The organism is Paenibacillus lautus (genome assembly GCF_050482385.1).
In the GTDB taxonomy this organism is placed as follows: domain Bacteria; phylum Bacillota; class Bacilli; order Paenibacillales; family Paenibacillaceae; genus Paenibacillus_AQ; species Paenibacillus_AQ lautus_B.
The window spans coordinates 1-115,343 of record NZ_JBCNHV010000002.1; the positions used below are offsets into that span (position 1 = coordinate 1).

The window sequence follows — 115,343 nt, forward strand, 5'->3', positions numbered from 1 at the left end:
CGGTCGAGGGCTTATCCAAAACTATTTCAATGTGCTGCACATTCGTTTCGTATCTAGTTTTCAGGGAATCAATCTCTGTAACTGCATACAAGTTATGATGGAGAGATACCCAAGTGGCTATAAGGGGACCCTCTGCTAAGGGGTTAGACTGCGTAAGCGGTGCGAGGGTTCGAATCCCTCTCTCTCCGCCATTTGAATAACTTGAACGCAAATAGGTTTATATGGCGGTGTAGCTCAGCTGGCTAGAGCGTACGGTTCATACCCGTGAGGTCGGGGGTTCGATCCCCTCCGCCGCTACCATACATACCTGGAGGCTTAGCTCAGCTGGGAGAGCATCTGCCTTACAAGCAGAGGGTCGGGGGTTCGATCCCCTCAGCCTCCACCATGTACTTATTTTTATCACCTTACCATGCCGGTGTAGCTCAATTGGTAGAGCAACTGACTTGTAATCAGTAGGTTGGGGGTTCAAGTCCTCTCGCCGGCACCATCTTTAATAATGTGGAACTGTGGTGTAGAGGCCTAACATGCCTGCCTGTCACGCAGGAGATCGCGGGTTCGAATCCCGTCAGTTCCGCCATTATTTACAAGCTTCAGGGATAAGAATCCATAACCGGGTTCGTCGGAGCATATCTTCGTTAGCAGAGACTTCGCAGTCTCGAACGAAGAGAGAGTATCCCGTCAGTTCCGCCATTATTAATCTTAAGGAATAAAAGTGGTCGGTTTTCCACAGATTAAAGTGGGCAGGATTGCATTCCGCACTTTATTTTTATGTCATTTATGTAAGGCTCGGTAGCTCAGTCGGTAGAGCAGAGGACTGAAAATCCTCGTGTCGGCGGTTCGATTCCGTCCCGAGCCACCTTTATATCCTGGAGGATTAGCGAAGTGGCCAAACGCAGCAGACTGTAAATCTGTTCTCGTCCGAGTTCGGTGGTTCGAATCCATCATCCTCCACCAGTAAATAAGAGCCATTAGCTCAGTTGGTAGAGCACCTGACTTTTAATCAGGGTGTCGAAGGTTCGAGTCCTTCATGGCTCATCCGAAGAGTCGTCAACGTTGTTGACGGCTCTTTTTGTGTTATTTTAAGCTGTTTTTCTCCAATGTAAATGGACTTAGAGAGAAGGCATTGTCGTTTGTACAGGGTGTTATGCTAAAATAAGAAAAAACGATAAAGTGGTGGAGTCATCAATGGTGGAGATGGAGCACATCGTTCAGAAACTAGAGCAGACCTTGGGTACCTCACTCGGTTTAAAAACATTGAATGATCAGGAAGCAGCATGGTTAACAAAATCAATAGCGACCTCACCGCCATTCGGTGATCGGGTTGGTCATGAGGAAAGAGCCCAGAGGGCTAGTAACCGTGAAGAAAACAGAACCTCATACCATCCACGAAGGGTTCACGGCGCCTATGTGCACAAGGACCTCGGTGAGATTTGGATTCCAGTGAATCAACAGGATTCTAGCCGGGTAATCGTAGCGGATCAAAATGCCTTAACGGAGTCAGAGATTGGGCTTATAACTCTACTATTGTCGAGCCTTCAGGATACGACACCAGGGGTAATGTCCAAGAGTGCTGGTAAGGTTGAAGAAGAACGACGCGCCCAACAGTTGGGTGGTTGGTTAAAGGAACGTCTGCAAGCCGGTGAACTGCTTGCTGAATTACCAGAGGAAATGTGGATTCGGACAAGCTTGACGGAGGATATGGTTCCCTTTCTTCTTATTCATGAGAGCGAGCATGCACCCACTCCAAGTTATAAGGCGCTGCATCGATTATTACGCAGCTATTTTGGCGGGGACATCATTCTGGTACCACTGCTAGATAAAGAATGGATTATCCTGGCGAACCAGGAATTATTGGACGGTATAACAACGGATGATAAAGAGGATGCTTCGGTGGAAGGCGATCAAGATTTGCTCTCCTTATTCTGTATGGGGCTTTACGAGTTGATTTCAACGGAGTGGGTGGGGGATTTCCATATCTCTGCGATACCGGCAGTTAATGCTTTGCATGCTCTGCCACAGACCGTTAGCATGTTAAGAGAGACCATGACCATCGGCCGGACGTTCCAGGTAAAGGAACATATCCATCTGTCGACCGGGCTTCATTTGGAGCGCCTGGTTTATAGCATTCCCGAGTACCAGCGCAATCAATTTCTGCGAGAATACGCTGCAGGACATACCGATTTGTTCGAGGATAGTGAGACCTTGTCAACGTTGGAGTCTTTTTTCGAATTGGATTGTAACGTGAGCGAGACGGCCAAGCACCTATATATTCACCGTAACACGCTTCTGTACCGCCTGGATAAGATCAAACAGGAGACGGGGCTTGATGTTCGCAGCTTCAGTGATGCGGTTTTAGTGAAAATAACGCTTCTATTGTATAAAGTGACGAAAAGGAAATAGGTTTTTTGTGCAGATTGTGTATAGCAAGTCAGGTGCCTATGGGGTAATATAAGATTATAAATTAATTGTATTCGATTTCATAACATTCATATGAGGGGGCAAATGCACATGGCTGGTGTACGCTTAGAGCATATTTACAAAAAGTATGCAGGTGCGGATAAAGCAACTGTAATTGACGTTAATCTGGATATTAAAGATAAAGAATTCTTGGTATTGGTAGGTCCTTCCGGTTGCGGTAAGTCCACGACATTGCGTATGATCGCAGGTCTTGAGGAAATTTCTGAGGGTAAACTTTACATTGGCGACCGCGTTGTTAACGATGTAGCACCTAAAGATCGTGACATCGCGATGGTATTCCAATCCTACGCCTTGTATCCACATATGAACGTATATCAGAACATGGCATTCGGTTTGAAACTCCGCAAAGTGAAGAAAGACGAAATCGATAAACGTGTACGTGAAGCAGCTAAAATCTTGGACATTGAGCATTTGCTCGAGCGTAAACCAAAAGCTCTTTCCGGTGGTCAGCGTCAGCGTGTTGCCTTGGGCCGTGCGATTGTCCGTGATCCGCAAGTCTTTTTGATGGATGAGCCGCTTTCCAACTTGGATGCGAAACTCCGCGGTCAGATGCGTGCTGAAATTACAAAGCTGGTTAAGCGTCTTGAAACCACTTGTATCTATGTAACGCATGACCAAACAGAAGCTATGACGATGGGTGACCGTATCGTTGTTATGCAAGACGGCATTATTCAACAAGCGGATTCCCCAGAGCAACTGTACAACAATCCGAACAACCTGTTCGTTGCTGGTTTCATTGGTTCCCCAACCATGAACTTCATCAGCGGTAAATTGTCCGAGCAAAACGGTGGCGTATACTTCACTTCCCAGGGCTTGAACGTTCAAGTTCCAGGCGGCAAAGCACAATTGCTCAAAAACAAATCCATGATTGGCAAGGAAGTAATCATGGGTGTTCGTCCGGAAGATATTCATGAAGAGCCAGTCTTCCTGGAAGCTTCTCCGAACACAATCTTCACTGCAAAAGTTGACGTAACCGAGAACCTTGGTCACGAAATGCTCTTGTACCTGAGCGGCTTGGGCACTGATACGGTTATCGGTCGTGTAGACGGACGTTCGACTACTCGCGAAAGCGACAATGTGAAATTGGCACTCGACATGAACAAAGTTCATATCTTTGATAAAGAGTCTGAATTGAACGTATTGCTCGAAGACTAATCTTCAGCAATCGGGATCTCTTGAAAACCGCCCTCTCAAGGGGCGGTTTTTTTAGGAGAAAAAGACAAATAATCATGGTAGTATTTACGCCTAGAAAAAGATTTGGGACGTCCTTCGCAGTTGCTAGTAGAGGTTTTCGATGGGTAGCAATCTATTTAAAGCAGCCAACCCAGAGGCAGGAAATAAATGGAGTTCTATAATGATCCTAATAAAACATGACCTTAATATTATTCAAGTTCTAGTATGCAATAGTAGTGAAGGATCACCCCCATATAAGCCTAATGTCGCAATGGAGTAGCCGGATAGAATTGCATTCATTGGCTTTTTTCGATAAGATAAGCACAAAGCAAGGCATACATAAGTATGGGACATACGAGATGTTGAATCATATTTCATGTGAATTGCTAGATCGCTGATAAGGCTTATAAAGATTGTACTTTAGAAAATATCGAATATGGAATATATCATCCAATACGGGCCGTGTATATGACGGTTGCGTTGTGATGTCAATATACAATGGAAGAAGAGGGGTAAGACCATGGCCAAGAAAGTGAAGGTATCCGAGCTGGTCCAGCAGTTTCAGCTGGAGGTCATCGCAGGTGAGGAAGGCTTAAAACGTCAGATTACAACGGACGATCTGAATCGCCCGGGATTGGAAATGGCCGGTTATTTTGAATACCATCCACGGGAACGGGTCCAGCTTCTGGGGCGCACGGAGTTGGCTTTCTTCGGAATGCTGAAGCCGGAAGAGCGTAAAGAGCGGATGCGCAGCCTGTGTACGGAAGAAACACCTTGCATTGTGGTTACACGTTCCTTGGAAGTGCCGGAGGAACTGGTGGAACTCGGGAACGAAAGAGGTTTGCCTGTACTGCGCAGCAGTATGGCGACAACCATTCTGACAAGCCGATTCACAAGCTTCCTGGAGCGCAAACTTGCACCAACTACAACCATCCACGGGGTCTTGTGCGATGTTTATGGGGTGGGGATGCTGATCACAGGTTCAAGCGGTATCGGGAAAAGCGAGACGGCACTGGAGCTCGTCAAACGCGGACACCGATTGATTGCGGATGATGCGGTGGAGATACGTCAGACATCGGATTTTCAGCTTCACGGAACGGCGCCGGAGCTGATTCGCCATCTACTGGAGATTCGCGGAGTGGGTATTATTAATGTCATGACGTTATTCGGTGCAGGAGCCGTTCGGAACAATAAACGGATTACGCTTGTTGTTCGATTGGAAGCCTGGCAGCAGGATAAACAGTATGATCGTCTGGGATTAGATGAAGAAACAACACGAATTATTGATACAGACATCCCTCTAGTCACCATTCCGGTTCGTCCAGGACGTAACCTTGCGGTTATTATTGAGGTAGCAGCTATGAACTACAGATTGAAACAAATGGGACTGAATGCTGCGCTGCAGTTTACGAACAAACTGACAGCTACGATCGCTGAAGATATGGACGATTTGGACTAGGACTAGGGAGGTTATAAAAGATGCAAACATTGCTCATCGATCCGGTGGCGTTCTCCATCGGATCGCTGCGTGTTCATTGGTATGGCTTGATTTTGGGGTTGGGAGCTTTGGCGGGGCTGTTACTGGCCATTCGCGAGGGGAAGCGTTTTGGCATCCCGCAGGAATTTTTCATGGATTTGCTCTTGCTTGGTGTTCCTTCCGCAATCATTGGTGCGCGTATTTATTATGTAGCTTTTAAATGGGAAGATTATAAAGACAACTTCCTGGATGTGTTCAAAATATGGAACGGCGGGATTGCCATATTCGGTGCCCTTATTGGTGCCATTATCTGTGCGTTAATCTTTGTTCGTCGGAAAGGCTACTCATTCTGGCGGATTGCCGATATCTGTGCTCCGTCCCTGTTGGCCGGTCAGATCATTGGACGCTGGGGGAACTTCGTTAACCAGGAGGCCTATGGCGGTCCTGTAAGCGAATCCTTTTTACGCGGACAACTGCACCTGCCTGATTTCATCGTGAATCAAATGAATGTACAAGGTGTATTCCACCATCCTACCTTCTTATATGAATCGCTATGGAACTTGGTGGGTATTGTCATATTGCTTATTCTCCGCAGACAGAAATTCCTACGTGCAGGCGAACTCTTCATCGGATATTTCATCTGGTATTCCATCGGTCGATTCTTCATTGAAGCGGTTCGTACGGACAGCTTGGCGTTCCAAGGCTCAACCGGACTTGCCGACTTCATTAACAATACGCTGTGGGCACCGATGACTTGGATGGGCTTTGAACTGGGCCATCTGGATCCGGCTTACGGCAATATTCGGATTTCACAGCTGCTGTCGGTGTTCTTCGTCATTGCAGGCATCGTATTGATCATTGTACGCCGCGTAACAGGCCGCGCCAATGTGCGTTATTTGGACCCCATCGTGTCGACGAAGACCGGAGCAGGGCCAACGCCTGAGGCTGACCTTCAGACGGATAAAGCCGTGAAGTCATCTGCGCAGGCACCTGTTAAGCAGGATAAACCGGCAGCAGATCCAGTAGAGAAGGATGATACAAGCTCTCTAACCCACGCCCAGGAGACGGAAGTCAAACCGTCCCGAGTAGAAGATACTCCGGCAATAAAACCAGATACGGAGGACAAAAAGGAGTAGTTACAGCATGATAGAAACCGTACTGTTTGATTTGGACGGAACCATTATTGATACGAATGAATTGATTATCTCGTCGTTTCTGCATGTCTTCGAGGCTCAAGCACCGGGAACGTTAACCAGGGAGCAGATCATTCCACACATGGGAACCACGCTGGAACAGCAGCTGCAGGCTTTCTCGGGAGGCGTCGAGGATGTTAGTCCGTTTGTCAAAGCCTACCGTTCCTTTAACACGCTTCATCATGATGAGATGGTTAGACCATTCCCTCATGTAAATGAGGTCGTGGAGCGTCTTCATCGTCACGGGCTTTCGCTTGGGATTGTCACAACAAAGATCCGTCCTTCTACGATGATGACTTTGGAAAGGTACGATCTCGAGCGATTCATGTCGGCGATTGTTACGGTGAACGACGTCGAGCATCCGAAACCGCATCCTGAGCCCGTTCTGACGGCAATGGAGCGGCTAGGCGCCAATCCGGCTACGACATTGATGATTGGGGACAGTCCGGTCGACATTCAGTCCGCCAAGGCGGCGGGTGTGAAGGCCGCAGCTGTAGCTTGGTCCCTGAAGGGTGAGCAGAAGCTGATGGAGTATGGTCCGGATTATGTTTTAAAGAATATGAAAGACCTGTATGAAATCGTAAGACTTCAAGAGGAATAGGAGTTTTGGCAGCATGGCCAGAAAGGTTACCCGTTATCCTGTAGAAGGGCCCAACGCGCTATGGCAAATCTACCGAACCGTGAGCCCGTTCAAGGGCGTCAAGAACTTCATCTTTATCCAGGTGGCCCGTTATTGCCCTATCCTGCCCTTGAAGAACTGGATATACCGCCATATGCTCGGGATGAAGGTGGGAAGGCATACCGCGTTTGGATTGATGGTCATGGTGGATGTGTTTTTTCCGGAGAAAATATCTATCGGCGAGAATTCGGTGATCGGCTACAATACAACGATTCTTGCGCATGAGTATTTAATACAGGAATATCGTCTGGGTGAAGTGCGGATCGGGGAGAACGTGCTCATCGGCGCGAACACCACGATTTTGCCTGGCGTAACGATCGGAGATGGAGCGGTTGTTGCTGCAGGGTCTGTCGTACATAAAGATGTGGCACCGGGTGTTTTTGTAGGCGGCAATCCATTGCGAGAGCTGAAGAGGACATCGACGGAAAGTGAGTCAATTTGAGGTAATGTGACAAGTTAGGTTCTCAAGCTACCTGAATTATTGTAGAATGAGTAGAGGTTAACATGACACAAAGCGATTCCATAGTCCCCGGGGTATGAGAGCCTTGAGGGACTTTTTTTCCCGTCCATCCTTATCCAATGACTCTATGAAAATACTTGAAATCAAGGAGGCGACGCCTGACATGAGTGCAACGCTGAATAAAAAGGAAAGGCTCCCGCAGCTCGATATTTATCGTGCGCTGGCCATCCTGGGCGTGCTTCACGTTCATGCGACTTCATTTGCAACGGTTGATGCGATTGATTCGCGATTCTATTATATTATTAATTTTTTGAATATTTTCTTTAAATATGGTACACCCTCGTTTATATTCCTAAGCAGCTTTGTGCTGTTCTATAACTATGCAGACCGGCCTCTGACCAAGGATCTGATCAAAAACTTCTACAAACGGCGCCTCTTGTACATTTTGCTGCCATATGTGTTGTTCTCGATCATTTATTTCTTTGTGCGGATGTATCAGAACGGGTTGCTCAACAGCTCATTTGATCTATGGGCTCAGATGCCGCTTTTCTTTGAACGTTTAATTCGGGGGCAGAACTATACGCACTTATATTTTGTATTTATCAGTTTGCAGTTCTATATCCTGTTCCCGATCTTTCTTAAGCTATTTAAATCGTCACGGTTTCTGGTACGGTGGGCGGTTCCCATCGGGTTCCTGCTTCAATGGGGCTTTATCATATGGAATAAATACGAGCTGCACTATACGTTTAAAGGAAGCTTGGCCATTTCGTATTTAGCCTACTATATGCTGGGTGCTTATCTGGCGATGAATTACGACAAATTCAAGGGCTGGCTAACGTCATCCTGGAAAAAGCAGACTTCAGGTCAAAGAGTAGGTACGGTCGTGTTATGGGCAGGTTGGCTTGCGATGGCCCTGACACATGTGCAGATTTGGTACAATCAGAGATTGCACGGTGCTAAATACGACTCCCTGTTGTACGAGCTGCTATGGAACCTGCACACGGTTTTCTCCGCGATTGTACTGATGCAGCTGGCCAGTTGGCTGTATAACAGCGGTTGGAAACTCATCGTGAAGGTGCTGACGCGTATTGGCGAGTTGTCCTTCGCGATCTATCTGGTGCATCCGCTCTGGCTATTCCTGTACCGGGAGTACGATCTCAAGCTGAATCCGGTAACCGATGATTATCTCATCTGGATATACGGCGGCATGGTAACTGCGCTGATTGTCAGTGCGCTGGCGGTACAAACGGTGTTCCGGTGGATTCCAGGCTCCTGGATGCTGCTTGGCAGTGTTCCGCGATCATTGAAGCCATCATCCAAAACAACGAAAGCACCAACGCAGAGAAAAGACGCCGTTACAGGTGACAGCAAAAAATCGGTAGATCTATAATCATAGCAGGTATACTTTTTTCTTTTCCATCAGTATGAAGCAAAGCCGTCCGGCAATCGGGCGGTTTTTTTGTATTATGCCTGCCGCTGGACATAACAGAGGTCACCCCCTAGACAAGCAAGCCACTCCAGCTTGTTCTTGTGTTACAATAATACCCAGAAGTTAAGCGGATTCTTTGGCGGCTAGGGCGGATCACAACGGAGAACGATACATAACAGGACGCATTCATGATGCATTGACGATCAGGCAGGGTTCATGGTAATATAGCCAATATCCTTTAATTTATTAGCAAGGTACCACTTTACCATAGTAAAGCAATTTTCTGAATTTGAGGTGGAGCGTCATGTCTAAACCGAAAGGCTTCGAGAAACCGGCAGGTGTTCGTGATTATCTCCCTCATGCGGTCACCAAGCTGCGCCGGATTGAACGTGAAGTGCTTGCATGTATGGACCGCTGGGGATACCAGCAGATTATGACACCAACGATGGAATATTACGATACGGTAGGCGTGGCAAGCTCTACGTCGGACCAAAAACTGTTTAAATTATTGAATAAGCGTGGAACAACCATGGTGCTGCGGTCCGATCTGACCGCTCCTATAGCACGGGTCATGTCATCCCTCCTGAAGGATGAGCCGTTACCGGTGCGTTTGTCTTACCATGCAAATGTGTTTCGCGCAATCGAAGAAGAGGCGGGCCGGGAGGCTGAATTCTTCCAGACGGGTGTAGAGCTTGTAGGCGACGATACGCCGGAGGCCGATGCCGAAGTGATTGCGCTGGCTATTGAATCCCTGAAGGCGGCAGGTGTGGAGAAATTCAAAATCGCGATGGGGCATATGGGTTACCTTAATGGCCTGCTCCAGGAGGTGCTGCCTGAGCGGACGGAGGATCAAGAGAGCCTGAAGCAGGATCTGCTGAACCGCGACTATGTCGGATACCGAAATACCATTGCCAGTCTGCGACTTACGGAGACACAGCAGGACCAGCTGGAGGGAATCCTAAAGCTGCGCGGGGGCAAGGAGATTGCCGGGCAAGCACTTGAGATTAGCAGCAATGATCTCGCAAGAGCTTCTATTGAGCACCTATGCAGAGTATGGGAGGTGCTGGAGGCATACGACGTTTCCCGGCATGTTCTGTTTGATCTGACGATGCTCGGAGACTTCTCCTATTACACTGGCATGACGTTTGAAGGCTATGCTGCTGAACTTGGTTCACCCGTTGCAAGCGGCGGTCGTTATGACAAGCTGCTCCAGCAGTTTGGCCGTGCGGTTCCGGCAACCGGCTTTGCGCTTAAGACCAATCGCATATTGGATGGGGTGCAGGGAGAAGAGATTGCTGAGGAGCTGCCCGTTCTAATCCGTTACACGGCTTCCTATCGCAAAGAAGGTTTGGCGAAAGCATCAGAATTGCGGGCGCAAGGTCATACCGTCATCACCTCGATCATGCCGGACTCGGCGAATGTCCGCGATGAGGGGGTACCCGTTGTATCCAGCAGCAGCCTGATTAATAGAGGTTACCGAGAGATCATTACCCTTCGATAGAACGCTGATATATCACTCTATTTTATATAGGTTAAGGTCAGGAGGATTTGAACGTGGCGGAAACGTTGAAAGTAGCGATGCCCAAAGGGCGTATATATAAAAAAGCATCCGCGCTGTTTCGTTCAGCCGGACTTCCGATTCCCCTCGATGTGGATGAGACGCGCAAGCTGGTCATTCCCTTGCCGGAGGCAGGAATGGAATTTATTCTGGCGAAGCCGGTGGATGTGCCGACTTATGTGGAATACGGTGTCGCGGATATCGGAATCGTTGGCAAGGATGTGTTGATGGAAGAGAACAAAGATGTCTATGAGTTACTCGATCTCGGCATCGCAAGGTGCCGGATGTCGGTTATCGGCTTACCGGACTGGAAGCCGGGCATACGTCAGCGGGTTGCCACCAAGTATCCGAATGTGGCTTCGCAGTATTTCCGTGAACAAGGCCAGCAGGTTGAAGTTGTTAAGCTGAATGGTTCCATCGAGCTTGCACCGCTTATCGGCTTGGCGGACCGGATCGTGGATATGGTGGAAACGGGCCAAACGCTCAAGGAGAACGGACTTATAGAGATGACCAGCATCTTTGAAATTACAAGTCGCCTGATTGCCAATCGTGTCAGCTATCGGATGAAGAATGATGAAATTCAGGCATTGTGCGATCGGCTCCAAACGGTCATTATGTCTGAGGGAGCGAATATACAGCGCTAAGTAACGCAGGTACAAACAGGATGAGCAGGATGGATCGGACAAATAGATTGTCATTCGTAAGAAACGCTATGCGTGTATGGAAACCATATGAGATGCAAGCAGCGGGATTGGGGGAGATGAAGGTGAAGGTTGTATCAGCGCGTGATTTTCAGCTAAAACGGGAAAATGATTACGGCACACCAGAGCAGAATGAAGTCGTGAAGGCGATTGTGCGGGATATTCGGTCCGAAGGAGATGCTGCCTTGCTGCGGCATACCGAGCAATTGGACCGTGTCCGTCTGACCGCAGATCAGCTTCGCGTAACGGATGAAGAGCTTAAGGAGGCTTATCATCATGTGGAGTCTTCGTTCGTGAAGGCGATTCAGGCCGCGGCGAATAATATTCGCGCTTTTCATATGAAGCAGAAGCGTAATTCCTGGATGGATCTTCAAGCCGACGGCAGCATCTTGGGACAGATCATTCGTCCGTTGAAGCGCGTGGGTGTATATGTTCCCGGCGGGAAGGCAGCCTATCCTTCGTCCGTGCTGATGAACGTCATCCCGGCTCAGGTGGCAGGCGTGCCCGAGATTGTCATGGTCACCCCCCCGGCTACCGGCGGGAAGGATGGAATTAATCCCTATATCCTGGTCGCCGCAGCCGAGGCCGGCGTTACGGAGATCTACCGCGTAGGAGGAGCTCAGGCGATTGCGGCGTTGGCCTACGGTACGGAGAGCATCTCCCCCGTTGATAAAATCTGCGGTCCCGGCAATATTTACGTTGCGCTGGCCAAGCGGGAAGTGTACGGGGCGGTCAATATTGACAGCCTGGCCGGTCCGAGCGAGATTGCGGTATTGGCCGATGACAGCGCAGATGCTTCGTATATTGCGGCGGATTTGCTCTCCCAAGCAGAGCATGACGAGATGGCATCGGCCATTCTCGTGACGTCTTCACGCAAGCTGGGCGAGGCCGTTGCCACTGAAGTGGAGCGGCAACTTGAGCTGCTGCCGCGGCGCGACATCGCCCGCGCTTCCGTTGACACTTACGGCGCGGTGATTATAACGGAATCGCTTAGAGAAGGGATTGAAGTTATTAACCGTTTGGCGCCGGAGCATCTGGAAATTGTGACAGAGGAGCCGATGGCGATTGTGGGCCAGATCGAGAACGCGGGTGCGATCTTCCTGGGGCCATACAGCTCGGAGCCGGTGGGTGATTATTTTGCAGGACCGAATCATATCATTCCGACGAATGGGACGGCACGGTTCGCATCGCCGGTTGATCTGGACGATTTCATTAAGAAATCAAGTTTAATCTATTACAGTAAGGAAGCCCTGCTGCGCGATGGCGAGCAGATTATGGAGCTGGCTCGGCGCGAAGGGCTTGAAGGCCATGCCCGGGCGATCGAGATTCGGCTTGAACAGGAGCGTTAAGCATCAAAGAGGAACATGAATGATTCGTGCATACTAGATAAGTTTAGAGGAGGCAATCAACGTGAGCAGTTTGGATGCAGCAGCAAGATCAGCCGGCGTCAGCCGCAAAACCAATGAGACCGATATTGCCCTGGATTTCAATGTTGATGGAACCGGGATCTCGGAATTGGAAACCGATGTACCGTTTCTGAATCATATGCTTGATTTGTTTACGAAGCATGGCCAGTTTGATCTTCGCGTGAAGGCGAAGGGAGATATCGAGATCGATGATCACCACACGGTGGAGGATATCGGGATTTGCCTGGGGCAGACGTTCCGCGAGGCGCTGGGCGATAAAAAAGGGATTAAGCGGTACGCCAGCGTGTTTGTACCGATGGATGAGGCGCTTGCTCAAGTCATCGTGGATATCAGCAACCGTCCGCATTTTGAGTATCGGGCCGAATATCCTTCGCGGCAGGTAGGCTCTTTTGATACTGAGCTTGTCCATGAATTTCTGTGGAAGTTGGCGTTGGAGGCGCGGATCACGCTGCATGTCATCGTTCATTACGGACACAATACCCACCATATGATTGAAGCGGTATTTAAGGCGCTTGGCCGTGCATTGGATGAGGCGACTACCGTGGATCCGCGGGTGACCGGCGTGCCATCCACGAAGGGAGTGCTCTAATCGATGGCCATTGCAATCGTGGATTACGGTATGGGGAATCTGCACAGCGTCAGCAAAGCAGTGGAGCGGCTTGGATATAAGCCGCTCGTCACCGGGGAGCGAGAGGAGATTCTGGCGGCGGATGGCATCATTCTGCCTGGGGTCGGCGCGTTCGGCGATGCTATGGAGCAGCTGCGCGAAACCTCGCTGGACTCGGTCATGAAGGAAGCATCGAAATCGGGGAAGCCGTTGCTGGGGATTTGCCTCGGCATGCAGCTCCTGTTCAGCCGGAGCGAGGAGCATGGCAAGTTTGAAGGGTTGGATATTTTGCCCGGATCGGTTGTACGGTTTACGGGTGGTGACTACAAGGTGCCGCATATGGGCTGGAATTCATTGCAGTTCGAGAAGCGGGAGCATCCGCTGTTTGCGGGACTTGAGGAAGGTCATGTGTATTTTGTCCACTCGTATCATGTTCTTCCTGAGGTTCAGGCTGATTTGCTGGCGGTTACCGATTACGGTCAGCCAGTGACGGCCATCGTGGGCCGCGGTTCGGTGTACGGCATGCAGTTCCATCCTGAGAAGAGCGGGGAGCTTGGGATGAGCCTGCTTCGCAATTTCTTGGCTTTAACGTAATGTAAGGCGATCAAATAGACCAGAAGGAAAGTGGGAATGGGGATGTCCTCTTTTATCATATATCCGGCAATCGATATTCGCGGCGGCAAATGCGTCAGGCTCGTGCAAGGCGATTATAATCAAGAAACGGTATACAATGACAATCCGCTCGAGGTAGCCAAATCATGGGAAGAGCAGGGCGGCACCTTTATTCATCTCGTGGATTTGGACGGAGCGAAGGCTGGCCACCCGGTAAATGACGATATCATCGGGAAGATCGCAGCAAGCGTTCAGGTTCCAGTTCAGGTAGGCGGAGGTCTGCGCACGCTGGCGGATGTGGAGCGGCTGCTGTCGCTTGGCGTCAGCCGGGTTATCATCGGTACGGCGGCGATTGAAGACCGTGTCTTTACGGAAGAGGTGCTGGGCAAGTACGGGGATAAGGTGGCCATCGGGATCGACGCGCGCAACGGATACGTCGCAACTAGGGGCTGGCTGGAAACGTCGGAGGTTCAAGCCGAGGTGTTGGCTAAGGAATTGGCAGCCAAAGGAGCGGAAACCTTCATCTTTACCGATATTTCCCGTGACGGGATGATGCAGGGGCCTAACGTGGAAGGGATTGTCTCGCTTGCAAAAGCCAGCGGCCGCTCGGTCATCGCTTCGGGCGGCGTGACGAAGCTGGACGATTTGCTGGCGCTCAGCGCGCACAGCGGCGACGGTGTAGGCGGAGCGATCGTAGGCAAGGCGCTGTATACAGGCAATATTGATCTGAACGAGGCTATTACGAGAATCAAGTAAGGCTGGACTTAGGGGCCGTTCAAATAAACGGTTGATCGATAGAGTTCATAGGGAAGAGGGGAACGGCATGCTGGCAAAACGGATCATACCTTGCCTGGACGTGAAGGACGGCCGGGTGGTGAAAGGTGTAAATTTTGTGAATCTCCGCGATGCGGGCGATCCCGTGGAATTGGCGGCTCTCTATGACCGGGAAGGCGCAGACGAGTTAGTCTTTCTGGATATTTCGGCATCGGTCGAAGGCCGGGCGACGATGGAGGAAGTCGTGCGGAGAACGGCAGGGGAAATCGCCATTCCTTTTACCGTGGGAGGAGGCATTTCGTCCGTCGAGGACATGAAGCGGATTCTGCGGGCAGGCGCGGATAAGATCGGGATTAATACGGCAGCGGTCAAGCAGCCGGAGCTCATCTCAGCCGGGGCACGCAAATTCGGCTCCCAATGCATCGTTGTGGCCATCGATGCCAAGTACAACGAAGCGTGGGGGGAATGGGAAGTATACACGCATGGCGGACGTACGCCTTCCGGCATCAAAGCGCTGGATTGGGTGAAGCAGGCGGAAAACCTGGGTGCGGGTGAGATTTTGTTAACCAGCATGGATGCAGACGGAACGAAGGATGGGTTCGATCTATCGCTAACCTCTGCCGTATCTTCGACGGTGCAGATCCCGGTCATCGCGTCCGGCGGCGCCGGCAAAGAGGATCACTTCTATGACGTGTTTACCAAGGGCAAGGCGGATGCCGGTCTTGCGGCAACGATTTTCCATTATAAAGAGATCTCGATTCCTCATCTGAAGTTGCATCTTAGTCAAAAAGGAGTGGATATACGGTGAGCGAAGATATGTTGAAGGATTTATCCCTGGAGCAGGTCAGCGAGCATATCCGTTGGGATGCCTCGGGCCTGGTACCGGCAATTGTACAGGATGCACAGAGTAAGCAGGTGCTGATGATGGCTTATATGAATCGGGAGTCTCTTCGCTTGACGCTGGAAAGCGGCGAAACTTGGTTCTGGAGCCGTTCGCGCGAGGAGTTGTGGCATAAGGGGGCAACTTCTGGGAACGTCCAGACGGTCGTTTCCATGACGTACGATTGTGATGGAGACACCCTCTTGCTGCTGGTGGATCCGAAGGGACCTGCTTGTCATACCGGACAAACAACCTGCTTCTACAATGAGATTACGGTTCAGGGGCAGGAGAACGGGACTGCGAATAACCATGCAGCTGCAGAGGGCGGGCGGTTTGCGGTTCTGGCCGAGCTGGAAGAAGTCATTGCCCAGCGTGAAGTGGAGCGGCCTGAAGGGGCTTATACGACTTATCTCTTTGATAAAGGGGTAGACAAAATCCTGAAGAAGGTGGGCGAAGAAGCTTCGGAAACGATCATCGCCGCCAAAAATAAAGACAACGCCGAGCTTAAGCTTGAAATCAGCGATCTGATCTATCACCTACTGGTACTTCTTCAAGAGCGCAAGCTCCCGCTGGATGAGATCATGGATGAGCTGAGTCGCCGCCACGAACGGCCACGCCGCGATTAGGAGGCCTACCGATGCATATTGATTACCATACCCACCATGCCCGGTGCGGACATGCCGAGGGGCAGCTGGAGGAGTATGTACGGCGCGCCATTGAACTCGGGATGGATCAATTGGGCTTGTCGGATCATATGCCCTTGATTCACGTCAACCCGGAGACGTATTATCCCGAAATGGCTATGCTGATGGATGAACTGCCGCGTTACGTTGAAGAGTGCCTGCTTCTGAAGGAGCGTTACAAAGGACAGATTGACATTCGGATCGGTCTCGAAGGCGATTATATCGAGGGATACGAAGAACAGATCGAGCGGATTGTGAAGGACTATCCGTGGGATTATGTCATCGGCTCCGTACACTTTCTGGGTGAGTGGGATATTACGGATTACCGTCAGACCCAAGGCTGGGAGGGGAAGGATCCGCTTGAGGTTTATCAACAATATTATGATGCGGTGCAGAAAGCCGCCGCGACCGGCTTCTATGATATCATGGGCCATCTGGACGTGATCAAGCGGTTCGGTTATGGACCAGGCTCCGAACAGAAGTCGGAAGTGATCGCTCTGGAACAAGCCGCGCTTGCGGCTGTGGCCCAAAGCGGGAAAGCCATGGAGCTGAATGCCTCCGGTTTATCGAAGGCCTGTGAGGAAATGTTTCCGAGCCGCCGTATGCTGGAGGAAGCGGTTAAGCTTGGCATTCCGTTGACTTTAGGTTCGGATGCCCATCAGCCGATGAAGCTGGGCGAGCATCTGGACCAGGCCAGAACACTGCTATGGGAGCTTGGCGTTCGGGAGATTGCGACCTTCCGTAACCGGAAGCGGGAGATGGTGCTTTTGAATGTTGAGGGAAACGATGTATAATAAAGATAAGCACTAATTGCAAACAGGTTTATTGCAGACGGCTGTTTTCTACTCCTAGAGACCCTTCTTCGAAGAGGTTGACGGAGGCGGGAACGGCCTGATTTGACGATAACGCTTTCAACGAGATCGTTGCATCATCAGCCATTATCAACCACTCTCGTCAGGAGGTCCTCATGTATCGTTCATTACGATTGTTCGCCGGAACTTCCAATCCGGCGCTTGCTGCAAATATCAGTAAGCAGTTGGGAGTTGAACCGGGAAAGATCAAGATTTCCCGCTTTCAGAGTGGCGAAGTTTATGTGCACTTTGAAGAGAGCATCCGCAATTGCGATGTTTTTCTGCTGCAGTCCTTTTCTCACCCTATCAATGAAATGTTCGTAGAGCTGCTGGTGATGATTGATGCCGCGAAGCGTGCTTCCGCCAGAACGATCAATATCATTGTGCCTTATTACGGTTATGCCAGACAGGAACGAAAGGCAGCACCGCGTGAGCCGATTTCGGCCAAAATGGTAGCTGATGTGCTGACCACAGCCGGAGCCAACCGCGTGATTACGATTGATCTGCATGCCCCTGCGATTCAGGGCTTCTTCAATATACCGGTGGATCATCTGACTGCGCTCGATCTGATTACGGAATATCTGAAGACCAAGAAAATCGAGAACCCGGTCATCGTATCCCCCGATGCCGGGCGGGCGAAGACAGCCGAGAAGCTTGCGAGCCGCCTCGGATCGCCGTTTGCCATGATGATCAAGCAGCGTCCTGCCCATAACGAAGCCGTTATCACCCATGTCATTGGCGACGTGGCGGGGCGTACGCCGATTATTATCGAGGACTTGATTGATACGGGAACCACCATCGTGCAAGTGGTCGAAGGTCTGAAGGAACGGGGAGCGAATGATGCCATTGTTTGCGCAACCCATGGGCTCTTCTCCGGTGAAGCGCTAAGCCGTCTGGACCATGCTCATATCGAGGAAATCGTGGTCACAGACTCCATCGTGCTCCCAGATCATCACTGCAAGATGCGGCTTAAGGTGCTGTCTGTTGCGCCCATGTTGGCCCAGGCAACCCACATTATTACCGAGGGCGGCTCGATCGCCACTTTATTCAAAGACGCCGGTGTGTAAACTGGTGTCTTTTTTCTGCAAATGACGTTGAAACTTGTGTTATACTGTTGTGGATAGAGGAGCAAGTTAAAGGAGGTGCCTTGCTTTTCGTGAATGGTTATCCATATGGGTCCAGTGACCCCCACAATGTTATATCTATCGAGATGAATGCCAATTTCTTCTTCGATCGCGCGGTTCGTTCGCTTGATCGTTTCCAATATGACAGGGCTCTGAAATATTTTCGCAAAGCTGTTGAATATGAACCGGATAATCCGGTGAATCATTGCAATATGGCGGGTATATTATCAGAGACGGGAGATTATAAAGCTTCCAACGATGTGCTGGCTCACATTTTGGAGCAGGTTGACCCGTTGATGACGGAGTGCTACTTCTACATGGCGAACAATTACGCCAATATGGAACAGTTCGAGCAGGCGGAGGAAGCGCTTGTTACTTATTTGGAGGAAGACCCCAGCGGTCAGTTTCTGGATGAGGCCGAGGAAATGATGGAGCTGCTTCATTATGAGCTGAATCGCCCTGCCAAGCTGAACCGGATCAAGAGTCGTGAAGGCGTGATCGAGCATGAGCATGCCCGGGCACTCCTTGAGGAAGGGAAATTCGCACAAGCGGTCAAGCTGTTGGAGGAAATCGTCAAGGATTATCCGGATTTTCTGGCTGCGCGCAACAATCTGGCTCTGGCCTATTATTATATGGGGCGCTTTGATACTGCGAAGCGCACCATTGGCGAGGTGTTGGATCAGGAGCCAGGCAATCTGCACGGTTTATGCAATCTGGCTATCTTCTTTCAGCATGAAGGAAACCAGGAGCAGCGTGACCGATTGATGGACATGCTAACGGTGACGGTTCCTTTTCATCAGGAGCATGTGTTTAAGCTGGCAACAACGATGGGAATACTGGGGCAGCACGAAATTGCCTACGGTCATTTTCGCCGGTTGTTGAAGGAAGATGAGTTTAGCGGAGATCCTAGTCTGTATCATTATACGGCCGTTGCGGCATGCAACAGCGGTTATTATGACAGGGCCGAGAAATATTGGCGGCAAGCATTGAAGCTGGACGGAGATTCGGTGATTCCGAATTTCTATCTGGCGCAGCTGCAGAAGCGTAAAGAGACCGGTACGGACCAGATGAAGGTGAGCTACCACTATCACCTTCCGTTCGAAGAGCAGTTCAAACGCTGGGAGCATGATGGCGACAAATTGACGGAGGAAGCGAAACAGAATCCGCTGATTCGTTCTTCGTTCTTCTGGGCGCTCCGGCATGGCGATCCCCATACCAAGCTGCAGGTGATCCGGACGCTGGAATTGATTGCCGATGAAGAGGTGCAGCATGCGCTGCAATCGTTCCTACAGGAGCCGGGAGAGGATGCGGAGCTGAAAGATGCCGCCCGCCTGGTACTCCAGCAGATGGAGGCCGCAAGCAATCGGCTGAAGGAACGCCGCGACGATCGCGATATATCCAGCAGCAAGACCCGTGAGGTGCTGCCGGATTGGCTGCCTTCCTGGAAGGCGGTGCTGGAGAAGGCAGAGCAGACCATGGACATGCGGGTAGACCCTTTTTGGAAAAAAGAGATGGAGAAACTCTGGTCCGAGTTCCTGAGCCAGCTGTACCCTGATATTCCGAACATTCGGAATGTGGAGGGCTGGGCAGCGGCATTGGAATATCTGACGGCCAAGAAGCGTGGACGAACCCTAACCTATGAACAGGTGGCTGTCCGTTACGGTATTTCGCCATCAACGGTGAGTCGTTACGCACGTCAAATGGATAGCGTATGTGAAACGAAAGCACAGCCGGATGATAATTTCCGGCCATTTACGGAAAACATTTAAGTAAGAACCCATATTCGGATACTTAGGAGACCTTGGTATGTGAAGATTCCATAAGTCCTGAATAGGATGTAGTACGTAACAGAAATCGACACCTTAAGGAGGCCGTATCTATGTACAAATCAATCGTAATCGGAACAGGACCTGCCGGATTGACGGCAGCCATCTACTTGGCACGCGCGAACTTGAAGCCGCTCGTTATCGAGGGAATGCAGCCGGGCGGTCAGCTTACGACAACGACGGAGGTTGAGAACTTCCCCGGATTTCCGCAAGGAATCATGGGTCCCGAGCTGATGGATAATATGCGTCAACAAGCGGAGCGCTTCGGTGCAGAGTTCAAGAGTGCTTGGGTCGAGTCCGTTGATTTCTCCGAGCGTCCGTTCAAGGTGAATGTCGAGGGCATGGGCGAGCTTCTGGCTGAGTCCGTTATTATATCGACGGGAGCTTCCGCGAAGTATCTCGGAATTCCGGGAGAGCAGGAGAACGTTGGCCGCGGCGTAAGTACATGCGCCACATGCGACGGGTTCTTCTTCCGCGGGAAAAAGATCATTGTCATCGGCGGCGGCGACTCCGCGATGGAGGAAGCCAGCTTCTTGACGCGTTTTGCTTCCAGCGTAACGGTAGTGAACCGTCGTACCGAGCTGAGAGCATCCAAGATCATGCAGGATCGTGCACGTGAGAATGAGAAGATCCAGTGGGCTCTGGACCGTACGCCGGTTGAGGTGGTTACCAGCGAAACCGGTGTTAAAGGGCTGAAGGTCCGCAACAACGAGACCGGAGAAGACGAACTGATTGAAGCGGAAGGCGTATTCGTGGCTATCGGCCATACACCGAACACGGGCTTCCTTGGCAATCAGATTACAACCGATCCGACCGGTTACATCCTGGTTAAACCGGGTACGACCGAGACGAACATTCCGGGCGTATTCGCTTGCGGTGATGTCCAGGATACCCGTTACCGCCAAGCCATTACGGCTGCAGGCACAGGCTGCATGGCCGCTATGGACTGCGAGAAATATCTCGAGGGCCATATGGTGCATGACTGGAGCGAAACGCTGAATAAATAATCCCTGATTTTTTGAGGGATGATATATGAAATAGAAAAAGCCTCTGAGCTACACAACTGACGGTTTTGGCGAGATTAACATCTCGTAAAAATCTGCGCTTGTGTAGCCCGGGGCTTTTTTGCTGAAGTTACAGACTTAATGCCTTGTTGGCATTGTTCACAGCTCCGGGTCTTTGATATCATGCAAGGCAAAGGCATTACAATTACAAATCTTGCGTCAATCGCACCATGTCGAGCAGTCGCATGCCGTTCTCATAGATTTCCTCATCATAATGGCGGACGAAAAAGTCCCGATCAATGCCTGTCATCCGAAATCCGCATTTCTGATACAGGGCTAGCTGCGCCACGCCGGTGCTTCCTGTGCCCACTTCAATCGTTGCATATCCGAGTTCCCGTGCCTGCCCGACGGCATGAATCACAAGCTGTTTGCCATAGCCTTGGCCATGCAGATTCTCGCTTACCGCAACGTTAACCAGCTCGATCGTATCGGGCCTTGTAGGCAGCAGGACGTAAACCCCGATCTGATGCGAGTCCTCTTCAGCCACATAGCAATGACCGCGCTTTACATAGTCCTCTACCAGCCTTAACGATGGATCCGCAATCAGCAGCAGGTCCATAGGGGGTTTTTCGTGAGTATTCAGCTTTCTAATGTCCACGAGCGTTTCTCCTTATTAACATCTATAGTGATTTTAAAACAGATTTATTGTAACATGCCTGGGCACGGAATTCCTGGAATTGGATGATTTCAACTGACGGTTGAATTCTTCCGGGATTCAAAAACCAGGTTATTGTATGCCTTACGTAACGCCCCTACAATGAGGTTATATAGGAGCGTGATCCATATGAGAGACATGTTAGCCAAAAATATTAATCGTTACCGCAAAGAACGGGGGCTCACCCAGGAGGGATTGGCTCACAAGCTGGGCGTTACGTTCCAGGCGGTATCCAAATGGGAAACGGGACAAACCATGCCCGATATTGCGCTGCTTCCGGAGCTGTCACAGCTGCTGGACGTCAGCATCGATAAGTTGTTTGGTTATGCTTCGACGGGCAAACCGATCAGCATATATGAAGAGGAGTACAAAACACCGAAGTACTATTGGGGGACGGAGCCGAACGCGGCCTGTTACCAGGTCCTTGAAATGATCCCGCCCACAAGAAGGGTAAAGCTGCTGGATATCGGGTGCGGGGAAGGGAAGGATGCCGTGTTTTTTGCCCGTAACGGCTATGAGGTCACAGCATTCGACATATCGGATGCGGGGATCGAGAAAACGAAGCGACTGGCGGATAACATCGGGGTACACGTGAACGTATTCAAGGCGGATATTTCGGATTACCGTCTGGACTCGGAGTTTGATGTATTGTATTCCAGCGGCGTACTGCATTATATCAGACCCGAGTATCGTGGGGAAATCTTTGCTAATTATAAAAAATTTACGTCGGCAGAGGGATTTCATTGCCTTAATGTGTTCGTACAAAAGCCGTTCATTGCGCCTCCTCCCGAGGATGAGCCGTACGCTTACGACTGGAAATCCGGGGAGCTTATGATGCACTATCACGATTGGTTGATTCAAAGCTGCCCGGAGGTGATTTTTGATTGCAACTCGTCGGGTATACCGCACCGGCATGCGATGAGTAAGTTGATTGCACAGAAGGCGTAATGAAAGGCAAGTTAGGCAGTTTTCTTAAGATATCAGAAAGTATAAACTTCGAAGCTTGTGACTTCCTGATATCGCAAGAAAAACTTCTTCTAACTGCGGTCTGTCATCTGTGAAGGTACGTCGATAGACGTTTTTCTTACTTTTTCGTACAAATATGAGGATGGTTAACATAGTTGCCCCTTCCCAGACATACATAAGGGTGTAGGATTAATATTGGCATGGGAGGTCTTTCATGAACAACCCTAACCATTTTGGTTATCCAGCGCCGCCTGCGGGTTATGCACCGGGTTACTATGCTTATCCGCCGCCCCAACCGATACCGCCGTATTACGCGCCTCGTACCTCGGCAATTCCGCAGCCAGCCCATTACGCAACGTTGGTTGAACCGGTATTTCTTGAACATCTGCTCCGGCATAAAGGAGCTAAGGTGGTCATTATGACCACTGCGGGTAAAGTGGAGGGGATCTTATCCGGGGTGGTGGTAGACCATCTCCAACTGACGATTGGGGATAATAAGGCACTGCACATTCGTCTGGCCGAGGTGGTGTACTTCGAGGGAGTTCCGTTGTGATAAACGGGTGAGCAAAAATTGTTTAAACGAAAAATTACCGACTGGAAGGGAAGGATTAGGCCGGCAAATCGCCAATTCATATAGTACAGATCCGAAGGCGTTCCGATGGGGACGTCTTTATTCTATTGAACTGAGGCCGACCGATTGAACGGGTCGGTGTGGAGGAACAATGAAAAAAGTACGCATTCCATTCGACATAAAGACGCTGCCCGTAAGCTTGCAGCCCTATATCCAGACAGCTACCGTCTATGACAGCAGCTCCTCGGAACAGGCCAAAACCCTGTACATCGAGGGAGCGGGCCAACCTATGTTTTTGAAGATTGCGAACCGCGATGAATTAAAGAGAGAAGGGTTGATGTCGGATTATTTACACGGAAAGGGCTTGGCTCCCAAGATGCTGGCTTATGAGCAGCATGGCGAGAATGATTACCTCTTGACCGTCGCCCTGCAAGGGGATGATGGAGTGTCCGGAGGCCATCTGGAAGATCCAAAGAGACTGGCCGCCGTGTTCGGGGAGAGTTTGCGTTATCTCCATTCTATATCTGCTGCCGATTGTCCCTTTCCGAATCGAACGGCTGAGATTGTGCTCGAGTATCAGGAGAGTTTTATGAACAAAATGGAGGATATCCAAGGATTTCCGGGCGGAAGAGAACAGGCTCTATTAAGCCTGGAGAAGCTGCAAGGAACGGAGGACCATGATGTGCTGCTTCACGGCGATTATTGTCTGCCAAATCTGATTATGAGGAATTTCCAGCTTGAAGGTTTTATCGATCTGGGTTATGGCGGGATCGGGGACCTCCATTACGACCTCTACTGGGGAATTTGGACCCTGCGATATAATCTGGGGAGCGATGACTACAAGGATATTTTCCTCGACCATTACGGCCGGAGCGATGTCGATCCGGAGAGATTGGCGTTATGGACTGCACTGACAGATCGTATTTAGGTGGAAAGGGAGATGCACATGAATTCATATCATATTCGAGTCGCTGGCCGGGAGGATGAATCCTTTTTGAGGGAAATGCTGTATGAGTCCCTGTATGTGCCTGAGGGAGAGGAGCCTTTTAGCCGGGACATACTCGAAGAGCCGTTCATGAAAAAATATGTGGAGAACTGGGGGAGGGAAGGCGATTTAGGCTATATTGCCGTGAATGCCGCAGGGAAGCCGGCAGGCTCGATTACGATCCGTTATTTTGATGAAGGGAACAAAGGGTTCGGTTACGTGAGCGATGACATTCCGGAACTGGGCATGGCGCTGCTGCCGGAATCCCGCGGGCAAGGGCTTGGAACGGCCCTGATGAAGGAATTATTCAGAGGAATGAAAGAGCAGGGTATCCAAAAGGTATCGTTAAGCGTCGCTCCGGAGAATACGGCCGCTATGAAATTATATGAGCGGTTCGGATTTCAGGAGGTGGGCATGAGCGGAACCTCTATCACGATGCTTGCGGACATAATCTGAAGAATGAGAATTGGGGATCTAATAAGGGATGATGGGGGGATCACGATGCTGGTGTACGAGGCTGGACCGATTACGGTTCGCGAGCTGGAGGAGAAGGATGAATTATCTTTAGCTTCTTGGTTGTCGAATCCGGATGTGCTGCAGTATTACGAGGGACGGGATAATCCTCATGACGTGGAGCGGGTGCGGGAGCATTTCTATGTGGATGATGATGAGACCCGCTGTATTATCGAATATGAGGGGAAACCGATCGGGTATATCCAGTTTTATCTTCTGAATGAGGAAACGTTAGGCGAGTATGGGTATAACGGGAGTGATGCAGACTGCAGAACGTTTGCCACGGATCAATTCATCGGGGAGCCGAACTATTGGAATCGAGGCATCGGTACGAAGCTCATAACTTCCATGGTGGATTATCTCGTGTTTCAAAGGCAGGCCGACCGGATCGTGATGGACCCGCAGGCTTGGAATGAACGGGCGATTGCTTGTTACGAGAAGTGCGGCTTTCGGAAGGTCAGGCTGCTGGAGAAGCATGAACATCATGAAGGAGAACTGCGGGACTGCTGGATTATTGAGTATCGGGCGGAGCGAAATTAAATACATTTGGACGTAGAGGGATGGGCCAGCGTGGCTCATCTTTTTTTGTTTGGCGCAAACGCACAAAAAGTAAAATTCGTTCCAAAATGCACATTTCTCTTTCTTATAAGCGGCAAGCGACTTTTTTACAATGGAGGTATCCAGATTCTACGTTTAATAGCATCGGTCTCAAGTAGAGATACAAGTGAAATGTGGTGCTAAGCAAAAATGCCCAGGAGGAGAGACGTATGAAACGAACAAACAGATCTGCCCATCTTAGCATGGCGGCGAAGGAGCAAATTGCCGGATATTTATTTGTTGCTCCTTTAATGCTTGGGCTGTTTATTTTGACATTAATCCCTGTCATTGGGTCTTTGCTGCTAAGTTTTACGAATTGGAACTTCGTAGCCGGGATGGGCGCGATCAAATTCACAGGACTGAGTAATTTCGCCACCCTATTCAAGGACAGTGCGTTTATGCAAAGTTTGGTTAACAATCTGGTCTTCATTATTACCGTTCCTGTTACCATGATTTTGGCCTTGGTACTTTCGGTACTGATTGACCGGCAGGTCTATCTTAAGGGTGCTTTTAAGGTCATTTACTTTCTTCCCTATATTTCAAGCATTGTTGCCGTCGCCATGGTGTGGCAGGTTCTGTTCCACCCATCTCTCGGACCCGTGAACAACACGCTGATCTCCCTTGGGATAGATAATCCGCCGAAATGGCTTGCGGATATCGATTTTGCGCTGCCGTCCCTGATGATGATTCAGGTGTGGATCCTATTAGGGTACAACATCATCATCTATATTGCCGGATTACAGTCCATCCCAAGAGACCTGTATGAAGCTGCCGAGATTGATGGAGCCAATGCATGGGTGAAATTCCGCAGCATTACGCTGCCGTGCATATCGCCGACCACCTTTTTCTTATTAGTGACGGGGATCATCGGTACCTTCAAGATTTTTGATCTAATCCAAGTGCTAACACAGGGCGGACCGGCTAATTCGACAACCGTCATCGTATATGAGTTGTACGATACAGCCTTCAACCAGTTGAAGACAGGTTATGCCTCCAGTATGGCTCTGGTCCTGTTCCTGATCTGTCTGCTGATCACGGGTGCACAGATGTTGGCTCAGAAGAAATGGGTTAACTATTAGAGGTTGTTCAAAAAGTCGTCCTTTGATCACGAAGCAGCACATGAAGCTTAATCGACATCGAATCTTGAATTCAGCCGGGCATGAGAGGAGAGGTACCCCATGAAATTAAATATATCCAAATTGATTTGGACGATCGTTATGGCCTTCATCGGTATTCTGTTTATTCTTCCGTTTGTATGGATGTTGTCAACCTCCTTTAAACCGGAGATGGATGTGTTCAAATTTCCGATTGAATGGATTCCGAAAAATTGGAATGCCGTAGAGAACTACCAGACGGTATGGAGCGGACAGTTCGTACGTTATTATTGGAACTCCATTTATATCACGATCGCTACGACCGTCATTAATGTGTTTGTATGCGCGCTTGCAGCCTATGGTTTCTCCAAGCTGCGTTTTCGCGGCAGAGATGCCATGTTTGTGCTTGTTCTGGCTTTGTATATGGTCCCGCCGCAGGCTTCGCTGGTACCGCAGTTCTTATTGTTCAATTGGATGAATCTGATTGATACCCATGCGGGTCTGATCCTGCTGAACAGTTTCAGTATTATTGGAGCATTCATGTTGAAACAATTTTTCATGGGCGTGAACAATGAATACATCGAGTCCGGCAAAATGGACGGGGCGGGTCACTTCCGAACCTTCTGGCAGATTGCCCTTCCGCTTATCCGTCCGGGTGTCGCTACTTACGCTATTCTCCGGTTCATCTGGACATGGAACGACTATCAGTATCCGTTAATTTTCCTGAAGTCCAAAGATCTGTTTACGATCCAGCTCGGCATTCGTCTCTTTGGGGACCAATACGGGGATGTATATTCCCTTATGATGGCTGGCGCCGTATCGGCTATATTGCCTCTGCTTATCATTTTTGCGATTGGTCAGAAGCAGGTCATCGAGGGCATTTCGCTTGGCGGAGTCAAGGGCTGATAAAAAGTCAAAATAGTTTGGCTTCCGTAAAAATAGGGAACTACGCTGAAAGATTGATCATGATAGGATGATTTTGTAAGCACTTACTTCTATGAATAACGGGAAGCAGTTACTTTCGAGGAGGGTCAATATGAAAATCAAGAGATTATCGGCGATGGTGTTAAGCTTATCCTTTGCGCTTGTTGTTTCGGCTTGTGGGGGCGGAGGCAGCACGACGTCCGATTCGGCCGCCCAAGGCAGTGGGGACGCAGGCAAGGAAGCAGCACCTGATCAAATTGTGTTGAAATTAAGCACATGGCAGACGGATGCAAAAGCGCAATGGAGCAAGATTATTCCCGAGTTCGAGAAGAAGCATCCAAACATCAAGGTGGAGCTGGATCTTCTGAACGAGAAGGGCGATTCGCTTGCTTCCATGCAAAAACTGGACCTGATGGCCGCTTCGAATGACCAGTTGGACATCGTCGAGCTTCCTTATACGAATTATTCGCAGCGGGCAGATATCGGACTCTTTGAACCACTCGAGAGCTACATCGAACAAGATGGCTACCAATACGATGATGAATACTTGGTGGATACCCGAGTCAACGGTAACATTTACGCACTGCCATCCTCCATGCAGCGCTGGTTCGTTATTATGAACAAAGCGATGTTGGAGGAGGCGGGTCTGCCGATCCCTACGGACTGGACGTGGAAAGAGTTTGAGGATTACGCGAAGAAGCTGACCAAGGGGGAAGGTGTCGAGAAACGATATGGTGCTTACCTGCACAATTGGCCGGATTACTTCCAGCTGCAATTGATGAGTAAGCCTTCTGATAATACGTTTCTTAAAGGCGACGGAACATCCAATGCCAAGGACCCACTGCTGAAAGCTAATCTGGAAATGATGAAGCGAATGATGTATGAGGATAAGAGTGCGAACCCGTACGAAGATATTATCTCGCAAAAGCTGGCTTACCGTAATCAATACTTCAACGGACTTGCTGCTATGCTCCCTATGGGGGATTGGATGGTAGCGGAGTCCGGAGGAACGGACGCCATTCCGGCTACCTTCGAAACCGTATTTGCACCTCTGCCTAAACTGGAAGGGGAAAGCAAACATTACTCCCCGGTACAACCGACATATATGGCAGTGGCAGCAAAATCCGAAAATAAAGAGGCCGCTTATCAATTCGTCAGATGGTATACGTCCGAAGGTCTCGAAATTGGGGGAAGAGTATTCTCCGGCTGGGCCAAGTCGGATACGGATAAGCTGATCGATACGATTGTAGGCTCCTCGAAAGATCCATCGAAGATCGATGTGGAGTCACTGAAATATACGATTAATAACACGGTGCCAGGATCAGCTCCCGTGCCTGTAAAATATGCCGAGGAAGCAAAGAATGTTGTGATTCCGGAAGCGGAGCTGTATATTCTGAATAAGCATGATCTGGACAAAACGATCGACAGCATCGATCAGAAGATTACCGAGGTTGTGAATAGTAATAAAAATTAGGCTGAGTTCGGAGAATGTGATATGCCTAATGCATGAACAGGATACGAGGATGGTTAAGGGGAAAACTCAGGTTTTCCCTATTCCAATTCATTAAGATTTGAGGACTGCATCTGTGATGATTCCCAAATTTTCATTGCGAAAAAAATTGATCTGGTCAGCACTGCTTTGTTTTCTGCTCCCCCTAGGCGGAATATACTGGGTTACCAATTATTTAACTAAGGATCTTCTGCTGGACAGGGCCATTGTGAGCTCTGAGGATGCACTAAAAGCGGTTCAATCCGATGTAAATAGCGTTCTGGATCAAACATTGGAGTTGTCCAACATGGTGCTGACGAACTCGGAGATCAGACAGCAAATTATGTCTAGGCAGAAGCAGGGCACGCAGGAATACAAGAATGAGATCCTTGTAAATTACAGCCGCTTGATCCGGCTGCTCGATGAGCTCTTTAGACAGCATGATGATTATTATGTCACCATCCTTGGAAAGAACGATTTTACATATACCAATTATTCTCACAACGACTTTAATCCGGCCATCTTATACAAGCAGCCGTGGTTCGCCGAGCTAAACCAAATTCCTTCGTTCTCAACTTATTGGGTGGGATTGCAGGACAATTATTTTAATGCTGCCGACAAGGATTCTTATCTGATTACGATCGGGCGACCGATAAGAACTTCCTCCAACAGCATCATCGGTTATGTCATCATCAGCGTGAATGAACGTAAGATCCGCAGCCATCTTCAGAGCGGCTCTAATTCAGACCAGGATATGATGCTGCTGGACGAGGAGGGTGTGGTCATCTCTCACTCCGATCCGTCCCTTATCGGAAGCAGAATGACCTGGTGGAATCAGGATGAGCCAGCACGAACGATTGAAATGGACAGCCGGGAATATGTATATGCCGAGCAGTCCATTCGTCCGAATACTTGGAATCTGGTCAGCTTAATTCCACTATCATCGGCCGTCTCCAAGTATAAACAGATTTTATTAATTAGTTTTGGGCTGCAGGTGCTTTTCTTTACCTTATTCTGTATTCTTCTGATGGTATTGATTTCGGCCTTTACGAAGCCGATGAGGGAACTGAGCAGCTTCATAACCCGCATTGGCCGGGGGCAGCTGGATATCCGCTCGGGCATACGCGGCAACAACGAGGTCACTCAGCTCGCACGGACGATTGATCATATGCTGGACAGGATCGAATCCAATATCGAGCAAATTACCGTGGAACAGGCCAAGAAGCGAAAGGCCGAGCTGGAGATGCTGCAGGCTCAGATCAACCCGCACTTTATGTTTAATCTTCTGAATTCCATCCGGCTTAACATACTGATCGAAGGGGATAAAGAGAACGCCGAATTGATTGCTTCCTTGTCTTCCCTGCTGCGCATGACGATTAACCGCGATAATGAATTTATTCCGCTTCATGAAGAGGTGCAGACGGTTCATCACTATATCCGGCTCATGAATTTCCGGCATGCCAACCAGGTGAGACTTGAGGTGAATTACGAGGCAGGCTGCGAGCAAGCGTTAGTTCCGCGTTTCATGATTCAACCGATCATTGAAAACGCTATTATTCATGGCTATGAGCAGTTTGCCGGGGTCATCTTCATTGAGGCGGTCCATATCACTGAAAAAGGGGCCAATGATCTCAGCATCACGGTCCGCGACAACGGGATCGGTATGAGCGAGGCTACGCTTCAAGAGCTGCGCGCCAATGTGGACTCGGTTCAGGGAGCAGCAGCACCTGGCAAAAAGGGATTTTCCGGCATTGGTGTCAAGAATGTGTTTCAGCGCCTTCGTTTGATCTACGGAACGAACGCCCAACTGGAGATTCACAGTGAGCAGGACATTGGAACAAACATCACGTTAAAGTTTCCATTCGAGGTGGAGAGAGGTGAGCATGGTGTTGACAGCGATTCTGGTGGACGATGATTATCCTGTTGTACGCTATTTGTCACAAAGCATTGCGTGGAGAGAGCTGGGTGTTGAATTGATCGGTTGTTACTCGAACGGCTTGGAGGCTTGGGAGGATGCGCAGCTTAAGCAGCCTGACATTATTATTACGGATATCGGGATGCCCAAGATGAATGGCCTGGAGATGCTTGAAAAATTCAATACAGTGAATCCCTTGTTTCGAGCCGTCATTTTATCCTGTCATAACGAGTTCCATTATGCGCAACAAGCTATGAAGCTGAAAGTGAGCGATTATATTCTAAAAGAAAGCTTGGACGTAGAACAGCTGCAGCAGCTGCTGCATAACATCGCCATTGATCTGAGCGAGGAGAAGCACAAAGCGGCAGAAGTGATGATGTATATGCAGAAAGAATCGCTCAACCGGTCCGCGCTCAAAGATCAATTGCTGAAAGATACCCTGTACCAGTTATCTTGGACGAAGGAAGCATGGATTAAGCATGCCCGGTTAAATGGTGTTGACCTTCAGGCCAGATATTACTTGCCTTTCGTTGTCTCTATCGACCGTATGCCCGAAGTTTCAAGGACCCGCAAAATGAACGATTATACGATTGCATTCGCGGTCGAAAATGTGCTGCAGGAAGTGCTCGATTCGATGCACCGCAGCGTTATTTTTCATTACAGCAACAAAGAACTGGTTGTTTTCATCTGTTGCGAGGACCCTGTTAAGGAACAGAAGATACTCTACTATTCCTTGCAGCGGGCGATAACGGCCATGAAACAATATTTGAAAATATCAGTTACATGCCTATTGGGACGGGAAGCCGCAGCACCTGAGGAGCTTCGGCTTATATTAATGCCCATGCTCAAGGAATGGAGCCATCGCTTCTATCTGGAGGAATCCAGCATCTGCCGGTACGAGAAGTCGTCCTTCACCAGCGGGGACATGTATGGAGAGTATGCCGTATTCTTCTCGCGGATCAATGACATGCTGGCCTTGAATCGACCTGAACATTTGGAGGAGATTGTAAAGGAATGGGCGACATGGGTAGAAACGAACCGGTTTCCCCCTGCGGATGTGAAAGAATGGGTGCTGCAGCTGCTCATGGATTTACAGATGAAAACGAAAGTGACATTACAGGTTCAGGACAGCATAACCGAAGAGAAGCTGTATGACGCGATCAACGATATTCATTCCATGGAGCATCTGCGGAGCTGGATCGTGGCATATCTGACCGAGCTCTCCCGCAGATTAAGCGTATTATCCATCCGCTCTAAGCGTTCCGAGATCATCCGGGCGCAGAAATACGTGATTCAGCACGTGACCGAGAAATTGACGCTTGAAGAGATGGCGGGTTATTTAAATTTGAACTCGAGCTATTTCAGCCGCTTGTTTAAACGCGAAACGAACCAGAATTTTATCGAATACGTCAATATGGTTAAACTCCAGAAAGCCAAGCAGCTCCTTCAGCAGTCTAATAAGACCGTCGAGGAGATATCGGACTATCTGGGTTATGCCAATAAGAGCTATTTTATCAAATTGTTCAAACGGGAAATTGGTATGACGCCCAGCGAGTTTACGTCTTGGAGTTAATTTTTAGCGATAGGAGGAGAGAGTGAGATCATGGGACAGACACAAGGAACGTTACAAGGCTTACCACTTCGCACCAAAGCCGATCTGCAGAAGGCCGTGCTGGATACGCTGGAGCCTTTGAAGCGGCGGTTCACGTCGGGATATGCCGGACTAACGCTTGGATCAACAGCAGCCATACATAATGACGCCATTGCACTTATGGAGGCTTTTGCCAGACCCTTATGGGGATTGATTCCCCATGCGAGCGGGGGCGGCGAGTCGGATTTATGGCCCCTGTACCTGAAGGGCATCGTGAATGGTACGGACCCGAAGCATGCCGAATATTGGGGAGAGTTTACGACCCAGGATCAGCGTATGGTCGAGCAGGCGGTATTCGGATTTGGACTGGCGCTGGCTCCACATAAGCTGTGGGAGCCATTGCAGGAGCAGGAAAAGCAGCGGCTGTACCGGTGGCTCAATCAGATCAACCTCGTGGATCATTCCAATCCGAACAATTGGTTGATGTTTACGGTGCTTGTCAATATGGGCCTCAAGAAGGTGGGCATGCCTTACAATCAAGCCATTATGGATGAGTATCTCGATATCATCGATACTTACTATTTAGGCGATGGATGGTATTCCGACGGCAAGACGGACCAGCGGGATTATTATATTCCGTTTGCGATGCACTTCTATACGCTGATTTACGCGAAGCTGATGGAGCAAGACGATCCTGAACGTGCTCGGATTTATAGGGAGCGGGCGAAGACGTTTGCAGAGCAATTCATTTATTGGTTCGCCGAGGATGGGAGCAGCCTTCCTTTTGGACGAAGCCAGACTTATCGCTTCGCCCAAGTCTCCTTTTGGTGTGCGCTGGTATACGCCGGCGTCGAGCCATTCTCCCTTGGTGTGATCAAAGGGATCATTATGAGGCATTTGCGGTGGTGGTTTGCCCAGCCCATCTTTACGACAGACGGCTTGTTAAGCATCGGATATGCCTACCCCAATTTGATCATGGGAGAAAGCTACAATGCGCCGGGATCACCATACTGGGCGTTTAAATCGTTTCTCATATTGGATTTGCCGGATGATCATCCGTTCTGGACCGCGGATGAGGAGCCCTTGCCAAACTTGAAACCAGTATCAGTCCAGCCTCATGCCAGAATGCTGGTATGCAAACCGGAGGATGATGGGCATATAACAGCTTTGGCTTCCGGTCAAATGGCTAATTTTGATATGGCACACAGTGCAGCCAAATATGCAAAATTCGCCTACTCTACGCGATTTGGTTTCAGCGTTCCCAAAGGGTATTACGGCCTCGGACAGGGGGCTTATGATTCGATGCTTGCTCTAAGCGAATGCGATGAGCATTATCGTGTACGCCGCTTTTGCGAGGAGTTCCGCATCGAAGAGCAGTATGTATACTCCAGATGGCTTCCTTGGCATGATGTCGAAGTGCGGACATGGCTGGTTCCTGCCGGACTGTGGCATGTACGGATTCATCATATCCATTCAAGCCGCTGCTTAACTGCAGCTGAGGGCGGATTTGCCGTGGGAAGGATGACTGATTTTTCCCTAAGCGAGATCGAGGCGGTCAAGGCGGAGCCTGAGCGGATGGCTGCGATGATGCCGGGTGGAATCAGTGGAATCGTAAATGTGCAGGGATACAGTGGCGCGGTCATGGTTTACCCGGAGGCCAATACGAACCTGCTCAAGCCGAGAACGATGATTCCCACGTTAACCGCCCAGCTGGAGCCGGGCGAACATGTTTTGATATCGGCCGTATACGGCGCTTCAAACCGTGAGGACAGTCGGAGACGTTACGACCTGCCTCCGATTGTAGAGCGCACACTCGAAGGAAACATCGTCGTTATGGATGCCGAGAACGGAAGCGTCCTATTACGTTTGGACATATAGCACAAACAAGCATATGAGCAAGGGGAGGATGAACATGTGGAAAGGCGCAATTGAGGATGCCATTCAGAAAATCAAGCAAAATATTAGGAAGCATCCGGGGAAGTTGCCGCATATTATCGAGGGCCAGCGATACGAGTGGGGCGATAATAACGACTGGATCGAAGGATTCTATGTCGGGATGATGTGGCTTGCCTACGAGTATGGACAAGATCCCTTCTATAAGGAGGCGGCTGAGTCTTACCTGACCAATTTTCAGGATCGGCTGGATCGGCATGTGGCATTGGATCATCATGATATCGGTTTTCTATATTCACTGTCTGCGGTAGCGCAGTGGCGTGTAACGGGGAGCGATGCGGCTCGTATGACGGCACTGCAGGCAGCGGATACCTTGCTGGCACGGTGGCGCCCACAAATGGGGATTATACAGGCATGGGGCCCAGCGGATGATCCTGAGAACGGGGGACGGATGATTATCGATTGTCTACTGAATCTCCCGCTACTGTTTTGGGCTCATGAGCAGACAGGTAAAACGAAGTATTATGATATTGCCATGAAGCATGCCTTACAGAGCCAGAAGTTTCTGGTGCGTGGGGACGGGTCCTCCTACCATACGTTCTATTTTGACGTTAACAATGGAAACGCATTTCGGGGCGGTACCCATCAAGGGTACCAAGATGGATCGACCTGGACACGTGGTCAGGCCTGGGGAATATACGGTTTTGCACTGGCTTACAGATATACGAAGCATGAGGCATTTTTGGATACGGCCAAGCGTCTTGCCCGATATTTCATCGAGCGTATGGCTGAGGATGCAGTTGTCTATTGGGATTTCGATGTGCCGATTGAGGAGGGCACACCGCGCGACAGCTCGGCGTCGGCTATCGCAGCGTGCGGATTGCTGGAGCTCCTGGAACTTATGGGAGACCGTGATCCGGACAGGATGGTGTTCGAGGATGCCTTGAACCGCAGCATGAGCGCATTGGTGGAGCATTATTCAACGATGGACCTGCCGGATGCGGAGGGGCTGTTGAAGCACGGCTCCTATCATGTGAGGGGGGACCGGGCGCCGGATGATTATATGATCTGGGGAGATTATTTTTATTTGGAAGCGCTGGTTCGGCTTGAACAAGGAATTAAAGGCTATTGGCACGAATCTTAAAGCTGAAATATGTAACGGGTATTACCTCTGTCGGCGATCTGCCTGCAGAGGTTTTTTGTGTACCTGACGAACGGGACGAGGCAGCGGAATCAAAGAGGTAAAAATCGTGTGGCATCCGTCAAATTTGTTCATTATATCTGTTTTTTTACTTTCCTATAATAAGGTTGATCTTAAATGTAAGTGCTTACAAAAGGATGGGGGGAGATTATGTTTGGGAAAAGGCCTATAGCCCGCACGTTAATACTCCTATTGTTTAGCCTTGTTGTGGCAACCACGATTATTGCCGTTGTCCTGAACATGGAGATGCGAGCTTCAGCGGATGAAGTCGTTCTCACAATTGATGATGAGCCCGTTACGGTTCAAGAGTTTCAATTTTTTTTACAGCAAAATAAAGCATGGACTACTAGCTACTTCAAGCAGAAATACAATGCCGATTATAGTGAAGACTTTTGGACTTCTGCTTATGAGGGAGAAACACCGCTTGATTATGCCAGGCAAAAAACGGTGCAGGATGTAACACGTATAAAAACCGAACAGAGTCTGATGAAACAGCACGGGATCATCCAGGATGTATCCTATGCGTCCTTCTTAAGGAATCTGGCAGCGGAAAATGAAACCAGGCAACAGAAAATTCGGGAGGGGCAGCCGATATATGGTCCTCAGCAGTATGGCGCCGAGCCATTTTACTCCTATACGCAGAGCATGAATTATCAAAGATTAATCGATACGTTGGTTAAGCAAACAGGGAATTCGCTTGGCGATAAGGAACTGAAGGCCCTTTATGAAGAGGTTAAATCCGAATATTTTCATCTGGGGTATGCGTTCGTATATGAAAAAGTAACGGCCTCAGGCACGGAGTCTTCCCGTACCCTGAATACCCTTCAGGAGCTTGTACTCTCTGAGAAGTTAAGTGTTGAGGAAGCTATCGCAAGGTTGAGCCCCTCAGGCGTTGAGGTGCAGAAAGACACGCTGGATATAGACACCAAATCCAAAGACGATGATGCAGCGCGGTATCTACACGATGTGCTGACGTCTACTCAGCCGGGTGAGTTTACCGCTATTCAACAAGATGCGGAAGGCTCTATGATGTTCAGGCTTCTCGATACCAGGGATAAAGGCTATGCGCCGTATGAGCAGGTTAAAGCTTCCCTGGTTCAACTATACATTCAGAAGCAGCTGGAACAGCAGGTAAGTCAGAAGTTACACAATGCTAATATTCGGATCAACGAGGAGGTGCTGAGGTCGATTTCGTTCTAATTCTGATAACCAAAAGATTGTGTCAGGAGGATGATGTAATGAGTCATGGGAAAAGAAACAGCAAGCGAAGGTTGCTCACCGTTTGTCTTAGTATGATATTGGCGGTTTCCCTGGGAGTTCCTGATCTGCCCGGGAATCGGGTAAGCGCAGCAGAATCCTTGAAGGCAGCGGCGTCTGTCCGGGCTGCATCGGGAACGGTCTATTATGTCAGCTCGGATGGGGATGATGCCAATAACGGAAAGTCGGAGAGCCAGTCCTGGAGAACGCTCGAGAAAGTAAATAGCATGAATTATGCACCTGGTGATCATATTTTATTTAAAGCCGGGGATGTATGGAATGGATCACTCAAGCTTCGGGGAATATCCGGTACGGAGGATGCACCGATCGTATTCAGCAGTTATGGCGATATTGAGGGGCAAGGCCGGCCGGTTATAAACGGAAACGGCACAACCACCACGGAGAGATCTGCGATTATAGAAAACTACAAAGGCGTTTCGGATAAGACGATGTCGGCCACCATCGATGTAGTGGATGGCAGCTATCTGGAGTTTTCGAATTTTGAACTGACCAACTACCATCCGGATATCATCTCGCAACGAGCGGGCATCAATATCCGCACAGCCTCTACTACGGTATCGGAATGGGAAGCAAATCCTCACATGGGGATTGTTGTCAAGAATAATTATATTCATGACGTGAACGGCAATCCAAAGGGCTGGAAAATCGGAAGTGGCGGAATCCTGATTCTCGGTAATATTACGGACGTCCTCGTTGAGGGCAATATCGTGAAGCGGGTGGATATTGAAGGGATACGCAACGCCGGACTTTATAAAGAGGGCGATATTAAAGCTAATTTTCCGAGAGTCTTTAAAGATATTATTTTCAGAAACAATTATGTAGAAGAAGTACAGGGCGATGGCTTTGTGATGAGTAACGTCGGCGAGAATGGCCGCATGGAATATAACACCGTCGTCAAACACTCAGCTACAGACGTAGGGAATGTCAACTATGCGGGACTCTGGGTCATCGGTGTCAAGGATATGGTCATGCAGTATAACGAGGTGTACGGCGGGGTGTACGGGTATAACGATGGCCAGGCCTTTGACGTGGATATGTTCTCGGAGGGAGCGCTGTATCAATACAACTACAGTCACAGCAATCGCGGGGGCTTTATTCTCTTTATGGATGGTTCAACGAATTCTGTGGCTCGGTACAATATCAGCGTGAATGACGGAGACGGCAGATACCTGCTGCATTATTTACCGACACAGGCACAATATGCACCTCTGATTCATAACAATACATTTTTTACAGACGAGAATATCTCCACCAAAATATTTAACACTTCGAGCAAGTATGCACGGCTCTATAACAACATCTTCTACTCCAAGGCAGATACTCCAATGGGTGCCACCTCCTTCTCCGGTGGGGAGATCAAGAACAATATCTTTTATCCGGGAACGGGGATTAAGGGTACTGTATTCCCTGGCGCAGTCGTAGAGGACAATATCTTTGAAAGCCCGAAACTCGCCAGACCCGGTGAAGAGCCGAAAGATATTATTCAGGCAGATGTGAACCTCTTCGATGCGGAGAAGCTGAATGGTTATAAACTGTTATCGGATTCGCCGGCCATTAATGCAGGACTGGATATGAGCGCATATACACCTTCGGAATGGGGCATGGCAGATAAGGACTTTTACGATAATCCCCTGACTGACGGTAAAGCGGATATCGGTGCGCATGAATATTCGGGTGATGCACCAGCTCATCAGGCACCTGAAGTGCTGCCAACGTCGATGAAACTGAGTCAGGACAAGCTGGACTTGTATGCCCAGCAGGCGGGTCAAACGTTAACAGCAGAGTTTACACCTCAGGACGCATGGTTCAAGGGGGTGAAGTGGTCCAGCAGCGATCCACGAATCGCGGCAGTTGATGCGAGGGGATTCATCACGCCGCTGAGCCCGGGTGATGCGATTGTAAGGGCAGAAAGCACGTTCGATGCTGCAATTTACGCGGAGGCGCAGGTTACGGTTCACCCCCCATCCATGTTGAAGTCGTATCAAGTTGGGGCAGATCAAGTGGAGATATCGGAGTCTCATCCATCCGTACAGCTCCGCATTGACGGCGTGACAGAGGAAGGTATTACCCTGAAACATGCGCCTTATTACAAAGTACAATACAGGACGGACCAGGATCGAGTCACCGTGGACCAGGAAACCGGAATTCTGACGGCAAATGGTGATGTCTCCGGTATGAACGCGATAGAAGTCACGGCTGATGTAGAAGAATACAGCGATATTCAGTATTCACAGAGCTTTGAAGCGGGCTGGGGAGACTTTGTGTCAGAGACCGGAACGCCGATTGAGACAGGGGTCATCTCTGATCGAGTGGCTTATCAAGGAGAACGAAGCGCCTTATTTGTAAAAGGGAACGGCAGCAATGCGATACAGAAGCTGTTCGGATCACCGCAGCAAGGTATTGTAACCATGATGTTGTATGACGATGGCTCCAAATCGGGGAATACCCGGGTTGTTGCCCATGTTGGAAACGCAAGAAGCCAGCTGCTCGCCGGTATGGGCGTGCTGTATGATGGGAACCCAGGCTATGGCTCCCAGGACTATTATTCCGTGAGGGCAAGCGGTGTTTCAACGGCATGGGAAAAAACGAGTATTAAGCGTAGTAAAGGCTGGCATGAGATGAAATGGGACTATACCTCAGGAACCGAGTTGAAAATGTATCTGGACGGCCATTTGGTAAAAACGACGACGGCCATCACTCATTTTGACCGGATTGTGCTTGGCTTCCTGTGGGACAGCGCAAACGGCCGTACCTTTGCCTTTGACAATATCAAGTATGCTTCAACGGATGACAAGGTGACGAAACCGGCTGAGGGACTCACGCTGTCCGTGCATCATTCAGCGGATAGAGCCGTCTTGGAACAGGCAATTACCGTCGCCCAAAGCGTATATGATCCGGCCGTGGAAGGAACTGAGCCCGGACAATATCCAGCAGGTTCGAAACTCCAGTTATTCGATGCCATCGAAGCTGCCAAGGCAGTGCTGAACCAAGCGAATGCGAAGCAGAAGGAAATCGACGCTGCCGTCACTGCACTTCAAGCGGCTGTGGCAGCATTCCAGTCCTTGGTGATCGTGGATCCAGGAGCTCCCGTGGATAAAAGTCGTTTAAACGAAGCGATTACCGTGGCCAGATCGGTGTATGCCGAGGCTGTGGAGGGAGTAGAGCCCGGGCAATATCCGCCGGAGGCCATGCTGCGGTTCCATCATGCGATTCAGGCGGCAGAAGACGTGATGATGAATGAGGATGTGACGCAAGCGGATGTTCAAGCTGCCATCAGCGCCATATACGCGGCCCTTGCGGAGTTTAAAGGGAGCATGATTCCAGGAAGTAAAGTCCCTTCTTGGTCAGGAGGCATACTCACAGCGGAAAATGTCTCTGCCACCAGTATTCATCTTCATTGGTCAGGTGAGGTTCAGGCAGATCAAGTTGAAGGCTATACAATTTCTCGGAATGGGGCCGAATTAGCCACGGTAACCGGGTCAGTATACCGTTATCATGTCACAGGGCTAAGTCCTGACAGCATATACAGCTTCAAGGTTGAAGCAGGCAGTAAGGGTGAGTGGAGCCACGACGGCCCAAGTATTACCATCAGAACAGCCGCAATCGTAACGGAGCCTGGCGGCGGCTCATCGGATGGAGGGACATCGTCAACCACCCCATCCCCAACCGTTCCGAAGAGCGGGAACCCGGAGGAGGAGTCCAAGGAAGCCGAAGAAGATGACAAGGAAGAGGTTGAGAAACCGAGCCCTCCGAAACTGGAGGTGCATCTTCAGGATATTGGTAAACACTGGGCTTCAAAGGCTATCGAAAAGGCCGTGGAGCTTGGATGGGTACAGGGATATAAAGATCATACCTTCCGTCCCAACGCCAAGATTACACGTGCTGAGTTTGCAGTATTGTTAGGAAGGGCGCTGGGGTTGGGCCAAGGCCAGGGCCAGCAGGGGACTATAAGCTTCGAAGATGTGAACGGGATTCCTGCTTGGGCGAAGCCATTTGTTACAGGGGTTGTTAAAGCCGGAATCATGAATGGTTATGAGGATCGGACCTTCAGGCCGGCCCAAGAGCTGACCCGGCTGGAGATGACGGTCATGATCGCCAGAGCAAAGAAGCTTCCATTAGACCCTCAAGCGAAGGTTTCCTTTGCTGATGCAGATCAAATCCCTGCGTGGGCTCAGCCTTACGTAGCAGCAGCTGTTGAAGCGAAACTGATCCAAGGCAGAGGCCATGGAGTGTTCGCTCCAAAGGCTCATGCGACCCGCGCTGAATCTGTCAGTTTGATTGTTGCAATCCTCGGTGAGTAAGCCATAGCCGGGCGAACATGTAAAGAGCAAGAGAGTACGGTTTCCTGTTAGGACCGTGCACGCTTGCTCTTTTTTTTTAAGTACTCCGATCCTTATGGTTCAAGTAGGGTGGCTCTGATATCTTAGGGATCAATCCTCTTTCAGCTGCAGCTGCAGATGGTGCTTGGCGAATACTTCCCGCATGGCGGCTTTCGCTTCCAATTGGTCCGGACCGTAAACGTAGAGAAGGTACGTTTGGTTGCGGTACAGTGTCATGCTTAGTCCCAGTATGCTTTTTGCGTCGATATATTGATCCGGCCCAAGGACGAGTACGATGCTGGATGAGAAATCATTCGCCCTCATATTGATGTCCACGATGGCTCGTATGCTGCTTCCCATTCTGAATCCTCCCCGTTTCATAGAATCGTAATCGTTAACGGTATTCCCTTGGGATTCGGCGCGCTACCCCGGTTCGGATGGCTGCCTGGATGACAAGGTCCCGGATGCCGCTGACGACTTGCTGGTTGAATACGCTCGGAATGATGTAATGCCGGCTCCGTTCCTTGTCCGTGACCGCTGAAGCAATTGCTTCGGCTGCGGCGAGTTTCATCTCCTCGTTGATGGTGGAGGCTCTGCAGTCCAGGGCGCCGCGGAAAATTCCCGGAAAGCATAACACGTTGTTGATCTGGTTCGGATAATCCGATCTTCCCGTTGCAATGACACCCGCGATATCCTCGGCCTCCTCCGGCAGAATCTCCGGGATCGGATTGGCCATCGCGAAGACGATAGGACGCTCTTCCATCGCTTGAACATCCGCTCTCTTCAGGATTCCGCCGGCAGACAAGCCGATGAACACGTCGGCGCCTTGGATGACGTCTTGGAGTGATCCGGAACACCGTTCGGGGTTGGTATGGCTGGCGTACCATTGCCACATCGGATGGTCATACGTCTGATCGGCCGTAAGCGCACCGGGGCGATCGACGCCGATGATGTTCTTCACGCCCGCTGACATAAGTATTTTGCTACAGGCAATGCCGGCGGCGCCAATGCCACAGACGACAACTTTCAGAGTATCCACAGATTTACCGACAACCTTCAACGCATTGATCAAGGCTGCATACAGGACGACGGCGGTTCCGTGCTGGTCGTCATGGAACACCGGGATGTCCAATTCCTCGCGCAGGCGCTGCTCAATCTCAAAGCATCGCGGCGAGGAGATATCCTCCAGATTGATACCGCCAAACGCGGGAGCGATCGCTTTGATCGCCGTGATGATGCCTTCGGTATCCTGCGTATCCAGGCAGATCGGGAAGGAGTCTACGTCCGCCAGCTGCTTGAAGAGCATCGACTTGCCTTCCATCACCGGCATGGCCGCATAGGGGCCGATATTGCCAAGTCCCAGGACGGCGCTGCCATCGGAGATGACGGCTACGGTGTTACGTTTGACGGTGAGCGTAAAGGCTTTATGGGGCTCTTCATGAATGGCCATGCACACGCGCGCGACATCCGGGGTGTACACGCGGGAGAGGTCGGCGCGGTTCTGGATCGGCGCTTTCAGCTTGGTTTCAATCTTTCCTCCAAGATGCAGCAGGAAGGTGCGATCAGATAGATGCAGCAACTGAACGCCGGACATGCTGCGAATGCGCTCGGCAATAATGTCGATGTCGACGGTGTCGATCACCGTGATGGTGACGTCGCGAATCGTGGTATGCTTGCTCGTCTGAATGACGTCAATGGCCACGATGTCGCCGCCAGCCTCAAAGATGGCGGCCGTTACTTGACCGAAGCTGGCTTCTTCCGTATTCATTTCAATTCTAGCGATGACACTTTTGCCGCCTAGTTTGCTGGTATTCATGACTGCCTCCTTGAGTTATCGATATACGTATGATGGTTAGCCTTCTTCGTTCACGACAACTTCCTTGCCTTTTCGCTTGAGCAGAATCGGAACGACAATCCAGATCAGGGCGATGATGAGAAATGCCAGCGACATTGGCTTCTGCAGGAAGATCATAAAGTCGCCGTTGGATGTGGTCAGCGCCCGGCGCATATTGTTCTCGATCATGGGACCCAGTACGAGTCCGAGCACCAGTGGCGCGAGCGGAAAGTCATTGCGGGCCAGCAGGAAGCCGGCAATGCCGCAGATGAGCAGGAGGACCAGGTCGAAGATCTGTGCTTGAACGGCGTAAACGCCGAAGATGGAGATGGCAATGATGATCGGAATGAGATATTTGGCCGGGGTCTGGATCACCTTGGCGAATACCTTGACCAGCGGCATGTTCAGTACGAGCAGAAGCAGGTTACCGATAAGCATGCTGGCGATCAGTCCCCATGCAACTTGAGGATGCTCTTCGAACAGCAGCGGGCCTGGCTGGATGTTGTACATGATGAGCGCCCCCATGAGGATGGCGGTTGTGCCGGAGCCTGGAATGCCAAGCGTCAGCAGCGGGATCATGGCGCCTCCGGAAGCCGCGTTGTTGGCCGATTCGGGGGCAGCAACGCCAGCGATGTTGCCTTTGCCGAAGGATTCCGGATGCTTGCTGACCTTTTTCTCAACGATATAACTGAAGAAGGAAGCAAGCGTTGCGCCGGCGCCCGGCAGGATGCCGATAAAGAAGCCGAGGATCGAGCCTCGGGCAATCGGTCCCGCGCTATCCTTCAGGTCTTGGCGTGTCGGCAGGATCCGGCCGATCTTGGAGGTTTGACCCGCCGCGTAGTCTCGCTCCAGGATGGATTTAAACACTTCGCCAAGAGCAAACAAACCGACGGCAATCGTTAGAAATTCTAATCCGGAGTACAGAATTGGGATATCAAAGGTGAACCGGGCGACGCCAGATACGGTATCCATGCCGATGGTAGCGAGCAGCAGACCGAATATGGTCATAATGAGTGCCTTCGTGATCGATTTGCCTGCAAGCCCGCTTACTGCACAGAGTCCCAGCAGCATGAGCGAGAAATAATCGGCTGGGCCGAATTTAATGGCTACATTGGATAAAGGCTCCGCCAGTGCGATCAATGCCACAAGCGCGAAGAGCCCGGCTGCGAATGAGCCGATCGCAGCGATGGACAGGGCAGGGCCTGCCCTGCCTTGCTTCGCCATCTGGTAGCCGTCCAGCGTCGTAACGACAGACGAGGACTCTCCCGGCGTGTTCAGCAGAATCGAAGTTGTAGATCCGCCATACATAGCTCCGTAATAGACGCCTGCCAGCAGAATAATCGAGCTGGTTGCTGCCGCTTCCGCCGGCAAGCCACTAGTCATGGAGGCGGTGACGGGGATCAGAAGTGCGACGCCGCTCATCGGACCGATGCCGGGCAGCACGCCGACCGAGGTGCCGATCAGCACGCCTATGAAGGCGAAGAGCAGATTATGCCACTGCAAGGCGGTCATAAAGCCATCCGCCAAATAATCCAGAACGTTCATTGTAGTTTCCTCCCATGCTCATGATAGCCAAGACGGGAAGCCCGGCATGGAGCCTTCCAGCAAGACAACAAAGATGACGTACACGCCGCCGGAGAACAGCGCGGAGATTAGAATGGATTTCAGCCACTTGCCTCGTTCCAGCGTCTGGAACGCAAACAGGAGGAACAGGAAGGTGCCGATGATATATCCGATGAATTCCAGGAAATAGGCATAGAGAAATGCTGCTGCAAAAATCATGAAGAATCGCTTATAGTCCAGCTTCTCCGTATGGTTCTCCGTCGGCTTGGCTTTCAAGGCTTCATAAAACAAACGAATGCTCAGCAGCGTAAGCGCCAATCCGAGACCAAACGGGAATATGTTAGGGCCGACGGTGCTCCCGTATGCGGATGCGCTGATCTTGGCGCTCTGCCACATAAAGCCGATACCAAGGAGCAGAAATACGATGCTGGCGTAGCGGTCAAACGTTCTGTTCAAGGTTGACACCTCCTCAAGGATGAGACGGGAGAGGGGAGCGCACCGCTCCCTCCATTCTAAGACTTACTTCTGCATGCCTAGCGCTGTGAGCAGCTCCTGCACGTCTTGCTCCTGTTCTTCAAGGAATGCCTTGAAGTCAGCGGCGTTCCGGTATTCGCTTGCCCAGTCGTTGGCAACCAGCTCTTTTTGCCACACTTCGTTCTCGGAGAGCTCCTTCAGCGTTTTGTCCCAGAAGGCCAGCTGCTCTTCCGACAGTCCCTTCGGACCGAATACACCGCGCCAGATGGTGAATTCGGCATCCAGACCCAGCTCCTTCAGAGTCGGTACATCCGCGAAGTCTCCGGCGAGTCGTTCACTTGAAGTAACGGCCAGGATTTTGATCTTGCCTGCTTTCAGGTAGCTCCCGAGCGAAGAAATGTCCGTGCCGATCGCGTCGGCATTGTTGCCGAGGAGGGCCGCGATAGCCTCGCCTCCGCCATCATAGGATAAATACTTCACGGTTCTCGGATCCACACCGGATTTGAATGCAGGCAGAACGCTGATCAAGTGGTCCATCGAGCCCGGAGCGGAACCGCCCGCAAGTGTGACGGAAGTGGGATCGGCTTTGATCGCATCGACCAGCGATTGCAGGTCGATGAATTTGGAGTTTGCCGGTACGGCAATCGCTCCGAAGTCTTTGGTCATCTGGGCGAGCGGCGTCACGTCCTTGTAGCCGAACGGACTGTTCCCTTCTTTTTTCAAGTTGTTGATGAGGATTGGCGGAGAGCTGACGAACAGCTTGTAGGGATCTTTGTTGTCTTTTGCCACGTATTCAGCGAGAAACACGGTCCCGCCGCCGCCGGGCTTATTCTCAACCGTCATGGTTTGTTCGATGAGCTTTGTTTCCGTGAGTACTTTGGTGAGGGAACGTGCGGTTTTGTCCCATCCACCGCCGGCGCCAGAAGGCGCGGTCACGATAAATGGTTTTTTCGGATATTCGCCGGCGCTGCTTCCGGTGCCGTTGCAGGCGGTCAGGCTCATGGCCAGGACAAGTGCAGCGGTTATGATTTTTATGCTGTTTCGTTTAAGCATGGATAAGTTCCTCCTTATCGTTGTGCGAGAGTTCGCAATACTTGTAAGCGCTTACCTATTTGAAGTTCCTTCATATTATCATCGAGCGTCTGGCTTGAACAGAATTGCGACATAAGTTGAAAAAACTTCATTTCGCTAATTTTGTTCATAAAATTTACGACCGATTTTTTCCAGAGACTATTGTCACATGTGTGATCTAGAATACAATAGGAAAATCAGAGCTGCGCTTATGGCGACAATGTGTATGGAGGAATATGAATGCGTTTACAGACGAGATTGATTCTGCTTATAGGCACCCTGTTGTTCGCCGTCATTGTCGCCCTCACCTTCAGTTTTGAGCGGTTGCTTATCACAACGCTGGAGAAGAGTATCGGCGCTTCGGCATTAAAGCTGGCGAAGGCCGTGGCCGAAATGGACGTTATTCAGAATGCGTTCGAGGAAGAGAATCCGTCTGCCATCATTCAGCCTGTGGTGGAGGAGATTCGGCTGGAGACGGACGCGGAGTATATCGTCATCGGTAACCGTGAAGGAATCCGGTATGCACATCCTCTCGCCGATCGAATCGGCAAAGAGATGGTTGGTGGCGACAATGGCCCGGTATTAAAGGGCATGAGTATCATATCGAAGGCCATTGGCTCCATGGGACCCTCGCTCAGGGGGAAGACACCGATCTACAATGATAAGAACGAAATTATCGGTATCGTATCGGTTGGCATTCTAATGAAAGATATCGAGATATCAGCACAATCGTACCGCAATCGTGTCCTGTTCTTTGCGGGAATTGCGTTAATCCTGGGATGCGGTGGCGCTATATGGATATCGTCCAGCGTTAAGCGATCCATTCACGGGCTGGAGCCCAAGGAAATCGGGTTATTGTATCAAGAGAAACGCGCGATTCTGGAAACCATTCATGAAGGCATTATCGCTGTCAATCGGGAGGGCATCGTAACCTTGGCCAATCATACAGCCATGATGCTGATCGATCCAAAGGAGCGTAGGGTGATCACCGGGCAGTATATTCAGGATGTCATCCCGGGCACCAGGCTGCTGGAGGTGATGCAGTCCGGGGAAGCAGAGAAGGATCAAGAGATGGTCATTAACGATCATGCGGTTGTGGTCAACCGGCTGCCTATCTATGATCATGAGCATCGGATTGTGGGGGCGGTCTCCAGCTTTCGGAACAAATCCGAGCTGCTGCGCCTGACCGAAGAGCTTACGCAGGTGAAGAGGTATACGGAAGCGCTGCGCGCGCAGACGCATGAATATTCCAATAAGCTGTATACGATTTACGGACTGATTCAGCTGGAATCGTATCAAGAGGCGATGGATCTGATTACGCATGAGACGGATGTGCATCAGAACCTGATACAATTCCTGCTGCAGGAAATTCCCGATCCGATCATTGGCGGCATTCTCATTGGAAAGTTTAATCGCGGAAGCGAGTTAAAGGTGAAGGTTAAGATCGACCGGAGCAGTTCCTTTAAAGACATTCCCGGTCATATTAGCCGGAACCAACTAGTTGCCATTATTGGAAATTTGATCGACAACGCCATGGAGGCGGCATTGGGATCCAAACCGGAGAACAGATGGGTAAGCGTGGAGTTACATGACAAGGGCAATCAATTAATGATCGAAGTATCAGACAGCGGGTCCGGTATTGCGAGGGATGGTTTGGGTCGTTTGTTTGAGCTGGGTTATTCCACCAAAGGGGAGCGCAATCGAGGCTTTGGCCTATCGATCGTCAACGGGGCCGTACAGCAATTACACGGTACGATTGCGTGCCATAACTCGCCTGCGGGCGGTGCGGTGTTCACGGTCAAGATACCAAAAACAGGGGGGAATATCCATGATTCGGGTCTTAATCATTGAGGATGATGTGCGTATTGCCAGCATTAATCAACGGTTCGTTGAGAAGGTAGAGGGCTTCGAGGTCGTCGGCATTGCAACGGATCGGGCCCAGGCGCATGAGCAGCTGGATATTTTGGCGCCTGACCTGGTGCTGCTGGATTTGTATTTTCCCGATATGTCGGGATTGGATCTGCTGCAGCATATACAGCGGGGATACCCGAATACCGATGTTATTATTATAACGGCAGCCAAGGAATTCGATACGGTGCGGGAGGCGATCCGCGGCGGAGTGTACGATTTTATGATCAAGCCGGTGGTCTTCGACCGATTTCAGGAAAAGCTGAAAGCCTACCGAAAATATTACGAGCAGATGAAGCAGCTCGGCGGAGCAAACAAGCAGATCGATCAACAGGGCATTGACCAGCTGTTATGGCGTGCTGGTGAACGGATGGAGAGGGAAGCTTATTTTCCAAAAGGCATCGATAAACTGACGAGCGAGAAAATCCTGTCCTACATCGAGGAGTCCGAGGACGTGTGGACCGCGGAGGAGCTTGGAAAACGCGGCGGCTTCAGCCGAACGACGGCAAGAAGATACCTGGAGTACTTCGTGGAAAGGGGCGTCCTCGTGGCGGATATTTCATATGGCACGGTAGGCAGGCCGGAACGGGTATACCGGAAAGCGGAGGATTAGATAACCGGATGCTGGGTGCGGTATCTCTCCTAAACTTACAGCGGTATATCGCTTGAGCCATTACCAATATCCGAGTTTCAACAACATTGCGTCGGTTTCCCCAATCTGCAAGCTCGGCATGAAGGACATCTGGAAGCGGGATACCTATTGTGACCGGGATTTTGCCAAGGATGGGGAGATTACCGATTTACTCGAAATTATCCACGATTTAAAAAGTTGAAAAACCATTCTCTGTGTATCCTCGTTATTATGATATGAGCCTAATCGGGATAACCATTCAATCCAATGCGTCTTGCATATGGTGATCCTGCCCACACTGTTGGTGTGGGTTATTCGGTTTTGGAGTATAGCTATAACCCCCAGTTTAACAGCAGGGCCGATTAACACGCGGGGGTGCCTTTTTTAAACGCATTTTAAACGAAGGAATCCCCGTCATTTAAACTTGATCCTGTAACCTATAAGTAGAACATCACAGAGGGAGTGAACGAAAGCATGCTGGAAGCCTACTTGTTTCCAATATCTTATGCATTTTTAACCTTTCCCATAGCGGCTTTGCTGTGCGCAGTTCCCTTTCTGATTGTGCAGTATCGCAAATATGGTTATTTTAATAAATTCCGGGGATTTCTGCTGTATTTATTTCTGCTCTACATGATGAACGCAGTGTATCTGGTGCTCCTTCCTTTGCCTGCCTCCCGGCATAATGCTCCAATGAATGTCGCCTCGGTCATGCAGTGGATTCCGCTGAATTTTATCCAAGACATATTGAAGGAGACCAAGGTGGTATGGGGCGAGCCTTCGACTTACATGCATCTATTCAAGGAAAGAGCCTTCTTGCAGGTCGTGTTTAACGTATTTCTCGTGGTTCCGTTCGGCATGTTCCTGCGTTATTATGCTCGGGCATCCTGGGTTACGGGCTTGGTGGCCTCATTCGGATTATCGCTGTTCTTCGAGGTGACCCAGGTGACCGGCATTTACGGCATCTATGATCACCCTTACCGGTTGTTTGATGTGGATGATCTGCTGTTGAATACACTGGGTGGAATGATCGGATTCGTGCTCGCGGATTGGATGAAAAATCACCTGCCTCGCCTCGATCGGCTGGATGAGAAGGTGGATTTGTCGCAGAAACGGGTCAGTTATACGCGCCGGGCGATCGCTTTCGGTATTGATGCAGGGGTCGTGCTGCCGATGATTGGTGTGTTGACCGTGCTGAACGTGAAGGGTGCGTATTTTATTGTCGTGATTTTATATCATATCGCGCTGCCGTATATGATGCAGGGACAGACGCTGGGTAAGTGGATTGTCCGGGTCCAGATTCGTGGAGCAGAGGAACATCTGAAGTTGAAGGAAGTGATCATCCGTAATGGACTGCTATATGTGGTATGGGGTGGATTTCATGCCTTGCTTATTCCCGTTAATGCTTTGGGTTCACAAATCCTGGCTGCCATGTATGCGCTGGGCGTATTGCTTCTGGATGGCGTAGTGTTTATCCATATGCTGTTATGTCTCATCCATCGTGACCGGAAGCTGCTGCATGAGGCCAAGAGCGGAACGAGGCTGGCTATCGTAGAGAATAAACCATTAACTAAGACTGATTAATGTTGGTTACCACAGGGTCTCTTATTTGTTATAATGTGGAAAACGGGTTCGTCGAGGAGGAGATACAACTGAAAGGCAAAATCCTCTCCATTTCCGCAATCATCGTGGGGTTGCTGTTTATTTCCAACCAACATCTGGGCTATTCATTCGGAGATGATCTGTTCCGCTGGGCAGGGATCTCGCCATGGACTCAGGTAGGTAATTATGGTCTTCATTTGCCTGTTATAGCAGGCCTTATTTTGTTGGTAGCTGGCATCCTATGGGTGGCACGGATTTATCGTCCACGTTATCCGAAGATTATGAGCCGATTATTGATCAGCTGTGTCGCATGGATCGTTATTTTTCCATTCCTATCAGGCGTTTGTGATGTATGCAGTGAATTACAATTCGAGCGGAATATCCACCGTGTCGTACTCCAAGAAAGATAGCAAGTGTGATTATCGCACAGAGAATGATGCTATTCGGGTACACTGCCAGTTTCATATTTACAGCTATGGCACCGAGCAACAGGTTATGGTACGGCCGCTAAGCGACGATATTGGCGGGAGGGTGGTTGATTTCGAGCCTAAGGTGGTTACGGTTCGGCCACGAGGACGGATACAGATTAGTGAAACCTTTGAGGGTTTCTTGGAACAGCCTGACTCTTCCTACAGTATGTCGGGCGGAACCAACGAGCCGGGCATCGAGCTGATCGTGGATGGAAGAAGCAAGCAGGTGAAATAGCCATCCGGTTCTTCAGATAACATGACTCTGAATTGTGGGGTGAACCATGGTCGATATTCGCCGTGCGGGTCGGCTTATGCAAATACCGCTGGTAACGCTGCTATTGCTGGTGATGGGTTCATCGCCCGCTGCGGTTGCTTCCTGGGCATACTCATTTGTCGTCAATGATGGGAAGGTTTTTGTCGTGTCAGAGGACCGCGTGGATGAGTCCACGCTTGGAGACGTGGTAGGGAAGGTCACCTACCATACGGATCGGGAAGGGACCTACGGCGGCAATTTCTCTAATATTTACCCAAGGGGAACGAAATACTATGCCGTCCAAGGAATGGCACCTGAATCCGCCATCGCGGTTGAGACGCAGGAAGGCTATCTGATGGCTCGTTATAAGGGTGAGTATGGCGGGTCCCGTGTTCCGTGGGAAGTCATCAAGGATTGGATTGCGGCGGGGTTGATCCTGCTAATCGTTGTGTGGGTGGCGGCTGTTGTTCGAAAGAAGCGGGCAAGTGGCTCATATAGGCACTAGCTGCTTCGGGAGCTAGGCAGACTATTCACGATGTGCAATAACAGCCGGTATTCATTGAGCATGCTCATTGGACACCGGCTTGTTACATTCATGTATTTGTGTGGATTGCGGCTTGGCCTATGGAGGGTTCATATTTGCTACAATAGAAAATAGAACTAGAAAACGATACGATAAGGAGGCGGCTCATGAAACCGATACGAAACTCGGCCAAGGCCGTTATTATGCGGAATCATCAAATTCTTCTAACGAAAAACGTAGACCATTTGGGGGATTTCTATCTGTTCCCTGGCGGCGGACAAGAGAAGGGGGAAACCTTGGTGCAGGCGGTGATCAGAGAGTGCCAGGAGGAAATTGGGCGTAAGGTGGAAGCTGGCGATCTGCTACATGTCCGTGAATACATAGGTTCCAACCACGAATTCGCGGAATGGGATTCCGATGTGCACCAAGTGGAGTTTTATTTTGAGTGCAGCTTGACGGATGCAGGGGATACCTTTCTTGGCCATAACCCCGATGAATACCAGGTGGGTGTGGAATGGATCGATCTGTCCGCATTGGATGAGATTCGAGTATACCCTCGATCCCTTGTCAAGCCACTCCAGGATAAGGCTGCACACCCCGTAGTTTGCTATGTTGGCGATACGAACTGATTTTATCTACAGAAAATCTTGAAGTCTATGGTCAAAAATTCAATGGGATGATGGAGGATGCCAAATATGGATCAATGGGAATACAAAACGCTAAAATACAAAACCGGAGGATTTCTTGGGGGCAAGGTGAACGAAGAGGAATTTGAGGATTTATTAAACAGCTACGGGATTGACGGATGGGAATTGATCTCGTGCTTTGATACGAGTGTGCATCAAGGCCAGTCCAGAGACATCATTGCCGTAATGAAGCGAAGAGCTTATCTGGGGTGAGGAATGAATAAAGGGGAGACGATAATATGATCATTCGCGAGACAGAAGATGCTTTTGTCATGACGGCCCAGGACGACCATGGCCGATTCTCGGGCGATGTAGCCCGAGGCTTCCGGCGAGAGCTGTTTATGGATGAGTCTGTATTGGATGAAGTACTGCTGGCTATAACCGAGCATGATCGCGCTTGGCTTCGGATGGATGACACGCCGATCTGGAATGACGAGAGCCGGACTCCATACACTTTTATCGATTATCCGGTCCTGCCGAAAATGCTAATGTATACAAAGGGTGTTGATGAGATCGAAGCGATGAGTCCTTATGCAGGGTATCTCTGCAGCCTTCATTTTGCGTCATTTATGAAAGAGGCGACGGAAGCGCCGCTGGTGGAGTTCTACCATTCGGAGACGGAACGGCAAAAAAGACTACGTGATCAGTTTCCATTTCCCGATGAAGATGTCGTTAACAGACAGTTTGGCCTGCTGCAGCTGTGTGATGATATCTCGCTCTATGTAAACATGAATGCACCTGGTGTTTCCAAAGATCAGGAGCATCCTTGGTTTAAAGAGGGCTTCGGTATGTCGATCGATGGAGAAAGGGTCTTGGCGTCCTGGGCAAGCGAGCACGAGATTCGATTGCGACCGTTTCTGTTCGAACAGGCATGGTCGGCTTCGGTGAAGTGGAAATATGTGCTGAAGTCGAAGATTGAAGAACAGGGAGTGGCCAAGGCATTTGATGGCGCGGCGTGGACGGTGCAGACGGTTACTTTTGTACCGTAAGTTTATATAAACGATCATACTTCATCGGCAAAAATATGATATGATCACCACAACGGGATGTAGACTGGACAGATTTGATTCTGTAGGAATGTAGAGGATGAATAATGAATGAAGAAGAAGGAATTTTTGATCGTTGCGCTGCTTAATTTTTTGGCTGCGATAGCGTTCTTGGTAGTCGTTTTCATTACGGATCGAAGCTCTTGGCAATGGGGATTTGGAATCGTTTCACTGTTGTTTGCGATTGGTGGAGTAGGGAATTTGGTATTGCATGCCAAGAACAAGTAAAACCTCCTTCGCAGGGCTATCACGATAAGATTCACTTTGTAAGGTAGGAGGATTATGATTTTGATGGAATGGAAGAACTTATATCGGGGTGTGCTGATGGGAGTCAGTGACCTAATTCCAGGTATAAGCGGTGGCACTATTGCTGTCGTGCTGGGTATCTATGATCGTTTGCTGGCGGCTATCAGTGGATTTTTCAGCAGGGAATGGAAAAGGCAGCTGGGCTTTTTGATTCCGCTTGGCGTTGGAATTGGAGCAGCTCTATTGTTACTGAGCCGCGTGATTGAATACCTGCTGGCAAGCTATTATGAGCCCACCCAGTTTTTCTTTACAGGATTGATTTTAGGGGTGCTGCCTCTTATTCTGCGTAAAGCGGAGGCGAGAACCAAATTCAAAGCCGTGCATGTGGTCGTGTTGATTGCGGCAGCCGGTTTATTGGCTTCGACGGCCTTTCTCAGAACGGATGCCACATCTGATCCGATAACCGTCCTGACCTGGTCCAATGGGATCGGACTGTTCTTATCCGGCTGGTTGGCCAGCATGGCGATGCTGCTGCCTGGCATTAGCGGGTCGTTTGTACTTCTCCTTCTGGGTGTGTATTCTACTGCTATTTCAGCTCTATCCTCATTAAATTTAGGGATTATAGCTGTTATTGGGGCGGGAGTGGTGATTGGCTTCGTGGTTAGCAGCCGGGTGATTCGGTACCTGCTGGACCGTTTCCCACATATGACGTATGCCGTTATTATTGGATTGATATTAGGATCTATTGTTATCGTGTTTCCGGGTATTCCATCCGGAACGGGTATGATGGTTACCAGTATAGGAACCTTGCTGCTGGGGCTGATCGTAGCGGTGTTCATGGGTAGAAAAGAATAAGAATGAAATATAAAACAGGGAGCCGCGGGCTTCCTGTTTTTAGGTTGGCACGGAGCAACTTTGCACTGGAGGAGCGGAGGGGTGAGATGGAATAGGAATCATTTATGCCTTTACTTGTTATCGTATTTATGTGATAATATTCACAAATAGATTAACTTTAATAAAGTATTCATGGATAGGATCCGTGAGGATTCCGTTCATAAGATATGTTAAATGATATAGAAGTGCTTAGATGTCGATGTTGTTTTTCCATGTAAAGGAGCGTTATTCATGAGGAATAATGGGATTTGTGTCAGCTGCGGCGGCGAGGTATACCCTGCCTCTAACAGATGCGCTCAATGCGGAATACTGCAGACGTCCGGTCCAACCAAGCACACATTCATGCTGCAGGTCGCTTCGATGATTGGTGCCGGGTTGCTTATTTTTGCGATCCCGGTGATCCTGCTGCTGATGTGGAGACATTAGGGTAGAAGCGAATAAACATTTGGGGAATATTTCATTATACTGGTCTTATACCAAGACCCTCATCCAAATAGATGTTAAAATATCCCTAACCAGATAAAGGATGGGGTTCTTGATGATACATAAAATGAAGGAATTTGCTGCTGGCATTCGTTTTTCGGGAGCTGTGCTCGTAACAGATGAAAATGACAACGTCGTATGGGATGGTGCCTTCGGTTATTCCAACCGGGCCGATCACATCCCGAATCAAACAGACACCAGGTTTGGCATTGCCTCTGGCTGTAAGCTGTTCACCGCTATTGCGGTTTGTCAGCTTATCGAACAGGGCAAGCTGTCGCTGGACAGCAAGCTAAGCGATTGTCTGGATATTTCACTGCCTAATTTTAGCCCGGAGATTACCGTTTTTCATTTGTTGAGCCACAGCTCGGGTATTCCAGATTATTTTGATGAAGAGGTTATGGATGACTTCGAGGATCTGTGGAAGGCGGTTCCCATGTATACACTCCGGAACGGAAGGGATTTTCTTCCTTTGTTCCAGAATGAGCGCATGAAATTTCAGCCCGGTGAAAGATTTCATTACAACAATGCAGGATTTGTGGTGCTTGGTCTGATCGTTGAACAATATGCCGGAATGCCGTTTCGCGACTATGTCCAGCAGTTTGTATTTGAGCCGTGCGGCATGCAGGATTCGGGATATTTCCCGCTGGATCGTCTGCCCGCAAATACGGCTTACGGGTATATTGATGAGGAGGACGGCACGTGGAGAACGAACCAGTATGCTATCCCGATTCAAGGATATGCCGATGGCGGGGCGTATGTGACGGCACCGGACATGATCAAGTTATGGAGATCGCTTATGAACAATACGCTGCTCACCGCATCTATGACGGAGAAGCTGCTGGCTTCACACAACATGAATTATGGGCTTGGCGTGTGGATTACCAAGAAAAATGAGGATGTGTTTAAATACCACGTCATGGGCTATGATCCAGGTGTGAATTTTCGGTCTGCCTATTACCCGGCCACCGGTCATACCCTTGTAGTAGCTTCCAATGCCGGTGGTGGCGCTTTTGAAATGATGCAGTTCATCGAGGAAGAATGGTTGAAGTGATCTTGATCTACGTGGAACAGCCCCGGGCCTTAAATAGGCCAGGGGCTGTTGTTCTGTTGATCCCAAATCAAGCGGGTGCTGAGTTGACTTACGATTCAGCTTTGAAGTACCGATTCGCCGCGGGTCTGAACATAAATATCAAGGCCGCAACAACGGCGATCATATGAAGGGTACGGCTGGAGGCAAATAGTATGGAAATATTGTCTGCTTGAGCAAAGGCGTCCCTAAGGGAATCGCCTGTAATGAGCCATTTGATAGGGTCAATGATTAGGGAGAGAGTGCCAAACCCGCCTAAAAACAAAGCTAATGCGATACGCGCCCAATTCTTTCCCCGAAGCATTCTGATCATGATGTAGACAAGGACAGCGAACATCGTCGTTCGTGCGGCAACTTGAATGAGAATACCGACAATTCCAGCACTCGTTAGGCTGGATATCGAATCGATGACAGCCAGGATCATTTCAAATACCCCTGCACCGATAGCAATTATCCATAACAGAAAGGACTGGAACACCTCAAGGGGGGCAGCATCCTTTTTCAAGATCCATCATTCCTTTCGAGCTAGAGTGATCCAATAACTCGTTGTTAGGGGAAACAATATTAAGCGATGGTGCGTCTGGCCGTGAACCACCAGCCTCCTGCAAGCAGAACGAGGGAGATGATCAGCGTGAGTCCGAGTCCTTGCAGCAGCGAATCGTTGAAGAGAAGGGCCAGCAAGCCATCAGCCAGCGTATGCCGGAGTGAAGGAATGGATGTAAAGATAGGGATTGCCGCAATAAATACCACCCAGACCACCCAGCCCATTACATGACGCAGACCGGAAAACAGCAGATTCAGTAATGAAATAAGAAGCAGGTAAACACCGAATTGATAGAAGAACATGCCAACGATGCCAAATTGATTCCATCCAAAGATTTCAAGGATGTTGAAGGTATCCTCATATTGTCGTATAAATCCGTTCTCCACCTGAAGCCAGATGATATTGAGGACAGCAAAGATGGCGGACCATATGGAGTAAACCAGAAGCATACCAATATAATATTCTTTTCGTGTAGCTCCTAAATTCATTACCCGCCGGAACAAGCCTGCCGGGAGCACACTGCCTACAAATATCAGGAACACGGTGAGGATGTTAGCCGCAGACACCTGCGTATTCTCCGAACTGTCTCCAAGAGACAGGCTTATGATCACATTTGCAATCAAACTAATCGCAACGGTGCCGAGCATCACCAAGAGATAAGGTCGAAGCTGAAGAAATGAAGCCCTCATGAGTGCGGTGGTCTTATTCAATGGATTGCCCTCCTTCGATTAAATAGGAGAAAAACTTTTGCAGCGGTAAACCGTCAATAGCAATACCAAGCTTGTTGGCTTGTGAACGGTCTGCCTCATGAATGGCTCCATATATCGCGGTTAAGGAACCTTTACCGTAAGATTCTTTATATATCACGTGACGATCCTTCGTAAATTGTTCGATTTGTTCCTGGTTCCCTGTCAACAGATGAGAATTGGCGCGGATATGGTCAACATCGTCATGCAATAACATAGCGCCGGAATCCATGATATAGACTCTCTCAACGACGGTTGCGATCTCATCAATCAGATGGGTCGAGAGCAGGATGGTCCGGGGATGATTGGCATAATCCTCAACCAGAACGCGATAAAATCTCTCTCGCATGAGCACATCCAATCCCAGTACCGGTTCATCAAATACGGTGATCGGGGCCCGGCTGGCCAAACCGATGATGTTTCCGACCAGGGATTCCATTCCCCGTGAAAGCTGGCGGATTTTTTTGTCCGGGTTTAGCTTGAATGTCTTTAGCAGGCTCTGGGCATAGTCCCAGTCCCAGTTCTCGTGAAAGGCCGATGCCAAGCGCAGCACTTCAATCACCTTGGCACCGCCGAAGAACAAATTTTTCTCTCTTACGTAGCAGATTCCCTTCGGGGTTTCTCCACTCTTAAGCGTTACCCCCGAAACCTGAATACTGCCATAGTCGGGAAAAGATCCGCCAGTCATCATATTAAGCAGTGTGGTCTTTCCGGCACCATTGCGGCCCAGCAAGCCGTAGATCGTATTCTCTTCCAGTTGGAGCTCCAGATTTCGGACCGCTTCCGTACGCCCGTAACTCTTGCTCAGGTTGGAACAGGTAAGTATTGCGTTCATCCTGCTCATCTCCTATCTCTTTTGTTTGATCATTTCAATAACATCCTCGGTGGTCAATTCAAGCTTTTCTGCCTCATCAAGCAGCTTCAATACGAGTTCGTTGTAAAACCGATCCTGTCGCTTGGTCAATATGATCTGTTTGGCATCTGCAGCAACAAACATGCCCAGCCCCCTTTTCTTGTACAAAATCCCTTCATTGACAAGCAGGGCAATGCCTTTTACAGCTGTTGCGGGATTGACCTGAAAAGTACTCGCGAACTGCGACATTGAGATAATCTGATCATCCGCTTGGTATGTCCCGTTCAATATGTCATCTTCAATCATATCTGCGATTTGCTGAAAAATCGGCTGTCCTTCGTCAAACCTGGAATTCATGATATCACCCTGTCGGTATGTTAGTCTTGTAACATACTATAATGCCTGATGGAAGGATGTGTCAATCAAAAAGAAAAAAACAGACCCAAATGGGTCTGTTTGTTCTGTGAAATACAAAGGGCCCCCGTCTCTTCAAGACGAGGGTAAGGGGTGTGATCAAGCTGCAAAGAGGCTATATCCAGCCCTTCTCTTCCGCCATCGAGATGGCCTCGATCCGGTTCTTGGCACTGAGCTTGCTTAAAATCTCGGACATATAGTTGCGGACAGTCCCATAGGACAAGTGCAGCTTCAACGCAATTTCATTGGAGCTGTTGCCGTCTGCAGCCAACCGCAGCACTTCTCGTTCGCGTTCGGTCAGCGGATTGGCCCCCGCACCTGAAAGCGTACCGAATACGAGCTCAGGGGAGACCTCCCGCCGCCCATCCATTACCCGGCGAATGGCTTCTGCCAATCGTTCACTGGGCTCGTCCTTAAGCAGGTATCCCTGAACTCCCGCTTGCACGGCCCGCTCGAAATAACCGGGTCTGGCAAAGGTCGTCAGGATGATGACCCGGCTGGCATAACCGCGCAGCTTTACTTCCTCCGCCACTTCGAGACCACTGCGCGCAGGCATTTCGATATCGAGCAGGCATACATCGGGTTGATGCAAGTCAATCAGGGATAGAGCTTCATCGCCGTCGCCGGCTTGACCAATCACATCAATATCGTCTTCAAAATCAAGCAAGGAAGCCAGAGCGCCGCGCAGCATTCGCTGATCCTCGGCGATCAGCACTTTGATGCTCATGGGATGTGTCCTCCTTCCGGTTCTTGATGATGATCGGAACACGAATGTCTATTATCGTACCTTGCTGGTCGGAGCTGGCCTCTACGGTGCCCCCGATAAGGGAAAGCCGCTCCACCATGCCTTTCAGGCCATTACTGTTGGAAGAAGAAGATGGATCTTCTTCTTTGCGTTGAAGACCGACTCCATTGTCGGCCACCTCAAGACGCCACTCATTGTCAAGCGACTCGATGGCTATCCGGCACTGGCTTGCCTGACTGTGCTTCACCACATTGGTCACGGCCTCCCGCACGCAGAGGCTCAGAATATTGTGGGCCAAGTCGGATATTCCCTCCAGCTTCGGGTTACCGGTGCAAATAAACCGGATATCGGCACTCTCCAGAATGATCTGGGCCTCTACCAATTCCTCGGGCAAGGTGGCGGTCCGCATATCGGACACCAGCTCACGTACTTGGCGCAGCGCGGCACGCGAGGTGTTCTGAATCTCCCGGGCTTCCAACTGGGCCTTCTCGGGATTCTTCATTGCCAGCTTCTCGACAAGCTGGCTCTTCAACGTGATGAGGGAGAGGGTATGACCTAAGGTGTCATGAAGATCCCTGGCGATACGCATCCGCTCTTCGCCTTTAATCAGATTGCGAATCTGCTCGTTAGCCTGCGCGAGCTCCTTCTCCAACTCCTGCCGCCGGTTTAGTGAGCGGATAGCGAAGGGTGAAAATAGCATGATGAGAAAGAAAGGAATCATAAAGACCAGGTCCTTCCAGCCCAGCAAGCTTGCATTTTTGATTAAAGGAATAACCTCTATGATGCCAAACAGCACAAGGGATATCGTGAACTTGCGCCGATCGGTATACCAGCCGATGAAATTGGCCGTAAAAAAGCCCATGTACATGTAGGTCGGGTGATACCACATGCAGAGAATGAAAATGATGGACATTTGAATGCCCAGCCACACAAAAAAACGAGGGGTGCCCGCGGCGAAGTAGAGCTGGCGGTATGTGACAAGAAACAAGCCGATCAGCGCAAAGCCGATCCCCATCTTCCAGCCTTCCTCGCTCATCATGTTGATCACGGGAAGGGATATATAGATGAGCCATAAGTAGGGGAAAAACCCCAATTGGGTTGGAAACACCTCGAACCCTGCGGATTTTGCGTCTTTCAATTTTTTCATGAAGCCATCATCCTTATCCCCTTAATCGGCTTGTTGTTTTTTCCGAATATAGGTGGATAGTAACATAAATACGGCCAAATATCCTGCCAAAACTATGAAATTGTCCAAGCCCGGCGCTTCTCCGCGCACGATCGACCATGCGCCTCCGCCGAAATGGTAGGAGGGCATCCACTTGCCGATGGCTTGCATGATGGAAGGCATTGCATCGATCGGGAACCACATCCCGCCCGTAATAGCAAGCCCCAAGTAGATACCGTTGCTGACGCCGCTTGCCGTATCGACCCGTTTCATGGATCCAATCAAGGTGCCGATAGCCAGGAACGGAACGGATGCGATCAGAATCCACAGTCCGCTGAGCAGCCATTGTCCGAGGGTGAGGGAGACGCCGTTAATCAGGTAGCCTGCTACGAATATCACGATGATGCAGAGCAGATGCATGACCGTCTGCACAAACATTTTGCCAAAGAAATACACGCTGCCGGGAAGCGGCGTTACCCGCATGTATACGGCCCAGCCCTGAACTCGTTCCTGAACGAGACGTATGCCGAGCGACATGATCGCGGTGCCCATGACACTGAAGGATGCCATCGACATGAGATAATGCGCCTGCCATTGTCCGGCATCGTCTGCCCCCGTATTCACGACGCGGGTAAAGATGAAATAGAACAGAATCGGCATCGCCAGCGACCAGAAAATATAATACGGATTGCGTACCATCCGGAGCAGTTCCATCTTGCATTGCAAGGTAATCAGTTTCCAGGTTGTCATGATTATACGGCCTCCCCTTCATTCATCGTTAATTGGTCGAAAGCTTCATCCAGGCTTCCTTGATCGATGCGAACGTCGCGTACGGCGAGCCCGGCTCGGAACAAGGCAGCCAGCGCCGTGTCCGTATCATCCGTGACGGCGTTCAAACGGCCATTGTTCTCAAACACATCGGTGACGCCCGGGACTTCATGAAGAAGCTCTTTGACCTGCCGGTGGTCTGCATCCACGATAAAGGAGAGCGACCTTCGGGTCAGCTTAGCCTTAATAGCTTCTGGCGTGCCGTCTGCAGCAACCTGACCCTGGTGGAACAGCAGAATGCGGTCAGCCATATCGTCCGCCTCTTGCAGATAGTGGGTGGTGAACAGAATCGTCTTGCCCTGATCGGCAAGCTTGCGTACCGTCTGCCAGAATAACCGGCGTGCTGATGTATCCAGGCCGACCGTTGGTTCATCGAAGAATAACAGCTCGGGGTTCCCCGAAATCGCCAGTGCAAAGCTGAGCTTGCGTTTTTGGCCTCCGGACATTTTGATAGCCCATTTGTTAAGTTCCTCTGTTGTGAGCCCGCTAAGCAGGGCGATGTCTGGAAGCGACAGCGGATTCGGATAATAGCCGCGAATGAGATTGATGATTTCACGCGTGCGGAGCCCGTCCATGACGCTCACCTCATGAAGCATGGCGCCGATCTTCTCGCGGACCTTCAAGTCCTTCGGGCTTCGACCGAACAGGAGGACCTCGCCTTCGCTGGCGTCTTTAAGACCAAGCATCATGGAGATGGCGGTTGATTTACCTGCTCCGTTTGGCCCGAGAATGGCCGTGATAGATCCTTTTTCTATCGTAAATGACACTTGGTTGACTGCTTTTTTGCTTCCGAACATTTTGGTTACCTGCCGTAGTTCCGCAATAGGTTCATGGATTAGTTTTGACATGGTATCGCTCCTTTCGTTATCGAAATGATCTGAATTCATCATACGAAAGAGAGGGAATGCCCGTTAGTAAAGGATGTCATCACTTCGGAGTGACATTTGTCATGTGCGATCTGCTGAAGATTAGAGGAGGTCTGATTATGAACAAATAAGGGCGGTTTCAAGCTTAGTTGTATGCGCTTACACATGCGCGACTAAAGGCCTGCCTACGGTTTCCTGTCACGTTGTCTTCTCTTGACCGCAGGAGTGCCTTCAATTATAGTGGGTACAGTAGGAGCAATCTATAATATAGAAGGAAAAAGGTGGCTTGAAACATGTCTGAGAACATCTACGTCGGTGTCGATCTGGGCGGAACAGCAATTAAAGTTGGAATTTGCAATGAAGAAGGGCATCTTCTGCATAAGTATGAGGGGCCGACGGAAACAGCCAAAGGCGTTGACACGGTTATTGACAACATTGAGAAATATGTGCGTCACATTGTAGAAGAATCGCCATACAGCTGGGATCAACTTGCTGGTGTGGGAGCTGGATTCGCCGGATTTACGAATATTCGTGAAGGCATCATAATTTTGGCACCGAATGTAGGATTTAAAGATGTACCGATTCGCGCACTGCTTGAAGAGCGTCTCGGCAAGCCCGTCAAAATAGACAACGACGCCAATGTAGCTGCATTGGGTGAAGCTTGGAGCGGCTCAGGCCGCGGCGTTGAGAACTGCGTATGCTATACACTGGGTACCGGTGTCGGCGGAGGCATTATTATTAACGGCAAAATTTATCAGGGGTTTGGCGGCATGGCTGGCGAGCTTGGACATATCTCGGTTGTGCCGGACTTGGAAGCGATTCAATGCGGATGCGGTGAAATGGGCTGCCTGGAGACGGTTTCGTCGGCAACCGGCATTATCCGCATGGCGAAGGATGCCGTAGAGCGTGGCGACCGTACTTCCCTTGCCCATGTAGAGAGCATTGCGGCGAAGGAAGTGTTTGACGCTGCAAAGGCCGGCGATGAAGTTGCCGTTCGGATCGTGAATCGCGCAGCTTATTACCTGGGCAAATCCATGGCTGCCGTTGCGGCCGTGTTGAATCCGGAAGCCTTTATTATCGGCGGCGGCGTATCCAAAGCCGGCGACATTCTGTTTAATGAAGTTCGTGCTGTATTTGCGAAGCTGACACCAGAGCCGCTTCAGCGAGGTGTACGCATCGTTCCGGCTGAGCTCGGCAATGATGCCGGCGTTGTAGGCGCTGCTGGTCTGCATTTGCGTTCGTAGTCATTAATCACCATACATCGTCTGATCTAAACTTATAAGGGAGGGAAAGCTGATGCTGGAAGCAGCCAACCGCGGCAGCAACACATCATCCATGGCCACCCTGATCATCATCACCGGGATGTCGGGAGCAGGTAAGACCTTGGCCGTACAAAGTCTGGAGGATCTTGGATTCTTTTGCGTCGATAACCTGCCTCCGGTGCTCATTCCCAAATTCGCGGAGCTGATCGAACAATCCAAGGGGAAGATCGGCAAGGTTGCATTGGTCATCGACCTGCGTGGCCGCGAATTTTTCACGGCTCTATCAGAGTCTCTGAGTTACATCAAGGATCACTTTACCATCCATTGCGAGATTCTGTTCCTGGATGCAACGGATTCCGTGCTTGTTCAACGCTATAAGGAAAGCCGTCGTCGCCATCCCCTCGCTCCGGAAGGCATGCCGCTTGACGGTATAAGGTTGGAGCGCAAAATGCTGGATGAGCTGAAGAATTCGGCCACTCAGGTGATCGATACCAGCAATATGAAGCCTGTGCGATTGAAGGAGAAGATTATCTCCCGCTTCACACATCTGGAGAGCAGCACGTTATCGGTAAATATTACATCCTTTGGGTTTAAATACGGTATTCCGATTGACGCTGATCTGGTGTTTGATGTGCGCTTTCTGCCCAACCCGCACTATATTGAGCAGCTGCGTCCAAACACCGGCCAGAACAGTGATGTATATGAATATGTGATGAAATGGCCGGAGACACAGGCTTTCTTAACCAAACTGCTCGATATGCTGCATTTCTTGATCCCGCAGTATCGGAAGGAAGGAAAAAGCCAGGTTATTATCGGCATTGGCTGTACCGGCGGGAAGCATCGCTCCGTTGCGATAGCGGAATACCTTGGCAAAATGCTGGGCGTTAGCGAAACGGAGACGGTATCGGTGAGTCACCGTGATTCTGATCGGGATCGGCATTAATTAAGGGAAGTGATAAATGTGGCTGTGCAAGCTAAAAAGCGTCCCCGTATCGTGGTGATGGGTGGAGGAACCGGGCTGTCCGTCATGCTGCGGGGACTCAAGGAAAAGCCGCTTGATATTACGGCCATCGTTACCGTCGCTGATGATGGGGGAAGCTCCGGCATACTGCGTAGCGAATTGCAGATGCCGCCCCCGGGAGATATTCGAAATGTACTTACAGCGCTTGCCGATGTGGAGCCGCTGTTATCCGATATATTGAAATACCGTTTTAAGAATGGCTCGGGACTGGCCGGGCACAGCCTCGGCAATTTAATCTTGGCTGCCATGACGGATTTGCACGGTGATTTTGTCACGGCAGTCAAGGAGATGAGCCGGGTTTTTGTTGTTCGTGGACAGGTGCTGCCTGCGGCGGGTGAAGCTGTTATTTTGCATGCGGAGATGGAGGACGGTTCCATTGTGACCGGTGAATCCAAAATCCCGGAGGCTGGACAGCGCATTAAGCGGATCTTCCTGGAGCCGGAGCATGTCGAGCCACTGCCGGAGGCGCTGGAGGCGATTCAGCAGGCCGATGCAATTCTGATCGGTCCGGGAAGCCTGTATACCAGTATTTTGCCCAATTTGCTTGTTCCCAAGCTTGCTGAAGCCATCGTATCCTCTGAGGCGATCAAAATGTTCGTGTGCAATGTGATGACGCAGCCTGGAGAAACCGATAATTATACAGTGAGTGATCATTTGCAGGCCGTTTACGACCATATTGGTCTTCATCTGTTCGATTATGTTATTGTAAATGATGGAGAAATCCCGCCTCAGGTTCAGGATAAGTATGCCCAGAAGGGTGCTAAGCCCGTGTTCCTGGATCGTGATGAGGTGACGAGCAGAGGGTACAAACTCATTGCAGATAAGCTTGTGCTATTTAGAACATACTTAAGGCATGACGCTGACAAGCTGAGCAACCATATTTTTCAGCTGGTACAGGATTGGATTACACGAAAGGGGTGAGTACCTTGTCCTTTGCGGCACAGACGAAGAAAGAACTGACAATGATCGAAAGCCAGAACTGCTGTGAAAAAGCCGAGCTGTCCGCGCTCATTCGGATGAACGGTTCTGTTCAACTTTCGAACAAAAAGGTAATCCTGGATATTTCAACGGAAAATGCCGCGATTGCAAGACGTATTTATTCCTTAATTAAGAGGCATTTCCAGGCGCATACTGAACTTTTGGTGCGTAAAAAAATGCGTTTGAAGAAGAATAACGTATATATCGTTCGTATTCCCGCCCAGGTTCAGGAGATACTTAAAGAACTGTGCATCGTTTCCGAAGGCTTTCTGTTTCAATCGCGGATTGATAAACAAATCGTTCGCAAAAATTGCTGTAAACGCGCCTATTTGCGCGGTGCCTTTATGGCTGGCGGATCCGTGAACAATCCGGAGGGGTCTTCGTACCATCTCGAAATTGCCTCAATGTATGAAGAGCACTGCCAGTCCCTGGTGGATCTGGCGAATGAATTTCATCTGAACGCACGTTGTATCGAGCGGAAGAAAGGCTTTATCTTCTACATTAAGGAAGGCGAGAAAATTATCGAATTCCTTAATCTGATCGGTGCCCACCAGGCATTGTTCAAGTTCGAGGATGTTCGTATTATGCGGGACATGCGTAACTCGGTAAACCGGATCGTGAACTGCGAGACCGCCAACCTGAACAAAACGATCGGCGCTGCCGTCCGTCAAATTGAGAACATCAAGCTGCTCCAAAAGGAAATGGGTCTTGAGAATTTGCCTGATAAACTGCGGGAAGTGGCGGAAATAAGGCTGGCTCATCCGGACATGAATCTCAAGGAAGTCGGCGAGCTTCTTAAAGGAACCGTCAGCAAATCCGGCGTCAATCACCGTCTGCGCAAAATCGACGAATTGGCCGAAAAGATTCGGAATGGGTAAGAATTTTTTCTTCTAGTGTCCTGTATGGTAAAATGGTATAATATTATAAAATGTCAATCGCGCTTTCAATGCAGCAGATTTATTAGATAGGGGGTAATTTTCATGACAAAGCACCCGGTAGTCGTTCGGTTAAAGACGGGTCTTCACGCCAGACCGGCCGCGCTGTTCGTTCAGGAAGCGAATAAATACTCATCTGAAATCTTCGTTGAAAAAGATGATAAAAAAGTAAATGCCAAAAGTATCATGGGAATTATGAGCCTTGCGATCAGCTCTGGTACGGAAGTTTACATTAGTGCTGAGGGAGCCGACGCTGAGCAAGCGGTTACTTCACTCGTGAACTTGGTGAGCAAAGAGGAACTCGAGAACCAATAAGGGCAACCGTGATTGAAGTTTAAGAAAAGTCTTGTTACTGCAAGGCTTTTTTTGCTATCAAGCTCTGGTATTGCTGGGATTCTCGCTTGATTCTACGTACATAAGAATAGGTTTTAAGAGAAGGGGCGGAGACATGCGCCCTTTTTCAATTTTGGGGCCCTCGCAAAGGATTTGGAATAAACATCGTAGCATAAGCTCCACTTTGTGGGGTTATTTTGCGTTGTTTTCATAAAATTAAGCCTTTGTTTAACTTCAGTTTAACTTGTTGATATATTCTTTCCTTACAGATGATAAATAGGGATGGAAGGGAAGAGAAACCGATGAGAGAAACGGATCATACTTCTATACAAGAAATAACGCAGGAAAAGTCGGCCGGCAGCAATAAAGCAGGTTCGCAGGCCTTCTTCCGGCTGTTGAAAGAAACGAAACCCCCGATGCTGCTGCTGATTGGAGCGATCCTGCTGAGTGTGGTGTCCACCCTGATCGGACTAGTCATTCCGATGTTTACAAAGAGCCTGGTGGATGGCTTCTCCTTAACGGATATGAATCGTTCCCATATCATCGGGCTTGGCATCGCGTTTGTGTTGCAGACGATTGCCTCGGGGGTCTCGATTTTCCTGCTGAGTTATACGGGACAGAAGATGGTGGCTGCCCTTAGGGATCGGCTGTGGAAAAAGCTGCTTGTACTGCCGATCCGCTACTTCGATCATAACCGTTCAGGGGAATCGGTTAGCCGAATGACGAATGATACAGGAGTGATCAAAAGTCTCATATCGGACCATGTGGCCGGATTCTTCAGCGGGATCATTTCTATTGTCGGTTCCATTGGGGTACTCCTCTATTTAAACTGGAAGATGACGCTGACGATGTTTATCGTCATTCCGATTGCAGCGCTGATTCTTGTGCCGCTCGGCAAGAAAATGTATAAAATATCGCTTGGCATGCAAGATGAGACAGCTACGTTTACAGCGAATATCAGTCAGGTGTTGTCCGAGATTCGCTTGGTTAAAGCTTCTAATGCTGAGGACAGAGAGTATGAGAATGGGCATAAAGGGATTACTAATCTGCTGAATTTCGGGATCAAGGAAGGTGTGGTATCCGCCTGGATCGCGCCGCTGATGTCCTTCGTGCTGATGATGCTGCTGGTGGTGGTCATCGGGTATGGCGGACTTCAGGTATCCACAGGGGCGCTGACCGCTGGGGAACTGGTTGCGTTTATCCTGTATCTGATTCAGATCGTGATGCCGATGACGCAGTTAACGACGTTTTTTACCCAGTTTCAGAAGGCTAAAGGAGCAACGGAGCGAATATTGGAAACGCTGGATGCAGAGGAAGAGTCCATTTCGGCCGGTACTGATGTGGTGAACGCGAATCAGGTGATGTCCATCGAGAATCTTTCGTTTGGTTACAAGCCGGATGAGCTGGTGCTGCATGATATCAGCTTTCAGATGGAGCCGGGCACGGTCACGGCCGTGGTTGGACCGAGTGGCGGCGGCAAAACGACGCTGTTCTCCATGCTGGAGCGTTTTTACCTTCCGCAAAAAGGGCAGATTCGATTGGGCAAGACGGCGATCGATACGTTCTCTTTACGCTCATGGCGCGGATTGATCGGCTATGTTTCACAGGATAGTCCAATGATTGCGGGAACCATTCGTGACAACTTATGTTATGGGATGGACCGGGAGGTTAGCGATGGTGAGATCCGAAGAGCGGCAGAAATGGCCTATGCGGATGGATTTATCGACGAGCTGCCTCATGGCTTTGATACGGATGTGGGCGAACGGGGCGTGAAGCTTTCGGGCGGACAGCGGCAGCGGATTGCCATCGCCAGAGCCCTGCTGCGGGATCCCAAGATTCTGATGCTGGACGAAGCCACTTCCAGTCTGGACAGCCGTTCCGAGATTGAAGTGCAGAAGGCACTCAAGAACCTCATGGCTGGACGGACGACGATGATTATCGCGCACCGGTTATCCACGGTGGTGGGAGCTGATCAGATTATTTTCCTTGAAAAAGGAACGGTAACCGGACGGGGAACGCATGATGAATTGATTGAGCAGCATGATATGTATAGGGAATTTGCCGTGCAGCAGCTGCAAATGAATGAAACGATCGAGGCCTAAGGCCTAAGGGCGCCTTGAAGATGCTGGGGAAGAAGGGATGGCAACCATGGCAAAAATATTGGTAGTGGACGATGACCCGAACATCCGCGAACTCATAAAGGTGTTCCTGGAGGAAGCGGGAATGGAAGAGGTGTTCGAAGCTTCGGATGGCGTCGAGGCCTTGTCCGTCATGGATCAGACATCCGTCGATCTGGTCGTGATGGATATCATGATGCCGAATATGGACGGATGGGAGTTATGCCGGGAGATCCGGAGGAACACCGGTATTCCCGTGCTGATGCTGACGGCCAAAGGGGAGACGAGACAGATCGTGAAGGGCTTTGAGCTGGGCACCGACGATTATCTGGTGAAGCCCTTCGAGCCCGCAGAGCTCGTCGTGCGCGTCAAAGCGCTGCTGAAGCGGTATCAGGTAGCCGCATCGCAGACGGTGACCGTCGGCAAGTTGCAGATGAACCGCAGAACCTATGAGGTCAAGGCGGGTGATGAGGTTTTTACCCTGCCGCTGAAGGAGTTTGAGCTTCTCTTCAAGCTGGCCAGCTACCCGGGGAGCACGTTGACGCGTGATCGGTTGATCGAAGAGATATGGGGCTATGACTTTGAAGGGAACGAACGGACGCTGGACGTCCACGTGAATCGGCTGCGGGAGCGGTTCCTGGAGGAGAAGTACCGGTTCAGGATTCGGACGGTGCGCGGGCTGGGATATCGCCTGGAAGCAGGTGAGGGCTGATGAAAAAAACACCCAAAATCTTGTGGAAGATCGTTCGAGAAACGCTTCAGACGATTTTGGTTTTCGCGGTCTTGGGAGCGTCATGGACGGCGGCGACTTATGTGACTCGGTTTGTTTACACCTGGACGGGAACCCCGCCGTGGGATTATGCCATCCAACTGATCGACTTGTTTGTCGGCGTGATCATTTTCTTCCTGTGCATGCTGGTCGTGGGCATGTTCTTCAAGCACCGGCAAATGGCCATGCTGAATTCCATTACGGATGCCATGCGACGGATATCGCAGGGGGACTTCAATGTAAAGATGAACGAAAATGAATGGCGCGGGGAGTTCAAGATGATCGCGAGCAGCATTAACGACATGGCTGGCGAATTGGGGCGGATGGAGACCATGCGTCAGGATTTCATCTCTAATGTGTCCCATGAAATCCAATCCCCACTTACTTCGATTCGGGGGTTTGCAAGGGCGCTCCGAAGTCCCCGCCTTACGGAGGAGAAGAGAGCCCGTTATCTGGAGATCATCGAAGGAGAGAGCCGCCGCTTGTCGCAGTTGAGTGACAATCTGTTGAAGCTGTCATCCCTGGAAGGAGAGCAGCCGGCATTCGAAAGGGCCCGCTACCGGCTCGACGGGCAGCTGCGTGCGATCGTCTTGGCGAATGAACCGCAATGGCTGGCGAAGCGGATTCAGGTGGATCTGGACCTCGCTGAGGTAGAGATTGAGGCAACGGAGGATCTCCTGAGTCAAGTATGGAACAATTTGCTGCACAACAGCATCAAATTCACGCCCGAAGACGGCATGATCACGATCGTGCTGAAAGCAGGAGAAGACGGGGCCGAGGTTACGATGACGGATACGGGAGTCGGGATGTCGGAGTCGGATCAGCTGCATATATTCGAACGCTTTTACAAAGCGGACAAATCGCGCAATCGCGCCGCGGGCGGCAGCGGGCTGGGATTATCCATCGTGAAGCGGATCGTCGATATTCATCAAGGGAAGATAACGGTCCAATCCGAGCTTGGGAAGGGATCGAAATTTACGGTGATGGTACCTTATAAGCGATCTCTGGATACGAAGTAATGATTGTGCAGTGAAGGTTTGACATTAAAATTGTACGTGAAGCTGTGACATGAAGTTGGATATGAAGTTTAGATGGGCTTGGATATGAAGAATAGTTGGGTTTAATGAAGTACGTGGGGAGCTGACATAAAAAGGACGCTGATCGTGTGACTCTCCTCCAGGAAGGCGGGAAGGTATAGAGGATTAGGACTGTTTTGGGGATGTTCTCAAGAAGATACTAAAGGTGTGAGGAGATGGCTGCTTGCCCGCCATATCTGGAACAACTTGAACCGAATATGTCCATAGAACAGGAGTAAGGGCTATGATCGCCCCTACTCCTGTTTGAGCTGTGCGTGATGCGATATGGACAAACTCACCGAGTTGGGTTAAAGCAGGTGAATTAGCTAAAACGGTCGAATTTAGCGGACACCAAGGACCTTATTTGCCGAATTAAGCGCCGTATTCTAAAATAACGGACTCCAGATCCGTTATTTTAGGATTTGTTTAGGTAAATGCCGCCTTTTGGAAGGAATAACGGATCCTTGGTCCGGAAGTTTCCGGAAAACCGCCATTTTCCCTCAAATAAGGTACTCTCGGTCCGTTAGCTCCACTAAAGCAGCGTGCAGCCATCGCACGACCACCGCAGTCGACTCTAATTTTAATGCACATGCCATTATTAGCCGTATGATAACCGGTTAGTCTCACCCTAACGGGCTAGCTGGAAGGGTCGCTGGTTACTGCATGAATCTAGTCGACAGCCCTCCAAGCCTGCCCCAGACCACACACCGTGCGCACAGGGAGCAGTGAGCACAGGGAGCAGAACGCTAGGGAGCAGAACGCACAGGGAGCAGAACGCTAGGGAGCAGAACGCTAGGGAGCAGAACGCACAGAGAGCAGAACATACAGAGAGCGGTACACACAGGGAGCAGCCCCAAGGTACATGTAGCTACACGGCAGCGGTTTGTTAAAGATAGGTTAGCTGCGTGATTACAGCACCTTTTCCAAAAAGCTAATCGTCCGCTCATGTTTCGGTCGGCCGAACACTTCCTCTGGCGGGCCTTCCTCTACGATGTATCCGCCATCCATGAAGATCACCCGGTCCGCAACCTCGCGGGCAAAACCCATCTCGTGCGTGACAATCATCATCGTCATGCCTTCGCGCGCCAGATCCTTCATGACGCCGAGCACTTCGCCGACCATCTCGGGGTCCAGCGCCGATGTCGGCTCGTCAAACAGCATGATGTCCGGATTCATCGCCAGCGCCCGGGCGATCGCCACACGCTGCTTCTGACCGCCCGACAGCTGGCTCGGGAAGGCCTCCGCCTTATCGGAGAGGCCTACTTGCTCCAGCAGCTTTAGCCCCGTGGCACGCGCCTCAGACGCGTTCTGCTTGCCCAGCTCGACCGGGGCAAACGTAATGTTCTTCAGCACGTTGAAGTGGGGGAACAGATTAAAATGCTGGAACACCATGCCGATGTTCTGGCGCGCCTTGTTGATGTCTGTTTTAGGGTCATTGATATCCTTGTCATGCACGAATACCCTGCCTGCCGTAATGTCCTCCAGACGATTGATGCAGCGCAGGAAGGTGCTTTTGCCGGAGCCCGAAGGCCCGATGACACAGACAACTTCGCCTTCCTGGACCTGCATGTTAATGCCCTTCAGCACCTCATTCGTGCCAAAGTTCTTCTTCAGTCCTTCTACGCGGATTTTATCCATGACGCACCTTCCCTTCCAGACGGCCCGAAATTTTGGTCAGAATCGTGATCACGACCAGATACATGATGGCGACCACAAGCCAGATATCAAACGAAGCGAACGTTCTTGCAATGATGATTTTCCCGGATTGGGTCAATTCGACCAGACCGATTACCGACAGGATCGACGTATCCTTGAGCGTGATCACGAGCTGGTTAATAAAGGTCGGAATCATGACTTTGATCGCCTGGGGAATGATGATTTTCATCATGGCTTTGCGATATGGCAGACCGAGCGAGCGGGCAGCCTCCAGCTGTCCAGGGTCAATGGATTGGATTCCGCCCCGGATAATTTCCGTTACATAAGCACCGGCATTCAGGCTAAGTGTCAGGACCGCTGCCACGATCGGCGACATCGTGAAGCCGAGTGCCTGCGGAATACCAAAGTAGATGAAGAAGGCAAGGACTAGCAGCGGTATGCCGCGGAAAATGTCCACGAATACGGTTGCGATGCCTCGGAGCCATTTATTGCGTCCGACCTTCATAAAGCCGAATATCAACCCTAAGAAAAACGCGAAGAACAGCGATACGATGGTCAGCAGCAGTGTATTGCCAAGGCCCTTCAGCAGCGAAGGCAGCGACTCCACGATCAGATCCCAGCGGCTTTGACTCGCCGCGCCTACGGCATTTTCGCCAATGTATTTTGCCTTAATACGTTCATACTCTCCGCTTGCCTTCAGGTTGATCAAGCCGGCATTGAATTTCTCCAGAAGCTCTTGGTTCTGTCCTTTACTAACGGCAAATCCGTAGGAGGCGCCAGGCACCATATCCGTAACGATCTTCAGTCCATTGTTCTGTTCGACTCCATAAGCCAGCACGGGGAAGTCGTCAAAGCAGGCAACGGAATTGCCGGTCCTGACATCGTCATACATCTGGGCCGAATCGTCAAAAGGCACGATGGTGAATCCGTATTTGGAGGAAATGGATTCCGCGAAGCTGTAGCCCTCCGTACCCGTTTTGACGGCCACTTTTTTTCCTTTTAAATCCTCATACCCTTTGATGGACTCCTGATCCTGGCGAATGGCCATGACCACACCCGAGTTAAAATATGGTTCGGAAAAGTCGAATTTCTGCTTCCGCTCATCCGTGATGCTCATGCCGGCAATGACGCCGTCCACCTGATTGGCTTCCAGCGCCTGAACCGCGGCATTGAAGCCGAGCGGCTTGACTTCATATTTGAAGTTTTGATCTTTCGCGATCGCATCCAGCAGATCCATGTCGATACCGACAAATTTGCCGCTTGCATCCTGGAATTCAAACGGGGCAAACGTAATGTCGGTTCCGATCTGATAGGTTTTACCGGAGGCTGGCTCTGCCGCGGCGCTTGCCGCCCCGTATGGCATGCCCGCTGCCATGAGTAGCAGCAGTGACATGAACGCGTATAACATCCGGAATGATTTCATAGTGACCTCCTCTTTTTAACACCGATGTAGTTAGTTACCCATGAAGGCTTCCTTATTAAACAGTTGCCGTCATCTTCATTGGGTATCTTATTTTGTTAATCCACCAATCATGCCTAGTTATCCCAATTAATAGGGGCGTATCAACAAAGTTAAAGAAAAATCTCAAAACGCTCCGTTCCGGATGCAACATTTACCAATACCCTCACGTTAGAAGGGTAAGGCAAGCATGGCAGCGATGCCAATATAAAGGAGGCTGACAATAATGAAAAGATGGGTCAAACAAGTAGGTTCCATCATGATTGCAGGTGCACTGTTGACTGGCAGTACGGCTGTAGTAGGATTGAGCGGGGCAACCGAGGTGCATGCAGCGGAGGCAGCACAGCAAAACCTTCTTACCGTACTCGGTAAAGGCGAGATCTCGGTGAAGCCAGATATCGTATATCTTTCCATCGGGGTTGAATCATATGCGGAAACCGCAAAATCCGCACAGAAGAGCAATGCGCAGAAAATGGATAAGATTACGAAGATGCTGAAAGAAACATGGAAGATCGATGACAAGGATATCAAAACCGAACAATTCTATGTACAGCCTAACTATACGTACTCGGATGATAATGGACGTAAAGTGAAGAATTACAGTGCTTATCATTCTCTGGAAGTCACTCTTCGCGACTTAAGCAAAGTCGGCGATCTGCTCGATGCAGCGTCCGATGCCGGCGCCAATTCCATTGGCAACGCGCGTTTCTCGGTTGAGAACCGTGAGGCTTTTGAAGCCCAAGTGATAGATAAAGCCATGGCGAATGCGGACCTGAAAGCCCAAGCAATGGCAAAAGCCTCCAAGCGCCAGCTGGGTATCGTGCTTAACATTGTGGAAGGTTCTGTGGGTATAGATAACATCTACGGTCTCGAAAAAATGGCGATGGAAGCACAATCCGTTGCAGCGGACGCGGGCGCCAACACCTCTGTGAAGCCAGGCGAGATCAAAATCTCGACGCAGCTGTACGTGCAATATGAGCTGAAATAGCAGCTGATTTCGACTAAGAATACGGAAAACCGTTCATCCAGGTCTTACCGGGTGGACGGTTTTTTGTGTATCCTTTTTCGAAAAATGAAATACCATAATCAGGGCCCATATCCGTCCCTTCCCCTGTCGTAATACACAGAAAAGTGTTGTGTATAGGGGGAAAACGAGGTATAGTGAATATGCGAAAAACTGAACTTTATCTTAAACGTTACAGCCATACCCGTGGATATGGCTTTTTTTTCTTAGTAGAGACTTCTAGACGCTTCCACCCTTAAGAAACGGATTCTGCCAACCTGAGCACGATGGGCAGTATGACCGTTTCTTCTTAGTGGGGAACGTTTTGTGCATACTGGCTAGCAGGAATGTACACATGGAATAGGTCACATTTTGAAGAAGGGGTTGATGCATGTGATTGAACTTGTCCAGATCGAGAAGCATTTTCAGGGACAAGCGGTCGTGCATCCGCTGTCGCTCTCCATTAAAGAGGGGGAATTCCTGACTTTGCTGGGCCCCAGCGGCTGCGGCAAAACGACGATTCTCCGAATGATAGCAGGATTCGAACAACCGACCGAAGGACAGGTCTGGCTGGCGGGTCAGAATGTGACGGAAATGCCTGCGAACAAGCGGGACTTGAATCTGGTATTCCAACACTATGCTCTGTTTCCGCATATGACCGTAGAAGATAATATTGCTTTTGGGTTGAAAATGAAAAAAATGCCGCGTCAGCTCATCAAAGAGCGGGTGGACGAGGCTGTTGCCATGACACAGCTAACCGCCCTGCGGGAACGCTTTCCGCACCAACTGTCCGGCGGACAGCAGCAACGCGTGGCCATCGCCCGCGCCATCGCCAACAAGCCGAAGGTGCTGCTGCTGGATGAACCGCTGGGTGCATTGGATCTGCAGCTCCGCAAAAATCTGCAGTCCGAGCTCAAGCATTTGCAGCGGACGCTCGGGATTACGTTTGTCTATGTAACGCACGACCAAGAGGAAGCCATGATGCTCTCCGACCGGATCGTCATCATGAATCACGGACGGGTGGAGCAAATCGGTACGCCGCGCGAGATCTATGCGAAACCGCAAACGCTGTTTGCCGCCACGTTTGTAGGGGAGAACAACGTCTTTTCCTCGCCCGAAGGTCTTTTTGCAGTGCGGCCGGAGAAACTCATTCCGCAGCGGGAGTCGGGTGGCAGGAAGAACGGCGTGATTGAGGATGTACAGTACCTCGGCAGTGTCCATAAGCTGCTGGTCCAATTGGATGATGAACCGATGAAAGTCACGATTGCCCTGGATATCTCGGATGATCATCCTTGGGAGGTTGGTGAACGGGTCGGGGTGAACTGGAACACCAAGGATGAGGTGATCATCGGGCCATGAGGAAATCAAGGTTCCTGTTGACTCCGGTGCTGCTGTGGTTATCCCTGTTCTTGATCGTTCCGATGCTGATTGTGGTCGGCATCTCCCTGCTCTCGCGGGATTCGCTGGGGAATATCGTTTTTACCTTTAGTCTCGAAGGCTATAAAACCTTTTTTGATCCATTATATTTAGGAATTTACTGGGATACCCTGGTATTGTCGCTGCTGACTACGGTGATTTGCTTGTTAGTCAGCTATCCTTTGGCCTATTATATAGCCAACGCTTCCCCGCGTATCCAAACCTGGGGATTAATTCTGATCACCGTCCCGTTCTGGATTAACTTTCTGATCCGCACTTATGCCTGGGTTCTGCTGCTACGAACGCAAGGCGTGGTCAACAGCCTGCTGCTGTGGATGGGATGGATCGACGAGCCGATTCAAATGTTGTATACGTATGGCGCCGTACTTCTCGGCATGGTCTATAATTTCATTCCCTTCATGGTGCTGCCGATTTACGTGGCCCTGGAGCAGATGGATAAGCGTCTGTTAGATGCGGCCAGCGATCTGGGCGCTTCTAGGTGGAAGGCATTCCGCCACATTACCTTGCCGCAGAGCAAATCCGGTATCATGACGGGAGCGGTTCTGGTCTATGTCTCGACTTCCGGGATGTTTGTAGTTACGGATATTTTGGGAGGCGCGAAGTCCTCCATGATCAGTAATATCATTCAGCAGCAGTTCCTCGGTGCGCGCAACTGGCCCTTTGGAGCGGCGTTGTCGGTGATCTTTGTGATCACGTCCCTGGTGCTGATCCTGCTCTTTAACCGGGCGATGCAAGCCCGCCATCAACGCGTAGGGGAGGGGAGATAAGTGAAGAAGAAGAATCACCCGCTGCTCGGGATTCACTCTTTCCTTATGATGGCTTTCATCTATGTACCGATCATCATGATCATCATCTATTCCTTTAACAACACGCGGCTTAGCGGAAACTGGGAAGGATTTACGTTGGATTGGTATGTGTCGCTATTCGAGAACCGGCACGTGATGGAAGCGCTGATGAACAGTTTGACGGTGGCGGTCATATCGACGATCGTTTCCACCCTGCTTGGAACCGCGGCGGCGCTCTCGCTTCGGAGTATGGGGCGCAGAGGCCGCAGCGGCATGAATGGGCTGCTGTATCTGCCGGTTATTATCCCGGATATTATTATGGGGCTGTCGCTGCTGGTATTGTTCAGTCAATTGAATATGCCGCTTGGCAAGATGACGGTGATCATCGCCCATATTACATTCAGCCTGTCGTATGTCTATGTTGTGGTGACGGCCAGACTGTCGGGCATGGGCAAACAGCTGGATGAGGCCGCCCAGGATTTGGGCGCTACGCCTTGGCAGACGTTTCGGCATGTTACATTGCCGCAGATTGCCCCGGGCATTATCTCCGGCGCTTTGATTGCTTTTACGCTGTCATTGGACGATTTTATGGTCAGCTTTTTTGTCGCCGGCCCAAGCTCAACTACGCTGCCGATCTATATTTACGCTCAGGTGAAGCGCGGTATCTCGCCAGAGATTAACGCGCTGTGTACGCTGCTCATTCTAGTCAGCATCACGCTGATTCTGTTAGCCCAATATATTCTTAACCGCGGCAATGGGCAAAAGAAACATAAAACATTACCGATCTAAGCTTAGATGAACGCTTTTTTTGAAATAAAACATGCAAGTGGAAAGAGAGGAGATATTGAATTGAAAAAATTTAGATGGACCCGCCTGCTGACGGCAGGCATGGTTGCGGTATTGTCTGTAGGACTCTTGGCCGGTTGCGGATCGGATAAGGAGACGCTCCACATTTACAGCTGGGCGGATAATTTTGATCCCGAGGTGCTGAAGGACTTCGAAGCGAAGTTCGACGTGAAGGTAACCTACGACAATTATGCAAACAATGAAGACCTGCTAGCTAAAATCAAGGCTGGCGGCAGTGGATATGACCTCATTCAGCCGTCCGATTATATGGTGAAAACAATGATTGAATCGGAGCTGCTTGAGCCGCTTGATATGAATAATATCCCGAACTTCGTCAATCTTACGGATACTTTCAAAGACCCTTCTTATGACCCGGGCAATAAATATTCGATCGTTTACACGTCCGGTGTAACGGGAATTGCATATAACAAGAAGTATGTGAAAGACGAAATCAACAGCTGGGAAGACCTCTGGAACCCGGAATACAAGGGCAAAGTCCTGCTTCTGGACGACAACCGCGAAATGATCGGCATGGCACTGAAAAAGCAAGGGAAATCCAACAGCAGCACGGATGAAGCGGAAATCACCGCAGCTACGGATGACCTGAAGACTCTGCTGCCGAATGTGCTTGCGTTTGATACGGATAACATCAAGCAGAAGATGATTCAAGAGGAAGGCTGGATTGCTACAGTTTGGTCCGGAGACGCGGCGTTCATCGCGGCGGAGAATCCGGATGTGGCGTATGTGGTTCCTGAAGAAGGAGCAACCATCTTCTCCGATAACTACGCGATTCCTAAGGGAGCCAAGAATAAAGAGCTGGCTGAAAAATTTATCAACTTCATGATGGAGCCTGAAGTCAGCGCCAAAAACTATGAATTTATTGGATACAGCAATCCGAACACCAAAGCGATGGAATTCCATAGCGAGAAATACCGCGCCAATACGATGATCAACCTGACAGATGAAGAGCTGGGCCGTACCGAATGGCTCGATAATGTCGGTGAATCGCTCTCCATTTACGACCGTCAGTGGTCCGAGCTAAAGAGCGGTCGTTAATATAAGTTTGCTTTTTCATATTTTTGTAATAAAAAGAGCCTGTCCCATGAGGGGCAGGCTCTTTTTTGTTTGCAAAGAATAGGTCATAAGACCCGGAATGGGAAAAAATGTCCGATTTATGCGAATCGAACCACAACTTCGGGGTCTGTTTCGTTGTTATATATAAGGGAGGACGCAAACGACTTTAGAACAGGTTTCTATGCGTTTAATCAAGAAAGGTAAAGAGGTTTGAGCGATGTGATGGGCTTGCTGATTATTGCAGGAATTGTTGCAGGAGTTATGGCGATTTTGCTTCTGGACTTTTTGGAGGAAAAGGCGCGCTGCGCTTACTGCTGCTGAGTATTCACCATGCGCTTGTCGGTATTGGCTTATTTCTTTTAACTTAGTGATTGAAGGCAGTGACATGTTATGGTTTGTAGGCGCATGCGCTCTCTTAGTTCGGTGTGTTTCTAAGCGTGACAGCGTTCATACAGAATGATTGAACGAACGTATAGGACCTATGGCATGGAATCAAAATTGTCATTGGCGTTGTTACCAATACATTGAAAGCTTTCCTTATAATGATTAAGGGTAATAGAATAACAACTAACGGAAACTTAATTTAACAAAGGTGGAATTCTGATATGAATCCTAAATTACGTGTATGCGCATCATTAATTGCAACTAGCGTCCTGCTTGGCAGTCTGGGTTTGAGCGGACAGGTCATCGATGCAAGCGCCGCTAAGGCACCCGTTTCCGCCAGCCAAAAATCGTCAAAGAATGAAGTCGTACTGAAATGGAATGGCAAGACCCTGTCACAGAAAGGTCTCGTGCTGCACGGGGTAACTTATGTGCCGGCAACCGCTTTGCGGGACGGCCTCGGGATGCCTCTTAAATATGATTCGAAGGAACGAACGTATACGCTGGATAATGGCTATCACAAGCTGAGCGCTGTCGTATATGCCTCAAGCGAAATCGGTATTCTGATTAATGGTTCGTACGCCGGCGAGCCTGGCGGACAGATCATCAATGGACGTCTGTATCTGCCATTCAAATATATTAGCGAATACATGGGCGTTCAGGGACAATGGAACCCTTCCCTGAAAACACTCAGCATGACGCAGAAAAAACAGAATGACATTACGATCAAATCGGCTACGCTGAAGAAGAAGATTCTGGGCGTGGATGCCGTTGTGAACTATCCTGTAATCAGTGGACTCGATAATGCGGAGGCGCAAGCCGAGATCAACAAAGTCCTGAAAGAAAATGCTTCCGGCGTAATCACAGGTGCTGAAGGGAATGCTGAAGAATTCCCTCCTTCGGAATCCAATCTCCCCTACGAATTCAGTGGTGACTTTGTGGTTCATTACAACCAGAACGATATCCTGAGCATTACGACGTACGATTATTCTTATACCGGCGGCGCCCATGGGATGACCTTCCGTAAAAGCTTCACCTTCTCCTTGAAGGATGGCAAGCAAATGAAGCTGGGCGATTTCATCAACATGCAGGGCAAGAATAAACAGAAGCTGAACAACCTTGTGCTGAATACGATGAAAAAAGAAGGGGGCTACCTCGGCGGATTTGAGGGCGTGCCTGCGGATGCTGATTTTTATGTGAAGGATAATGCTGCGGTGCTGTACTTCCAGCTTTATGAGTACACCGCGTATGCCTATGGATTCCCGGAATTTGAGCTGAACCTGAAAGAGTGGAAGTAAGAATATACGGTAAGCGGTTTGTGTAAACTGTAATCATTTATTTTCATACTATAGCTTGTCTAGAAACATTATGTTGTCCTGATGTAACGCTGTGCTGGAACCATTGGAAGAAAATCCCTTGATCACGAAGGAGTGGAGCGCATACTCCCGCTTCCTATGATCAGGGGATTTTCGCGTTTATCGAGAGGCTTGCCTCCGATTACGAATATGTGATCTTTAGGAATGGCTATTTTAGGCATATTCTGATTAACATAGTCCTCTCGATGATAACTTGTACAGCTTGTACACGCTTGTACACCATGCGCTGCTCCCTGTGGGCACGATGAGTGGTCCGGGGCAAGCAAGCCGTATGATAAAAGGCCATAAGTTGCCCTATGGGTTACCGGATGCCACCCTGTTTATGGAATCAGTGAGGGTAGCGAACATTAGGCCGACGCACCGAATTACCCTTGCAAGAAACCTGCACGGGTTTTCTTTTATTTCCCTTCCCTCAAGTTAAGGCAGGCCTTTTAGGAGGTGGGTGGCTTTGTTCTTTGTCTCTAAGGCTTTTTTGAAAAAGTTGTACCGAAGTGAGAGTACCCCCGGAGGAGCAACGCGTTCGCCTTTGAAATCGGGAAACCTCCATATCCATTCATTCAAGTTTCCCGATTTCAACAGCGACCGGAGGGGATACTCTCACTACTTCCGTACTCGAAATTTTCAATGAATTCCCCTTCAGAGAATAAGAAAGGGCAGGCCCCGGATAACGGCGCCTGCCCTTTACTTCATTTCTTTTATAAGCCTTGCGGCGGTGTATTCTCTAATACTTGATCGATCAGGCCATATTCTTTGGCTTCGTCAGCCGTCATGAAGTAGTCACGATCGGTATCCTTCTCGATGCGCTCCAGCGGTTGGCCAGTGCGATCAGACAGGATGCGGTTCAGCTTGTCGCGCATTTTGAGAATGCGGCGAGCACGGATCTCAATATCCGTAGCTTGACCTTGTGCGCCGCCGAGCGGCTGGTGAATCATAATCTCGCTGTTAGGCAGACCGTAACGTTTGCCTTTAGCGCCTGCGTTGAGCAGGAATGCGCCCATCGAAGCAGCCATGCCGACACAGATCGTCGAAACGTCCGGCTTAATGAACTGCATCGTATCGAATATCGCCATACCTGCGGTAATGGAACCGCCAGGACTGTTGATGTAAAGATGAATATCCTTCTCAGGATCCTCAGCCGACAAGAACAGCATTTGGGCAATGATGGAATTGGCGACCACGTCATTTACGTCGGAGCCGAGGAAGATAATGCGGTCTTTCAGCAATCTGGAATAGATGTCGTACGCCCGCTCACCGCGGTTGCTTTGTTCAACGACCATAGGTATAAAACTCACGTGGAAAACCTCCTCTTAAGTACCTCATATAAATACTGTTACCGTATTACCCACATGATAAACAATTTAAATCAAAAAGTCAAAGATAGTCAAACTATTGGGTAAAAAAAAGAGCCGTCATGGGCACTTTAGGGTAATCAGTATAGAGAATAAAGATAAAATGGCGCGCCCGCGAGGAATCGAACCTCGATCTCAGGCTCCGGAGGCCTACGTCATATCCATTGGACCACGGGCGCATAAGAGAAACGTCTATCGACGTACATTCAAAGAAGACAGACCGCGTTTAGCGGTAGTTTTTCTTGCGATATCAGGAAGCTGGCTCCGCGAAGTTTATACTTTCAGATATCTAAAAAAATTAGCAACGAAGTTGATTATACCGCATCTATTTCAAAAATACAATAGCAGACAAAACTTTGTTCCTATTATATAGACAAGCCTGTAGTTGGTCATAATGAATAAGAATGCTTGGGGTAGAGAAATATACTTTCGGACACTTGCAACCGGCATGATTATTGGTTAGAATAAGGGTGGGACTTAAAAAGTTCGACTGGGACATTTTACGACCAGGTAGAGGAGAAGCCGAGACGAAGTTTGCAGGAGTGGAATGCATGCGTAACCTATTAGAAATACAAGAGCAGCTTCTGCCGGATCTGATGGACATTCTTAAACGAAGGTATTCCATCCTTCATCAGATCAAGCTGTCCGGAATTGTTGGCCGAAGAACACTGGCTTCATCACTCTCGATGACCGAGCGTGTCCTCAGAGCAGAGACTGATCTTCTGAAAGCGCAAGGGCTAATCGAGATTGAAACGCTTGGCATGCGGATCAGCAGCTCAGGGATATGCTTGCTGGAGGAACTCGAACCGGTTATGAATGAGTTATTCGGACTGGTTGAACTGGAAGAGAAGATTCGTCAGGCTTACGGGCTTCGTAAAGTGGTCATTATTCCCGGTGACAGTGAGTTATCTCCGGAAGTCAAACGCGAGCTTGGCCGTGCCGGAGCAAGAACGCTGCTAAGCTTTGTAAAGGATGGAGATACAATCGCCGTAACAGGCGGCTCCACGCTCGCCGAAGTAGCAGAGCAGATGTCCTCTTTACCTGGTGGCGAACCGCTGACAAGCACTTGGTTTGTGCCTGCCCGGGGCGGTCTCGGGGAGAGTGTCGAGATTCAAGCGAACACCATTGCCTCCAAGATGGCAAAGCGTGTGGGGGCTGAGTACCGATTACTTCATGTACCGGATCTGCTAAGCGAAGATGCCTACCAGTCTTTGGTGCAGGATCAGCATATCCAGGAGATTGTGGATGTGATCAGGCGCTGCCGTGTCATTATTCACGGCATCGGAGATGCCATGGAAATGGCAAGAAGGCGGAAGTTGGATGAAAACTCTATTCAGAACTTACAGGCAGATGGCGCGATTGCGGAATCCTTTGGTTACTACTTCAGTGAAGATGGTGAAGTTGTCCACAAAATGCTTACCCTTGGGCTTCGGCTTGAGGATATTATGCAGACAGAGACGATCATCGGCATTGCTGGAGGGCAAGGCAAGGGCAAGGCGATTCACGCGGTGCTAAAATTCGGACATGAGGATATTCTCGTCACCGATGAAGCAGCTGCACTGGAAGTCGAGAAGGAGATTGACGCCGGTATTTGAATCCACGGGCGTACAACTGATTTTTCATTATTGTTGTCTTGATTGGCTTAACGGCCAATCTTGAATATATAAATTTTACAAATATGGAGGGAACTACTCATGGTTAAAGTAGGTATTAACGGTTTTGGACGTATTGGACGTAACGTTTTCCGCGCTGCGCTGAACAACAGCGAAGTTGAAATCGTGGCAATCAACGATTTGACGGACGTAAAAACGCTGGCACACCTTTTGAAATATGACACAACTCACGGAAGACTTAATGCAACAGTTGAAGCTAAAGAAGGCGCACTCGTTGTAAACGGCCGTGAAGTGAAAGTATTCGCTGAGCGTAACCCAGAAGCATTGCCTTGGGCTGAGTATGGCGTTGAAATCGTTGTAGAATCCACTGGTATTTTCACAGCGAAAGACAAAGCATCCGCTCACTTGAAAGGCGGCGCTAAGAAAGTTATCATCTCCGCTCCAGCAACTGACGAAGATATCACCATCGTTATGGGCGTTAACGAAGACAAATACGATGCAGCTAACCATACTGTAATCTCCAACGCTTCTTGTACAACCAACTGCTTGGCTCCTTTTGCTAAAGTTCTTGACGAGAAGTTCGGTATCGTTAAAGGTATGATGACTACGGTTCACTCCTACACGAATGACCAGCAAGTGCTTGATCTTCCGCACAAAGATCTGCGTCGTGCTCGTGCAGCTGCTGAAAACATCATTCCATCCACAACAGGTGCTGCTAAAGCGGTTAGCCTCGTTCTGCCACAATTGAAAGGCAAATTGAACGGTATGGCTATGCGTGTACCTACGAAGAACGTTTCTGTAACGGACCTCGTAGTTGAGCTGTCCAAAAACGTAACACTTGAAGATGTAAACGGAGCTCTGAAAGCAGCTGCTGAAGGCCCGCTCAAAGGCATCTTGAACTACTCCGAAGAGCCGCTTGTATCCAGCGACTACAATGGCGACCCAGCTTCTTCCACTATCGATTCGCTCTCCACTATGGTAGTTGGCGACAATATGGTGAAAGTTGTTTCTTGGTATGACAACGAGTGGGGCTACTCCAACCGTGTCGTTGACCTCGCTGCTTACATCGCAAGCAAAGGTCTGTAATTGATCTAGCCATACAATCGAAGAGGAGTTCCGTTTCACGGGTCTCCTCTTTGGTTCATGGTTTTTCCTTGTTTTCATGCCAGAGCACTGGGAAGAATAGACAAGATCCGGGCGCTGGTTAGCGATAGAGAGAGAAACGAGAGCAACTGCATGCTGTCGGTGAGGAGAATAGTTTTCTTAGGAGGAACGTGGAGATGAACAAGAAAAGTGTACGTGATGTAGAAGTAAGTGGCAAACGGGTGTTTGTCCGCGTCGATTTCAATGTACCGCTCGAAGATGGTAAAATTACAGACGACACTCGTATTCGCGAGACTTTGCCGACCATTAAATATCTGGTAGAGCAAGGAGCGAAAGTCATCCTGGCCAGCCACATGGGCCGTCCAAAAGGAGAGGTCGTTGAATCTTTGCGCCTGACTCCGGCAAGTCAGCGTCTGTCCGAGCTGCTCGGTAAACCGGTAGCCAAGGCGGATGAAGCGGTAGGAGAAGCGGTTAAAGCGCAGGTAGAGAAGCTGCAAAACGGCGATGTGCTCGTGCTTGAAAATGTTCGTTTTTACCCTGGTGAAGAGAAGAATGATCCGGAACTTGCGAAGCAATTCGCTGAGCTTGCTGATCTGTTCGTGAATGACGCGTTTGGTGCTGCTCACCGTGCGCACGCTTCGACAGAAGGTATCGCTCATCATCTTCCGGCAGTATCAGGATTGTTGATGGAGAAAGAGCTGTCCGTTCTCGGTAAAGCCCTTTCGAATCCGGACCGTCCTTTTACCGCCATCATCGGTGGATCGAAGGTTAAGGACAAAATCGATGTGATCGACAACCTGCTTACGCTTGCTGACAATGTCATCATCGGCGGTGGACTTGCTTACACGTTCTTCAAAGCTCAAGGCCATGAAATCGGTCAATCTCTGCTCGATAAAGATAAGCTTGATGTTGCACTTGGTTTCATCGAGAAAGCTAAAGAGCTGGGCAAAAACTTCTACCTGCCGGAAGATATCGTCGTTACGGACGAATTCAGTGCAGACGCGAATACTAAGATCGTTGATATCGACGGCATTCCAGCCGATTGGGAAGGCGTAGATATCGGTCCTAAGACTCGCGCCAAGTATGCAGAAGTGATCAAGAACTCCAAACTTGTCGTGTGGAACGGTCCTATGGGCGTATTCGAAATCGCTCCGTTCTCTGGCGGTACTCGTGAAGTGGCACAGGCCTGTGCGGATACGGAAGCTTACACGATTATTGGCGGCGGCGACTCGGCTGCAGCTGCGGAGAAATTCGGCCTTGCCGACAAGATGAATCACATCTCGACAGGCGGCGGTGCATCTCTTGAGTTCATGGAAGGCAAAGCACTTCCTGGTGTTGTGGCACTGAACGATAAATAGAATGAGGCACTATATTGGATAGCAAGTGGATGAAGTTTGGACCCCGATTCTTCGGGGGAATAAAGGAGTGAATCGTGTGAGAACACCTATCATAGCTGGTAACTGGAAAATGTTCAAAACCGTTCCGGAAGCAGCTTCATTTATTGAAGACGTGAAAGGCAAAGCGGAAGTAGAAGGCGTGGAAAGCGTGATTTGCGCGCCATTTACCAATCTTCCTGCATTGGTTGAAGCGGCCAAGGGCACGAACATCAAAATCGGTGCACAAAATCTTCATTTTGAGGATAATGGCGCCTTTACTGGTGAAATCAGCGGTTTGATGCTGAAGGATCTGGGCGTGGACTATGTCATAATTGGACATTCCGAGCGCCGTCAGTATTTTGCCGAAACCGATGAGATCGTGAACAAGAAGGTACATGCGGCATTCCGTCATAGTCTTCTTCCGATCGTATGCGTTGGCGAAAAGCTGGAAGAACGCGAAGCCGGCCAAACCAAAGACGTGTGCAAAGTACAAACGGAAGCTGCGTTCGCAGGTGTTCCGTCTGATCAAGCGATTCATGTCGTTATTGCTTATGAGCCAATCTGGGCGATCGGAACAGGCAAATCTTCTACGGCAGAGGATGCAAACGAAGTCATCGCCTATATTCGTGAACTCGTTAAAGGCCTGTATGGCGAAACTGTTGCAGAACAAGTTCGCATCCAATACGGCGGTAGCGTGAAGCCTGAAAATGTAGCGGAGTATATGGGACAAAGCGACATCGACGGCGCGCTCGTTGGTGGTGCAAGTCTACAACCGGCTTCCTACATCGCACTCGTTGAGGGGGCGAAGTAAATGTCTGCTCCAAAACCTGTAGCTCTGATCATCATGGACGGTTTCGGGCTTCGCAACACCGAGGTGGGCAATGCGGTCGCACAAGCGAACAAGCCTAACTACGACCGGTATTTGAAGCAATACCCGAACACTACGTTGACTGCTTGCGGTGAAGCCGTAGGCTTGCCGGAAGGTCAAATGGGGAACTCCGAAGTGGGTCACTTGAACATCGGCGCAGGCCGGATTGTGTATCAAGATTTGACTCGTATCACGAAGTCGATTCGTGAAGGAGAATTCTTCGAGAACGAAACGTTGGTGGAAGCCGTTCGCGCTGCCAAGAACAACAACAAGAAGCTGCATTTGTACGGGCTGGTATCTGACGGCGGCGTTCACAGTCATATTGAGCATATGTTCGCCATGCTGGATCTTTGCAAGAAGGAAGATTTCCATGACGTTTACATCCATGGCTTCATGGATGGACGTGACGTGGCACCGGACAGCGGCAAGCAGTTCGTTAAGGATCTGATTGCGAAGATTGAAGAAGTTGGCGTTGGCCAAATCGCTACGCTTTCCGGTCGTTATTATGCGATGGACCGCGACAAGCGTTGGGATCGTGTCGAGAAAGCTTACCGTGCCATGGTGTATGGCGAAGGACCTAAATATACGGATCCACTCAAAGCCATCACTGAATCTTACGAGAAATCGGTTTACGATGAATTCGTAGAACCGACCGTGATTGTCAATGGTGAAGGCGAGCCGGTTAGTCTGGTGGAGAGCGGAGATTCTGTCATCTTCCTGAACTACCGTCCTGACCGTGCGATTCAGCTGTCCCAAGTGTTTACAAATAATGATTTCCGTGGCTTTGAACGTGGACCGAAGTTCCCGCAAAACCTGCATTTTGTCTGCTTGACGCTGTTCAGCGAGACGGTGGAAGGCTTCGTCGCCTACAAACCGAAGAATCTCGATAACACGCTGGGTGAAGTGCTGGTTCAGCACAACAAGAAGCAGCTTCGTATTGCGGAAACCGAAAAGTATCCGCATGTCACGTTCTTCTTCAGCGGTGGACGCGATGTTGAGCTTCCAGGCGAAACACGTGTACTGATTAACTCGCCGAAAGTGGCGACGTATGATCTGAAGCCGGAGATGAGCGCTTATGAAGTGGCGGATGCTTGCGTGAGAGAAATCGAAGCGGATAAGCATGATGCGATTATCTTGAACTTCGCGAACCCGGACATGGTAGGCCATTCCGGCATGCTGGAGCCGACCATTAAAGCCGTTGAGACTACGGATGAGTGTGTCGGTAAGGTCGTTGAGGCTGTTTTGGCAAAAGGCGGGGTTGTTCTGATCACCGCTGACCACGGAAATGCGGACATGGTATTTGACGAGAATGGACGTCCATTCACCGCACATACCACGAACCCGGTTCCGTTCATCGTAACGGATGAGAATGTAACGCTGCGTGAAGGCGGTATTCTCGCCGACATCGCGCCAACCATTCTCGACCTGATGGGTCTGCCGAAGCCTGACGAAATGACGGGGACCTCCATGATTGCAGCACGTAAATAAGTGGTTCATAATAGAACATAAACATAACATTTCAAAGGAGACTATACACATGACTATTATTTCTGATGTATATGCACGCGAAGTCCTTGACTCCCGCGGTAATCCAACCGTAGAGGTTGAAGTATACCTGGAATCCGGTGCGATCGGTCGCGCGATCGTTCCATCCGGTGCTTCCACTGGCATTCACGAAGCCGTTGAGCTTCGCGACGACGACAAATCCCGTTACCTGGGCAAAGGCGTTCTGAAAGCTGTTGAGAACGTGAACGAAATCATCGCTCCTGAAGTGATCGGCATGGACGCTCTGGACCAGCTCGGCATCGACAAGCTGATGATCGCTTTGGACGGTACGCCAAACAAAGGCAAACTGGGTGCGAACGCAATTCTGGCCGTATCCATGGCTGTAGCTCGCGCTGCTGCTGATGCATTGGATCTTCCATTGTACGTTTACCTTGGCGGATTCAACGCCAAACAACTTCCAGTACCTATGATGAACATCGTGAACGGTGGCGCTCACGCGGACAACAACGTTGACGTTCAAGAGTTCATGGTATTGCCTGTTGGCGCTCCTAGCTTCAAAGAAGCGCTTCGCATGGGTGCTGAAATCTTCCACAACCTGAAATCCGTTCTGAAAGGCAAAGGCCTGAACACGGCGGTTGGTGACGAAGGCGGCTTCGCTCCTAACTTCACATCCAACGAAGATGCACTGTCTTCCATCATCGAAGCAATCGAAAAAGCCGGCTACAAGCCAGGCGAAGATGTATTGCTGGGTATGGACGTAGCTTCCACCGAGTTCTTCAAAGATGGCAAGTATGTTCTGGAAGGCGAAGGCAAATCCTTCACACCAGCAGAATTCGTGGACTTGCTCGCTTCTTGGGTAGACAAATACCCAATCGTAACCATCGAAGACGGATGCTCCGAGGACGATTGGGAAGGTTGGAAATTGCTCACCGAGAAATTGGGTAACAAAATTCAACTCGTGGGTGACGACCTGTTCGTTACCAACACCGAGCGTCTGGAAAAAGGTATCAACGAAGGCATCGGTAACTCCATCCTGATCAAAGTAAACCAAATCGGTACATTGACTGAAACATTCGATGCGATCGAAATGGCAAAACGCGCAGGATACACGGCTGTAATCTCCCACCGTTCCGGTGAGTCCGAGGACAGCACGATCGCTGATATCGCAGTAGCTACGAACGCAGGTCAGATCAAAACGGGTGCTCCTTCCCGTACAGACCGTGTGGCAAAATACAACCAATTGCTTCGCATCGAAGATCAATTGGGCGAGCTTGCTCAATACAACGGCTTGAAGTCGTTCTACAACTTGAAGCGCAAATAATTGAAATAATAGAAAGCCCAGCTCCTGCTTTTGGGGGAGCTGGGCTTTTTTGCATTAACTTGAGGGATGCTTGGGGGAGGGAGTGGCTGCACACTCTAATATCGTGCTGTGGGACGATGCGTATATCGGTTCCGGTCGCTGTTAAAATCGGGAAGCAGGAATGAAATAGGTTTAAGGAAGCTTCCCGATTTTAAAGGCGAACGCGTTGCTCCTCCACCCGATATACGCACCTGAGCAACAAAATAGAACAAATCTACACATCCACTGCGCTTGCCCTTGGCATCGACCGCACATATCCATGCAATTTCAGGCATTCCCATTCTCAAGCGAACCCGTGCTGATATAATTGAAGAACAAGCGAGCGAAAAGGAGAGTGCGGGAGGGTGCTGAACCGAATACGATTCCTGTTTCCACACAAGCTGAAATACCGTCTGTTTGCCGCGTTCGTTCTGGTCATACTGCTGCCTTTCGGCATTTTGAATTTGTACAACTACCAGCGGATCGAGACCTTGGTCCAGGAGAAAATCAGTCAGCAGAGCCACAGCCAGCTGGAGCAGATGTATCGAACGCTTGAGGATCAGTTGAGCGTGGCCTTTAAAACGCTGATCTTTCTAGAGCAGGATTCGACGGTGGCCTCCGTGCTGACCCATCCCGGGCAGCGACAAGGACTCGAGAACAAAAACCTGATGGAGGAAAAGTTCAAAAATTTGAACAACAGCTTTTTCCTGTATAATCCGTCGGTCTACTTCACGATTCTCGATTTCCATGGTAACGCTTACACTTCATATTCTCCCAGAGAGGCCCTCGATTACAGAAAGCTGCGGGACAACCCTGGCTTTGATAGGGAACAGATGGAGGGCGTGTCGTATCACTGGGTTTCGAGCGATGCGAATTACGTGCTGAGGGATATCTCCACGAGCCCTTACCTGCTGTCGCTGTACGCTTACATGGAAACTCCCCGCAACAAGCCGTACGGCATGGCCCGGATCAGCATCGATTACTCCTTTTGGTTTCAATCTGTAATGAAGCAGTCGACGCTGCGACAGGAATATTTTTTGATTACGAGCGCCGGTGAGAACGTATCCCAATCGATCCTGAACAGCAGTCTGACAAGCGAGGTGAAAGCCAGGATTGCAGCCGAGCCTAGGCAGAAGTATTTTATCGACAAAGCTTCGAACACCCTGGTGAATTATATTTACGTGGAGTCGCTGGACTGGTATATCGTGAACCGGATTCCGCTGACGGTGCTCTTTAACGAGATCGAGGAGCTGAAGCGCCAATATTTCATGACCTTTTTCCTGCTGACCGGCGCTTTTCTCATTATGACTTTCATTATTGCCGCCACGATTACCCGGCCGTTATCCCATTTGCAGAATAAGATGAAGGCCGTTGTCCGCAACAATCTGAAAATCCGGCTGCCGGAGCACAAGTTCCGAGGCGAGATTCTGGAACTGACGCAGACGTTCAATTCCATGCTCAACGACATGGATGTGCTGATTCAGCGATTGAAGGCCGAGGAAAGGCAGAAGGAAGCAGTGCATTTTCATATGCTGCTCGCTCAGATGAACCCTCATTTTCTGCTCAACACGCTCAATACGGTCAAATGGAGTGCCATTCGCCACGGGAATGAGGATATCACGAATATCACCCTGTCTCTCGGCAAGCTGCTGGAGGCGAGCCTGAATACGGAGAAGGATCTGGTGCACCTGAAGGATGAAATCGAGCTGGTGCAGGCCTATGTCCATATTCAGCAGGTGCGTTATAATCACCGTTTTGACGTGACCTTTGCGTATGATGAGGACATCCTCTATGCGCTTGTACCCAAACTCTGCCTGCAGCCGCTCGTGGAGAATGCCATCCTACACGGAATCGGGCCGCTGCCGGAGCAGGAGGGACTCATTGAAATTACCGTTACCCGGGAGGGGCCGGACCGATTGGCGGTGGAGATCAAGGACAATGGCGTCGGCATGGAGCAGTCCCGGCAGGCGGGCGGGATGCGTAAACGTCCGGGCATCGGTCTCAGCAATGTGCAAGAGCTGCTTCGGCTGCTGTTTAAAGAAGAGGGCAGCATGGAGATTATTTCTTCGGAGCGGGGAACGCGGATTCGATTTTCTATCCCGTTGTTAATCTCAACGCCTTATCAGAACGATCACTTGATTTCATCATAACGGGCAGATTATTCGCCTCTGGCCTATGTAGGCTTGGAACCGGATTGAAAGCTGTGAGGAGGAGAGACCTATGTGGAAGGTGCTGCTGGTTGAGGATGAGGTGTTTGTGCGAGAGTCCGTGCGGGAGATCATCGCGTGGGAGGAGCTTGGATTCAAGGTGGCAGGAGAGGCAGGCAACGGTGCCGAGGCGCTTGAGATGATCCGCAGGGATCCGCCCGACCTGGTGCTGACCGATATCGTGATGCCGGAGATGGATGGCGTGGAACTACTCCGCAGAAGCCGGGAAGAAGGGTACGCCTCGAAGTTTGTGATGCTGACCTGCATGAGTGATTTCGAGTATGTCCGGCAAGCGATGGAATACGGGGCATCCAACTATATTCTGAAGCTATCGATGAGCGTGAATACGCTGCGGGAAACGCTGCACAAAATGAATGCTGAGCTGACCAAGAATAACCCGCACCCAAGCCCTAGCCAGCCTGTTTCGATTCCGGTCGCGTCCACGGAGACGATGCCGTCACGGCCGGCGCATCATGTCTCCCCCAAGGAAATCACGTCGCACCCGGAAGTGCAGAAGATATTGCAGTATATCCATGAGCACTACGAGCAGGACATTACGGTGAAATCGATGTCGGGCTACGTGATGATGGGCGAAAATTACGTCAGCGCGCTCTTCAAGAAAAAGACCGGACGCACCTTGATTCATTATTTGCACCAGGTCCGGGTGGATAAAGCCATCGCGTATTTGCTTCAAACCGACCTCCCTGTTCACGAGATCGGCGTCCGTGTGGGATTCGTGAACGACAATTATTTTATTAAAATCTTCAAGCGGCTGACCGGCTTCACGCCGAGTAAATATAGACAACACCGCAAAGGCCCCCAATAGAACGAATCCATGCGGGAAATAGGGGCTTACGGCACCTGAATTCCATCGTTTTGTTCCATCATCTGAATGGATATGTAGCTTAAAAGCGGCTCCCGTTCCCTGCTACGATGAGAGGGCATCACAACAATATGATTCTCGGGGAGGTCTCTAATGTGAGAAATAAAAATGGATGGACGATGCTTCTCATCGGCGTACTGCTTCTGGCTCTTCTCGCGGGCTGTGGCGGAAAAACAGCGTCATCCGCAAATGAGGGAGAAGGAACGGATAATTCGAAAGCGCCTTCATCGGGCGAGCCGGTCAAACTAACCATGTGGGGCGGGGTGCCGCCGGAGGCGGGACCGCAAGAGGTCATCGACGCGTGGAACGCCGAGCATCCCGATATTCAAGTCGAGTATGTCCGCTATGTCAATGACGATGACGGGAACCTGAAGCTTGATACGGCGATGATTACGGGCCAGGATGTCGATCTGTTCGTGAATTACACGCTTTCCCAAACGTCCAAACGAGTGGAGTCCAACTTGGCCTTGGACCTCAGTAGTCAATTCGACGATTACGATATCGATGAGAAAATGGGACCTGACGCCGAAAGCTGGAAAATCAACGGGAAGTATTATGGGATGCCTACCACGAAGAGCGCATTCTTCGTCGCGCTGAACAAGGATGCTCTTGATGCAGCCAGCCTGCCCGTTCCGAAGGACTGGACGTGGGATGAACTGCGCGAATACGCCAAGAAGCTCAAAGTCGGCAATAACTACGGATTTATTCAAAATATGGAGCCATTCGTCGATCCGATTGATTCGGTGTTATCGCAAGAGGGGTACACCAAGGCGGACGGAACTTCGAACCTGGACCACCCGCTGGTCCGAAAATGGCTGGAAACCCTGAATGTCATGATGAAGGAGGACAAGACCACGCCGCCGCTCGGAGAGCAGCTGACTTCGAAAATGCCGGTGGAGCAGGTGTTCCTGAGCGGAGAAGTGCCTATGCTGAACATTGGGGCTTGGATGCTGCGAAGCTCGAATAACTTTACCGATTTCCCCCGCGACTTCACCATTGCGTTCGCTCAAGTACCTAGACTATCGGACAGCGCGGACAGCTACGTGACAAGGGGCGGTATCGGAGATTACATCTCCATTAATGCCAAATCCAAAAAACAAGCGGAAGCTTGGGAATTCCTGAAGTGGTATGCGGACGGGGGCATGGCTCCTATGGCTGCGGGCGGAAGATTGCCGGCGTCCAAGGACGCCAATCAGGAAGAGGCGTTAAACAGCCTGCTCGGCGACAAGAAAGACACGTATGATCTGGATTCCCTGATGCATGTCATGTTCGAAGACAAGACGCCTACGTACGTAAGGAGTCTGCCGCAAGAGGTAATGGATATGCGCGCCCAAGAGTATGAGAAGTACTTCCTTGACGCCCAATCGCTCGATCAAACGCTGGAAGCCATGGTAAACCGGCATAATACGTTTTTAAAAGAGGGCAAATAAGGGGATATCGGCACCAATAGAAGGGGACTATCGCTTCGGGCTGAACTGTAACCCTTTTTGTGGACGTTTTTGAAAAAGGCTTAGGCTGCTATTAGGTGGCTTCTGAATTCATCAGGAGTCATCTTTTTTAATGTCCATTGGTAGCGATCTGAATTGTAAAATGTTATGTACTCATTTACACACACTCGTAGCTCTTCAAGGGACGTACAGTTTTTGTAGTCAAGCTCGTCTTTCATATGACCAAAGAACGTTTCCATTGAAGCGTTGTCCCAGCAATTGCCCTTTCGAGACATCGACTGCTTGAAGCCAGCCTTAGCGATGAGCAGACGCGTTTTGGGGTGAGTGTAGTGCATCCCTTGGTCGGAATGGAAAATAGCATCAGGATGTATATTGCCATCCAATCGACTGAGCAATTTCTCAATGGTCCGTTTAACAAGGGATAGCTCCAAGGTAGAAGACAGATAATGGGACAAGATCTGTCTGGTTGCACCGTCTTTTACACAGGACAGATATGCCCAGTCCCATAACGTATGTAAGTGATGTCAGTAAGCAGAACCTTTTCTGGCTCACCTTGATCAAACTGACGCTTTAGAAGGTTTGGACATGTGTGATGTTCTTGTGTCGCCTTAGCCATTTTACGATATGGATTTGCTTGACGAATAACAGCCACCAGCCTGAATTTACGCATTAAACGACGAATCTTTTTGTGGTTCATCACAACGCTATTCAATCGTTCCAGTCTCATTTTAATGACAAGCGCTCCAGCTTTCCCATTCAGGGCCTCAAAATGCTCCTTGATAAGTAGAAAATCCCGCTTATCAGTAGCCTCTCGAAGCTGGCGTTGTTCTTCGGCACTGCACCAGCGATAATAGCCACTTGCGCTCACCTCAGCCATCTGACAAAGATAACGGGTTACACGCTGTAAGCCATGCTTACGGAGAACTTGATGAATGAGCTGAAAGCGCTCGGAAGAAGTTAACGCCTTACTGGTTTGCCTTTCGAGCGCTTCTAGCTTTTTTAAGAGTTCATTCTCCGCCTCAAGAAGCTTGATTTTCGCTTCAGCCCGCCTCAATTTCTCTTCTGCCGACAGCTCTTTTTCTGGCCGTCTGCCTGCGCTTCCTTTTCCTCTACGATCTTCAAGTAGCCCTGCTGCTCCATAAGTCGAATAGATGTTTCTCCAGCGCAGTAAGCTCTTTTTGGGTGTAGCTTGACCGATGATATCTGTATTAAAACCCGCCTTTAAGAATATCTCCAAAGGCGTTTGTCCAGCTTGATATGCTTGTACAGCTGCTACCTTAAACGTTGGAGAATATGTAATATTCTTCTCTGTTACGCGGTGTACATTTGGATTTTCCTCCAGCAACTGTATTTCTTTCTCAGTGAAACTTTTTCTGATTTTCCCCATGATCCGTACCCTCACATACTTTTGATAAATTGATTAAAACACAAAACCCGCAAGAGGGTCACTTTTTTTCAAAGTGTCCATCTTGCGGGTTACAGTTCAGGCGGTGGGTCCCCTTTTTCTATCATCTTGCCCTCGCTAATGAGTTCGCGAAAGCGAGCAGGTGGATGATCCGCACAATCGCTGCCGCTGCATATTCTTCCGACATGACCCGAATGGAGGAGGCGCCTGCCAATTATAGGCCTCCCTTGCTTCTAAGCTGCCCCTGGTAAACCGGATTAGATTCTATTTTCTCTGCATGGAAAGCCCGCCTAACGAATTGCGGCTTTTTTTGTTGATAACCTGGCTTTGTTCTATGCGCTCTTCGGATTCCCTTGCGAGTTGCGATTACCTTGAAGCGAGATGCCGCTTTTTTTGCACGTACTGATAGAACAAAACTACGGATCCGCCGAAATTCATGGCCCTGCAATTGCATACTTCTGTAGCATAAATTCGAAGGTTTTGTTCCTTATCCCCGCTTGGTCCCGACTGCTATGCTTGAGATGAAAAAGACCAAGAGGAGTGGGGCTATGTGAAAACATCCTGGATGAAACGGCAACAGTATCTCGGCTATCTGTTTATCGGTCCGAACATGGTCGGCGTGATGCTGTTTTTTATTGTGCCAGCCTTGTATTCGTTCTATCTCATGTTTACGGACTACAAATTTATGAGCTCGGACACGAAGTTCGTGGGTCTGGCCAATATTCAAAAGATGCTGGGTGACGAGGTCTTCTACATTTCGATCAAAAATACGCTGTTCTTTCTGTTATCCGTGCCTATATCGATCGGACTGGCTTTCATCGTCGCCGTGGTTCTGAACCGCTCGGTCTATTTAAAAAAACTGCTCCGCGCCTTATATTTCATGCCTTACATCACCAGCGGCGTCGCCGTGGCCTTCGTATGGATGCTGCTGTTCCATCCGAATAACGGCCCGATTAACGGCATTCTAAAGTCGTTCGGCATTACCGATCCCCCGGGATGGCTGTCCACCATGGATTCCTCCATGTATGCCATCGACATCATCTGGATCTGGTTCATGCTCGGTTATAACATGATCATCTACCTGGCTGCGCTGCAAGAGGTTTCGACGGAACTGCTGGAGGCTGCCAAAATCGACGGGGCCCGCGCCTGGCAAACCGTTCGCAGCATCCTATGGCCGCTCGTCAGCCCTACAACCTTCCTTCTGCTCATTACTGGGCTCATTATGACCATCAAGCAGTTCGGGATTATTCAAGCCATTACGCAAGGGGGCCCAGGCAACAGCACCACCGTGCTGTCCCTGTTCATTTACCAGAACGCCTTCCGCTACTACGAAATGGGTTATGCATCCGCGATCTCCTGGGCGCTGTTCTTGATCATCATGATCTTCACCGTCATTCAATGGATCGGTCAGAAGCGCTGGGTTCACTATTAAGGAGGAAGGAATATGACCAAAGCTTTATACATTAAAATAATCATCACGCTCATTATGCTGTTCTTCAGCGTGATCATGATCGTTCCTTTCCTCTGGATGATCAGCACCTCGTTCAAGTTGCCGGGGGAAGTGTTCCAATACCCGATTAAGTGGATTCCCGCTCAATTCATGTGGGATCATCATGTGAAAGTGTGGACCGGAGCGAACAGCTTTGGCCACTACTACCTCAACTCGCTTAAAGTCGCCTTGATCAGCACCGTTGGAGCGGTATTGCTGTCCGCTTTAGCGGCTTACGGTTTTGCCCGGATCGAGTTCAAGGGACGGAATGCCATGTTCATGATTTATTTGTCGATGATGATGGTCCCTCCTCAGGTCTTGTTTGTGCCGAAGTTCATCATGTTCGACTGGGTCGGTATTTACAACACGCATTGGGCTCTTATACTACCGGGCGTATTCACGATTTTCGGAGTGTTCATGATGCGGCAGTTTTTCCTCTCCGTACCGCATGAAATTTCGGAAGCTGCCTTTATCGACGGAGCAGGACATTTTCGCATTTTTTCCCGGATCATTCTACCGATGGCGAAGCCTTCGTTGGCCACGCTGGCGATTATCGATTTCTCCTGGCACTGGAACGACTATGAGAATGCCTTGGTGTTTTTGATCGATCAGGATCTGTACACCGTTCCGCTGGGACTCCAAAATTTCATTCTGGAAAATACGGTGGATTATAACGGCATGATGGCGGCGGCGACCGCAGGCATCATCCCGATGATTCTTGTGTTCCTGATCGGTCAGAAATATATCATTCAGGGCGTGGCGAGCTCGGCTGTAAAAGGATAGCCCATAATCCAGGTCAAGTCCGTACATGAGCTGGACGAAAATGAAAGGAGTCGGATCATGAGAAACGAAACGGTAGTAAGTGACATTACGGTGATTGGCGGTGGTTTGGCAGGGGTATGTGCTGCGGTGGCTGCCGCTAGACTCGGACAGAAAGTAGCGCTCGTGCAGAACCGTCCCGTGCTGGGAGGCAACTCCAGCAGCGAGGTGCGCGTATGGGTATGCGGAGCGACGGCCCACGGGATCAACCGCTATGCCCGGGAAACCGGCATTATGGGCGAGATGTTCGTGGAGAACCAGTACCGGAATCCGGACGGCAATCCGTATCTATGGGATTTGATCGTGCTGGAGACTGTGCGGGCGGAGCCGAACATAACCCTGTTCTTGAATACGGACGTGCACGAGGTTGAAGCGGACGGCGATTCTGACGCGCGGCAGATCCGATCAGTTACCGGTTGGATGATGGGCTCGGAGCGGCGCATCCGGTTTGAGAGTCCCGTGTTCCTGGATTGCACGGGGGATGGGCTGGTCGGCTTCCTGGCGGGAGCGAAATACCGGCTCGGGCGGGAAGCCCGGAGCGAACACGGGGAAGAATGGGCACCGGAGACGGCGGACGATGTGACGCTCGGCAGCACGCTGCTGTTCTACACAAAGGATGCCGGACATTCGGTAAAATTCGTGCCGCCTGTCTTTGCCAAGGATATTACGCAGACGCCGATCCCGATCAAACGGGTCATCCGCAGCGGCGACTCGGGCTGCCATTACTGGTGGATTGAATGGGGCGGAGAGCTCGACACCGTGCATGACAACGAGCGGATCCGCGACGAGCTGTGGTCGGTCATCTACGGCATTTGGGACTATATCAAAAACTCCGGCAACTTCGAGGCCGACAATATGACGCTGGAGTGGGTCGGCGCCCAGCCGGGCAAGCGGGAATACCGCCGTTTTGTCGGCGACTATGTGCTGACGCAGAACGACATTATGGCCCAAGAGCCGTTCGAGGATCGGGTGGCCTTCGGCGGCTGGTCGATCGATCTGCATCCGCCGCAGGGCATGTACGCCGAAGAGAGCGGCTCGAAGCATATGCATGCGGACGGGAATTACCATATCCCGTTCCGCAGCCTGTACTCGGCGAACGTGACCAACCTGTTGTTCGCCGGACGCAACATCAGTGCCACCCACGTGGCCTTTGGCACCACGCGGGTGATGGCGACCTGCGCCGTCCTGGGCGAAGCGGCCGGCACGGCTGCGGCGCTGTGCGTCCAGCACGGCATCACGCCGCGCGAGCTGTCGCGCAGCCGGAGCGGGGAGCTTCAGCAGACCCTGCTGAAGCAGGATGCCTCCGTGCTCGGGGCGGTAAACCGCGATCCGCGGGATCTGGCACGAAGCGCCAAGGTCAGCGCATCGTCCCACCTGTCCAGGATTGCGATCGAGGAGGCGGAGGCCTCTTATGCGCTGGAACGGGACATCGGTGTGCTGATGCCAGCCGATCCCGGCTTGTGCGGAGAACTGGAATGGCTGATCGATGCGAAGCGGGATACTCAACTGACCGTAGAAATCTGGAGCACCGGGAAAAAGGAGAATTACGTGCCCGCCAAGCTGGAGAGCCGGACGGAGATCCAGGTGAAGGCAGGAACGCAGCAGTGGGCAGCCATGCCCGTTGATTGGCAGCCGGAAGAAGCGCAGAATGCGTTTGTCATCGTTCGTCGCAATCCGGATCTCTGCCTGTATCTGTCCTCCCGGACCGTCAGCGGATGCCTTGCCTTTGAGCGCGGTGCCGCCTCGCAGGTGTCCAAGGAGCTCGAGGACCATGATGGCAACCAGCCCATTGTCGAGTGGAGCATGAAAAAATGGGTTCGCCGGATGTTTTGCCTGAGAATGACCGGCACCACGGACGCTTACAGCCCCACACATGTCATTGACGGCTATAAACGTCCGTTCGGCGGCCCGCATATGTGGTTGTCGGAGAAAATGAATGGAGAAGAAAGGCCGTGGTTGAAGCTGGAATGGGAAGAGGCGCGGACGATTCGTGAGGTTCACCTCATTTTCAACGATGACGTTAATGAGGATCTGATTAATCTGCACCATCATCGTACGCCGTTTGATATCATCCCTGAGCTGGTCTGTGCCTACAGATTAGAAGCCTTGGATTCGGAAGGGAATTGGATGACGCTTGCCTCGGAGGCACATAACCGCCGCCGGAAAAGAGTCCACCGTTTAGAGGAACCCGTTCAGAGCACGGCGCTTCGGTTGGTGGTGGTGAGCACGAACGGCTCGGAATATGCCGAGGTTATCGAAGTGAGGGCTTACAGCTAGTTTGTAAAAAAATGAAAGCTGGCTCCTGTATTCATCAGGTGCCAGCCTTATTTCGTTTGTGAATTTCGACGAGCCCTCAAAAGGCCGACCGTGGCTCATTGGCATTTCGGTCCGTCTTGAAATAACCGCATAGTAAGAGGTCACCCAAAAGGATCATAAAGGTGTCTTGCTGTAGGCAAGCACATGTATTCATAAGAGATGATGCTGCTGATCTCTTTCGACGGAAAGAACGTCAATTCTGCTGCAGCAACTCCAAAAATGCCCCTGCAGCCATCGAGGGCGATACCTGCTTCCGAACAGCGACACCGATATATCGATCCGGTAATGGCGTTTCTGTTCGAAGCTCTAGCAAGGAACCGTCCGAGATGCCAGAAGCGACAAAGGCCCGCGGCAAGAATGCTGTTCCATAACCACGCTCGGCAAATTCCGCTAACATATCCAGGCTGTTCAGCTCGAAGTCGGCTTCAACTTCCACTCCTTGTGATCGGAACCACCCTTCGATGAAGGAACGCGTCGAGCTGCCGGGGGATAGCATTAAGAGGGGGAGCTCGGCCAACTGTTCTGTCCGAAGGGGCTCTCGCGCCCATTCTGCGAAGGCCGTTCCGATCACGGCGCAATAAGGGGAGGCATGGGAGTCGATGATCTTGATCTCTTCATCCGATACGGGCAGGTGAACAAAGCCGAGATCCAACGAGCCTTTCTTTAAGCGCTCCAAAATGCTGCTTGTCCGCTCCTGTGACAGCTGAATACGGATGTCGGGATAGCGGACATGGAATCGGTCGAGCAAGGAGAGAAGAAAGTCCTTCACGATGGCTCCGTTCGCGCCAATCCTCAGTCTGCCTTCGCTGAACTGCTGAAGCCTTTTCAAGCGGCGTTCGGCTGAATCGAGTTCGTCGAATGCTTGCCGGACATGCTGATACAAGGCCTCACCTTCTTGCGTTAAGCGGACGCCCTTGGATAACCGGTCGAACAGCCCTACGCCGAGCGCTTCTTCCAACTGCTTGATGGCATAACTCACAGAAGGCTGTGTCATATGGAGGTTTTGTGCAGCTTTCGTCAGATTGGAAGTCTCTGCGGCATGCAGGAACACTCGATACCATTCCGTGTTTGCGATCATTTGTCATCAATCCTCTCTATGGTAGCTCTCCAATATTACGATTTCATTTATTTCAAATATACCTCTAAACTGAAGGAGAAGGAATCAAAAGTATTCGGGAGGTATGGACATGGCAGGAAGTACGTTTGGAGAGCGGTTGAAAATGACTACGTTCGGGGAATCACACGGAGAAGCGGTAGGCGTCATTTTGGAGGGTGTCACACCGGGCGTTGAGCTGGACGAGGCCTACATTCAGATTCAGATGGATCGAAGAAGGCCAGGGCAATCCTCCGTTACAACTCCTCGCAAGGAATACGATAAGATACGAATTTTATCCGGTCTTTTTGAGGGGCGAACGACGGGGACACCACTGTGCATCATGCTTAACAACACCGACATGCGCCCGTCGGCTTACGATACAATCAAAGCGACCTACCGGCCCGGGCATGCGGATTTCACTTATGAGAAGAAATACAGGATCCGCGACTATCGCGGCAGCGGAAGAGCTTCGGGAAGGGAGACAGCTGCGCGAGTGGCTGCAGGAGCCGTGGCGCGCAAGCTTCTGGAACGTCGGGGCGTCTCCATCATGGCTTATACCACGGAGATTGGTGGCATCCGCTGCGAGCAATTCGACGCCGATGCTATCGAACGTAATGCCGTTCGTGCGTGTGATCCTGAAGCGGCCGTTCGCATGATCGAGAGGATCGAACGACTGGCCGAAGAGGGCGACAGCTGCGGGGGGATCGTCGAATGCCGAATTAGCGGCATTGCCGCGGGACTAGGTGAACCTGTATTCGACAAGCTTGACGCCGAGTTGGCGAAGGCTATGTTGTCTGTCGGCGCGATTAAGGGCATTGAATTCGGGGCGGGCTTCCAAGCGGCCTCTATGCGGGGAAGCGAACACAACGATCAGATGGACGCGGGAGGGTTCCGGACGAACCATGCCGGCGGGATCATCGGTGGTATCAGCACCGGAGCGGACATTGTGTTCCGAGTCGTCGTAAAGCCGACTTCATCCATTTCTATCCCTCAACAGACGGTCGATGTAGACGGCAACGAACGGGAAATTGCGACGATCGGCAGGCACGATCCATGCATCTGTCCCCGCGTCGTACCCGTGATCGAAGCGATGGCTTGCATGGTAATCGAGGATCATTACAAGCGTCAAGCCGCCCTGCAGGACGAATAGCAGGGGACCATCTGGATGATGCCGGCCCGAGAGTATCAGCTGCGTCTCATTTCAGCCATTGGGTATTTCCGGCAGTATGTTCGCCACGTCTCAATTCTTCGGGAACGTTCCGTTGAATGGAACTGGCTGGGGCCGCCCCATTAGCAGCCTATTGCCCAAGTCAGCGGTAAGAGCTGGTTATGATACAGCAAAAAACCGGAAGAAGACTGAAGTCTTTCTTCCGGTTTTTGATTTAAGAGATAAGAAAGTATAACATCCGAGGCTTAGCTCCTTATCTCGAAGAAAAACTTCCGCTATATAGATTGAACTAATGAAAAGAAGAAACCTCAACGGAGAAGGCGGAATTATTCTGGAGAAGCGGTAGCGGTCGCCTTTGCACCCGGATTTCAACCATTTTTAATGGATTGATAGAAATCTGGGGGCAACAGCGATCGGAAGAATAATCCGCATTCGTAGTGATGCTCGGGCTGAGAATCTTTAGTTCAGCTTATATAAATGCGGTCTGTCTACTGTGAAAGCACATCGATAGACGTTTTTCTTATATTTAAAGATTCAATGCGGCTTTAAGTCCAGGGGGGGAGGACTGAAATCGCATTAAACCAGAGTTTTCAAGGAATCCGGCGTGAATGGTGCCAACTCGTCGAAACGTCCGTCTCGAACCTTAGCCGCCCACTCCGGATCGGCCAGCAGGGCACGGCCTACGGCAACCAGGTCAAATTCATGTTCCTCAAGGCGGCTCAGCAGCTCCTCAAGGTCCTTCTGGCCGGCACCCTTACCTTGGGTGAAGAGGCTGGTAAACACTTCGTCGAGGCCGACAGAACCGACGGTGATGACCGTTTTTCCTGTCAGTTTCTTGGCCCATCCAGCAAAGTTCAGGTCAGAACCTTCGAATTCAGGCTCCCAGAAGCGGCGGGTCGAGCAGTGGAATATATCAACTCCAGCGTCAGACAGCGCGGTTAACAACTGGCCCAGCTTTTCAGGCGTATCCGCCAGCTTGGCTTCATATTGGGTCGTCTTCCATTGGGATAAGCGGATGGCAACAGGGAAGTCCGGACCCACCGCTTGACGTACGGCTTTTACCACTTCGACCGCAAAGCGGGCACGCTTCAGCATGTCACCTCCGTATTCATCGGTACGTTGGTTCGTTCTTTCCCAGAGGAATTGGTCAATCAGGTATCCGTGAGCACCATGGATTTCTACCCCGTCAAAGCCAATGCGCTTGGCATTCGCAGCCGCATCGGCATAAGCCTGAATGACCTGCTCGATCTCATCCTTGGTCATCGGCTTCGTGACGATGTTGCCGTCCAGGTCAAGTCCGGATGGTCCGATCGGAAGTGCCTCCGGATTGGGCTCGGCACCTATTGGTCTTGTCATGCCGATGTGCCAAATTTGCGGCATGATCTTACCGCCAACTTCATGGACCTGACGAACCACCTCGGCCCAACCGTTCAATGCGGCTTCACCATGGAAATTAGGCACATTGGGGCTGTCGGTAGCCGCTGGGTGGTTAATCAGTGTTCCTTCGGTAATGATCAATCCGACGCCATTCTCCGCACGGCGGCGGTAGTAAGCGGCCACATCCGGACCCGGAACGCCATTCGGGGAGAACCCGCGCGTCATAGGGGCCATCACCACGCGGGACGAAAGAGTAAGGTTACCGATGGTAAATGGCTCGAATAGGGATGCTGTAGATCGGACGTTTTGATTTTGGTTGGTCATGTATGGAATCCTCCAATATGTTTAATATGCTTTTCTGCATTTTCATAAAAATAGATATATATGATAAAAAGAAAGAGCTTTTAAGCTTAATCTTCAATTTGAATTTGCTTTTTAAGCCTAAAGCTCTTTCTTGAGTTGTTCGATAAAACGCTGAATGCCCTCCTCATTACGTCTGTAATATGTCCACTGGCCCGCTCGATGGGATTCCAGTAGACCGGCCTTTTGCAATTTTACCAGATATCCAGAAACGACCGACTGAGCGAGTCCTGTTTTATCCGAAATGGAGCCCACGCAGATACCGCCCTGAAAATCACATTTAGAAGGCATGTGCTCCTGCGGAGCAAAATGTTCCTCCGGATGCTTCAGCCACTCCAGGATTTTAAACCGGGACTCGTTTGATAGTGCTTTGATGGTTTGTAAGGTATCCATATGCTCATTATATCTATTTTTATAGAAATGTAAATATGGTTTTTAAAAAGATGGCTATCGGAAGATCAGAACAAGACCAAGCGTTGTTGTTTTGCCGTATGAAGGATGCAGACTACAGCTTACCGTGCTCCTACAAATTCAGCTGATTTGATGCCGGCTTGGCGGCCGAAAATAATGATCTCGGCAACAGAGTTGCCACCGATCCGGTTTTGACCGTGCAATCCGCCTGTTAGTTCACCGGCTGCAAACAATCCTGGTATAGGCTTGCCGTCTTTATCCAAAACTTCTGTGTTCGTGTTGATTTTTACGCCGCCCATGGTGTAGTGAATACCGGGGGCGATTTGGATGGCATGGTATGGCGCCCCGGACAAGTCGTTATCCATGCCTGTTGTTCTGTCGAATTCGGTATCTTTATTGTTCTTTACCGCGCTGTTCCATGTATCCAGTGTGGCTTTAAGCTGATCAGCTGGAACGCCCATTTCTTTGGCCAAAGCCTCGATCGAATCACCGTGAATGACAAAGCCCATTTTCTCATATTGCTGAATCGCTTTGACGCGGGATTTTACCCCGGAATCGAACACAAGATAAGCCGATTTTTCAGGAAGCTTATTGATGCCGGCTGTGACGTTGTCCCGGGTATCCAGCTCGTTTGTAAAACGTTGGCCGTGGCTGTTCACGAGGATGGCCCCTTCTCCCCGAACGGCTTCCCCGATGAGATAAGATTTCGCCTGCTGCACCGTCGGGTGAACCTGGATTTGATCCATATCGACTGTTGTACCGCCGAGCTTTTCAATCATGGTAATGCCGTCACCGGTGCTGCCTACTTGGTTAGTGGTCACGTAATCTTTCAGATCGGACCGAACTTCGGAAATCATGTCCATATTGGCTCCGAAACCGCCGGTTGTCACAACGACGGCATCCGCTGCAATATTTTTCTCGTCATTCTCGTTGAAGATGACTTTGACACCGTTTACCTTGCCGTCTTTTTCTGTAATATCCGTTACCTTGGCATTGACGAATAGTGGAATTTCTTGTTCTTGTACATTTTTCACCAGTCCGTTGACAAGGTATTCTACCGCCGAGCCGTCCTCAGGACGGTGCGTGCGTTTTTCGTTCATGCCGCCCGTAATGGTGATATTGTTCAACCGAATCCCGATGGAATCCAGCCAATCGATCGCGCTTGCCGAATGGTCAACGAAGAAACGAAGCATGTCTTTGTCGTTGGTTCCATGACCGCCCTCTAAAGTCTCTTCATAAAATAAATCGTTGTTGTCCTTAATGCCCTGTTCTTGTTGGAACTTGGTTTCGGAGGCATTCATGCCTGAAGATGATTTTATGGTATTCCCGCCGGCAATCGGCATTTTTTCAAAAATGACCGGGTTCATGCCTTTATCTTTTGCCCCAAGGGCAGCAGACATACCGGCTCCACCTGCACCGACGATGATGATATCATACTTTTCTTTGAGCTGATCGATCGGCGTATAACCGGTTTGGGACGCACCCGAAACGGCTGTTTCCTGGGCTTCTTCCTTTTTCTCGGTGTCCTGACTCTGATCCTGGTTCCCGCTGCCGCATCCCGCGATGGCGAGCATGAAAGAGAGAATGAGTATAAGCGTTGCTGCAACTTTCTTTTTCACTGTGTAACCCTCCATTTTCTCCGTATCTGTTTAGTTGACCATAAAGAGCCAAACGAAAAAGGAGGTCGTAACGTAGAAAAGCGAGAGCGAAAGGGAACGTGAGCGTGGCCTTTACTCTTCGAATTTCAGATCTTCCCCGTTTGCCTCCCTCTGGTCAGCCTCGTTAGGTCCACTTCATTGTAATATAGAGCAGTCAATTAAGTGGTGAATTATTTCACAATAGGTATTGGGTTTTTATTGATAACGATGCCACCGAGTTACGATCTTCTCGACTTCTGCGTATTTCCAATTTATTTTGCCTCATAGGGATACCGCTTTTTCGCGTTGAGTTCCTTTATAATGAAGATGTATAATCTGATAATTGCCTTTGTGGATGATTACGTTCTTGATTGGAGGGGTTTTATGGCACAAACAACAAAAAAGGCGCTTGCCCTATCGCTAAAAAAAATGCTTGAGAAAAAAACGCTTGATAAGATAACCGTTATTGATATCGTTGAGGACTGCGAAGTAAATCGCCAAACGTTTTATTATCATTTCAAGGATATTTATGATCTTGTGGAGTGGATTTGCACAAGCGAGGCTACCATAGCGTTGGATGGCAAGAAAACGTATGACACGTGGCAGCAGGGCCTATTGCAAATATTGGAGTATGTGCTGAAAAACAAGGCGTTTGTGACGAGCGTCTATCATTCGATTAAACGAGAGCAACTGGAAAGGTACCTATTTAACGTAACCTATCATCTTTTGATTGGGGTTATTGAGGAAAAGGCTGTTACGATGTCGATCAGGGATGATGATAAGTCGTTTATCGCTGACTTTTATAAATATGCGTTTGTAGGGCTGATGCTGGATTGGATTGCTAAAGGGATGAAGGAAGAGCCCGCTGCGATTGTGGACCGGCTAAGCATTTTGATTCAAGGGGATATTTTTTTCGCACTTGAAAAGTTTAAATTGTACCACGATCATTAGACAATATTAGGCTTTTGTCGAAAGTTTTGACATTAGGCGGACATTGTCTATGGGAGACCTCCGAATATTTTCTTATGATGTAGTTGCTAGAATCAATTCGGAGGTGACTGGAATGTATTATAGCAATGGAAATTATGAAGCGTTTGCCCGCCCGGAAAAACCGGTCGATGTCGACAAAAAATCAGCATATCTGGTTGGAGCTGGTCTAGGTTCTCTGGCAGCTGCGTGCTTCCTTGTGCGTGACGGCCAAATGAAGGGAGAACGGGTTCATATTCTGGAAGAGCTTAGTCTTCCCGGAGGTGCCTGCGACGGAATTCATGACAGCGATAAAGGTTTTATTATTCGCGGTGGACGGGAAATGGAAGATCATTTTGAATGCTTGTGGGATTTATTCCGTTCCATTCCGTCTCTTGAAATTGAAGGCGCATCGGTTTTGGATGAGTTTTACTGGCTGAACAAGAAAGATCCGAACTTTTCTCTAATGAGAGCTACGGTTAACCGTGGCGAGGATGCCCATACGGATGGAAAATTTGCTCTGAGCGAAAAAGCTTCGATGGAAATCGTGAAGTTATTCTTTACTCGGAACGAAGATTTGTATGATAAGCAAATTACCGATGTATTCACGGAGGATTTCTTTGCCTCGAATTTCTGGCTTTACTGGAGAACGATGTTTGCTTTTGAAGATTGGCACAGCGCTTTAGAGATGAAACTTTACATCCAAAGATTCATTCACCATATTGGCGGACTGCCTGATTTTTCGGCCTTGAAATTTACGAAATATAATCAGTATGAGTCATTGATTCTGCCAATGATAAAATATTTGCAGTCGCATGGCGTTCATTTCCAATATGATACAACGGTCACGAATGTAGTATTTGATATTCAAGGTAATAAGAAGGTTGCCAAGCAAATGGTATGTCGCCGTGCTGGCAAAGAGGAATATATCGACTTGACGGAAGATGATTTGGTCTTTGTGACAAATGGCAGCTGCACGGAAAACTCTTCTTCTGGCGACCATCATCGCGCGGCCGAATTTAATCGTACCACAGGCGGCTGCTGGGAGCTCTGGAGAAATATCGCCAAGCAGGATCCATCCTTTGGGCGCCCCGATAAATTCTGCACGAATACGGAAGCGACCAACTGGGAATCGGCAACCGTTACGACCCTTGATGACAGAATTCCGCCTTATATCGAAAAAATCTGTAAACGCGACCCGTTCAGCGGAAAGGTCGTTACCGGCGGCATCGTGTCCGTAAAGGATTCCAAGTGGCTCATGAGTTACACTTTAAATCGTCAACCGCATTTCAAAGAGCAGCCGAAGGATCAGCTTGTGGTATGGGTGTATGGATTATTCACCGATGTTCCGGGCGATTACGTCAAGAAGCCGATGAGAGAATGTACCGGCGAGGAAATTACGATGGAGTGGCTGTACCATATGGGTGTGCCTGAGCATGAAATTGCGGACATGGCTGCCAACTCTGCTCGCTGCATCCCAACCATGATGCCTTATATTACGTCATTCTTCATGCCAAGAACAGAAGGAGATCGGCCGAAAGTAGTTCCGGATGGTTGCGTCAACTTCGCGTTTATCGGACAGTTTGCCGACACCGTGCGCGACACCGTATTTACAACCGAATATTCGGTACGAACGGCAATGGAAGCTGTGTACACTTTATTAAACGTAGACCGTGGCGTACCTGAAGTATTCGGCTCCTGCTACGATGTCCGTGTACTGCTGGACTCCACTTCCAAAATGATGGACGGTAAAAAACTAACCGATTTGAAGCTTCCGTTGATCATGAACTTACTAGAAAAGCAGGCTTTGAAAAAAGTCTCCGGAACCGTTATCGAAGATTTACTGAAGCGGTATAACATCATTTAGCCAAAGTCCCATTGTCAAAGATGACATGGAACACCACTGAGCGCACCAATCCAAGATTGGTGCGCTGTAGGGAAAAAAACAAACACGATAGATCCCTGGTCCTTATGGCCTCAGGAGATCTATCGTGTTTATTTATTATTCATGGCAGAAGGGGGGATTCATGAATGGTTCAGGCAATCTTCATAAATTCTATTGACAATCTTATTGAGAATAATTATCATTGTGCTGAGTATTGATAATGATAATTGTTCTCAATAATTATTATTAATAAACAATGTCTACAATACATAGAGGGTATGAGGGGGAGAAATTCAATGCGCAGTATGAAGGGTCTCGTGTTTATCGTATTGATATTTGCTTTGGTTTTGGCCGGTTGCGGCGGAGGCGCGGCATCCAATGGTGAAGGTGGCTCTACCGCAGCACAGAATTCGGATCAGGGGGCCGCACAGGGTGGGGACAACGCCGAAGCCACGCCGGAGACCCGAACCATCAAGCACGCCCTGGGCGAGACAAAAATTATGGGCGTTCCGAAGCGTATCGTGGCGCTGGAATGGCTTTATGCGGAGGATGTCCTTGCGCTCGGCGTTCAGCCCGTCGGCATTGCAGATATTGAGGGGATGAACCAATGGGTAAACATTCCGGTGGAGATCGGAGCGGACGTGACGGATGTCGGCACTCGTCAAGAGCCGAATCTCGAGCTTATCGCTTCCTTGAAGCCGGACCTGATCATCGGTTTGAAATCGAATCTTGAAGCTGGCTATGATACTTACAACAGCATCGCGCCTACCTTGGTGTTTGATCCATATCCGGTCGAGGGACAAGGGGACCAATATGAAGAGATGGTTAATACCTTCAACACGATTGCTGACGTGCTTGGCAAAAAAGACGAAGCCGCAAAAGTGCTTAGCGACCTGGATCAAACCTATGCCGACGCCAAAGCCAAGCTTGAAGCTGCCGGTATAACGGAAAAACCATTTGCGCTGGCGATGGGGTACAGTAACCAGAATGCGGTGACGTTCCGGATTTCGACGGACAATTCACTGGCCGTCAAAATTCTGGAGCACATCGGGTTAACCAATGCCCATAAGCCTAATCAATTTGAGGTTTATGGATTTACCACTGGGGACGTAGAGGCATTGCCTGCCCTTCAGGATGCGAATTTCCTGCATATGATTCAGGATAGCGATAACGTCATCGAGAACCAATTGAAGGACAATCCGGTATGGAAAGGTCTGAACTTTGTTAAAGAAGACCGCGTGTATGCACTTGGCGGTGACATGTGGCCATACGGCGGCCCATTGTCTGCCCAAACCATGGCCCAGAAGACAGCTGATCTGCTCACAAAATGAGCCTCGGCAAGAAACTGGGACAAGGCTCCGCGCCGGTGAGCATCCATCCAGCCCCACCCGTTTCCTCAGGTAGGGGCTGGAAGCCGTTATGGATGCTGGCAGGAGGCCTTGTGGCTCTGTTATTTCTCACATTTATCAGTTTGACGCAAGGGCTAGCGGATATATCCGTCAAAACGGTGGTCCAGGCCTTGGTGTCTCCTCAGGATATTGCAGATCATCATCTCATCCGCAGTGTGCGCCTTCCTCGAACAGTGATGGGCCTATTATCGGGCGCGGCCTTGGCGGTGTCGGGTGTGCTCATGCAGACCGTCACTCGCAACCCGCTGGCATCGGAGACAACGCTTGGCGTGAATGCCGGCGCTTATTTGGCCGTCGTGGCGGGGATGATCTTCTGGCCGGGACTGCTGCATCAGTATGCCCTTCCTTTGGCTGTGGCAGGGGGAACACTGGCGGCTGTAGCGGTCTATGCCCTGGCGGGAAAAACGCAGGGCTCGCCCTTGCGGATTGCATTATCCGGGATGATTGTCACCCTGGTTTTATCCTCCGTTACGAGTGCGCTGGTGCTGCTGAACCAGCAAACGACGCAGGGGATTTTTCTGTGGGGCTCCGGCTCGCTTATTCAGAATGACTGGGATGGTGTAGCTTTTTCATGGCCGTGGATCGTTGGCGGGCTGATCGTGCTGTGTTTGGCGGTTCGCCAGTGGGACATTCTGACCCTCAATGAAGAGTCGGCACGTTCCCTTGGCCAAAAAGTCGGCAACACCCGCTTGCTTGCAATGGGGGCAGCCATTGTGCTGGCCTGCGTAACCGTGAGCGTAGTCGGTCCGATCGGCTTTATTGGGTTGGTCGCTCCTCATCTGGTCCGCCTGTCCGGCGTCGTCCGGCATGCGGGGTTAATTCCGCTGGCTGCCTTATGGGGTTCGGCTCTGCTCGTCGGGGCCGACACGGTGGCCAGGATGTTCATAAACGCCTACGGTGAGCTTCCGGTCGGGGCCATTACGGCCATGATCGGGGCCCCGTGCCTCATCTGGCTTGCCATGCGGGTATCCCGCTCGTTGATCGGAGGGCGCGGGTCTTCCGGCGGATCGGCCATGGCGGGCACGAGCCTGCGCCGGATGCCATATCCGGCCTTGGTAACACTGTTCAGTGTGCTGCTGGTGCTGGTATGGGTATTCAGCCTGATGAGCGGCAGTCTGCGTATTCCCTTCACGGAAGTGCTGGTCGTGCTCACGGGAGGCGGCGAGTCGATGTATCGCCAGATTCTGCTGGATTTCCGCCTGCCCAGGCTGCTCACAGCCGGTTTGTCCGGCATGGCGCTGGCCGTCAGCGGCAGTCTTCTGCAGAATGCGGTCCGGAATCCGCTGGGGGATCCCCAGGTGATCGGAGTGACCAGCGGAGCCGGTGCGGGCGCACTGCTTCTGATGGTAGGCTTTCCGCAATTGTCGGCTGGCTGGGTACCGGTCGGAGCGGTTCTCGGAGGGTTGGCTGCAGCCGCTTTGGTATACGCGGTGTCCTGGAAACGAGGACTACATCCGACAATTCTTACGCTGGTCGGCATTGCCGTCGCCGCGCTTGGTTCTGCCATCATCAATCTGATGATCATTCATGCCAAGGTCGACGTAGCCCCCGCATTATCCTGGATGGCGGGAAGCACGTATAACCGGGGCTGGACGGAGGTGCAGCGGATTGTTCCTGCCATTCTGATCCTGCTGCCTCTGGCGGCGTGGCTCGGGCGGAAGGTGGATCTGCTGACGTTCAGCGAAGAAAGCTCCACAGGTCTTGGCCTTCATGTACGGAATACCCGGATGTATGTCGCCATCATTGCGGTGCTGTTGGCTTCGATTGCCGCAGCCAATGTCGGCTCGGTCGGCTTTATCGGACTGCTTGCGCCGCATGCCGCCCGGATGCTGGTCGGCGCCCGCCATCGGCAATCGATGGTCATCGCGGCGCTGCTCGGCGGAATTTTGCTGGCTGGCGCAGACTGGATCGGGAGGGTGGTCATGATTCCGAAGGAATTGCCTTCGGGTATCGTTACCGCGCTTCTGGGTGCTCCGTACCTGTTATATTTGATGGGGAAAACCAATAAGCTGAAGAAGAAATAACCTTCGTAATAATTAAATATCCAAAAAGGCTATTCCATAGTCGCCAAGAGAGGTGGCATGGGATAGCCTTTTGTTTGTTTTCTTCGGTTGCTTATTAGATTTGCCGTGCTTTGCTTCTTCTGGCTGTGGTCTGCTGTTAGGCATCCGTGTACCGCACAAAAGACAGGATGATATCCTGCGGATGATCTCCGAAACCCGAACCATATAGATTCAGGCCGTTCGGGTGCTCAGCGTCTTTCTTCACTTCAAAGCGGACGCGAATGGGCCGGTTAAACGCAAGCTCCAGCGAATCGATGTTCGTAGTGCTGGACTCGTGGCCATTGACCTGGCTGCCCTGCTTGGTTACGCGCCATTCCGTCAGCATGCCGTACTCACTGCCGCTTCTCCATTTATCCGGGGTGAGTTTCCCCTTGCGATCACCAAAATCACCGGGACTTGTCCAAGTGCCTACAGGGAGGTCGTTGATGCTAACGGTGATGTCGGATGGCCAATCCTGCTGAAAGGAAGGCGCCTCGGAGCTAAGCTCCGCGCGGATGCGGAGTTCATCAAGAGCCGCTCCGGGCGGCATAGGATTCGCAAAATAATATTCAATATATCCTGATCCCGAGAACCAGAGCAGCGCAGCGTCCGTTCGTTCCGGCATGTAAAAGGCGCGCGGATCGTCCGGCGATCCGATCAGAGATCCGTCCCGAGCTGCCATACCGCAGGTTGGCTCGATATAGCAGTGGGAGAACATGCCGATTGGCATGTGGATTTCTTCCGTGCGCTGCAGCCCCTCGCCGGGCTTCGAGGGGAGTTCGAGAAAAATGGAGCGGCAGGTGACGGCGCAGATTTTTTCCCGATTCGCTCCTTGCGATGAGACGATCAGATCCGCTTGCTCCAGCATCTGGACATTAATGGACACCGTAGGCTGCGCAATCCCAAGCGCCTCCGCCAACTGACCGACACTCATCGGTTTATCGCCGAGCGCTTCAAGGATGCGGACACGGACATCACTGGATAGGGCTTTGGCTACTTCCACGATCCGGGATGCCGGATAACGGTTGGTTTCCAGCTTCGATTCGTTCATAATCCCCATCCTTTACTGAATAGCTGTAGTGACTCCAAGTGTACAATAAATTCGATATATTGTAAAAGTATAATGTACATTGCATTTATTATATACAGGTGCTAGAATAGGGGCAAATTCAGAAAAAGGAAAGGTTGTGTTCGCTTCATGAAGACTCCTGTAGCACCCTCCATTCACACGGAAATTCCGCGCGCAGAGTACCCCAGACCGGATTTTGAACGAAAAGACTGGTTGAATTTGAACGGCCAGTGGTCGTTCCGGCTCGATACGGAAGGATCAGATGACGTACGACAGCAAGCGGGTACGAGCGCCGGGGATGACGCTACTGGCTTGCTGGGCGGAGACGCCAGCCTTTTTACCTCAGAGATTACAGTGCCGTTCTCTTGGGTCAGTCCCTTGTCCGGCATTGAGCGTAACGAGAAGGGGATAGGCTGGTATTGTCGGTCCGTGAAATGGGAGCCGGCGAAGAAGCAGTCCCGAATCTTTCTGCGGTTTGGCGCCGTGGATTATCTGTGCGACGTATGGGTCAACGGTAAACATGTCGGCTCGCATCAAGGCGGCTACGGAGCCTTTGAATTTGACGTGACAACGGTGTGGGATTCGGCAAAAGACAATACGATCGTTGTGCGTGCAGAAGACTTCGACCATAACTACCAAGCCCGAGGGAAGCAGGGGTATGGCGAGATCAGGGGAATTTGGCAGCCGGTTTGGCTGGAGGCCCGGCCGCAAACCTACGTGGAGCAAGCCATCTTTACAACCTCCATTGACGGTAAGATTGAATTGAAATCCATAATCCAGGCTCAAGAAGCAGGCGCGGTGACACTCGAGCTCTCGTTTGCGGAGGGCTCGGTTACGTATCAGGTGGAGTGGGAGCTGCAAGAAGGCGCGAATGAACGGACAACGGTGTTCCAAGTCGACGATCCGCAGCTGTGGAGTCCCGAAACCCCGCATTTATACGAAGGGGAGCTGCGTTTGACCGGTTCATCTGGCGAAGATGTCGTCCATACTTATTTTGGCATACGTGAGATCGGAACGGCGAAGTTCGACGGACGGGATTATCGCTGGATTACGTTGAACGGGAAGCCGGTCTATTTAAACGGGACGCTGGACCAATCCTACCACCAGACGGGATTTTTCACCTACCCGACGGATACGGAGATGCGGGACGAGATTTATCTGATGAAACGGCTTGGACTGAACTTTGTGCGGATTCATATCAAGCCGGAGGAGCCCCGCAAGCTGTATTGGGCGGATAAACTCGGGATTCTGGTGATGGAGGATATGCCATGCTTCTGGGGCAATCCGGATGAAACGGCGCGTTCCGCCTATGAGCGCGAGGCGCTGGAAGTGATGGAGCGGGACCGGAATCATCCGTCGATTTTTTCATGGGTCATGTTTAACGAAACTTGGGGACTCCGTACCGACAGCAAAACGACGGGTTTAACGGGCGGAGAGGAGCAGCACAGCTACTATCTCCCGGAGACGCAGGAGTGGGTGCGGGAGAAGTACAGATGGGCCAAGGAGCTGGACCCGACCCGTATCGTGGAGGACAATTCGCCTTGCGCGTACGATCATGTGGAGACGGATATCAACACCTGGCATTTTTACATCAACGGGTATGAACCGCTGCGGAATCATCTCGAGGAAATTGTCCAGAAGACGTATCCTGGATCGGAGCATAATTACATCGGCGGCAACCAGCAAGACGATGCTCCGCTCATGAACAGTGAATGCGGAAACGTGTGGGGAATTGACGGGGGAGCCGGGGACAGCGATCTCGCGTGGCATTACCGTT

Annotated in this window: 103 protein-coding genes and 9 tRNA genes (1 of these 112 running past the window's edge); 87 read left to right on the forward strand and 25 right to left on the reverse strand. The window is 50.3% G+C overall.

The features are described from left to right. The first annotated feature begins 99 nt into the window (after nucleotides 1-99). The 27 genes from ABEW73_RS04805 to trxB all read left to right on the forward strand — a co-directional run bounded on the left by ABEW73_RS04805 (nucleotide 100) and on the right by trxB (nucleotide 20,939). Nucleotides 100-191: transfer RNA gene (locus ABEW73_RS04805), tRNA-Ser, on the forward strand. Between the two features lie 32 nt (nucleotides 192-223). Further along, nucleotides 224-300 (forward strand) — tRNA-Met (locus ABEW73_RS04810). Nucleotides 301-309: 9 nt separating this feature from the next. After that, nucleotides 310-385, forward strand: a tRNA-Val gene (locus tag ABEW73_RS04815). Nucleotides 386-411: 26 nt separating this feature from the next. Further along, nucleotides 412-487: transfer RNA gene (locus ABEW73_RS04820), tRNA-Thr, on the forward strand. 13 nt (nucleotides 488-500) lie between these two features. Next, nucleotides 501-577 (forward strand) — tRNA-Asp (locus ABEW73_RS04825). Nucleotides 578-783: 206 nt separating this feature from the next. Next, a tRNA-Phe gene (locus ABEW73_RS04830) sits at nucleotides 784-856 on the forward strand. A gap of 12 nt (nucleotides 857-868) precedes the next feature. Beyond that, nucleotides 869-954: transfer RNA gene (locus tag ABEW73_RS04835), tRNA-Tyr, on the forward strand. Nucleotides 955-962: 8 nt separating this feature from the next. Then, nucleotides 963-1,035 (forward strand) — tRNA-Lys (locus ABEW73_RS04840). A gap of 150 nt (nucleotides 1,036-1,185) precedes the next feature. Next, nucleotides 1,186-2,400, forward strand: coding sequence for a PucR family transcriptional regulator (locus tag ABEW73_RS04845; protein WP_430169626.1), 1,215 nt, complete (start codon nucleotides 1,186-1,188; stop codon nucleotides 2,398-2,400). Between the two features lie 108 nt (nucleotides 2,401-2,508). After that, nucleotides 2,509-3,633 (forward strand): ABC transporter ATP-binding protein, encoded by a 1,125-nt coding sequence (locus ABEW73_RS04850; protein WP_430169623.1) that lies wholly within the window; start codon nucleotides 2,509-2,511, stop codon nucleotides 3,631-3,633. A 538-nt stretch (nucleotides 3,634-4,171) separates the two neighbouring features. Beyond that, nucleotides 4,172-5,110: an HPr(Ser) kinase/phosphatase gene (gene hprK, locus ABEW73_RS04855; protein ID WP_430169620.1), complete on the forward strand. Its 939-nt coding sequence runs from the start codon at nucleotides 4,172-4,174 to the stop codon at nucleotides 5,108-5,110. 20 nt (nucleotides 5,111-5,130) lie between these two features. After that, the gene (gene lgt, locus ABEW73_RS04860; RefSeq protein WP_430169618.1) at nucleotides 5,131-6,264 is read left to right on the forward strand and encodes a prolipoprotein diacylglyceryl transferase; all 1,134 of its coding nucleotides are present in this window, start codon (nucleotides 5,131-5,133) and stop codon (nucleotides 6,262-6,264) included. A 7-nt stretch (nucleotides 6,265-6,271) separates the two neighbouring features. Continuing rightward, on the forward strand, nucleotides 6,272-6,922 hold the full coding sequence (gene ppaX, locus ABEW73_RS04865) for a pyrophosphatase PpaX (protein WP_430169616.1): 651 nt from the start codon (nucleotides 6,272-6,274) through the stop codon (nucleotides 6,920-6,922). 13 nt (nucleotides 6,923-6,935) lie between these two features. Further along, nucleotides 6,936-7,442, forward strand: coding sequence for an acyltransferase (locus tag ABEW73_RS04870; protein WP_430169613.1), 507 nt, complete (start codon nucleotides 6,936-6,938; stop codon nucleotides 7,440-7,442). Between the two features lie 181 nt (nucleotides 7,443-7,623). After that, nucleotides 7,624-8,850 carry an acyltransferase gene (locus ABEW73_RS04875; RefSeq protein ID WP_430169610.1) on the forward strand — a complete coding sequence of 409 codons (1,227 nt, stop codon included), beginning with the start codon at nucleotides 7,624-7,626 and terminating at the stop codon, nucleotides 8,848-8,850. Nucleotides 8,851-9,193: 343 nt separating this feature from the next. Next, on the forward strand, nucleotides 9,194-10,390 hold the full coding sequence (locus ABEW73_RS04880) for an ATP phosphoribosyltransferase regulatory subunit (RefSeq protein WP_430169607.1): 1,197 nt from the start codon (nucleotides 9,194-9,196) through the stop codon (nucleotides 10,388-10,390). 53 nt (nucleotides 10,391-10,443) lie between these two features. Next, the gene (gene hisG / locus ABEW73_RS04885; protein ID WP_071219446.1) at nucleotides 10,444-11,091 is read left to right on the forward strand and encodes an ATP phosphoribosyltransferase; all 648 of its coding nucleotides are present in this window, start codon (nucleotides 10,444-10,446) and stop codon (nucleotides 11,089-11,091) included. Nucleotides 11,092-11,213: 122 nt separating this feature from the next. Next, complete coding sequence (hisD, locus tag ABEW73_RS04890; protein WP_430169635.1) at nucleotides 11,214-12,497, forward strand: histidinol dehydrogenase; 1,284 nt, start codon at nucleotides 11,214-11,216, stop codon at nucleotides 12,495-12,497. Nucleotides 12,498-12,558: 61 nt separating this feature from the next. Then, nucleotides 12,559-13,164, forward strand: coding sequence for an imidazoleglycerol-phosphate dehydratase HisB (gene hisB, locus ABEW73_RS04895; RefSeq protein WP_430169603.1), 606 nt, complete (start codon nucleotides 12,559-12,561; stop codon nucleotides 13,162-13,164). Nucleotides 13,165-13,167: 3 nt separating this feature from the next. Further along, complete coding sequence (gene hisH, locus ABEW73_RS04900; RefSeq protein ID WP_430169600.1) at nucleotides 13,168-13,776, forward strand: imidazole glycerol phosphate synthase subunit HisH; 609 nt, start codon at nucleotides 13,168-13,170, stop codon at nucleotides 13,774-13,776. Nucleotides 13,777-13,818: 42 nt separating this feature from the next. Beyond that, nucleotides 13,819-14,550, forward strand: coding sequence for a 1-(5-phosphoribosyl)-5-[(5-phosphoribosylamino)methylideneamino]imidazole-4-carboxamide isomerase (gene hisA / locus ABEW73_RS04905; protein WP_194540367.1), 732 nt, complete (start codon nucleotides 13,819-13,821; stop codon nucleotides 14,548-14,550). A gap of 67 nt (nucleotides 14,551-14,617) precedes the next feature. Continuing rightward, nucleotides 14,618-15,376, forward strand: a complete 759-nt coding sequence (gene hisF / locus ABEW73_RS04910) for an imidazole glycerol phosphate synthase subunit HisF (RefSeq protein ID WP_430169596.1) — start codon at nucleotides 14,618-14,620, stop codon at nucleotides 15,374-15,376. Further along, on the forward strand, nucleotides 15,373-16,074 hold the full coding sequence (gene hisIE, locus ABEW73_RS04915; RefSeq protein ID WP_430169593.1) for a bifunctional phosphoribosyl-AMP cyclohydrolase/phosphoribosyl-ATP diphosphatase HisIE: 702 nt from the start codon (nucleotides 15,373-15,375) through the stop codon (nucleotides 16,072-16,074). Before hisF ends, hisIE begins: the two co-directional genes overlap by 4 nt. Before the next feature lie 11 nt (nucleotides 16,075-16,085). Further along, nucleotides 16,086-16,925 (forward strand): histidinol-phosphatase HisJ, encoded by an 840-nt coding sequence (gene hisJ / locus ABEW73_RS04920; RefSeq protein ID WP_430169590.1) that lies wholly within the window; start codon nucleotides 16,086-16,088, stop codon nucleotides 16,923-16,925. A 173-nt stretch (nucleotides 16,926-17,098) separates the two neighbouring features. Beyond that, nucleotides 17,099-18,049: a ribose-phosphate diphosphokinase gene (locus ABEW73_RS04925; protein WP_076326139.1), complete on the forward strand. Its 951-nt coding sequence runs from the start codon at nucleotides 17,099-17,101 to the stop codon at nucleotides 18,047-18,049. Between the two features lie 89 nt (nucleotides 18,050-18,138). After that, the gene (locus tag ABEW73_RS04930; protein ID WP_430169587.1) at nucleotides 18,139-19,875 is read left to right on the forward strand and encodes a tetratricopeptide repeat protein; all 1,737 of its coding nucleotides are present in this window, start codon (nucleotides 18,139-18,141) and stop codon (nucleotides 19,873-19,875) included. Between the two features lie 110 nt (nucleotides 19,876-19,985). Further along, nucleotides 19,986-20,939, forward strand: a complete 954-nt coding sequence (gene trxB, locus ABEW73_RS04935) for a thioredoxin-disulfide reductase (protein WP_076326141.1) — start codon at nucleotides 19,986-19,988, stop codon at nucleotides 20,937-20,939. A 202-nt stretch (nucleotides 20,940-21,141) separates the two neighbouring features. Here the strand turns inward: trxB and ABEW73_RS04940 are convergent, their stop codons facing one another. Then, nucleotides 21,142-21,594: a GNAT family N-acetyltransferase gene (locus ABEW73_RS04940; RefSeq protein WP_430169584.1), complete on the reverse strand. Its 453-nt coding sequence runs from the start codon at nucleotides 21,592-21,594 to the stop codon at nucleotides 21,142-21,144. Nucleotides 21,595-21,780: 186 nt separating this feature from the next. Here ABEW73_RS04940 and ABEW73_RS04945 point away from each other — a divergent pair, with 186 nt between their 5' ends. From ABEW73_RS04945 to ABEW73_RS05010, 14 genes are all read left to right on the forward strand, one after another. Beyond that, nucleotides 21,781-22,599 carry a helix-turn-helix domain-containing protein gene (locus ABEW73_RS04945; RefSeq protein ID WP_430169581.1) on the forward strand — a complete coding sequence of 273 codons (819 nt, stop codon included), beginning with the start codon at nucleotides 21,781-21,783 and terminating at the stop codon, nucleotides 22,597-22,599. A gap of 232 nt (nucleotides 22,600-22,831) precedes the next feature. Beyond that, nucleotides 22,832-23,170: a DUF2642 domain-containing protein gene (locus ABEW73_RS04950; RefSeq protein WP_430169578.1), complete on the forward strand. Its 339-nt coding sequence runs from the start codon at nucleotides 22,832-22,834 to the stop codon at nucleotides 23,168-23,170. A 169-nt stretch (nucleotides 23,171-23,339) separates the two neighbouring features. Next, nucleotides 23,340-24,116, forward strand: coding sequence for an aminoglycoside 3'-phosphotransferase (locus tag ABEW73_RS04955; protein ID WP_430169576.1), 777 nt, complete (start codon nucleotides 23,340-23,342; stop codon nucleotides 24,114-24,116). Nucleotides 24,117-24,134: 18 nt separating this feature from the next. Next, nucleotides 24,135-24,629, forward strand: coding sequence for an N-acetyltransferase family protein (locus tag ABEW73_RS04960; RefSeq protein WP_430169573.1), 495 nt, complete (start codon nucleotides 24,135-24,137; stop codon nucleotides 24,627-24,629). Nucleotides 24,630-24,674: 45 nt separating this feature from the next. Beyond that, nucleotides 24,675-25,226, forward strand: a complete 552-nt coding sequence (locus ABEW73_RS04965; RefSeq protein ID WP_430169571.1) for a GNAT family N-acetyltransferase — start codon at nucleotides 24,675-24,677, stop codon at nucleotides 25,224-25,226. Nucleotides 25,227-25,453: 227 nt separating this feature from the next. Continuing rightward, a complete protein-coding gene (locus ABEW73_RS04970) occupies nucleotides 25,454-26,362 on the forward strand; it encodes a carbohydrate ABC transporter permease (RefSeq protein WP_430169568.1) in 909 nt (302 codons plus the stop codon). A 99-nt stretch (nucleotides 26,363-26,461) separates the two neighbouring features. Next, nucleotides 26,462-27,283: a carbohydrate ABC transporter permease gene (locus ABEW73_RS04975; protein ID WP_339269326.1), complete on the forward strand. Its 822-nt coding sequence runs from the start codon at nucleotides 26,462-26,464 to the stop codon at nucleotides 27,281-27,283. Between the two features lie 130 nt (nucleotides 27,284-27,413). Further along, nucleotides 27,414-28,775, forward strand: coding sequence for an ABC transporter substrate-binding protein (locus ABEW73_RS04980; RefSeq protein ID WP_430169565.1), 1,362 nt, complete (start codon nucleotides 27,414-27,416; stop codon nucleotides 28,773-28,775). 115 nt (nucleotides 28,776-28,890) lie between these two features. Then, nucleotides 28,891-30,705, forward strand: coding sequence for a cache domain-containing sensor histidine kinase (locus ABEW73_RS04985; RefSeq protein WP_430169562.1), 1,815 nt, complete (start codon nucleotides 28,891-28,893; stop codon nucleotides 30,703-30,705). Beyond that, a complete protein-coding gene (locus ABEW73_RS04990; RefSeq protein ID WP_430169632.1) occupies nucleotides 30,674-32,278 on the forward strand; it encodes a response regulator transcription factor in 1,605 nt (534 codons plus the stop codon). The genes ABEW73_RS04985 and ABEW73_RS04990 overlap by 32 nt, the downstream gene beginning before the upstream one ends. A 30-nt stretch (nucleotides 32,279-32,308) precedes the next feature. Beyond that, nucleotides 32,309-34,174 (forward strand): DUF2264 domain-containing protein, encoded by a 1,866-nt coding sequence (locus ABEW73_RS04995; protein WP_430169559.1) that lies wholly within the window; start codon nucleotides 32,309-32,311, stop codon nucleotides 34,172-34,174. A 34-nt stretch (nucleotides 34,175-34,208) separates the two neighbouring features. Then, nucleotides 34,209-35,333 carry a glycoside hydrolase family 88 protein gene (locus tag ABEW73_RS05000; RefSeq protein WP_430169556.1) on the forward strand — a complete coding sequence of 375 codons (1,125 nt, stop codon included), beginning with the start codon at nucleotides 34,209-34,211 and terminating at the stop codon, nucleotides 35,331-35,333. A 207-nt stretch (nucleotides 35,334-35,540) separates the two neighbouring features. After that, nucleotides 35,541-36,590, forward strand: a complete 1,050-nt coding sequence (locus ABEW73_RS05005; protein ID WP_430169553.1) for a hypothetical protein — start codon at nucleotides 35,541-35,543, stop codon at nucleotides 36,588-36,590. A gap of 38 nt (nucleotides 36,591-36,628) precedes the next feature. After that, entirely contained in the window at nucleotides 36,629-40,969 is a 4,341-nt protein-coding gene (locus ABEW73_RS05010) for an S-layer homology domain-containing protein (RefSeq protein WP_430169550.1), read from the forward strand. Nucleotides 40,970-41,098: 129 nt separating this feature from the next. Here the strand turns inward: ABEW73_RS05010 and ABEW73_RS05015 are convergent, their stop codons facing one another. The 5 genes from ABEW73_RS05015 to ABEW73_RS05035 form a co-directional block, all read right to left on the reverse strand. Then, on the reverse strand, nucleotides 41,099-41,347 hold the full coding sequence (locus tag ABEW73_RS05015; RefSeq protein ID WP_216535223.1) for an HPr family phosphocarrier protein: 249 nt from the start codon (nucleotides 41,345-41,347) through the stop codon (nucleotides 41,099-41,101). A 34-nt stretch (nucleotides 41,348-41,381) separates the two neighbouring features. Continuing rightward, nucleotides 41,382-42,803: an NAD-dependent malic enzyme gene (locus ABEW73_RS05020; protein WP_430169546.1), complete on the reverse strand. Its 1,422-nt coding sequence runs from the start codon at nucleotides 42,801-42,803 to the stop codon at nucleotides 41,382-41,384. 36 nt (nucleotides 42,804-42,839) lie between these two features. Then, complete coding sequence (locus ABEW73_RS05025) at nucleotides 42,840-44,366, reverse strand: tripartite tricarboxylate transporter permease (protein WP_430169543.1); 1,527 nt, start codon at nucleotides 44,364-44,366, stop codon at nucleotides 42,840-42,842. A gap of 18 nt (nucleotides 44,367-44,384) precedes the next feature. Next, complete coding sequence (locus tag ABEW73_RS05030; RefSeq protein WP_430169541.1) at nucleotides 44,385-44,840, reverse strand: tripartite tricarboxylate transporter TctB family protein; 456 nt, start codon at nucleotides 44,838-44,840, stop codon at nucleotides 44,385-44,387. 63 nt (nucleotides 44,841-44,903) lie between these two features. Next, a complete protein-coding gene (locus ABEW73_RS05035) occupies nucleotides 44,904-45,911 on the reverse strand; it encodes a Bug family tripartite tricarboxylate transporter substrate binding protein (RefSeq protein WP_430169538.1) in 1,008 nt (335 codons plus the stop codon). A 258-nt stretch (nucleotides 45,912-46,169) separates the two neighbouring features. Here ABEW73_RS05035 and ABEW73_RS05040 point away from each other — a divergent pair, with 258 nt between their 5' ends. The 13 genes from ABEW73_RS05040 (at nucleotide 46,170) to ABEW73_RS05100 (ending at nucleotide 55,719) form a co-directional block, all read left to right on the forward strand. Next, complete coding sequence (locus tag ABEW73_RS05040) at nucleotides 46,170-47,780, forward strand: ATP-binding protein (protein ID WP_430169535.1); 1,611 nt, start codon at nucleotides 46,170-46,172, stop codon at nucleotides 47,778-47,780. Further along, entirely contained in the window at nucleotides 47,758-48,450 is a 693-nt protein-coding gene (locus ABEW73_RS05045) for a response regulator (RefSeq protein ID WP_430169532.1), read from the forward strand. The genes ABEW73_RS05040 and ABEW73_RS05045 overlap by 23 nt, the downstream gene beginning before the upstream one ends. Nucleotides 48,451-48,502: 52 nt before the next feature. Further along, nucleotides 48,503-48,670 carry a hypothetical protein gene (locus ABEW73_RS05050; protein WP_430169530.1) on the forward strand — a complete coding sequence of 56 codons (168 nt, stop codon included), beginning with the start codon at nucleotides 48,503-48,505 and terminating at the stop codon, nucleotides 48,668-48,670. Nucleotides 48,671-48,942: 272 nt separating this feature from the next. Then, the gene (locus ABEW73_RS05055) at nucleotides 48,943-50,049 is read left to right on the forward strand and encodes a VanZ family protein (protein ID WP_430169527.1); all 1,107 of its coding nucleotides are present in this window, start codon (nucleotides 48,943-48,945) and stop codon (nucleotides 50,047-50,049) included. Nucleotides 50,050-50,415: 366 nt separating this feature from the next. Beyond that, nucleotides 50,416-50,772: a hypothetical protein gene (locus tag ABEW73_RS05060; RefSeq protein WP_430169523.1), complete on the forward strand. Its 357-nt coding sequence runs from the start codon at nucleotides 50,416-50,418 to the stop codon at nucleotides 50,770-50,772. A 46-nt stretch (nucleotides 50,773-50,818) separates the two neighbouring features. Next, nucleotides 50,819-51,295: a hypothetical protein gene (locus tag ABEW73_RS05065; RefSeq protein WP_430169520.1), complete on the forward strand. Its 477-nt coding sequence runs from the start codon at nucleotides 50,819-50,821 to the stop codon at nucleotides 51,293-51,295. A gap of 185 nt (nucleotides 51,296-51,480) precedes the next feature. Then, entirely contained in the window at nucleotides 51,481-51,942 is a 462-nt protein-coding gene (locus ABEW73_RS05070; RefSeq protein WP_430169518.1) for an NUDIX domain-containing protein, read from the forward strand. Between the two features lie 66 nt (nucleotides 51,943-52,008). Further along, complete coding sequence (locus tag ABEW73_RS05075) at nucleotides 52,009-52,212, forward strand: DUF4177 domain-containing protein (RefSeq protein ID WP_006207549.1); 204 nt, start codon at nucleotides 52,009-52,011, stop codon at nucleotides 52,210-52,212. Between the two features lie 26 nt (nucleotides 52,213-52,238). Then, nucleotides 52,239-52,988, forward strand: a complete 750-nt coding sequence (locus ABEW73_RS05080; protein WP_430169515.1) for a DUF3891 family protein — start codon at nucleotides 52,239-52,241, stop codon at nucleotides 52,986-52,988. Nucleotides 52,989-53,096: 108 nt separating this feature from the next. Next, nucleotides 53,097-53,273: a hypothetical protein gene (locus ABEW73_RS05085; RefSeq protein WP_009595674.1), complete on the forward strand. Its 177-nt coding sequence runs from the start codon at nucleotides 53,097-53,099 to the stop codon at nucleotides 53,271-53,273. Nucleotides 53,274-53,336: 63 nt separating this feature from the next. Then, a complete protein-coding gene (locus ABEW73_RS05090) occupies nucleotides 53,337-54,146 on the forward strand; it encodes a DUF368 domain-containing protein (RefSeq protein ID WP_430169512.1) in 810 nt (269 codons plus the stop codon). 270 nt (nucleotides 54,147-54,416) lie between these two features. Then, on the forward strand, nucleotides 54,417-54,611 hold the full coding sequence (locus ABEW73_RS05095) for a hypothetical protein (RefSeq protein WP_430169510.1): 195 nt from the start codon (nucleotides 54,417-54,419) through the stop codon (nucleotides 54,609-54,611). 112 nt (nucleotides 54,612-54,723) lie between these two features. Further along, nucleotides 54,724-55,719 (forward strand): serine hydrolase domain-containing protein, encoded by a 996-nt coding sequence (locus ABEW73_RS05100; protein WP_430169508.1) that lies wholly within the window; start codon nucleotides 54,724-54,726, stop codon nucleotides 55,717-55,719. A gap of 88 nt (nucleotides 55,720-55,807) precedes the next feature. Here ABEW73_RS05100 and ABEW73_RS05105 read toward each other — a convergent pair whose 3' ends face one another. The 8 genes from ABEW73_RS05105 to ABEW73_RS05140 all read right to left on the reverse strand — a co-directional run bounded on the left by ABEW73_RS05105 (nucleotide 55,808) and on the right by ABEW73_RS05140 (nucleotide 61,898). Then, nucleotides 55,808-56,260, reverse strand: coding sequence for a hypothetical protein (locus ABEW73_RS05105; protein WP_430169505.1), 453 nt, complete (start codon nucleotides 56,258-56,260; stop codon nucleotides 55,808-55,810). Between the two features lie 59 nt (nucleotides 56,261-56,319). Then, the gene (locus tag ABEW73_RS05110) at nucleotides 56,320-57,009 is read right to left on the reverse strand and encodes a hypothetical protein (RefSeq protein WP_430109910.1); all 690 of its coding nucleotides are present in this window, start codon (nucleotides 57,007-57,009) and stop codon (nucleotides 56,320-56,322) included. Continuing rightward, a complete protein-coding gene (locus ABEW73_RS05115) occupies nucleotides 57,002-57,880 on the reverse strand; it encodes an ATP-binding cassette domain-containing protein (protein WP_076326171.1) in 879 nt (292 codons plus the stop codon). The genes ABEW73_RS05110 and ABEW73_RS05115 overlap by 8 nt, the downstream gene beginning before the upstream one ends. Before the next feature lie 12 nt (nucleotides 57,881-57,892). Beyond that, nucleotides 57,893-58,255: a GntR family transcriptional regulator gene (locus ABEW73_RS05120; protein ID WP_076326172.1), complete on the reverse strand. Its 363-nt coding sequence runs from the start codon at nucleotides 58,253-58,255 to the stop codon at nucleotides 57,893-57,895. A gap of 172 nt (nucleotides 58,256-58,427) precedes the next feature. Further along, nucleotides 58,428-59,039 carry a response regulator transcription factor gene (locus ABEW73_RS05125; protein ID WP_430169502.1) on the reverse strand — a complete coding sequence of 204 codons (612 nt, stop codon included), beginning with the start codon at nucleotides 59,037-59,039 and terminating at the stop codon, nucleotides 58,428-58,430. Continuing rightward, nucleotides 58,972-60,204, reverse strand: a complete 1,233-nt coding sequence (locus tag ABEW73_RS05130) for a sensor histidine kinase (protein ID WP_430169500.1) — start codon at nucleotides 60,202-60,204, stop codon at nucleotides 58,972-58,974. Before ABEW73_RS05130 ends, ABEW73_RS05125 begins: the two co-directional genes overlap by 68 nt. 21 nt (nucleotides 60,205-60,225) lie before the next feature. Further along, nucleotides 60,226-60,972, reverse strand: coding sequence for an ABC transporter permease (locus ABEW73_RS05135; RefSeq protein WP_430169498.1), 747 nt, complete (start codon nucleotides 60,970-60,972; stop codon nucleotides 60,226-60,228). A gap of 2 nt (nucleotides 60,973-60,974) precedes the next feature. Then, nucleotides 60,975-61,898 carry an ABC transporter ATP-binding protein gene (locus tag ABEW73_RS05140; RefSeq protein ID WP_430169495.1) on the reverse strand — a complete coding sequence of 308 codons (924 nt, stop codon included), beginning with the start codon at nucleotides 61,896-61,898 and terminating at the stop codon, nucleotides 60,975-60,977. A gap of 311 nt (nucleotides 61,899-62,209) precedes the next feature. Here ABEW73_RS05140 and ABEW73_RS05145 point away from each other — a divergent pair, with 311 nt between their 5' ends. The 8 genes from ABEW73_RS05145 (at nucleotide 62,210) to ABEW73_RS05180 (ending at nucleotide 70,350) form a co-directional block, all read left to right on the forward strand. After that, a complete protein-coding gene (locus ABEW73_RS05145; protein WP_076326177.1) occupies nucleotides 62,210-63,160 on the forward strand; it encodes an ROK family glucokinase in 951 nt (316 codons plus the stop codon). Nucleotides 63,161-63,212: 52 nt separating this feature from the next. After that, complete coding sequence (gene rapZ / locus ABEW73_RS05150) at nucleotides 63,213-64,121, forward strand: RNase adapter RapZ (RefSeq protein WP_076326178.1); 909 nt, start codon at nucleotides 63,213-63,215, stop codon at nucleotides 64,119-64,121. Nucleotides 64,122-64,178: 57 nt separating this feature from the next. Further along, on the forward strand, nucleotides 64,179-65,120 hold the full coding sequence (locus ABEW73_RS05155; RefSeq protein ID WP_174819264.1) for a gluconeogenesis factor YvcK family protein: 942 nt from the start codon (nucleotides 64,179-64,181) through the stop codon (nucleotides 65,118-65,120). Nucleotides 65,121-65,125: 5 nt separating this feature from the next. After that, nucleotides 65,126-66,055 carry a DNA-binding protein WhiA gene (gene whiA, locus ABEW73_RS05160; RefSeq protein ID WP_076326180.1) on the forward strand — a complete coding sequence of 310 codons (930 nt, stop codon included), beginning with the start codon at nucleotides 65,126-65,128 and terminating at the stop codon, nucleotides 66,053-66,055. Nucleotides 66,056-66,157: 102 nt separating this feature from the next. After that, nucleotides 66,158-66,427: an HPr family phosphocarrier protein gene (locus ABEW73_RS05165; protein WP_006207570.1), complete on the forward strand. Its 270-nt coding sequence runs from the start codon at nucleotides 66,158-66,160 to the stop codon at nucleotides 66,425-66,427. A 320-nt stretch (nucleotides 66,428-66,747) separates the two neighbouring features. After that, a complete protein-coding gene (locus ABEW73_RS05170) occupies nucleotides 66,748-68,547 on the forward strand; it encodes an ABC transporter ATP-binding protein (RefSeq protein ID WP_430169493.1) in 1,800 nt (599 codons plus the stop codon). 46 nt (nucleotides 68,548-68,593) lie between these two features. Beyond that, nucleotides 68,594-69,274, forward strand: a complete 681-nt coding sequence (locus tag ABEW73_RS05175) for a response regulator transcription factor (protein ID WP_430109921.1) — start codon at nucleotides 68,594-68,596, stop codon at nucleotides 69,272-69,274. Beyond that, nucleotides 69,274-70,350 (forward strand): HAMP domain-containing sensor histidine kinase, encoded by a 1,077-nt coding sequence (locus ABEW73_RS05180; RefSeq protein WP_430169489.1) that lies wholly within the window; start codon nucleotides 69,274-69,276, stop codon nucleotides 70,348-70,350. Before ABEW73_RS05175 ends, ABEW73_RS05180 begins: the two co-directional genes overlap by 1 nt. Before the next feature lie 966 nt (nucleotides 70,351-71,316). Here the strand turns inward: ABEW73_RS05180 and ABEW73_RS05185 are convergent. After that, nucleotides 71,317-72,045, reverse strand: a complete 729-nt coding sequence (locus ABEW73_RS05185) for an amino acid ABC transporter ATP-binding protein (RefSeq protein ID WP_076326183.1) — start codon at nucleotides 72,043-72,045, stop codon at nucleotides 71,317-71,319. Further along, nucleotides 72,038-73,426, reverse strand: coding sequence for an amino acid ABC transporter substrate-binding protein/permease (locus ABEW73_RS05190; protein WP_430169629.1), 1,389 nt, complete (start codon nucleotides 73,424-73,426; stop codon nucleotides 72,038-72,040). The genes ABEW73_RS05185 and ABEW73_RS05190 overlap by 8 nt, the downstream gene beginning before the upstream one ends. Nucleotides 73,427-73,748: 322 nt before the next feature. On the opposite strand from ABEW73_RS05190, the gene ABEW73_RS05195 reads away from it, so the two are divergent. From ABEW73_RS05195 to ABEW73_RS05220, 6 genes are all read left to right on the forward strand, one after another. Further along, nucleotides 73,749-74,510, forward strand: coding sequence for an SIMPL domain-containing protein (locus ABEW73_RS05195; RefSeq protein ID WP_430169486.1), 762 nt, complete (start codon nucleotides 73,749-73,751; stop codon nucleotides 74,508-74,510). Nucleotides 74,511-74,912: 402 nt separating this feature from the next. Then, entirely contained in the window at nucleotides 74,913-75,884 is a 972-nt protein-coding gene (locus tag ABEW73_RS05200; protein WP_430169483.1) for an ABC transporter ATP-binding protein, read from the forward strand. After that, nucleotides 75,881-76,729, forward strand: coding sequence for an ABC transporter permease (locus ABEW73_RS05205; RefSeq protein ID WP_430169480.1), 849 nt, complete (start codon nucleotides 75,881-75,883; stop codon nucleotides 76,727-76,729). Before ABEW73_RS05200 ends, ABEW73_RS05205 begins: the two co-directional genes overlap by 4 nt. Further along, entirely contained in the window at nucleotides 76,730-77,536 is an 807-nt protein-coding gene (locus ABEW73_RS05210; RefSeq protein ID WP_353049474.1) for an ABC transporter permease, read from the forward strand. Nucleotides 77,537-77,596: 60 nt separating this feature from the next. Further along, nucleotides 77,597-78,649: an ABC transporter substrate-binding protein gene (locus tag ABEW73_RS05215; RefSeq protein ID WP_430169476.1), complete on the forward strand. Its 1,053-nt coding sequence runs from the start codon at nucleotides 77,597-77,599 to the stop codon at nucleotides 78,647-78,649. Nucleotides 78,650-79,272: 623 nt separating this feature from the next. Next, nucleotides 79,273-80,346, forward strand: coding sequence for a PdaC/SigV domain-containing protein (locus ABEW73_RS05220; RefSeq protein WP_430169473.1), 1,074 nt, complete (start codon nucleotides 79,273-79,275; stop codon nucleotides 80,344-80,346). Between the two features lie 773 nt (nucleotides 80,347-81,119). On the opposite strand, the gene clpP is transcribed toward ABEW73_RS05220, so the two are convergent. Then, nucleotides 81,120-81,716: an ATP-dependent Clp endopeptidase proteolytic subunit ClpP gene (gene clpP / locus ABEW73_RS05225; RefSeq protein WP_006207581.1), complete on the reverse strand. Its 597-nt coding sequence runs from the start codon at nucleotides 81,714-81,716 to the stop codon at nucleotides 81,120-81,122. A 161-nt stretch (nucleotides 81,717-81,877) separates the two neighbouring features. After that, a tRNA-Arg gene (locus ABEW73_RS05230) sits at nucleotides 81,878-81,952 on the reverse strand. Between the two features lie 372 nt (nucleotides 81,953-82,324). Here ABEW73_RS05230 and ABEW73_RS05235 point away from each other — a divergent pair. The 9 genes from ABEW73_RS05235 (at nucleotide 82,325) to ABEW73_RS05275 (ending at nucleotide 94,099) form a co-directional block, all read left to right on the forward strand. Continuing rightward, nucleotides 82,325-83,368 (forward strand): sugar-binding transcriptional regulator, encoded by a 1,044-nt coding sequence (locus tag ABEW73_RS05235; RefSeq protein ID WP_076326191.1) that lies wholly within the window; start codon nucleotides 82,325-82,327, stop codon nucleotides 83,366-83,368. Nucleotides 83,369-83,467: 99 nt separating this feature from the next. Further along, nucleotides 83,468-84,472 carry a type I glyceraldehyde-3-phosphate dehydrogenase gene (gene gap / locus ABEW73_RS05240; RefSeq protein WP_098741346.1) on the forward strand — a complete coding sequence of 335 codons (1,005 nt, stop codon included), beginning with the start codon at nucleotides 83,468-83,470 and terminating at the stop codon, nucleotides 84,470-84,472. A 194-nt stretch (nucleotides 84,473-84,666) separates the two neighbouring features. Beyond that, entirely contained in the window at nucleotides 84,667-85,848 is a 1,182-nt protein-coding gene (locus ABEW73_RS05245) for a phosphoglycerate kinase (RefSeq protein ID WP_430169469.1), read from the forward strand. Between the two features lie 76 nt (nucleotides 85,849-85,924). Continuing rightward, nucleotides 85,925-86,677, forward strand: a complete 753-nt coding sequence (gene tpiA, locus ABEW73_RS05250; RefSeq protein WP_430169466.1) for a triose-phosphate isomerase — start codon at nucleotides 85,925-85,927, stop codon at nucleotides 86,675-86,677. Further along, nucleotides 86,678-88,222, forward strand: a complete 1,545-nt coding sequence (gpmI, locus tag ABEW73_RS05255) for a 2,3-bisphosphoglycerate-independent phosphoglycerate mutase (protein ID WP_127595111.1) — start codon at nucleotides 86,678-86,680, stop codon at nucleotides 88,220-88,222. A 49-nt stretch (nucleotides 88,223-88,271) separates the two neighbouring features. After that, complete coding sequence (gene eno, locus ABEW73_RS05260; protein ID WP_076326196.1) at nucleotides 88,272-89,561, forward strand: phosphopyruvate hydratase; 1,290 nt, start codon at nucleotides 88,272-88,274, stop codon at nucleotides 89,559-89,561. A gap of 383 nt (nucleotides 89,562-89,944) precedes the next feature. Beyond that, entirely contained in the window at nucleotides 89,945-91,729 is a 1,785-nt protein-coding gene (locus tag ABEW73_RS05265; RefSeq protein ID WP_430169463.1) for a sensor histidine kinase, read from the forward strand. Nucleotides 91,730-91,799: 70 nt separating this feature from the next. After that, on the forward strand, nucleotides 91,800-92,612 hold the full coding sequence (locus ABEW73_RS05270; protein WP_430169460.1) for a response regulator: 813 nt from the start codon (nucleotides 91,800-91,802) through the stop codon (nucleotides 92,610-92,612). Nucleotides 92,613-92,764: 152 nt separating this feature from the next. Then, complete coding sequence (locus ABEW73_RS05275) at nucleotides 92,765-94,099, forward strand: ABC transporter substrate-binding protein (RefSeq protein ID WP_430169458.1); 1,335 nt, start codon at nucleotides 92,765-92,767, stop codon at nucleotides 94,097-94,099. Nucleotides 94,100-94,179: 80 nt separating this feature from the next. Here the strand turns inward: ABEW73_RS05275 and ABEW73_RS05280 are convergent, their stop codons facing one another. Further along, nucleotides 94,180-94,572: an IS3 family transposase gene (locus ABEW73_RS05280; protein ID WP_430206378.1), complete on the reverse strand. Its 393-nt coding sequence runs from the start codon at nucleotides 94,570-94,572 to the stop codon at nucleotides 94,180-94,182. Nucleotides 94,573-94,595: 23 nt separating this feature from the next. After that, nucleotides 94,596-95,504 carry an IS3 family transposase gene (locus tag ABEW73_RS05285; RefSeq protein WP_430206379.1) on the reverse strand — a complete coding sequence of 303 codons (909 nt, stop codon included), beginning with the start codon at nucleotides 95,502-95,504 and terminating at the stop codon, nucleotides 94,596-94,598. 568 nt (nucleotides 95,505-96,072) lie between these two features. Between ABEW73_RS05285 and ABEW73_RS05290 the strand changes: the two genes are divergently transcribed. Genes ABEW73_RS05290 through ABEW73_RS05300 form a run of 3 tightly spaced genes read left to right on the forward strand, consistent with a single transcriptional unit; the run spans nucleotide 96,073 to nucleotide 100,107 of the window. Continuing rightward, nucleotides 96,073-96,954: a carbohydrate ABC transporter permease gene (locus ABEW73_RS05290; protein ID WP_430162197.1), complete on the forward strand. Its 882-nt coding sequence runs from the start codon at nucleotides 96,073-96,075 to the stop codon at nucleotides 96,952-96,954. Nucleotides 96,955-96,966: 12 nt separating this feature from the next. After that, nucleotides 96,967-97,794, forward strand: a complete 828-nt coding sequence (locus ABEW73_RS05295) for a carbohydrate ABC transporter permease (RefSeq protein ID WP_430162199.1) — start codon at nucleotides 96,967-96,969, stop codon at nucleotides 97,792-97,794. A gap of 57 nt (nucleotides 97,795-97,851) precedes the next feature. After that, entirely contained in the window at nucleotides 97,852-100,107 is a 2,256-nt protein-coding gene (locus tag ABEW73_RS05300; protein ID WP_430162201.1) for an FAD-dependent oxidoreductase, read from the forward strand. 232 nt (nucleotides 100,108-100,339) lie between these two features. On the opposite strand, the gene ABEW73_RS05305 is transcribed toward ABEW73_RS05300, so the two are convergent. Continuing rightward, nucleotides 100,340-101,224: a LysR family transcriptional regulator gene (locus ABEW73_RS05305; RefSeq protein ID WP_430162203.1), complete on the reverse strand. Its 885-nt coding sequence runs from the start codon at nucleotides 101,222-101,224 to the stop codon at nucleotides 100,340-100,342. A gap of 109 nt (nucleotides 101,225-101,333) precedes the next feature. Between ABEW73_RS05305 and aroC the strand changes: the two genes are divergently transcribed. Together aroC and ABEW73_RS05315 are read left to right on the forward strand one after the other, a co-directional pair. Beyond that, on the forward strand, nucleotides 101,334-102,392 hold the full coding sequence (gene aroC / locus ABEW73_RS05310) for a chorismate synthase (RefSeq protein WP_430162205.1): 1,059 nt from the start codon (nucleotides 101,334-101,336) through the stop codon (nucleotides 102,390-102,392). Nucleotides 102,393-102,407: 15 nt separating this feature from the next. Beyond that, entirely contained in the window at nucleotides 102,408-102,536 is a 129-nt protein-coding gene (locus ABEW73_RS05315; RefSeq protein ID WP_430162207.1) for a hypothetical protein, read from the forward strand. Between the two features lie 450 nt (nucleotides 102,537-102,986). On the opposite strand, the gene ABEW73_RS05320 is transcribed toward ABEW73_RS05315, so the two are convergent. The 3 genes from ABEW73_RS05320 to ABEW73_RS05330 form a co-directional block, all read right to left on the reverse strand. Further along, complete coding sequence (locus ABEW73_RS05320; protein WP_430162209.1) at nucleotides 102,987-104,111, reverse strand: NADH:flavin oxidoreductase; 1,125 nt, start codon at nucleotides 104,109-104,111, stop codon at nucleotides 102,987-102,989. 117 nt (nucleotides 104,112-104,228) lie between these two features. Further along, nucleotides 104,229-104,540: an ArsR/SmtB family transcription factor gene (locus ABEW73_RS05325; protein WP_430162211.1), complete on the reverse strand. Its 312-nt coding sequence runs from the start codon at nucleotides 104,538-104,540 to the stop codon at nucleotides 104,229-104,231. A gap of 119 nt (nucleotides 104,541-104,659) precedes the next feature. Next, nucleotides 104,660-106,177: a flavocytochrome c gene (locus ABEW73_RS05330; RefSeq protein WP_430162213.1), complete on the reverse strand. Its 1,518-nt coding sequence runs from the start codon at nucleotides 106,175-106,177 to the stop codon at nucleotides 104,660-104,662. Nucleotides 106,178-106,579: 402 nt separating this feature from the next. On the opposite strand from ABEW73_RS05330, the gene ABEW73_RS05335 reads away from it, so the two are divergent. The 4 genes from ABEW73_RS05335 (at nucleotide 106,580) to fhuB (ending at nucleotide 112,479) form a co-directional block, all read left to right on the forward strand. Further along, nucleotides 106,580-107,146: a TetR-like C-terminal domain-containing protein gene (locus ABEW73_RS05335; protein WP_430162215.1), complete on the forward strand. Its 567-nt coding sequence runs from the start codon at nucleotides 106,580-106,582 to the stop codon at nucleotides 107,144-107,146. A 112-nt stretch (nucleotides 107,147-107,258) separates the two neighbouring features. Next, nucleotides 107,259-109,028, forward strand: a complete 1,770-nt coding sequence (locus ABEW73_RS05340) for an oleate hydratase (RefSeq protein ID WP_430162217.1) — start codon at nucleotides 107,259-107,261, stop codon at nucleotides 109,026-109,028. A gap of 314 nt (nucleotides 109,029-109,342) precedes the next feature. Further along, nucleotides 109,343-110,377 carry an ABC transporter substrate-binding protein gene (locus ABEW73_RS05345; protein WP_430162219.1) on the forward strand — a complete coding sequence of 345 codons (1,035 nt, stop codon included), beginning with the start codon at nucleotides 109,343-109,345 and terminating at the stop codon, nucleotides 110,375-110,377. After that, nucleotides 110,374-112,479 (forward strand): Fe(3+)-hydroxamate ABC transporter permease FhuB, encoded by a 2,106-nt coding sequence (gene fhuB, locus ABEW73_RS05350; protein ID WP_430162221.1) that lies wholly within the window; start codon nucleotides 110,374-110,376, stop codon nucleotides 112,477-112,479. The genes ABEW73_RS05345 and fhuB overlap by 4 nt, the downstream gene beginning before the upstream one ends. 136 nt (nucleotides 112,480-112,615) lie before the next feature. Here fhuB and ABEW73_RS05355 read toward each other — a convergent pair whose 3' ends face one another. Beyond that, complete coding sequence (locus ABEW73_RS05355; protein WP_430162223.1) at nucleotides 112,616-113,548, reverse strand: ArsR/SmtB family transcription factor; 933 nt, start codon at nucleotides 113,546-113,548, stop codon at nucleotides 112,616-112,618. 147 nt (nucleotides 113,549-113,695) lie between these two features. Between ABEW73_RS05355 and ABEW73_RS05360 the strand changes: the two genes are divergently transcribed. Then, nucleotides 113,696-115,343 carry the 5' portion of a glycoside hydrolase family 2 protein gene (locus tag ABEW73_RS05360; protein ID WP_430162225.1) on the forward strand. The gene runs 1,142 nt beyond the window's last position, so only the first 1,648 of its 2,790 coding nucleotides appear in the window; it begins with the start codon at nucleotides 113,696-113,698; its stop codon lies off the right edge, out of view.

Excerpts from the sequence above, each read along its gene's own strand:
- ABEW73_RS05295 (WP_430162199.1), top strand. The coding sequence starts at position 96,967 with ATGACCAAAGCTTTATACATTAAAATAATCATCACGCTCATTATGCTG.
- ABEW73_RS05320 (WP_430162209.1), bottom strand. The coding sequence starts at position 104,111 with ATGACCAACCAAAATCAAAACGTCCGATCTACAGCATCCCTATTCGAG.
- ABEW73_RS05075 (WP_006207549.1), top strand. The coding sequence starts at position 52,009 with ATGGATCAATGGGAATACAAAACGCTAAAATACAAAACCGGAGGATTT.
- ABEW73_RS05130 (WP_430169500.1), bottom strand. The coding sequence starts at position 60,204 with ATGAAAAAATTGAAAGACGCAAAATCCGCAGGGTTCGAGGTGTTTCCA.
- gpmI (WP_127595111.1), top strand. The coding sequence starts at position 86,678 with ATGTCTGCTCCAAAACCTGTAGCTCTGATCATCATGGACGGTTTCGGG.
- ABEW73_RS05175 (WP_430109921.1), top strand. The coding sequence starts at position 68,594 with ATGGCAAAAATATTGGTAGTGGACGATGACCCGAACATCCGCGAACTC.
- ABEW73_RS05080 (WP_430169515.1), top strand. The coding sequence starts at position 52,239 with ATGATCATTCGCGAGACAGAAGATGCTTTTGTCATGACGGCCCAGGAC.
- ABEW73_RS05135 (WP_430169498.1), bottom strand. The coding sequence starts at position 60,972 with ATGACAACCTGGAAACTGATTACCTTGCAATGCAAGATGGAACTGCTC.
- ABEW73_RS05195 (WP_430169486.1), top strand. The coding sequence starts at position 73,749 with ATGAAAAGATGGGTCAAACAAGTAGGTTCCATCATGATTGCAGGTGCA.
- ABEW73_RS05025 (WP_430169543.1), bottom strand. The coding sequence starts at position 44,366 with ATGAACGTTCTGGATTATTTGGCGGATGGCTTTATGACCGCCTTGCAG.
- ABEW73_RS04850 (WP_430169623.1), top strand. The coding sequence starts at position 2,509 with ATGGCTGGTGTACGCTTAGAGCATATTTACAAAAAGTATGCAGGTGCG.
- ABEW73_RS05035 (WP_430169538.1), bottom strand. The coding sequence starts at position 45,911 with ATGCTTAAACGAAACAGCATAAAAATCATAACCGCTGCACTTGTCCTG.
- ABEW73_RS05090 (WP_430169512.1), top strand. The coding sequence starts at position 53,337 with ATGGAATGGAAGAACTTATATCGGGGTGTGCTGATGGGAGTCAGTGAC.
- rapZ (WP_076326178.1), top strand. The coding sequence starts at position 63,213 with ATGCTGGAAGCAGCCAACCGCGGCAGCAACACATCATCCATGGCCACC.
- ABEW73_RS05315 (WP_430162207.1), top strand. The coding sequence starts at position 102,408 with ATGATGCCGGCCCGAGAGTATCAGCTGCGTCTCATTTCAGCCATTGGG.
- ABEW73_RS05020 (WP_430169546.1), bottom strand. The coding sequence starts at position 42,803 with ATGAATACCAGCAAACTAGGCGGCAAAAGTGTCATCGCTAGAATTGAA.
- ABEW73_RS04955 (WP_430169576.1), top strand. The coding sequence starts at position 23,340 with ATGAAAAAAGTACGCATTCCATTCGACATAAAGACGCTGCCCGTAAGC.
- ABEW73_RS05170 (WP_430169493.1), top strand. The coding sequence starts at position 66,748 with ATGAGAGAAACGGATCATACTTCTATACAAGAAATAACGCAGGAAAAG.
- ABEW73_RS05065 (WP_430169520.1), top strand. The coding sequence starts at position 50,819 with ATGGTCGATATTCGCCGTGCGGGTCGGCTTATGCAAATACCGCTGGTA.
- gap (WP_098741346.1), top strand. The coding sequence starts at position 83,468 with ATGGTTAAAGTAGGTATTAACGGTTTTGGACGTATTGGACGTAACGTT.
- ABEW73_RS04880 (WP_430169607.1), top strand. The coding sequence starts at position 9,194 with ATGTCTAAACCGAAAGGCTTCGAGAAACCGGCAGGTGTTCGTGATTAT.
- ABEW73_RS05325 (WP_430162211.1), bottom strand. The coding sequence starts at position 104,540 with ATGGATACCTTACAAACCATCAAAGCACTATCAAACGAGTCCCGGTTT.
- ABEW73_RS05335 (WP_430162215.1), top strand. The coding sequence starts at position 106,580 with ATGGCACAAACAACAAAAAAGGCGCTTGCCCTATCGCTAAAAAAAATG.
- ABEW73_RS05045 (WP_430169532.1), top strand. The coding sequence starts at position 47,758 with ATGATTCGGGTCTTAATCATTGAGGATGATGTGCGTATTGCCAGCATT.
- ABEW73_RS05140 (WP_430169495.1), bottom strand. The coding sequence starts at position 61,898 with ATGTCAAAACTAATCCATGAACCTATTGCGGAACTACGGCAGGTAACC.
- ABEW73_RS04960 (WP_430169573.1), top strand. The coding sequence starts at position 24,135 with ATGAATTCATATCATATTCGAGTCGCTGGCCGGGAGGATGAATCCTTT.
- ABEW73_RS05015 (WP_216535223.1), bottom strand. The coding sequence starts at position 41,347 with ATGGGAAGCAGCATACGAGCCATCGTGGACATCAATATGAGGGCGAAT.
- ABEW73_RS05040 (WP_430169535.1), top strand. The coding sequence starts at position 46,170 with ATGCGTTTACAGACGAGATTGATTCTGCTTATAGGCACCCTGTTGTTC.
- ABEW73_RS04965 (WP_430169571.1), top strand. The coding sequence starts at position 24,675 with ATGCTGGTGTACGAGGCTGGACCGATTACGGTTCGCGAGCTGGAGGAG.
- ABEW73_RS05270 (WP_430169460.1), top strand. The coding sequence starts at position 91,800 with ATGTGGAAGGTGCTGCTGGTTGAGGATGAGGTGTTTGTGCGAGAGTCC.
- hprK (WP_430169620.1), top strand. The coding sequence starts at position 4,172 with ATGGCCAAGAAAGTGAAGGTATCCGAGCTGGTCCAGCAGTTTCAGCTG.
- ABEW73_RS05180 (WP_430169489.1), top strand. The coding sequence starts at position 69,274 with ATGAAAAAAACACCCAAAATCTTGTGGAAGATCGTTCGAGAAACGCTT.
- ABEW73_RS05245 (WP_430169469.1), top strand. The coding sequence starts at position 84,667 with ATGAACAAGAAAAGTGTACGTGATGTAGAAGTAAGTGGCAAACGGGTG.
- ABEW73_RS05055 (WP_430169527.1), top strand. The coding sequence starts at position 48,943 with ATGCTGGAAGCCTACTTGTTTCCAATATCTTATGCATTTTTAACCTTT.
- lgt (WP_430169618.1), top strand. The coding sequence starts at position 5,131 with ATGCAAACATTGCTCATCGATCCGGTGGCGTTCTCCATCGGATCGCTG.
- ABEW73_RS04925 (WP_076326139.1), top strand. The coding sequence starts at position 17,099 with ATGTATCGTTCATTACGATTGTTCGCCGGAACTTCCAATCCGGCGCTT.
- trxB (WP_076326141.1), top strand. The coding sequence starts at position 19,986 with ATGTACAAATCAATCGTAATCGGAACAGGACCTGCCGGATTGACGGCA.
- ABEW73_RS05120 (WP_076326172.1), bottom strand. The coding sequence starts at position 58,255 with ATGAATTCCAGGTTTGACGAAGGACAGCCGATTTTTCAGCAAATCGCA.
- hisA (WP_194540367.1), top strand. The coding sequence starts at position 13,819 with ATGTCCTCTTTTATCATATATCCGGCAATCGATATTCGCGGCGGCAAA.
- aroC (WP_430162205.1), top strand. The coding sequence starts at position 101,334 with ATGGCAGGAAGTACGTTTGGAGAGCGGTTGAAAATGACTACGTTCGGG.
- ABEW73_RS05000 (WP_430169556.1), top strand. The coding sequence starts at position 34,209 with ATGTGGAAAGGCGCAATTGAGGATGCCATTCAGAAAATCAAGCAAAAT.
- ABEW73_RS04950 (WP_430169578.1), top strand. The coding sequence starts at position 22,832 with ATGAACAACCCTAACCATTTTGGTTATCCAGCGCCGCCTGCGGGTTAT.
- ABEW73_RS05070 (WP_430169518.1), top strand. The coding sequence starts at position 51,481 with ATGAAACCGATACGAAACTCGGCCAAGGCCGTTATTATGCGGAATCAT.
- hisH (WP_430169600.1), top strand. The coding sequence starts at position 13,168 with ATGGCCATTGCAATCGTGGATTACGGTATGGGGAATCTGCACAGCGTC.
- ABEW73_RS04995 (WP_430169559.1), top strand. The coding sequence starts at position 32,309 with ATGGGACAGACACAAGGAACGTTACAAGGCTTACCACTTCGCACCAAA.
- hisJ (WP_430169590.1), top strand. The coding sequence starts at position 16,086 with ATGCATATTGATTACCATACCCACCATGCCCGGTGCGGACATGCCGAG.
- ABEW73_RS05115 (WP_076326171.1), bottom strand. The coding sequence starts at position 57,880 with ATGAACGCAATACTTACCTGTTCCAACCTGAGCAAGAGTTACGGGCGT.
- ABEW73_RS05005 (WP_430169553.1), top strand. The coding sequence starts at position 35,541 with ATGTTTGGGAAAAGGCCTATAGCCCGCACGTTAATACTCCTATTGTTT.
- ABEW73_RS05125 (WP_430169502.1), bottom strand. The coding sequence starts at position 59,039 with ATGAGCATCAAAGTGCTGATCGCCGAGGATCAGCGAATGCTGCGCGGC.
- ABEW73_RS05220 (WP_430169473.1), top strand. The coding sequence starts at position 79,273 with ATGAATCCTAAATTACGTGTATGCGCATCATTAATTGCAACTAGCGTC.
- ABEW73_RS05355 (WP_430162223.1), bottom strand. The coding sequence starts at position 113,548 with ATGAACGAATCGAAGCTGGAAACCAACCGTTATCCGGCATCCCGGATC.
- ABEW73_RS05300 (WP_430162201.1), top strand. The coding sequence starts at position 97,852 with ATGAGAAACGAAACGGTAGTAAGTGACATTACGGTGATTGGCGGTGGT.
- ABEW73_RS05340 (WP_430162217.1), top strand. The coding sequence starts at position 107,259 with ATGTATTATAGCAATGGAAATTATGAAGCGTTTGCCCGCCCGGAAAAA.
- ABEW73_RS04970 (WP_430169568.1), top strand. The coding sequence starts at position 25,454 with ATGAAACGAACAAACAGATCTGCCCATCTTAGCATGGCGGCGAAGGAG.
- ABEW73_RS05100 (WP_430169508.1), top strand. The coding sequence starts at position 54,724 with ATGATACATAAAATGAAGGAATTTGCTGCTGGCATTCGTTTTTCGGGA.
- ABEW73_RS05200 (WP_430169483.1), top strand. The coding sequence starts at position 74,913 with ATGCATGTGATTGAACTTGTCCAGATCGAGAAGCATTTTCAGGGACAA.
- ABEW73_RS05010 (WP_430169550.1), top strand. The coding sequence starts at position 36,629 with ATGAGTCATGGGAAAAGAAACAGCAAGCGAAGGTTGCTCACCGTTTGT.
- ABEW73_RS05285 (WP_430206379.1), bottom strand. The coding sequence starts at position 95,504 with ATGGGGAAAATCAGAAAAAGTTTCACTGAGAAAGAAATACAGTTGCTG.
- ABEW73_RS04985 (WP_430169562.1), top strand. The coding sequence starts at position 28,891 with ATGATTCCCAAATTTTCATTGCGAAAAAAATTGATCTGGTCAGCACTG.
- ABEW73_RS05235 (WP_076326191.1), top strand. The coding sequence starts at position 82,325 with ATGCGTAACCTATTAGAAATACAAGAGCAGCTTCTGCCGGATCTGATG.
- ABEW73_RS05145 (WP_076326177.1), top strand. The coding sequence starts at position 62,210 with ATGTCTGAGAACATCTACGTCGGTGTCGATCTGGGCGGAACAGCAATT.
- ABEW73_RS05095 (WP_430169510.1), top strand. The coding sequence starts at position 54,417 with ATGAGGAATAATGGGATTTGTGTCAGCTGCGGCGGCGAGGTATACCCT.
- ABEW73_RS05155 (WP_174819264.1), top strand. The coding sequence starts at position 64,179 with ATGGGTGGAGGAACCGGGCTGTCCGTCATGCTGCGGGGACTCAAGGAA.
- ABEW73_RS04980 (WP_430169565.1), top strand. The coding sequence starts at position 27,414 with ATGAAAATCAAGAGATTATCGGCGATGGTGTTAAGCTTATCCTTTGCG.
- ABEW73_RS05185 (WP_076326183.1), bottom strand. The coding sequence starts at position 72,045 with ATGGATAAAATCCGCGTAGAAGGACTGAAGAAGAACTTTGGCACGAAT.
- ABEW73_RS04945 (WP_430169581.1), top strand. The coding sequence starts at position 21,781 with ATGAGAGACATGTTAGCCAAAAATATTAATCGTTACCGCAAAGAACGG.
- ABEW73_RS05305 (WP_430162203.1), bottom strand. The coding sequence starts at position 101,224 with ATGATCGCAAACACGGAATGGTATCGAGTGTTCCTGCATGCCGCAGAG.
- ppaX (WP_430169616.1), top strand. The coding sequence starts at position 6,272 with ATGATAGAAACCGTACTGTTTGATTTGGACGGAACCATTATTGATACG.
- ABEW73_RS04990 (WP_430169632.1), top strand. The coding sequence starts at position 30,674 with ATGGTGTTGACAGCGATTCTGGTGGACGATGATTATCCTGTTGTACGC.
- ABEW73_RS05205 (WP_430169480.1), top strand. The coding sequence starts at position 75,881 with ATGAGGAAATCAAGGTTCCTGTTGACTCCGGTGCTGCTGTGGTTATCC.
- ABEW73_RS04870 (WP_430169613.1), top strand. The coding sequence starts at position 6,936 with ATGGCCAGAAAGGTTACCCGTTATCCTGTAGAAGGGCCCAACGCGCTA.
- ABEW73_RS04975 (WP_339269326.1), top strand. The coding sequence starts at position 26,462 with ATGAAATTAAATATATCCAAATTGATTTGGACGATCGTTATGGCCTTC.
- ABEW73_RS05190 (WP_430169629.1), bottom strand. The coding sequence starts at position 73,426 with ATGCCATACGGGGCGGCAAGCGCCGCGGCAGAGCCAGCCTCCGGTAAA.
- ABEW73_RS05165 (WP_006207570.1), top strand. The coding sequence starts at position 66,158 with ATGACAAAGCACCCGGTAGTCGTTCGGTTAAAGACGGGTCTTCACGCC.
- fhuB (WP_430162221.1), top strand. The coding sequence starts at position 110,374 with ATGAGCCTCGGCAAGAAACTGGGACAAGGCTCCGCGCCGGTGAGCATC.
- eno (WP_076326196.1), top strand. The coding sequence starts at position 88,272 with ATGACTATTATTTCTGATGTATATGCACGCGAAGTCCTTGACTCCCGC.
- ABEW73_RS05345 (WP_430162219.1), top strand. The coding sequence starts at position 109,343 with ATGCGCAGTATGAAGGGTCTCGTGTTTATCGTATTGATATTTGCTTTG.
- ABEW73_RS04845 (WP_430169626.1), top strand. The coding sequence starts at position 1,186 with ATGGTGGAGATGGAGCACATCGTTCAGAAACTAGAGCAGACCTTGGGT.
- ABEW73_RS05060 (WP_430169523.1), top strand. The coding sequence starts at position 50,416 with ATGTATGCAGTGAATTACAATTCGAGCGGAATATCCACCGTGTCGTAC.
- ABEW73_RS04875 (WP_430169610.1), top strand. The coding sequence starts at position 7,624 with ATGAGTGCAACGCTGAATAAAAAGGAAAGGCTCCCGCAGCTCGATATT.
- ABEW73_RS05085 (WP_009595674.1), top strand. The coding sequence starts at position 53,097 with ATGAAGAAGAAGGAATTTTTGATCGTTGCGCTGCTTAATTTTTTGGCT.
- hisF (WP_430169596.1), top strand. The coding sequence starts at position 14,618 with ATGCTGGCAAAACGGATCATACCTTGCCTGGACGTGAAGGACGGCCGG.